This window comes from Nodosilinea sp. P-1105 (assembly GCF_012911975.1).
GTDB lineage: Bacteria > Cyanobacteriota > Cyanobacteriia > Phormidesmidales > Phormidesmidaceae > Nodosilinea.
On sequence record NZ_SMDQ01000007.1, the window covers coordinates 1 to 115343 of the forward strand.

Below are 115343 nucleotides of genomic sequence, written 5' to 3' on the forward strand. Positions count from 1 at the left end.
TCTCCCCCATCTCCCCACTTCCCCCATCTCCCCCATCTCCCCACTTCCCCCATCTCCCCACTTCCCCCATCTCCCCATCCACCCCTTCACCCATCCACTCCCCCACCTTCCCCACCTGGCCCTAAACCTAGGCGTCAAGCTAAGATGCCAAAGACCTGTTACAAAACTTGAGGTTTCTCAGTATGCTGAGATCACTATTGTCGCTGGTGTTAACCACCGCCCTGACCCTCGGTGTCCTGGTCGGCCTGGCCCAGCCTGTTCACGCTATCCCCACAAATCCTATGCATCTCGCTGCTTTACCGATTATTGGCAACTTATTTGCCGGTCAACGCCCCGACAATCTGGGAGTAACCGATGGCAAACTAGCCCCCTGCCCCAGCTCCCCCAACTGTGTGGTCAGCCAGGGTGACCCTGACGCGGAACATGCGATCGCGCCTTTGGAATACGAGGGTGATCCAGCGGCGGCTATGGAAAAGTTAGGGGCTGTGGTTAAAGCAATGCCGCGCACCACGATTATCGAGCAGACCAACGACTACCTCTATGCTGAGTTTGCCAGTCAGCTGATGGGCTATGTGGACGATGTGGAATTTTACTTAGACCCAGCGACATCGGCCATTCAGGTGCGATCGGCGTCTCGTTTAGGTCAGTCTGACCTGGGAGTAAACCGCAAGCGAATTGAAGCGATTCGCAGCGAGTTTAGCTAATCGGTCGGTAGTGCTCTACTTCAGGCGTGATGCTGGCCTGAAACTTCTTGACGGCCGGCATTTGAGTACTCAATATCGCGATCATGAACTACGGAGCACTACCCACTGGTCTATTACGCTGCCGGATAAGTCGGCTGATCATGCCTGACACCTATCCCCTGACCCCTGATCCTTGCCCTAGGGTGTTCACTTTGTTGGAATTCTGGGGCTAAAGCTCATGCGCATTCTGAGTCAATTGCAAAGACTGTAACCCTTACACAGTTAGGGTTACGAGAGATGACGCAAAACCTGATCATGAATTGTGCATGAACTGGGAAAAAGCCCCAAAATCAACAGCCTATCCTTGCCCCCCTCAGCCAAGGTGGTCATTTTTCTGCCAGCCAATGCGAGCCATGCTACCCGCCGAAGCCAGCGGCAATCAGGAAAATGGCCCCAGCTAAGGCTAGTAGCGATAGAACCAGTCCAGCATTCCAGCTACCTTTCCAAGAATAGTTTTTGTCTGCCATGGTCATCCTCTGTGTGGTAATCCTTTAGGGAAAACAGTTATTCAGTGGTTAGATTGTAACGAACCACGAATTTGGGTGCAGAGCTACTCTCGGCTCCCCCATGGAGCACAGGGACCGCAGACCGTCACCCGCCCTAGAGAATCTGAGAGAGGAACTGCTTGGTTCGCTCTTCTCGGGGCTGGTTGAAAAACGCTTGGGGAGTGTTTTGCTCGATCAAACAACCACCATCCATCAGCACCACTCGGTCGGCTACTTCCCGAGCAAAGCCCACCTCGTGGGTAACACACACCATGGTCATGCCGGACTTGGCCAGTCCTCGCATCACATCCAACACTTCCCGTACCATTTCAGGATCCAAAGCTGAGGTTGGTTCATCAAACAGCATCACTTTGGGCTGCATGGCTAGGGATCGGGCGATCGCCACCCGCTGCTGTTGTCCCCCCGATAATTGCCCTGGAAACTTGTGGGCCTGTTCTAAAATGCCAACCCGCTCAAGCAGTTGCATGGCGACTTCCTGGGCTTTGGACTTAGGCCAGCGACGCACCCAAATCGGTGCCAGGGTCACATTTTGCAAGACCGTCAGGTGGGGAAACAGGTTGAACTGTTGGAACACCATGCCCACCTCTTGGCGGATCGCTTCGATGTTTTTTAGGTCATGGGAAATGGTAATGCCATCCACTTCAATGCTGCCCTTTTGGTACGGCTCTAGGGCATTAAAAGTCCGGATAAAAGTGGATTTACCAGACCCAGACGGCCCCATGACCACCAGCACTTCCCCCTTGTAGACCGTCATGCTGACGCCCTTCAGCACATGGAAACCATTGTCGTACCACTTTTCCACATCCCTGGCGACAATTACAGGCTCGGTGCTCGGGGTTTGGGTGGATGATTGCTCTGTCTGAGGTTGTGTCATAACTTTGTTTTCCTGTATGGAGACTCCTGCGTTTACCCCATCAGGGGCAGGGGGACAGCGTATTGTGCGAGATTCAATTTGTTAACCCTACGGGGTTTCAGGCACCCAAGCTGTTAGCGGCTACACGGAGCAGAAATCTATCCTGGACCTAGCGCTCATCAGTATTCAGCTTGTCTTCAATTTTGCGGCTAGCTAAGGACATGGCATAGCAAAAGAACCAGTAAATCACTCCCAGGAATAAGTAAACTTCGGCATAGCGGCCCAAATAGCTGGGATTAGCCAGAATCGATCGTCCTATCCCCAGCAATTCCGCTAAGCCGACAATGGCCAGTAGGGTAGTGTCTTGAAATAGGCTGATAAACTGTCCCACAATGGCTGGAATCGCAATCTTTAAGGCTTGGGGCAAGATAATCAACCCTAGGGTGGTGGGGGTATTCAGCCCTAGGGACATGGCCGCTTCCCGTTGGCCGCGGGGCACAGCCTGCAAACCAGCCCGCACATTTTCGGCCAGATAAGCGGCACTAAATAGGGCCAGGGCAATAATTGCCCGCAAGATGCGATCGGGCCGGGTTCCTGCCGGCAAAAACAGGGGAATCAACACTTGCCCCATAAACAAAAAGGCTACCAACGGTACCCCCCGGACGACTTCGATATAGGCCGTAGACAGCCACCGCACAACGGGCAGTGCGCTGCGACGCCCCAAAGCCAGCATCAGCCCCAGGGGAAAACACAGGGCAATGCCACTCACAGCGGCTAATAGAGTTAGCATCAGGCCGCCCCAATCGTTGGTAGAAACTGGGGTGAGTCCCAAACCACCCCCAATCAGCCACAGGGCCACAAAATACGAGAGAAACCAAAGCAGCGATACCCACTTGCCGATACCTGGCCGCTGGCGCCCAGCCTGACGGCCGATCGCCGCCATCCCAGCTACCATAGCCACCATGGGGAGTAGCTTCAGGGAACTGGGGCGGGTGGGTGGAAACAGCACAATAAAGGCGCAGATAGCCCCGATGCCGATCAGCACATTGCGGCTAAATAGGGTTGACAGGTTACGGCTTAATACCCCCCACGACAGCCCGGCCAGCAAGCAAATCATCGCTAATAAGGCCCACACTCGGGCATACAGACTGGAGGGATAGGTCCCCGTCATGAACAACCCAACATTATTTGGAATCACCTGCCACTGGGCTGTGGTTAAGGCCCAGTTGGCCAGTCGGAAGATGAGCCAGCCTAAAATGGTCACCAACACGACCGTTAGCAGGCTGTTAAACCAGTCACTAAATAGGTTCTTTTTGGCCCAGGCCCAGGGACTTAGCCCCACCACCTCGGGACGGGTTGAGGATAAAGAGTCAGGGGTGACGGTGGTCATGGGTTAGCGCTCCTTAAATTGCACGGCCCGGTTGAGTTGGTTCATGACCAGGGTGATCAGTAGACAAATCAGCAGATACGTAGCGATTAGGACCAGAAAGACTTCCACCGGGCGACCGGTTTGGTTGTAGGTGGTGGTGGCCACGGAGTACATTTCAGGAAAGGCGATCGCAAAGGCCAAGCTCGTATTTTTCGTCAAGTTCATATACTCGCTGTTCATGGGGGGAATAATTACCCTCAGCGCTTGGGGAAACACGACCAGTTGCATGACGGCACTCGCCTTTAGCCCCAGGGCATGAGCCGCTTCCCACTGGCCCTTGGATACAGACTGAATGCCCGCCCGCACAATTTCTGCCACAAAAGCAGCCGTATAAAACACCAGGGCCGATAAGGCGGCCACATATTCCCGCGACAGCCGCAGGCCGCCACTGACTCCACCGCCGTCAATCCCCGTGGGAATGGTCCAGTCTATGCCTAGGGTCAGTAGCCCGATCAACATCACTCCCAGTAGCCCCAAGGCAACCAGCTGCTGCTGTCCACCCGTGCCGGTTTCTACCCGCACTTTGATCCGCCATTGCCATAGATAGATAGCCGCGATCGCCGCTAAAACCGTAGCCGCAATGCCCAAAAGGGCCAGGCCAGCACTGCTAGCCCAAGGAATATACACCCCTCGGTTATTTAAGAAGGCTATCCCCAGCAGCTCAAGTTGGTTGGCGGGGTTGGGTAGCATGCCGTAGATGGCAAAATACCAGAAAAAAAGCTGTAGCAGCAGCGGAATATTGCGCACCAGCCCCACGTAGCTGCGACTGAGCTTAAATAGCAGCCAGTTCTTAGAAAAGCTGGTGACCCCCGCTGCCACTCCCAATAGCGTCGTCAGCACAATGCCAGCAGCCACGAGACTAATGGTGTTACTCAAGCCAACGGTGAGGGCCTTCCAATAGGGATCATTGGGGCGGTATTGAATCAGGCTTTCGCCAATGCTAAAACCAGCCTGGTTAAGCAAAAAGCTAAACCCAAATACCCGCCCCTGCTGGGCCATGTTGCGCGTTAAGTTGCCGATAAAAAAGCTGGCCAGGGCCACCACCACTGCCAGGGTAATTACCTGAAAGGCAATTTTCCAAAAGCGTTCGTCCCGAAGCATTGCTTTCAGGTCAAATGACCTGTTGCCGCTATCTTGGGCCATGAAAATACCTATACCGAAAACGCGATCGAGCTTTAACGGAATTCCACCTCAAAACTATCCTTGGTAAAGGACTAGCCCCAGGGGGAGCCTCGCCAATTATCTGGATAAAGCATGAATGGAATACTCTAAGCAAAATAATCTAGGAGAGATGTCAAGAAAAGTTCAATTTGTTACAAGGTCTGATGAAAAAGGCACGGCAGTACCGTGCCTTGGGTGATTTATACCAAGTTCAGCTTGAGATCTGGAGTTTTCCCACAGGCAGAATTCCAGGTCTGGACTGGAATTTGATTTAGATCATCGCCCAGCTTATAGCTTGCAGACCAAGGTAGCCTTGCAAGCACTGAAGTCTGGAAACAATCCATTAGCGGAAGGGAGGCGAGTATAGCAATCCACCATCGGTCCAAAGCGCATTTTGGCCCCGCTCTAAATTGAATTGGGAACCACTGCCCAGGTTGCGATCATAAATTTCGGCGTAGTTACCGACCTGGCTAATCACCTGATACATGAAGTCGTTAGGTAGCCCCATGTCAGAACCTAAGGTACCTTCTTCTCCCAAAAAGCGGGCAATGTTTGGGTCTTCGCTACCCTCAAAGGAGTCGATGTTCTCAGACGTAATGCCAAACTCTTCCGCTTGCATGAGTCCAAAGGTGACCCACTTAACGACATCAAACCAAGTGGAGTCATTGTTTAGCGTTGCCGGTCCTAGTGGTTCTTTAGACATGGTGACCTCCAACAGCATATGGGCGTCAGGGTCTGGCAGGGTACTTTGACGGGCAATTAATTGTGACTTATCAGACGTCATCCCCTCACAACGGCCCTCATCGTAAGCCGCATAGGCCGCATCCGCATCCTGGAAGACCACGGGTTCAAAGTCCACATTGAGTTGGCGCATCTGGTCCGTCAGGTTGAGTTCGGTGGTGGTACCCGTTTCCACACATACCGCTAGACCTTCAAAGTCTTCTAACGTGGTGATACCGCTGTCGGTACGTACCATCATGCCTTGGCCGTCATAGAACGTCGTCGGGGCGAACTCTAGTCCTACGCTGGTGTCGCGGCTAATGGTCCAGGTAGTGTTGCGAGACAGCATATCCACCTCACCACCAGCCAGGGCTGTAAACCGTTCGGTCGAATCTAAGCGGCGATACTCTACGGCATCGGCGTCGCCAAAAACAGCCGCTGCTACAGCCCGACAGACATCTACATCTAGCCCTGAATAGCTTCCCGTGTCATCTAGAAAGCTAAAACCAGGAATACCCCCATCTACTCCGCAGATTAACTGGCCCCGTTGTTCCACCACATTCATGCGGCTACCCCCCGAGGCACCTGCCTCTCCTCCATTGGTCGCTGTATCGATATCCCCACCACAGGCGACTATGGTCAGCCCTAAGCTAGCAGCCAGCAAACCCGACTTGCGCATAAACCACACCTCACTCACAAAAGCATCATTGGGACAACTTAAACAGACAAAGTGTTTAGTCTGCTTAACATTCCAATAAGTTGAGGTTTAACTTTGTATCCGAGGCGACACTATCTCTCTAAAGAAGGATGATCGAGTCGAAGTCAATAATCCGAAGTAGCTGATGCCACCATCGTTGAATGGCTTACCGCTCTTGAGTCAAGTCACGAATCAGGGGAATTTTGGCGCGAATATAACGACTTAGCTGATCGGTTTCAGAGGGATTAATCGGTCGCTGCCCAGCAAACTGTTCTATAAGCCAGTGCACAAGGCTATTGTCATCCAAGGCCAAGAGCTGACTCCTTTGAGTCCGATCTACTAAAGACCATAGATGGTGCAAGAGCTGAGGATTCATAGCAGCACTTAATAATTTCTTTAGATTTATCCTAATGGAATTAGTCAGTCTGGGGAACCAAAATGTGGGATTATTAATTTTATTTTCTCAGGCAAAAAAGAGTGGTAGAATAGAAAACTTATTGACCTGAGGCGTCTGACCTGAGGCGCCTACAGTGCCTTCCTGTGGCTGTTAACCCAGTCTTGTCCGAGCTGAATCGTGATGTCGGAGTCAAGTACCCCAGTACTTTCTACTCGCACCTCGCCAATGCCCAAAAAGCGGTGCATCATTTCGGCATTGGCGACATCCCCCTGCTGGGCAACGATGCGGCTAACGGGTAGGGGGGTAGGGAGGCTTCTGTCGACATAAATGTTGGTATAACCGCTCTCCCTTAGGGCCTGAGTCAGGGACTGAATAGCCAGGGTGTCGTTGGTGCTATCTTGAATAGCTATCCGTATGTGGCTCGGGTTGCTGCGGGTATTTGCTTGTTGGGTGCCAAGGCCAAAGTACTGGTTGACCATTGTGTCGATATCGCCATAGTCCGGCAGCCAGTAACTGAGGGCAAAGTCCTGGGGACGACTGAAGTTGCCGGGCAGCATCAGCAATTGCACATTGGCGCGATCGGTTTGGGCTCCGTACCCAGCTAAAGCCAGCAGTTCTTCTACCGATAGATTGGTGTCTACGTTCGACTGAATCACCGAGAGAATCTTGGGTAACCGAGCAATGGTGGCCGGGTTAAGGACCTGTTCGCTCAGGGCCCGCAGGAACATCTGCTGGCGCTGAATGCGGCCAATATCGCCGTAGGCATCATAGCGGAATCGCAAAAATTGCAGCGCCTTGTTGCCATCCAGGGTTTGTTCCCCGGCTTTGAGGTTGATATATAGGTGCTGACTGTCGTCCTGGTAGCGCATGTCCTGGGGCACATTGACAGTTACCCCGCCCAGGGCGTCGATTAGTTTTTCGACCCCTTGCACGTTGATCCGCACATAGCGATCGATCGCCACCCCACCGAGTAAGTCGCTGACCGATTCGGCTGCCAGGGCCGGTCCACCATCGCGGTTGGCTTCGTTTAGTTTGGTTAACCGACCTCGCACATAGGTACGAGTATCTCTGGGCAACGAGAGCACCACAAGCTGCCCGGTCTGGGGATTAAACCGCAGCAGCAGCATCGAGTCTGATAAACCATCAAAGGAGTTAACCAGGGCATGGTAGCCCAGGTCTTGGAGCTCGGGAGGCACCTCGCTCAGGTCAGAGGTCAAGACTTTGACCCCTAACACCAGAATATTCACGGGACGGGTGAGGCGGGGTAGGCGCAGGGCACCGCCTGTCAGCATGGGGGCATCTTGGCTGAATACCCCAGCATCTTCGCTGCTGAGTTGCTGCTGCTGAAGGGGGGTGGCCGATAGAGAAACTGCCAGTAAGGCTCCCCCTACCGCCGCTAAACTGGCGATCGCTGTTAGCAGCACTCCCACCCCTAACCAGCGACCTATGGCCGGTCCCTTGGTCGCTGGCCGACGAGGCACAGGGGAACCAGACCATCCCTGGGGCGGGGGGGATGCTGGTCGGGAAGAGCGGGGCTGGGATTTACGGGGGGCCACTAGCGACCTCGCCTGGGATAACAGTGCAGGTCAGCGCATTATAGGCGAAATTGTGGGTTGTGGGAGGCAGTAAGCTAGTTGGTTCGCTGGGCTATAACGCTTCGCCAAAGGTATCGACCCAGTCTTGCCCCAGCTGAATCGTAATGTCGGAATTTAGTGCCCCAGTGCTTTCCACCCGTACTTCGCCAATGCCCAGGAACCGATGCACCATTTCAGCACTGGCCATATCACCCTGTTGAGCCACGATGCGGCTGATTGGCAGAGGATTATTTAAAGTCTGATCCACATAGATATTGGCATAGCCGCTATCTTGCAGGGCTCGGGTTACGGCTTGCACAGCGGATTGATTGCCCGTGCTGTCTTGAATGGCCACCCGGGTGCGGTGGGGCGATGGGGCGCTAGCCACCGACCGGTTGCTCCCCACACCAAAGTACTGGCTGACCAGGGTATCAATCTCCCGGTGATTAGGTAGCCAATAACTGAGAGCATAGTCTTGGGGGCGACTAAAGGTACCCGGCAGCATCAGCATTTGCACGTTAGAGCGATTGATTTGAGCCCCGTAGCCCACCAGTGCTAGCAGTTCCTCTACCGAAAGATTGGTGTCCACGTTGGACTGAATCACCGAAAGAATTTTAGGTAGCCGGGTAATGGTGGCCGGGTTCAGGGCTTGCTCGGTCAGGGCCCGCATAAACATCTGTTGCCGCTGCACCCGCCCAATATCCCCCTGGCGGTCGTAGCGAAACCGCAGAAATTGCATGGCTTTATCGCCATCCAGGGTTTGTTCCCCTGCCTTGAGGTTGATATAGAGGTGCTGACTATCGTCTTGATAGCGCATGTCCTGGGGGACGTTGACCGTCACCCCCCCCAAAGCATCGATCAGCTTTTCTACCCCCTGCACATTAATTCGCATATAGCGATCAATTGCCACACCCCCCAGCAAATCGCTCACTGATTCCGCCGCTAGGGCGGGGCCACCATAGTAGTTAGCTTCGTTTAGCTTGGTGAGCTGGCCGCGCACATAGGTGCGGGTATCTCGGGGTAACGACAGCACCACCAACTGCTCGGTCTGCGGGTTAAACCGCAGCAGCAGCATCGAATCGGAACGGCCGTCGAAGGAGTTAACCAGGGCGTGGTAGCCCAGGTTACGCAGCTCGGGGGGAACATCGTTGAGATCTGAGGTGAGCACCTTGGTACCCAACACCAGGATATTCACTGGGCGGGTCAGGCGCGGCAGCCGCAGAGTGCTGTCTGTGGCGATGGGTACATCCTGGCTAAAGACGCTGGCTTCTTCGGGGGTAAGGGACCCCTGCATCAGGGGAGTCGAGGTGAGGGACACGGCTAACAACGCCCCAGCCGTGGCTGAGACACTGGCTACCCCAGCCAGGGCTATACCTAACCCCAGCAAACGGTGAATCCGCCAGGGCGATCGCTTTGACTTGCCAGGGCGACTAGACATGGTTGGGGATTTAAGATCTTGAGACCTGCGATTGGACACCGACTACCTCACACGCCACTAACTGCACTTGCCCAAAGGGCTTGGCCTAGTTATATCTTGCAAGCAGACAAGGGGACTGTGCAGCAGCATAGTACCAGCCCCTAAAGCGTCTGCCCCGTCATTATGAAGCAGGTTAACCGAAATGACGCGATTTTTTTAAGATTTTCCCCCTGAGAGCATCGGTACAGAGACCCGGTTTCCCAGCCAGCGGACCAATCGTGCTGTTAGTGCAGCGACTCAGAAATTGAGTTTTTAGGCATACTGTACCGATCCTCGCTCAGGGAAGCCGCCGACTAAATTGGCTAAACCCCGGCAACTTCACACTTTTGCCCTGCAGCAGACGGACCATCAACACCAGGTTGGTGAGGGTATAGCCCGTAGTGACTAGGGTGTTGGTAATCAACAATCTGAGGGAAAGGCCTGGGGCCAAATGGCTGCCGGTACTCAGCAGTCCGTAAAGGATCACCCAGGTAAGGGCCAGGGTGACGACCAACCGACTGACAGACTGTTCTTGGGGACTGCCCTGCTTGGTGACCAAGCTGTACAGAGAAGGGACAACGCCAAAGATGGGCACCAGATAAATCATCAGCTTCAGGCGCTCTAGGGTGTCACCGGGTTGAGAGGAGGGGTGCTTCATCGGGCTAAATCTCCCTGAGAACATTGGTCAATTGGTGAAGGCCATGATAGGTTATGGCCAGTTTTGCCTAAATAGCCAGTTTTGCCTAATAAACGCAGTGGGGCAAACGTAGTGGGGATGGGTCGGTTCTGCCATCGTCAGGGATGTTTTTGGCTATGGCTACCCTGACCAGGACATAACCTGACAATTAAGCCCCTAAGGCAACTCTCTCTATAACCTTGGTCGTTACCGTCATGCCTGGATCCTGGTCGTCTCTGTCATACACAGATAAGGTCATACATAAGGAAGGAGGGACATTTTGGATAATCTGAGTGGATGGATAGCTACCCTGCAAGAAATGGTCACTGAATTTGGCCTAAGTTTGCTTGCGGCTCTGGTTATTTTTATCGTTGGTCGCTGGATCGCCCAGTTTATCGGCCGTACCACTAAAGGGATGATGGTCAAGCAGGGGGTCGATCCGACCCTGGTCAACTTTACCGCCAACTTGGTTTACTACGTCCTGTTGGCGTTTGTGCTGATTGCTGCCTTGAATCGGTTGGGCATTCAAACGGCCTCGTTTATTGCTGTATTAGGGGCCGCAGGTCTGGCCATTGGTCTAGCCCTGCAAGGGTCGCTCTCTAACTTTGCTGCTGGGGTGCTGATGATTATCTTTCGTCCCTTTAAGGTGGGGGACTTTATTGAGGGGGGCGATACTCTAGGCAGTGTGGAAGAAATTCACCTGTTTACCACCTCTATTATTACCCCAGACAATGCCAGGGTGGTTGTACCTAATTCCAAACTGGTTGAAGGCAACGTCACTAATTTTACAGCCAAGCCCACCCGCCGGGTGGAAACCATCATCGGCATTAGCTACAGTGACGACATCGAACAAGCCCGTCAGGTAATTTTGGCCGAAATTGCTAAGGATTCCCGTATTTTGACTGATCCTGCCCCCACGATCGGGGTGGTCGATCTGGCGGACAGCAGCGTCGACCTACGGGTGTGGGTCTGGACCAAAACCCCCGACTTTTTGGCCGTTACTATGGCCTTGCCTGAGCGTGTTAAAACCCGGTTTGATGCAGAGGGCATCAACATTCCCTTTCCCCAGCGGGATGTGCATATGTTTCAACAGAATTAGGGGGCTATCGGGTTGGCGGTTCACGGTTAGCGGCTTTTCCTTGCACCGTAGACCGTACACCTTGCACCGTTCACTTCGCCTAGAGCGCATCAAAAATCTGGTGAGCCATGGAGAGCTTAGAGCAAGGGGGAATAGTCGTTTGCTTGCCGGTGCGGGTGATGATGATGGCTTGATTGCGATCGCTGCCAAAGCCACTGTTGGCCACATCCACTGGGTTAGCCACAATCGCGTCTAGCCCTTTGCGCCGCAGTTTATCTAGGGCGGGGGGAACGATATCACCGGTTTGGGCGGCAAAGCCAATCAGTTTTTGATGAGGCTGACGCCGCTGGGCCAGGTCAGCCACGATATCGGGCACGGGGGCTAGGGGCAGTAAAGCTGGCAAGTCTGCCTTGGCCAGTTTATGATCTGCCTGGGTGGCTGGTTTCACATCAGCCACAGCGGCCGCCATAATTACCCAGTCTGCCTGGGGCAAATGGTTGATCATGGCCCGATGCATCTCGGCCGCTGAGGTAACCCCAATGGTTTGGACCGAGCCCAGACGCGATCGCAGCGAATCCGCCATAGGGCCATGTACCAGGGTAACGTTGGCCCCCCGGTGAAGAGCAGCCAGGGCCAGAGCCACCCCCATTTTGCCGGTGGAGGGGTTGCCAATAAACCGAACTGGATCTAAATGTTCCCGAGTACTGCCCCCACTGATTAAGACCTGCTGACCCGCCAGATCCCGTTGGCCCCCAGTGTGCAATAGAGACTCAATCGCCATCAGCATGTCGTCCGGTTCAGCCATTTTGCCGGTGCCGACGCGATCGCAGGCCAGCATTCCGTTACCGGGCTCAATGCCGTGATAGCGAGCATCTTGCATCACCAGCTGCCAATTGCGCTGCACCGCCCGCTGCTGCCACATGTCAGTATTCATGGCTGGGGCCAGCAGCACCGGACAGGTGGAGGCTAAGACGGTATTCGTTAATAAATTATCCGCCAGGCCATAGGCCAGCTTTCCTAACGTATTGGCACTGAGAGGAGCAATCACCAGCAGTTCTGCCCATTCTCCCAACGCAATATGTAAAGGACGGCCTTGGTCGGACTGCCAAAAACCGTCATCGGTGTAGGCCTGGTGGCGAGAGAGGGTAGCCACCGTTAAGGCTGGCATAAAGGCTTGACCCCGCTGAGTCAAAATGCAACGCACCTCTACCCCAGCCTTGGCCAGGGTAGAGATGACATAACCTACTTTGTAGGCGGCAATGCCACCGCATATACCCAGTAGCACCCGCCTTGGGGTGTGCAATGATGTCACCCTAGACCCTACTTAAGACTCATCATAGGGTTCTAAATCCAGCAGATGGATGTACGACTCGACCAGTTCCGGGCGCTGAAATGCCAACGCCCTGAGCAGATGCCAATCCTGTAGACCTTCAAAGGCGCTATCGTAGGCATCGGTCTCTAACCGACGGGCCAATTCGTCTACGGTATCGGGTGTCATTTCAGACACTGTCTGCTGGGACACATGTAGGCTTAGCATAGTCTTTTCCCCCATAGCGATATCTGCACCGGACTATAACAGCCATAGCCTATGCAGCTCACCTCTCTATCCTAAAGGGTTGGGTCCGGTCTGCTAGAGCGTTTGCCGCAAATCTTCGCAAAATCCCGCCATTATCTGGAGGGTCTGGGGTGTAACTTCATGGCCCATGGGAAGTTCCTGAAAAGTAACGGGCTGCCCTTGCTGATCTAGGGCGGCTCTAGCTCGGTGGGCTTGTTCAATGGGTACGACCGGATCAAACGAGCCGTGGACCATCAGCAATGGACGGGGACTCATGGGCGGGCGGGCTGTACCATGCAAATAACCACTCAAACAAATTTGCCCCGCCAAGGGTAGCTGACCACCCACATCCAGGGTCATGGCTCCCCCTTGGGAAAATCCGGCCAGAACTGTGCGTTCTAAGGGAATCTGACTGGTGTCTGCCAGGTCTGCCAGCCAGACAGTGAGTTGTTGCCGACTGGTTTGCAGGTCGGCCTGGGCCTCAAAATCTGGGGGAGTACGGAAGTCATACGCTGCCGGGAAGCCATACCACATACGTCCCCCAGGCACTTGGGGATGGGGCAGGGGGGCATCGGGAAACACCATGGCCGTATTCGTGAGCTGCAAGTAGGGGGCAAGCCCGGCTAAGTCAGCGGCACTAGCTCCCCAACCGTGGAGGATGACAAGCTGGAGATCGGTCGGGGTCTCTCCGGGGGCAGGGTAGGCGAGGGCCTGAAGTGTCGACAACATTGGCAGTGTGAGCGTAATGAATAATGCCCGGTGGGCGAGGATAACCTGATTCATTCCTACTGTAATGCCCTCCAGACAAATTAGTCTGGAGGGTAGACGGGCTAATCCCACAATTAGTTGAAGGATTTACCCGTTAAGGGATTCGTCTGAAGAAAACGTTTTCCTAGAGCATCGGTACAGTATGTCAAGATCCCAGGGTTCTGTCCCTGGATGCCCCAAAAAACGTGGCCAATCAGCCCAAGAACCCTGGGATCTGAACCGGCGTTCTAGACAATTGCCTAAGCCGTCACTGGCGACGCAAAAGCAGAAATCCCTTCGGTGGAACCGTTGATGGATTTCCAGGCCGACAGTCCCCCTTGAATCGAGGCTACATGGCGATATCCCACTTGCCGCAGCCGTTCCACAGCCTCGGCAGCCTCGTCATCACTATCGCCGTAGATGTAGATATCTCGCGAATACTCCAGGCTTGCTTCAGCGGCCTTGGGCAATTGCCCCATGGGAATGGGGATAGCCCCTTGAATTCGCTCGTCATTAAAGGCGGACCGGCTGCGCACATCAATGATGGTAAGGGCCGGTTCTCCCCAGTTCAGCCGCTGCAATAGCTCTTGGGGAGCAGCCTGGCTGCTGGAAATACCAGAAGGGGTGGGTACAGGAGCGGTCACCTTAGATTTCACTGCATCCACTGTGTCAGCGACTTGACTATCAGCATTACTCGCCACAGGCTGAGGCTGGTTTCCATCGTCCTGACCAGGCTGCTGACCCATGGCCGATTGGACACCGTTGTCGGGCTGCTGTTGCTGATTAGCTTCAGCGGACTCGGGCTGCTGCTGACCATGCTGCTCGGCAACATTGGGATTGGACTGTTGTTGATCGGAAGGGTTAGTCATTAAGACACCTCCGTAATTGCGTCATTACAACACAACTTAACAATTCCACCTGAGGTCTTTCATCCATCAGTGGGGGTAATTTAATTGCTGTTGGAGGTAAAACCCTCGTAGTCTATCAAGACAAACCTGTCGGGGTAGTGATAAGTCCACACAATCAGCAATTCTCAGTATGACTTGACTGATTGATGAAAGACCGATCAGGCTGAGCCTGTCGAAGCCCGTTCACCCTTCGACAGGCTCAGGGCGAACGGCCAATTTACCAAAATGAGAATTGCTGCCACACAATAATGGCGCTTGACAGACCGCTAGGTTAACCGCCGTAATTCCAACCGGTGCTTTCTAGCAAGAGGGGATCGCCATCGCGATGCAACTCGGCCCCGACCACTTCCCCCACAAACACCGTATGGTCGCCATATTCAACACTGCCCACAACCCGGCATTCTACGTAGCCTAGGGTGTCTTTAATCACTGGACAGCCGGTTTCTGGGGCGAGGTAAAATTCGATGTCTTCAAACTTGTTGCCCACCCGCCGTAGGGGCTTAAAAAAGTTTTGGGCCATATCCTTTTGACCCGCCTCTAAGAAGCTGAGGGCAAAGACACCACTGGCTTTGACCATGGCATGGGAGATGGAGTCGTTTTTGACACAGTTCACCACTAGGGGCGGCTGAAATGATGCTTGCATCACCCAACTGGCGGTGAACCCATTCAGGTCGTCGCCATCTTTAACACCACAGACGTAAAGACCATGGGGAATTTTGCGTAGGAGTGTTTTTTTGGCTTGTTCGTTTAGCACGGATACCTGTCCTTGAAAGTTGCTATGGTTCTTCAGTGTATAGCACCCTAAAACCGTCTTGCCCTTGCTGCCTCCATCGTTGCGGCTGACCCTGCCGGCCCCCACCCTTGTCTTAGGTTCCATGGCATCCACTCAGTTAGGATCAGTGGTGGCGAAGAGCTTGTTTGATCAAGTCGGCCCTGGGGGGCTGGTGTTTTTGCGGGTGGGGTTGGCGGCTGTGGTGCTGTTGATCTGGGCCAGGCCCCGCTGGCGGGGGCACTCCTATCCCAATTACCGACTGATGATCGGGTTTGGGTTGTCCCTGGCGGTGATGAATGGCTTATTCTATAGCGCGATCGCCCGTATTCCCATTGGCGTCGCCGTGGCTTTGGAATTTTCAGGCCCGCTCACGGTCTCGTTGCTCTATTCTCGACGCTGGTTGGATGGCTTGTGGGTCGCCCTGGCGGCGACGGGCATTGTGCTGTTGTCCCCCTTGCACACCGCTGACTTAGATGCCTGGGGAGTGGTTTTTGCTCTGGCGGCAGGGGCCACCTGGGGCCTCTATATGGTGCTATCAGCCCGCATGGGCCGGGTGTTCCAGGGAATTGACGGCCTAGCGCTGTCGATGGCGGTTGGGGCGCTGCTGCTGTTGCCAGTGGGGCTGATCGCCGAAGGGGGCGCCCTGTTTACCCCCCTGAGCGTGCTGCTGGGGTTGGGGGTGGCGTTGCTTTCCTCTGCCCTGCCCTACTCCCTAGAAATGTCGGCCCTGCGACAGCTACCGGTGCATGTGTTTGGCGTTCTGTTGAGTTTAGAACCGGCGATCGCGTCAGTGATTAGCTTTTGGGGGCTAGGGGAAGCTCTGACTTTACCGATGATTGGGGCCATTGCCCTGATTACGATCGCGGCGGCTGGTTCGGCCCTATCGCATCCGGCTTAGTTTGGGGGAGTGCGTAGTTTTGAGTTTTGAGTTTTGAATGGGGGAGGTGGGGGAGTGGATGGGTGGTAGACGCGGAGCGGCTTCCCGCAGGGTAGGGTGGATGGGGTGATGGGTGGTAGACGCGGAGCGGCTTCCCGCAGGGTAGGGTGGATGGGTGGTAGACGCGGAGCGGCTTCCCGCAGGGATGGGTGGATGGGTGGTAGACGCGGAGCGGCTTCCCGCAGGGTTGGGTGGATGGGTGGTAGACGCGGAGCGGCTTCCCGCAGGGTAGGGTGGATGGGTGGATGGGTGGTAGACGCGGAGCGGCTTCCCGCAGGGTTGGGTGGATGGGTGGATGGGTGGTAGACGCGGAGCGGCTTCCCGCAGGGTTGGGTGGATGCCTGTCCTGAGCGAAGTCGAAGGGGGGGATGGGCGCTGCCCTGAGCTTGTCGAAGGGTGGATGGGTGATAGACGCGTTTCGCAAGCGACATGGAACGCGAAGCGTGTGCAGCGCACGTAAGCGGCTTCCCGCAGGGTTGGGGTGTCCGGTTCCCCTCTTGGGAGGCCTGTGCTGTTCGCGTAGCGGCCCCGGAGGGGCAACTTGTCGAAGTAGGCAGGGGTGGGTTTGCGAGAATTTTGGACTTTAGATCTTGGATTGAGAGGGAATTGGTTGGGGAGTTTTGAATTCTGAATTTTGAATTCTGAATTTTGCTACGCACGGGCTACGCCCTACGTTTTTCTCTTTTCCTTTTTCGTTCTTCAGCTACGTAGGGGCGGACCCGGGTGTACGCCCTGGCGGGGAATGGGTAACGGGGGTGGAAGGGAAACGGAAAAAACCCAATAAAAAGGCGTAGCGTGAATGCTACGCCTGGGTTGGTAGATGAGATGGGATTACCAGGGTTAACTTTGGCAATCCCAGGCAGATGCATTACTGGCTGGGTAGATTACCAGGGCGAACCGTTAAGGTTTGCTCCCGTCCATTACGGCGTAGGGTAATCTCCAAAGGTTGACCAACAGAGGAACGTTCTACCACTTGCTGTACCTCAGAACTCTCTTTAACTGGGGTGTCGCCCACCGACAAAATGATATCCCCAGCTTGTAGCCCCCCCTGGGCGGCGGGGGAGTTAGATACCACCCGGGCAATGAGTACCCCTTCCTCTTCCTCCACTGTCAGCGGGCTGTTGGGGTTGCTGTTGATGTTTTCTTTCATTTCGGGGGATAGGGTGACCATTTGAATGCCCAGGTAGGCATGCTCGACCCGACCGTTTTGAATCAACTGGGTGCTGATCCGCTCGACGGTGTTAATCGGGATAGCAAAGCCTAACCCCTGAGCCCCCTGGATGATGGCGGTGTTGACCCCAATTACCTCGCCATTCAAGTTGAGCAATGGTCCCCCAGAATTACCGGGGTTGATGGCGGCATCGGTTTGAATGAAGTCGACCCGTTTATCGGGGACGCCCACTTCACGACTGGTGCGCCCAGTGGCACTGATGATGCCAGCGGTGACGGTGCTGTCGAGGCCGAGGGGGTTACCAATGGCGATCGCCCATTCCCCTGGCTGAATCTGGTTAGAGTCGCTGATGGCGACGGTGGGTAGATCCTGGGCATCAATTTTAATCACAGCAATGTCGGTGACCGAGTCGGCCCCAATCACTTCTCCGGTAAAGCTGCGCCCATCTTTAAGAGTGACTTGCACCTGATCCGCACCGGCTACCACATGGGCATTGGTAATAATTTGACCATCGGCGGTGGTAATAAAGCCAGACCCTACCCCCCGCTGGGTGCGTTCACTGGGGACAGAGGGGATATTGTCGCCAAAGAACTGACGGAAGAAGGGATCTTGAAACGCGGCTGGCAATCGACTCTGCACCGTGCGCGACGCATCAATCCGAACGACTGAAGGCCCCACCTGGCGCACAATATCGGCAATGATATTGGGATTAGACACAGAGGGGGCCACAGCCACAGGATTGCCTTGCTCCCAATTGCTGCCTTCGGAGCGATCGCTGAGGGAGGCTACAGCAGGGGACTGCACCAGAGCATTAAAGGCCGAAACGCCCTGAGTGCCAACGGTTGCAACCCCAGCTCCCAACAGTACTAGCGCCAGCGACTTAGCCATCGCCCCCATGGGCTGCTTGACTTGCTCTGAACCGTCTTTGACCATAGCCATTACCTCTAATATCCTGACGTGGTTGATATATGAATGCGATTGATTTAACTATAGGAACATGATATTGCGGGTCAGTGGCAAGGGGATGACGAAGCTGTGACACTTCTTGGCGATTGACACAGTTACAAGCCGTAACCCCACCCGATTCTCTAGTTAGCAGTGGCGTTGTGTTTATTCTCCTGGCATTATTAAAGATGAGGTCTAGAAAATTTAGACGTTTTGCGATCATCGCAACCTGCTGATCGAAAGCCCTTAGGGTTTTTGCAAATTTTAAATATGAGTGCCGGTTTTTTCGGCATCCAATTTGGCTGGGGCCTACAAATGGCTAATACCAGCGCCATTTTTGAGCGGCTGGGGGCCAACCCCCACCAGATCCCCATCCTGTGGCTGGCGGCCCCATTGACGGGGCTGATTGTGCAGCCGATTATTGGCAACCTGAGTGACAACACCTGGGGCTGGCTGGGACGGCGGCGGCCTTACTTTTTAGTGGGAGCTATTCTCAGTTCGTTGGCTTTGGTGCTAATGCCCAACTCCTCTAGCCTGTGGATGGCGGCGGGGTTACTCTGGCTGCTGGACACCTCCGTCAATATCACCATGGAACCCTTTCGGGCCTTTGTGGGGGATTTGCTTCCTGCCAATCAACGCACCAAAGGGTTCGCGATGCAAAGCCTGTTGATTGGCCTGGGGTCTGTGATTGCTGCGATTCTGCCCTGGCTGTTAACCCACTGGTTTAAGTTGGGGGACCTGACTGGTCGGGGGGAAATTCCCTTAGTGATTAAGTTGTCGTTCTACAGTGGGGCGGCGGTGTTTTTGGGTACTGTCTTATGGACGGTGTTGTCAACAGAGGAAAAGCCGCCTAAGGATATGGCTGCGTTTGAGCGGCAGCAAGAGCGGCGGCTAGGGGTGGGGGCCACCCTGCGAGAAATTAGCGATGCCATTCGCCACATGCCCCCCACCATGCGCCAGTTAGCTTGGGTGCAGGGCTTTAGCTGGCTGGGTATGTACTGTATGTTTTTGTACTTTCCTCCGGCGGTGGCCCACGATATTTTTGGGGCCTACAACGAAAGTGCTCCCCTCTATGCGGATGGGATTGAGTGGGCCGGGGTCTGCATTGCCATGTACAACGCCGTGTGCTTTGTGGTTTCCTTAGGCCTACCCCGTGTGGCCCGTCGCCTCTCCCGCCAAGTTACCCATGCCCTATGCCTGATTGCGGGTGGGGTGGGGCTAATGTCACTACAACTGGTCCACGATCGCTACACGTTATTGATCTCGATGGTGGGAGTTGGGTGCGCCTGGGCCAGCATGTTAGCGATGCCCTATGCCATGTTGGTGGGGTCGTTGCCGGCTAAGAAGGGGGGCATTTATATGGGTATCTTTAATGCTTTTATTGTGCTACCGGAGATTGTGGCCTCGTTGGGGCTGGGTTGGATGATGCAGCATTGGATGAACGATGACCGACTGCTGGCGGTGGTGCTAGGGGGAGGCTCGATGGTGCTAGGGGCGATCGCTACCCTGCGGGTCCAAGAAGGCGGTAGCCCGATTCCCACAGAAAATAGCGCTGCAATGGCTGATGAGAGCAACGATCCTGTGCCGGAGGCCTTATCTACCGGCCAAGAAACCTGACCTACGGCTGGTCCTGCACTCGAATGATCTGGGCCAGCACCCGGCGAATTTCAAAGGCATCGGCGGCGTCAGGCCGCTCGATCAAATAGCGATCTAAGTCGCGATAGGCGTCGTCTAGCAATCCTTGCTGGTAGTAGAGTAGCCCGCGATCGCGCAACTCGCCCATGGCACCGGGAGCAATCAGCATGATCCGATCGATGGCCTGTAGGGCTTTGAAGACATCCCGCCGCTGCACATAGATCATTTTTAGGTTGGCCAACATGCGCACCAAAAAATCCGTGGGGGAAATGGGCTCCAGAACCTGTGGATCTAGCCGGGCTGATTCCCCAAACATCTGCCGCACTCGGTCTCGGCAGTCTTGCTCAAATAGCACTTCCCCCTGGTTAAAGGGATCGACAAACAGCACCATGTCTGGGAGGGTGGGGCGAATTAAAAAATGTCCCGGCAGACCGACTCCAGCCATGGGAAACCCTACTCGCTTAGCCAGTTCTAGATAGACCAACGATAGGGTGATGGGAATTCCTAGTCGTCGTTCTAACACCTCATTCAGAAAACTATTGCGGGGGTCGTAATAGTCCAGCTCGCTGCCTCGAAAGGTCAGCTCTTCAAACAGGTAACGATTGATGGCATGAATGATTTTGAGGGGATAGTCCTCTGGGGGTAGCCGCCGCTGCAGGGCCTCGGCCATCTGGTCTAGGGTAGCTAGCGGCTGATCGACATCTAAATCTGGGTACTCTTCCTGGGCTAGATACAGGGCCGCCTTAGCCAAATCCACCTGGTCGCTGGGCTTTTGCAGTTCCTGGCACAGCAATTCTCGGGGTAATGCAGTGTTCATCATTTAGTCGGTATAGTCTTGGCCGCTGCCATAGATTAAAGCGTCTTGCCAACGATGACTATAGTATCGCTGAACCGGGGGTAGCGACTCAACCACTGGGGCTAATGCCTGGGCCAACGGAGCTAGGGCACTGTATTCGGCTAGCTTGCCATAGTGCCCTAGCCAACGGGCTAAGGCCCCTGGTCCCACCTGGGGAATAATCTGAGTCACCAGGGCCGGATGCCTAAGGGCGGTGACGACCAGGGTTTTTGCCAGGGCCGGAAACTGCACCACATCTTGCAAGAAGGGTCTAAGGGTGTCGTCCCCTAGGCTAGCCATGTCGGCAAAGATGGTCCCCAACAAGGTATTAATCTGATTCTCCGGCAGAGTTTGATCGATGCCAACGCTCATGGAGCGTTGAAACAGCCAGGTGACCGATAGGTTGGGCTGATAGGGTTGCAGCTGACTCAGGGCTTTGGCCCCTAAAACATCCTCCCTCAGAGCTTCGTCTAGACCCTGTACCAATCGTTTGAGGTGGCGAATCATCGCCCCAAAGCCACCAAAACTAAGGGGTGACTGGTTGCCACTGCTGTCTCCCACCGCCAGGGTACGGGGCCAGGGATACCGCAAGGGGCTCTGGCGATAGCAGGGGAAAAAACCAAATAGGGCCCGCTGCACCGCCAGGGCCTCTAGGTCGACCTGTTGGTACTTGGGCAATAGGGTCCAGTACTCCTCAAACAGTTCCGCCAGACTCAGTCGCCGTGGATCGGCATCCATGTAGGTAAATAGGTACGTGGTGCGGCCATCCCGGGCTGGAAACGCCTCCCAGAAATATTGGCACTGGTGGCGGATGGGGGTAAATGACACCATCAGATCCCCCGTCTCGTTGGCCGGAAAGCCCTGGGCACAGGTGCCCACCACCAGACAGATGCTGTCTGGCTTCTCTGAGTCTCGCGATTGCCGGGCGATGGGCGAAAAGTGGCCCATGGCATCCACCAGTAGCCGGGTTTTGAGGGGCTGCTGCGCTGTTACCAGAACCCCGTCGGAGTGAATCCACGCCCCTTCAAAGGAGGTGTTTTCTAGCAGCTTGCCCCCCGCTGCCAAAAATTTTGCCTTCAGGGTGTCTAGCAAGGCCACTGGATCGACGCCGATGTTCAGCACGTCGGTGATCCACACCGGATCATGACCCAAAAACTGAATGCGGGCCGGATTATAGGCAGATGCGATCGCCTGTTCCAACTCGTCATCGGTCAGTAGTCCCAGATCCGTCAACGCCTCTAGTTCTTGGCGGGAAATGTTCCATTCTTGATCCCGCCCCCGCAGAACACCGCGCTCTACCAGCGCAACCCGCCAACCCCGCTGGGCCAACCCAGCCCCCAGCAAAATGCCCAGGGTCCCCCCGCAGATCACCACATCCCAATCGGTCTCGCCCAGGGGCTCGGAGCTGGATTGAATCGGCGCCGACTCGGGTAGTTGGTCGGTGCGATAGCGTAGCCATAGCTCATCGGCCTTGGCCAAACCCTGCAATGGGTTGCCCGGCAGGTCAGCCAGCATTTGCTCGGTCAAAGTCATAGGCCAGGGGGCAGTACAGTATCGTCTGTTCTCATCGTACAGAATCAACTGCCCTGAGGGATGATCAGGACTGAAGTAGGGCGATCGCCCCGGCCACCCAGGCCATCCCCTACACTGAGAGTATTCCAGCTAGTGCGCCGATACAGATCCCAGGGTTCTTGGGCTGGTTGGCCAGGAATTTTGGGGTATCCGAGGGCAGAACCCTGGGATCTTGACATCCTGTACCGATGCTCTAGTCTTATCTATTCACTATCTGCATGACTGTCGATCTCTCCTTACTAAACCTACTGTTCAACGGTGCTAACCTGTTTGTGCTGCCCTTTTGGACGTTGATGGTGCTAGTGCCTAACGCCAAACTGACCCGCACTGTGATGGGCTCACTGTTGCCGTTTGCCGCCCTGGCTGGCCTCTATTTGTTTTTGTTTGTCACCAGCTTTAACAATGTGCAGGGGATTGAGGCCCTGTCCGATCCCAACTTGAGTCTGGTGGATTTGGCCGCCCTCTTCGCCAACCCCCATGTTACGGCTACCGGTTGGGTGCATTTTGTTGCCTTTGACCTGTTTGTCGGTCGTTGGATCTATTGGCAAGGCCAAGACAGTGGTGTCTTCACCCGCCATTCTCTGGCCTTGTGCTTATTTGCCGGCCCGCTGGGGCTCCTTTGCCACCTACTCACCGACGCCCTATGGCAGCGATTTAGGTCGCCTGCTGAATCGGTCGCAACTGCCGAATAACCGCTCAACCAGCGAAGTAGGCCTGAGCGGAGTCGAAGGGCGGATCATGGATCAGTCCCTAATTGTGTCCATGTACTTATGTTGAAGCTCTCCTGAGGCTCTAGTCTCCGACGCTAAACGTAGATAGCCGCGGGGCAGTTTTTATGTCTGCTTACCCCCAAAGGTGATACAACTAGGCCAGTGTTGGCCAGTTAGATAAACGCGATGAATGTTTTGGGATTACGGTTACGTCGGGTAAAACACGCCTGGGGACGACGACGGTGGCGGCGAACGGCCCAGCTAGTGGGGATGTTTGGGCTGTGCTTTGCGATCGCTTTAGGTTGCACCCCAGACGCTGAGCCAGATCCGGGCGCGCCCACTGGAAATGGCCGGATTAGCATGGGCACCACCCTCACCGCCCGCACCCTAGACCCGGCGGATGCCTACGAAACGTTTCCGGGAATTTTGCTCTACAACTTGGGCGATCGCCTCTATACCTACGAACCTGGCACCACCAATCTGGTGCCCCAACTGGCTACGGCCATGCCCACCATCAGCGACGATGGCCTCACCTACACCATTCCCCTGCGCGACGATGTCACCCTGCACGATGGCACCCCTTTCAATGCCGAGGTGATGGCCTTTTCCATTCAACGGTTTATGGAGAACGGCGGCCGTCCAGCCTACTTGCTCTCCGACAAAATTGTTTCCGCCGAGGCCACGGCAGAGTATGAACTCACCCTCACCCTCAGCGCCCCCTTTGCGGCGTTTCCGGCTCTGCTTAGCTTTTCTGGGGTGACCCCAGTGTCCCCCGAGCAGTATGAGATTGGGGCCGGCCAGTTTCGCCCCGATCAGTTTGTGGGCAGCGGCCCCTATAAGCTAGCGGCGTTTACCAGTGATTCCATCAGGCTTGACCCTAACCCCGACTACTGGGGGGAGGTTCCCGCTAACCAGGGGATTGACATCCAAATTTTCACCAGCCCAGCCAACCTCTACAACACCTTTCGCACTGGCGGGCTGGATGTGGCCTACCAGACCCTGGACCCAGAGCAAGTGGCCAGCCTGGAGCGCGAAGCGGCCTCTGGGGGGTGGCAGGTGATTGAAGCGGGCACCAATGTGATCAACTATATGTCTTTGAACCAAACCATTGAGCCCTTGGATGATGTGCGAGTCCGCCAGGCGATCGCGGCTATGATCGACCGTCCGTTGATTAACGAGCGGGTGTTCCAGGGCCAGGCGGAACCCCTTTACAGTCTGATTCCTGCCAGTTTTGATGTGGCTGAACCCGTCTTCCAGGAGGCCTATGGCGATGGCAACTTTGAGCTGGCGGAGGACCTGCTGACCGAGGCCGGATTCAGCGAAGATAACCCCCTCACCATCGAGGTGTGGTACCCTTCTGCTTCTACTCCTCGCAGTATTGTGGCCAATACCCTGAAAGAGTCCATCGAGACCGCCCTACCCGGCTTGGTCACCGTGGAGGTGCAGAACACGGAAGGGGCCACCCTGTGGGAGAACGTGGGCCGGGGTATTTACCCAATTATTTTGTCCAACTGGTATCCCGACTACTACGACCCCGACACCTTTATCCAGCCATTTTTGGGCTGTGAGAATGGCACCCCAGATGGTTGTGTGGAAGGGGCATCCCAAGCCAATGGATCGTTTTACTACAGTGCCGAGGCCAATGACCTGATTGCCCAACAGCGGGCCGAGCCGGATCCCGCCACCCGCCAGGCCATAATGGCTGAGTTGCAGCAGATGATGGCTGCTGATGTGCCCTATGTGCCCCTATGGCAAAACAAAGACTATGTGTTTGCCCAAGAGGATGTCGATCAGGTGTCCATTGAGCCCACTCAGCAATTTTTATTGGGGAAAATTGTCCGTCGCTAGGGAAAATCCGTATGATTTGGGGTAGTTACTGTACCCTATAGGCGATCGCTACCCCGTGGACCGGTCTTTTCAGCCCCAGGTCAATCCGTCCGAAGCATTTAGGCAACGAGCTGATCTGCAGCGACAGGCTAAAGCGGGGGATGTAAGGGCGATCGCCCAGCTCCTATCAGCCACGCTGGGGGACAGCAGCCTGGATTTGGAAGTCTCTAGACGCCATCACATCCTCTATGTCTTTTTGACCACCGCCGACCTGGATGCTCCAGAGATTTATGGCCGGATCATCTACGGAGAAATTGTCGCCCTCAACCTAGCTGGAATCCGTCAACTCCAGGTGGTGGATGGCCGCAATCAGCCCTTTCCCCAGCGCTGGCAGCAGGTTTTTGCCCTAACGCCAGGGGCCGATCGCCCCCTGAATCCGCCAGTCGATACCGCTGTGATCGATGTTGCGGCCCCTTCTCCCCCTCCGCCCCCCGCTTCAGTGCCCGTGGCCCCAAGTACTGCCCGCCGCCGCTGGCGACGGTGGATCATCCTACCGGCAACGATAGCCTTGGGGTTTGGCCTGGGGGCAGGGGTAACCCAGTGGCGCTATGCCCAGCAATCTGCCCAAGTCGAGACCAGTGTAGACGCGCCAGAAGCGATCGTCGCCGACACTGACCGCCCCCTGGGGGACGATCTGCCCCCAGAACAGCTGACCCAGGAGAATGCTTCCCCCCCGGATACTCCGCCATTTATGCCAATGCTGTCCACAGACCAGGCCGCCGCCCTGATCCCCAGTTCCCTGGAAGCGCCGCCCCGGATTACAGTGAAAGCCGTCGGCGATATTATCCCTGGTACCGATTACCAGACCTATCGCCTGCCCCAGGATTGGCGCTATCTGTTCCGCAGCATTCAATACCATCTGGGGGATGCTGATATCGTCTTTGGCAACTTTGAAAGCACCCTCACCGACGTCCCCCGCAGCGCCAAAGACACCAGTCGCCCCATGACCTTTGCCTTTCGCACCCCGCCCTGGTACGCCAGCGTACTCAAAGTCGCCGGGTTTAATGTGCTGAGTGTGGCCAATAACCACAGCTTCGACTTTTTTGAGCAGGGATTTGAAGACACTGTGGCCCACATCGAGGCGGAGGGGATGAAGGCCGTAGGTCGCAAAGGCGACATCACCCTGATGCAGGTGCAGGGAATCACGGTGGCCGTGATTGGCTTTAGCACCCTCAGCCACCACAACACCGTCCATGACCTGGATACCGCCATTCACCTGGTACAAACCGCTCAGCAACAGGCCGATTTGGTGATTGTCTCGTTCCATGCGGGCAAAGAAGGGACTGACGCCATCTACACCCGCAACGAAACCGAATTTTTCCATGGCGAAAATCGCGGCAATGTGGTGCAGTTCTCCCGCACGGTTGTTGACCATGGGGCTGACCTGGTGTTGGGCCACGGCCCCCATGTGCCCCGTGCCATCGAGCTCTATAACGACAAGTTAATTGCCTATTCCCTGGGCAACTTCTTGGGCTATCGCACCCTGTCTACCCAAGGCCCTTTGGGGGTGTCGCTAATTTTGGAGGTGCACTTGAACGCCCAGGGTGACTTCGTCAACGGCCGGATTATTCCCGTCGCCCTCGATCGCAATGGCGTTCCCTACCTGGATGATCATTTTCAAGGGGTGGTGCTGGTGCGCCACTTTACCCAGCGCGACTTTCCCGATACTCCCTTGAGGATTGATGATTTGGGCTACATTTGGCCCAGTGATTCTGGGGAATAGGCTGCCTGGCATGGATGGGTGGAATGGCCTCCCGCAGGGGGCTACTGTGTATACACATTTCTGAATGCCGTGATAGACCCCGCATTTGGCCCCTAGAATTGGGGTATTTAGGGGGCCAAGCAGGCCCGGTTGGATCGCAGATAACTTATGTATGCCCCCAGCAAAGCCTGGAAAATCATGGGTTTCTCCGCAGCCCAATAATGGATCCCGACTTCCTTAATCTCGCCATGTTACCTAAGTAACAATGTCTGACTTCTGAGCAGTTTCCAACCCGTCCATATCGTCTAGTTACTGTAGCTAGATCAGTAGTTTCCCTATATCTTTTCCCAGTTACCACCGATAAAATCATAACTACTTCGACTAGCTAAGGATAACTATCTAATCAAAATTACTTGGTTTGCTGTGAATCTTAATCTTGTTTGAGCTGATCCCCAACTTGTTTCGTTCCATGAAGCTGGGTGTGATTACTAAAACCCTCAAGTGTGACTGTACTTAAAGAAAATCTAAAGACAATCTTAAGGCAACTTCTTGGTCGCAAGCGTAAATAGACCTGGTGGGAACAGGGTTTGCCGCTCTTTGGATAGATGTTGTTGTGATTTGCCAGGCGCGAAAATATTGAAAGTTTCAAACCGCTTTTAGGAAATCACTATGAATTCGATGGGGTGTCAAATTACTTGCTGCAGTCGGTGCCGCCATTACACTCCCGAAGGTCGGCGAGGGGGACAGTGTGGCCAGTTAGGCGTACCCGTGCAAGGCCGTTGGCAGGCCTGTTCCTTGGGCGTTCCTGTATTTTTAACCCCACTACCAGAACTGGCTACCCTGGAGTTTTTACCAAAGCCGCTCGAAATCCGGGTATTAGAACCGGCAAATACTTCTACAACAACTACAGAATCGACTCCACCAGCGATCGCGACCTATGCCCAGCAACCATCATTGCTAGCCTCTTAACTAGCTGCTTGGGCCAAGCTGCTTTGACTAATAAGAGGGGCCAGGCGATCGCACGGCTGACTCGAGCCATCTACACTAGGTCCAGCTTTGGATCTGGAGTTTTTCCACAGGCAGAACTCCAGGGCTGGGCTTAGATATGGTTTAGTTTGGATTTGGTTGAGTCCTGACTGGCCGCCATATCGCCCCCTTGGCGGAGTTATCAAGTTCTAGGTGTCAGGGATCAAGGCTGATTGGGATAGGGGCAAGCCCCCTTGACAGCGATGGTCCATGCAGGGGCAAACCGTTAAGAATGCTGATCGTTCAAGCTCAAAGCCGAGGCAACCTTTCATACTCAAAGCACACCTATTCGCCTGTTGTGCTGTCAAACAAGCCCTGCTATGACTGATTCAGCCATTCAAAAAGCGGCCAGCGAGCTACCTGAGCCCCCCGAAACCCTGCTCACCCCAGCCGCTATTCAGCGGGTGCGAGAGGGGGTAGAAATCGCCCGAGCGCCCATTGTGCGCAAATTTATTGACCAAGACTTGAAGGAACTGAGCGCGATCGCTGACGGTACCGCCGATCACCGGGTCAGTGGTCGGTTTCGCCGCTGGGTGATGCGGCGGTTTATCAAAACGTTTTTTCGGGTGCGGATTGAAAATACCCAGTACATTCCCACCGAGCCCAATGTCCTGGCGGCCAATCACCTCGGGCACGTGGATCCGTTTTTGATTTTGGCGTTTGTGCCACCCCATCCCTATTACTACATCCTGGGGGATGCCCGTACCCTCTACAACAAATGCTGGAAACGCTGGTTAGTGGGCTGGGCCGGGGGGGTAATTCCCCTAGAGCGATGGTGGAAAGAAGAGATTGCGGTAATGGCGGCAGCTGAGACCGGTCGGGATGACTTAAAGGATCTAGCCACTGAAATCAAACACGATGTGCCCAACGGGAGCTCAATTCACCAAATGCGCCAAATCGATCAGGCGGTGCAGGCTCTGCTGGCTCGGGGGGATGGGATTATGCTGTTTCCTGAGGGCCGTCTGGGGCACCAAGAGGCCCAGATGCAATTTCCGCTAAAGCGTGGAACTGTGATCTATGCCATGCGATCGGGGGTGCCGATTACCCCCGTGTTTATCATTGGCACCCAGGATCTCTATTGGCGAAAGCGGTTGACCCTACGATTTGGTCCGCCGGTACACCTTCCCCAGCAGCAGCGGCCTAAGCGGCTGGATATTGACGCGGCCCTAGAGCAAGTTGAGCAGGCCTTTAAAGAATTGATGCCCAGCGACTATCAAGAACCGCAAGGGCCAAAGTTGTTTCGCTACTGGCTAAATCATCTGTTTTGGTAGTTCCTGTCCAGGCTGCTTGGGGTAGGCGGGTACTGACTGGCAGATATATGGCCACCTTTGCTTAGGGTGTCAGGTATCAGGAATGGTTAGCTGACTTATGTCGCAGAGTACTCAATAGCTTGATTAAGCTAAGGTACCCACCACGTTAGTCATCGCCCCGGTGATTTGCCTCAGTTGGTCGGGCTCAATGATGTAGGGGGGCATGGTGTATAGCAGGCGGCCAAAGGGGCGTAGCCATACCCCCTGCTGCACCAACTGGGGTTGGGCCACCGCCATATCCAGCGGCTGATGCAGTTCGACGACAGCGATCGCCCCCAGAACCCGCACATCCTTTACCGCTGGTAGGGTCCGGCAAGGGGTCAACTCCTGTTTGAGTTGCGCTTCAATGTCCTGAATGCGGGCTGCCCAGTCATAGCTGTCTAGCAGGGTCAAGTTCTCTAACGCCACGGCACAGGCCAGGGGATTAGCCATAAAGGTAGGGCCATGCATGAATACCCCTGCCTCTCCCTGGGCAAAGGTTTCGCTGATGTGGGAGGTGGTCAGGGTGGCGGCCAACGACATAAAACCACCGGTCAGGGCCTTCCCCACACACATGATATCTGGGGCGATACCCGCATACTCACAGGCAAACCGCTGGCCGGTGCGGCCAAAGCCCGTGGCAATTTCATCTAAAATCAGCAGCACACCGTACTGGTCGCACAGTTCCCTGGCCCGGCGCACATACTGGGGACTGTAGAACCGCATGCCCCCGGCCCCCTGCACCACCGGTTCAAAAATCGCTGCTGCAAGGTCTTGGTGGTGGCGTTCCAGAATGTGCTCAAAACTGACGATATCTGCGTCGTCCCACACCCCCTCAAAGGGAATCTGGGGGGCGTCAGCAAAGTACTGCTCCACCAAACTATTGCGGAACAGATGATGCATACCATTCACCGGGTCACACACCGCCATGGCCGCAAAGGTATCACCGTGGTAACCGTGGCGAATCGTCAAAAAGTGCTGCTTCTGAGACCGCCCCCGGTTATGCCAGTACTGAACGGCCAGTTTCATCGCCACTTCCACCGACACCGAACCAGAATCGCAAAAAAACACCTGTTGCAAGGGCTCTGGGGTCAGCTGCACCAGTCGCTGGGCCAACTGCACCGCCGGTTGGTGGGTTAACCCGCCAAACATCACATGGCTCATGCGCTCCATTTGGTCGCGGGCGGCCTGGTTAAGCCGGGGATGGTTGTACCCGTGGATGCAGGTCCACCAAGAGGCCATACCGTCCACCAGAGTTTCCCCAGTTTCTAGCTCCAGGTAAACTCCCCGAGCCGCCCGCACCGGAAACATCGGCCCTGTATTCGGCATCGGCGCATAGGGATGCCACACATGACGGCGATCGAGGTCTAGGAGTTGATCGGTCGGTAGCAAATCCATAATTTTCCTTATTTTTAATCCGGAATAGCAGTGGATGATTGAAAACAATTTTAGGATTGTGTACAGTATTCTGGGTCGTCGGTCGGGTGAACTTGAGATTGTCTATAGGAGCTGTTTGAAGGACTAGCTGTTTGAAGGCAGGTAAGCTAGATTCTTCGGTTTCTCGGGTTGAGGCTCAAGGTAAACAGTTTGTTTATTTTCTCCCAAAGTCTAGCCGCGATATGGTTGGCTCTAGCTATGTATAGCAGGCCTGACTTGAGTCACCATTAGCCACTTCGTAGCTTGAATTTCTGTATTTTCTTTAGTCTCTGTATTTTCTTTAGCTTTAGGAAGGATTTCATGTCGCAGCAATGCCATCAGTTCTCTCGTCAATGGCTCAGAGCCATCGCGGTAGGGTTCTTTGCCACCCTATTTGTCTTGACCGGTCTGTTTAGCTATAGTTCTTCTGCCCTGGCCTCTTCGAAGGGGGCATCCTTGACTGAAACGATGGACCTGGAAATTAGCGAAGCGGCCCAGGAATTTGTATCTTCGGTGCTGGATGAGTATTCAGATGCCCTGGAGGACTCGTTTAGCGAGGTCTTAAAGCCCCTCAAGTCGGTGACCAAAGATCTCAATAAGCAAATTGGTAAGGCGGCAGCGGCTCCCACCTCGATCAGTCAAACGACCTTGGCTCCCAAAGTGGCCGCCGCCCAAGAGGTGCTGACCCTGTCTGCGGAGTCCCTAGATGCGCTGGTGGCTGAAACCGCTGACTTTAAGGCTACCCTAGGGAGCATTCCTGAACAGCTCACAGCGGCGATTGATGCTGAGTTGGGCCCTAAGTTTGACGAACTACAGCAAACCTTTGCGGATATTTCTGATACGATCGCGGCCTTATCTGAAGACACCGCTGCCCTAGATGCCACTGACCCCTCTGGTTCAGCCACGGCTTTTAGCGAGCATGCTACCCAACTGGCGACTAAGATTGAAGCCGCCAAAGCCGCTATTGAAGCAGCCTTTGATAGTTAAGGCGTTGGTGTGAATCCCAGGTTGCGTTGCGAATATCGCTGTTGGTGATACTGGCGTAAACCTGTCAACCAGGTTGGCTTAGCGTAATACCTGTAAACGATCCTCTCTCTTAGGGTGGGGATCGTTTTTTAAGTCTAGGCGTCAACAGATGGGCTCAATCTCTGAAAGGGCCAGTCTGTAAGCAATCAAGCAGGATACTGTAATTCATCGAACCTGCTCATGCAGCCCATAGGTATTGGTTTTGGTGCCCAGGTATACCGTTTTGTTAGAGTAATTGTGCAGTCAAATCGGAGGCATTATGTATAACTTGACTTCTCAACGGTGGACCCCAGAACAGCTGGTGCAACACAGTAATCAATTAGCCCAAGGTTATGGGTTGGGTGCTGCAACAGCTCCCCGCAGCCAGGGCGATCGCTGGACAGCCCAGCGACATATCCAAGCATCTGCCCTGAAAGCGTTTGCTTATGGCGGTTTTTAAACGGGTCTTCGGCCACAACCACCAGGGAGTGAACTCCCTGGCTCGGCTTAAACTGGTTATGGCCCTATTTCAAGTGCATTCAACATCTCTGACTTAGTGCCTTCTGGGCTCCCCCCCTGAATATCAATCCGGTAGCGAAACGGGGAAAGGTGCCCCTGAATGCCCTTCTCCCGACAGTGGAGATGAAGTTTGCTGAGGGCAACCTGGGAGTTGCTGTCTAACGTATCCAGATAACCGCTGAACCCTAGAAAAGCTAAACGATAGAGCAACTGCTGACTAAACTGCCCCTCAAAATAGCCCCCATGGACATCGCGTTTGCCTAAACCATAGTCAAGGGTCAGTAAGAAATAATCCCAAGGTTTAAGCACAGGCTGTCCCTTAGCTCGGGTGAGTAAACCTGTGGGCTGGGTAGAGCAACTATTGTCTTGCAGGTCATATTTAATATCAACGTAGTCGGTGCAGTCAAAGTAGGTAAAAAAATCAGCTACGCTGGCACGACTGCTATCGCCATCAGCCTGCACCTTGAATAAGTGGGCGAGGGTAATGACTCGATTTCGGCGAGACCGTTCTGCGGTTAAAAATAATTCTTCCAAAACATTGTCTTGGGACTGGGCGATGGCTTCCCCAATGGGGATATCTTTCGGGAAAGACTTATCTAGGTCGGCCAAGTTCACCAAGCCATAGGGATTGCCGGTATCGTAGCGGTTGCGTAGGGCCACATTGCCGAGCCGATAACCCCTCACTTGGGTCCGACTAGGAAAGGCGATGTAGTTGGCAGCGGTTGAAGCAATACGTAGGGCAATATCGCCTTCGCTTGAGAATAAATAGGATTCAGAAAACCGTCTGAGGGAAGAGGCTAAAAAGTTGGCCCGACTGGAAATAATTGTCAGGATCGGAATATCGGGAGAGGCTAAAATTAAGCGTTCTAGACGATAGATATCGCCGATGTCACTACTAGGGTGGCGGCTAACCGAGCGGGGGTCAAACACGTCTGACAAAATACGAATCACATTGGTGACGACAAAAGCCCCCATGCTGTGACCAATAAAACTGAGCTTGACTTTGGGGTTGGTCTGATTTTGCCAATGTTGCTGGGCTTTGGTGGCGGCCTCTGCCCGTTCTTGATCGGTGCGGGCCTGGGGAAACATGTCGGCGGCGGTTCGTTGGACCAGGCTTTGGTCAATTTGGCGTAGCAGTTCTACCAGATCTAAGACCCCAAAGTTATCGGCCCGATAACTATCGCGAAAGTACACCACTAACCGCAGTACCACCAGGGCCAGCATCAGAACCCCCAAGGTGAAAAGCAGCACCAGAAAGAGGCTGATTAAAAAGCCCCAGACCGTCATCCTCAGGGCAAGCAATTCAAACACTAATAACGCCAGAGCTCCGATGCCTCCGGTGATCAGTAAATCTCGGGGGAGTGGCGGTAAAGCGGTCAGGGCTTGCCAAATTTTTTTGGGGTTGGAAAGGGCAATGTTTTCGGAAGGCCAGCGATAGCCAATAAACAGTCGATTCGAGGGAGGCTGAATGGTGTCATCTCGTCGATTGACAAACGTAAAGATGGTCTTGTACCAGGCCTCTACCCCTTGACGATCAGTGTTATAGCCATGAACGGCAATGATTAATTCTGCATGGCCATCAGGAGATGCAGCCATCATCTGATACAGATGATCGGCCATCTCTTGAATGCCGGCGGCGGCCTTTTGCTGTGTCTCAGGGCTATCTTCTTCGGCTTCTTCAATGTTAGGAGGGGCACTGCTCATGACAAAGTAACCGGGAACTTGCCCCTCTACGCCGGATGATTCCCCTACCTCGGTAATGGCGGCCCAATTGTCCTTGCCGAAGACAATCTTTTGGATAATAAATGGAAGCTGTTTCATGGATGCCCTTGGAAAGTCGCGATCGCCGCCTAAGTACCAACCCGTCTAGACGAGGTCTAGCGATGCCTCGATCAACTACGCTGTGGCATAAGGTGGCCAACCAATGCTGATACCTGCCACCTATAACCGGCCACTCTCAGCCAAGGTGGCCATGTTTCTGGCAGCCTGTACTCGCTACGGTTGCTAATTGTGGCAACTGTATTCCATAGGGTACTCGACAGTCCTTTCGCTAGGGCTGTCGGTTCATGAAAAGTAGGCTAAAGACCGGCTACTTGGCGACTGACCCAGCCTGCAACAGGGGCTCAACTTCCCCTCGGTCATCCAAGTCAAACAAGTCATCACAGCCACCCACATGGTGGTCATTGATAAAAATCTGGGGCAGCGATCGCCGTCCATTGGCCCGTTTGGCCATTTCACTACGGGCTACCTCGTCGCCGTCAATGCAGTATTCTGTATAGTCAATCCCTTTTTGATCTAGCAGGGCCTTGGCCCGAATGCAAAAGGGACAGCGACTCCAGGTGTAAATTTCGACCTTTGGTGTCATGGGGGTAGCTCCAGCAATGTTAATTCTTCTTTACATTGTAATCGCTAATTTGTGTTGACACACCGGTCTGCCTCTACGTCTTTGAAGAACGAAGAACGAAAAGGGAAGAACGAAACCCTTTCTACTCTACGACTTCAATGCAAAATCCAAAATTCAAAATCGCCAATCCAAAATTCTCGCAAACCCACCCCTAGCCCCTCCCAAGAGGGGACCTAGACACCCCACCTTCCCTACCAAATCACCCTACCCTGCGGGAAGCCGCTCCGCGTCTACCACCCATCCACCCCCTTCGACTTCGCTCAGGACAGGCATCCACCCATCCACCCATCCACCTCCCCACCTCCCCATCTCCCCACTCCCCATCACCCCTTCAACGCCTGGGCGATCGCATCCACCACCCGGGACACTTCGGTAATCGCTAACCCCTCCACCCTGATCATCTGCCCCTTGGGGATGATCGCCCGCTTAAAGCCCAGCTTGGCGGCCTCCTTCAGTCGCAGCTCCATCTGGGAAATCGGGCGCACCTGGCCCCCCAGGCCAACTTCGCCAATCAGCACTAGCTCTGGGTCTACTAAGCGATCGCGAAAACTGGCCGCCACCGCAATGGCAATGCCCAGGTCGGCGGCGGGTTCTCCCACGTTCAGTCCCCCGGACGAGGCCACGTAGGCGTCTAGCTTTGACAGGGGAATGCCCACCCGCTTTTCCAACACCGCCAGAATTTGCAGCAGCCGGTTGAACTCTATGCCCGTGGTGGAGCGGCGGGGCGAGCTATAGCTGGTGGGGCTAACCAGGGATTGTAGCTCCACCACCAGGGGCCGGGTGCCCTCGCAAGCGACGATGGTGGCAATGCCGGGGACTTGCTCCTCTCGGTTACCCAAAAACAACGCCGAGGGATTGCTAATTTCCGCTAGCCCCCGATCGACCATTTCAAACACCCCCAGCTCGTGGGTGGCGCCAAACCGGTTTTTGACTGACCGCAGCAGGCGGTGGCTGGCAAAGCGATCGCCCTCAAAGTAGAGCACTGTGTCTACCAGGTGTTCGAGCACCTTCGGCCCCGCGATCGCCCCCTCCTTGGTCACATGCCCTACAATAAACAGGGAAATGTTGGACCGCTTGGCCAACTGCATCAGCGCCGAGGTACATTCCCGCACCTGGGAAACGGATCCAGGCGCCGAGGTCAGTGCCCCGTAGTACAGGGCCTGAATACTGTCGATCACCGCCACCGTTGGCTGTAACGACTCCAGCTCCATCAAAATCGTTTCCAGATCGATTTCCGGCAGCAGGTACAGATCCCCCCCCACCGCCTCCACCCCAGCGGACTCTGGCCCTGTCACCACCCCAACCTCTTCCTTCTTCCTTCTTCCTTTTTCCTCCCCCCTGCCCAGCCGCTGCCAGCGCAGCTTCACCTGTTGCCCCGATTCTTCTGCGCACACATACAGCACCCGCTGTTGGGCAGCCAACTGGGCAGCCACCTGCAGCAGCAGGGTTGATTTGCCGATGCCCGGATCGCCCCCCAGCAGCACCAGGGACCCAGGTACAATGCCGCCCCCTAGCACCCGGTCCAGTTCCCCATACCCTGAGGGCAGCCGCGCCTGGGGATGCTCCTGAATTTGCTCAAGGGTCATGGCCAGGCGGGGTTGGCGAGGGGCAGCTGTTTTCGCGCCCCCGCTGCGACTACGAACCGCCCCAGGCAGCCGGGTGCCCGTCTCCTTAGCAGGTTGTACCTGCTCTACCAGGGAATTCCAGCTGCTACAGACTGGACAACGCCCATAGTATTGGGACGATTCGGCCCCACACTGGTTACAGACAAAAATTGACCGAGACTTTGCCATAGTCCTCTTTACCGATTGCCCTACGATCCCCCTGCCCAGGCCCCCACATAGGGGCCGAGATGGACGCAACTGTCGTAATAAACCTTAAAAAACCCTGAATTGCAGCCCCTATCGCCGTTAACCGTGAATCAATAACAAATACACTAGCGTCTGTTTGCCGCTTACCCTGAGTCAGCCCAACCTCCTGTGGTTTAGCTGTGCTTTACCCGATGCGATCGCGACGTGACTATTTAGCTTTCAAAAGTTAATTATTAAACGTTGAGATTTCTATAGAATATGACGTTATGTAGGGAGCCTTGAGAACCTTGGAAAATCATAAAGAAAAAATCTTAGTCGTTGACGATGAAGCCAGCATTCGGCGCATCCTCGAAACCCGCCTATCGATGATTGGCTATGACGTGGTCACGGCCGCCGATGGCGAAGAAGCCCTGGAGACCTTTCGCAATACCGACCCCGACCTGGTGGTGCTGGATGTGATGATGCCAAAGCTGGATGGCTACGGCGTCTGTCAGGAGCTGCGCAAAGAGTCCGACATTCCCATTATCATGCTCACGGCCCTGGGGGATGTGGCTGACCGGATTACCGGCTTGGAGCTGGGCGCTGACGACTATGTGGTCAAGCCCTTCTCGCCCAAAGAACTAGAGGCTCGGATTCGCTCCGTCCTGCGTCGGGTGGATAAGACCGGTATGACCGGCATCCCCAGCTCTGGGGTGATTTCCGTCAACACCATCCGCATCGATACCAATAAGCGTCAGGTCTACAAAGGAGACGAGCGCATCCGCCTCACCGGCATGGAATTTAGCCTGCTAGAGCTGCTGGTCAGCCGCTCTGGAGAGCCCTTTTCCCGCTCTGAGATCCTGCAAGAGGTGTGGGGTTATACCCCCGAGCGCCACGTGGATACCCGCGTGGTCGATGTGCATATTTCTCGCCTGCGAGCCAAGCTAGAAGAAGACCCCAGCAACCCCGAACTGATTCTCACCGCCCGCGGTACCGGTTACCTGTTTCAGCGAATCGTAGAGCCCGGTGAAGAGTAGTCGGCTGGGTAGTCTGCTAGAATTTCCTAAGGTTTTTACAGATTTAGCAGATGGGTTTTAACCAGGCACGCATTGCCATTGATGCCATGGGGGGCGACTATGCGCCCGCTGAAATTGTTGCTGGGGCTATTCGCGCTAGGGCCGAACTCGATGTGGATGTGGCGCTGGTGGGAGATATCGACAAAATCAAAGCATCAACGGCCAGCATCGATCAGCTGAAGGGCATTGACCTGGTGGCGGCTGAAGGCAGTATAGAAATGCATGAAGAACCCCTCAGCGCCCTCCGTAAAAAGCCCCAGGCCTCGATTAATGTGGCCATGGACCTGGTTAAACGTAATCAGGCTGATGCGGTTGTATCGGCAGGGCATTCCGGGGCGGCCATGGCTGCTGCTCTTTTGCGGCTAGGTCGACTGAAGGGAATTGATCGACCCGCCATTGGGGCCGTGTTCCCCACAGTGATTGCCGACAAATCAGTGTTGATTCTGGATGTGGGTGCCAATGTTGACTGTCGCCCTAAGTATCTAGAGCAGTTTGCCATGATGGGTGCCATCTATTCCCGCTATGTGCTGGGGGTAGATAGCCCTCGGGTGGGGTTGATTAACATTGGCGAGGAGCCCAGTAAGGGCAATGAGGCAGCCCTCAAGGCCCATCAACTGCTAGAAGAAAATCCTAATATTCCCTTTGCTGGCAATGCTGAGGGGCGGGATATTTTGTCGGGGCAATTTGATGTGGTGGTCTGTGATGGTTTCGTGGGCAACGTGCTGCTGAAGTTTGCCGAAGCCGTCGGTGAGTCTGTCCTACAAATTTTGCGGGAAGAACTTCCCCAAGGAATTCGCGGTAAAGTCGGTACTGCGATTTTGAAACCCAACCTACGCCGCATTAAGCAGCGGGTTGACCATGCCGAACATGGTGGCGGACTGCTGCTCGGGGTCGCTGGGGTGACTGTTATTAGTCACGGTAGTTCTCAGGCCCCGTCAGTGTTTAATGCCATTCGCCTGGCCAAAGAGGCGGTCGATAACCGTGTGCTCGATCGCATCCAGGCCCAGTACCAGCGGGTGGCCATGCCCGCAGCAGACGGAGAATAGCTTGTGGAACAGTATATGCCCGGTGTGGCGTTAGTGGGCAGTGGGTCGGCTGACCTGCCTGCCACCTTAACCAACGATGATTTAAGTCAACTGGTGGATACCTCTGATGACTGGATTGCCAGTCGCACTGGCATTCGTCAGCGTCATTTGGCCGGGGCCGATGATTCGTTGGCGTCCTTGGCAGCCGCAGCAGGGAAAAACGCCCTGGCCATGGCAGGACTCGCCCCCGAGGAGGTACAGCTGATTGTGCTGGCCACCTCTACCCCCGATGATTTATTTGGCAGTGCTTGTCAGGTGCAGACGTTGCTGGGGGCCAGCCGAGCGGTGGCGTTTGATTTAACAGCGGCCTGTTCGGGTTTTGTCTTTGCCCTGGTGACGGCTGCCCAGTACATCTACACTGGAGTGTTTCAAAATGTGTTGGTGATTGGCGCCGACGTGCTCTCCCGCTGGACTGACTGGGACGATCGCCGTACCTGTGTTCTCTTTGGGGACGGGGCCGGGGCGGTGGTCATGCAGCGACAGGATGATTCCCAGGGGACTGAGGAGCCTGGCAATGGCCTGTTGGGGTTTGAATTGTGTAGCGATGGCACGCTCAACAACTGCCTGAATTTAAGCTATCAGGTGGCGTCAAAACCCCTGGTTGGCGATCTCACGGTTCAACAGGGGCAATTTGTGCCGATCACCATGAATGGTCGAGAGGTCTACAAGTTTGCCGTGAGTCGGGTGCCTGAAGTGATTGAAAAAGCCCTATTTCGGGCCAATTTAACCACCGCTGATGTGGACTGGCTATTGCTGCACCAGGCCAACCAGCGCATTCTCGACGCGGTGGCTGATCGCTTGAAAATTCCCCGCGATCGCGTCCTCAGCAATATGATCCACCATGGCAACACGTCGGCGGCTTCCATCCCTTTAGCCCTGGATGAAGCGGTGCGATCGGGGCAGGTCCAGCCTGGAGATGTGATTGCTACGGCTGGCTTTGGGGCTGGGTTAACCTGGGGTGCCGCCATTGTCCGCTGGGGCTAAACAATGATGCTCTAGAGCTATCGATCTAGGATAGTGCCAATCAAGCAGGCCCCAGTCAGGCTAACACCGTCAAGCTGAGCACTGCTCAGTTCGGCACAGAGCAAATTAGCCCCGCTTAAAGAGGCCCCGGCCAGGTTAGCCGCGCGCAGGTCGGCCTCTTCCAGGTTGGCGTTATCGAGTCTTGCCCCGGTCAAGTCAGCTTGGGCTAGATTGGCCCCCTTGAGGTTGGTATCGCTAAGGTTTGCGCCACGTAAATCGGCTCCCCGCAGGTCAACTCCTTGCAAATTGATGCCCATCAAAGTAGCACCACTTAAAAAAGCTCCCCCCAAGCTGGCTCCTCCCAGGCGGGCCCCCATCAAGTTAGCGCCCCGCAGATTGGCCCCCCGCAGGTCGGCGCCGCTGAGGTCGCACTGCATCAAGTTGGCTCCCCAGAGGTTGGCTCGCAGGTCGGCGCTCACTAAACTAGCCCCCATGAGGTTGGCCCCTTCTAGATGAGCCTTGTAGAGAGATGAGCGGTTGAGGTTCGCGCCTACCAGATTGGCACCGGGCAGGTGAATGTCCCCTAAATCACAGCTGGACAGATCTTCATCTTCCAGATCAGCACCGGGCAGATGGCGCAGTTTTCCAGCCCGAATCGCGGTCATATCAAGGGCGTCTGTAGGCACGGGCATCATTGGCGAGACAATAATTCTGAGGAGGACTGAAATAGCGGAGCTTGATCGTCAAGATCAGGGTTTAACAACCCTGATCCCAGGGTAATTCTAGTGGGAATCATCGGTAAACTCATGCCCTGCTGTAATCCCATCACCATTAAACCTAAGATTTCTACTAGCTTTGGATCCCATCGTTCTCCGGCCTCGGCCTGACAGCTAGCCAAGACCTGGGTCAATAACGGAGCTTCTGGCGTGGGCTCGGTCGCCTGTTGACGGGCTTGGGCAAAACGCCGCTGAAATTCTGCCACTACCCCCAACATTCTGGATTCTAACGGAACCGCATCACCCGCTAACCCTGCCGGGTGCCCCTTGCCATCCCAGCGTTCGCTTTGATGGGTAATAATGGCAGCGATGGCACGCAGGCGGGGCATCAGTCGCAAAGCCTGCACTTCAGCGACGAGGGGACAACTGGGGGCCTCTGTCTCTAGGGGGGAGGCGTCGGCCATGGGGGTAATGCGATGCAGCATGCCAGCCAACCGCAGTCGCTGGAGTTGCCAGGCGGGTAACTCCAGCAATTGCCCCATCATTTCCAATAGGGCGACGACTTCGCTGGAGGCAAAGGGGTTGACCGGGTCGCACAGATCCACCAGTTGGGCCATCCGCAAAAAGGCTTGCAGTTCGTTAGAGATCAGATTTTGATCTAAGTCTTCTAGCAGCTGAAAGGTGCGATCGCCCTGGAGATCCTGCCGCCGGTTTTGCAGGTACTGCACCACCTGGGTGACGGCATAGCCCACGTCTGCCGCTTCAGGGTTATCCATGGCTGGGTTTTGCTGGCGCAGGCGAGCCAGGGCCTCCGTCAACTCCGCTGCTAGGGTCGGGTTGTATGGGTCCACATGGGCGATCGCCAGTTCCACGGTTTCCCGCACCAGGTCCGGTTCAAAGGTCCAAAAGCCGTAGAACTTCCGCTCCAGGTCATTGTCGGGCACCCCGGCTTTGCCGTAGTCAGCCTCTGATAGCTCTTGGCACAGCACCATGGCCGTGTAGTCTGGGGACAAGATCATCAGGTGCCATTCCTGGGCTACTGGGTCGTTATCGGCCAAATCCACCAGGGTGACATTGGAGCGCTGGCTAGTGGGGTGGTCATGAAAGCCAGCCTCAGGGGAGGCCATAATTACAATCTTTTGGGCTTTATCGGCGATCGCGCCGTAGCGATCCGCTTCTTGCAGGTACCACTTCCCTCGCTGAAACGCAGTAACGACGAGGGGGGCGGAACCTGAGGTTAAAATGTAATCTTCCAGAGCGTGGCAGAGGGCGACCAGAGTATTCTTATAATAAACGCCGTAATTGAGGGGGGTCGTGTCCGGCTCAGTGCGGCCATCAACCAACTGCTTTAGAATTGACCCCTCCAGCATTACAATCCTCTATATTTCACAATTACCCACTTACTCAGGATAATAACAAGCCATCCTAAAGTGCAAACTTAGTTGTCCCTGAGCGGCCCATGGATGGACTAGTATACCTGGTACGCCTGATTAATCTCGTAAGTCTCATTCCCTGCTAATCCCTTTATTCAGGTTATTCAGGAGCGACCTCAGGCTGATCCCCCGGGAAAGACGTGGCATCACTGACGGCACTAGCGGCCCGTTGACTGAGGGTGCGAAACTGCTCGCTAGCCTCAGATAGGCGGGCTTTCCATTCTGGGTTGGGGGCTACGCCATCGGTGGCTCGGTGGTAGGCCAATAGGGTAGCGGCCATGGCGTAAGCATCGGACACCGCTAGCTTAAACATCCACACCCCAACCAACACTAGAATCCCCAGAAACGTACGCACGGCAGGGACTGGAATGACCGCCCCCAGGGCGATCGCCGGTAGGCCTAGCACCACCAGGACCACCACCATCTCTAAATAGCTGATAATTGTCAGTGCCACGGCATTGGTCAGCACCGGCTTCCAGGACTGGGCGTAGAGAATCACCCCATCCTCTGCAACCGCCCAAACATTTTGTTCTCGCTTTTGGTAGGCGCGACTGAGGATAGCAGCATCAATGTAAGTAATCGAAAATTTGGACACCTGCTCCACAATTTTATTCAAATTTTTCATGCCGGGAATGGGAAGTATACGAGTCAAGCGGGCAAAGCTGCGGTTGATCCGTGTCACTACCCCGTATAAGAGCCGATCCACCGCAAACAAGATGCTGGTGTCCTTAAAGCGGCTCATCACCTGCTGTTTACCGTATTGCACCTGTCCCCTCTCGGGGCCACGGCCATAGACGATATATTCCGTCATGACGGCAATGTGGGCCGCCTGCAATAGGTAAAAGAAATAGCGCTTGGCCCATTGCACTAAGGCCCAGGCACCACCGATGGCCACAAAAAAGACTAGAACTCCCAAAAAGCCCAAAATCTGCCCTAGCAGCCAAGCTACCCCCGCTGCCACAGCCAAATAAAGCCCTAAGCCTATGCCAAGGAGGGCATAGGTGCCTAGGCGAATCCAAATAAAGGGCAGCGTTTTGAGCAGCAGCCCCATCGCTTCCCCTAAATAAAGCTTTGCAGTCATGATGCTAATCCTCGTCTTTCTATCCCAGCTGGCGGCATTGGCTCCCCAGTGCCGCCGCTACCTTGCCCCAGCAGGCAGCCCTGACCAGGCGACTCAGCGCGTAATGTAGGCCTGCCCCTTTAACACCCTGATTCAAAGCAAGCACGGTTAGAACCAGCCCTGTTATAAATGTCACCCAAGTCTTATGGCCGGTTCCCCGAAAGCGGCCTTAACTTGGAACCATCTCAGGGAACATCCCTGTAGATTCCCGTGGAAGCCACATGGTTTGATACACGTTCTACCTCAGTAAGGCACCGCCAGGCTAACATTTCGTCGCCCCCGTTGTCAGGGGGTTGGTTCTACCTAAAGGCCAGCATGGGCGATCGCCTGGTTGGAGGCTATTTAGGAGACTTCCGAGAAAGAAAATCTCGCTTTTGGTCAGCGATCGTAGCTTTCGTAGGGTGGGCAATGCCCACCACTCGGGAGAAAGCTTCCTAGAAATCACCTTACCTGAGCTGGCAAAAATCCCAGAGTCCTTGGACTTACTATTTTGTCAGGTCCATCTGTTGACCGTGACAGGAGCTTGACAGGTGATGTTTGGGATGGCTAACCTCGTCGCCGGAGTAGACGGTAGGTGAGCCAGGCGAACAGTACGCCCATGCTAGCGCTGACCCCAAAGGCGAGGACGGTACTGGCTAAATAGCTGGCTACCGGGGGCTGGGTTTGCCCTTGGGGCGGTGGCATCCACACGGCTACCAGTTGTTTGGCCTGGTCATTGAAGGTGGCAGCCATCAACGAAGCGGCCCCCAAGCCAGCGCTGGCTGAGGCGATCGTCAGGTTCAGTTTTCGCTCATTTTTGCTGTGTTCAATGTCAATGATACCCGCTACCGTTTTGGTGTAATTTTCCAGAGGCTTAAACCCAGCCGTTAAAATCTTTTCATCGGTTTGCAGTTGGGCCAGGTATTTTTCTTTAGCCAATTCTTCAAACTGCCATAGAAAAGCTAGGTCACAGTCTGAATCCTGCTTTTCTATCACCTGTAACCGACGGCCATAGTTTTGGATATTGACCTCAATGGTTGATTCCTGCTCTCTGAAATAGCCCAAATTCGTTTCATAGGCTTGCGAGAGCTGCAGGGCTATTGCTAAATTACGCTGAAGCTGATCCAGATCTACCTTGGGCTGAGTAATCACCATTGGCAGTGCATCCGTGAGTCGCTGCATAGTGCTGGTTGCAGCTTTGAGGGTAGTTTTTAGCTGGATACTTTGCTTGTAAACCCATAGGACTTTGTTGCGATAGTGAAACAAGCGCATCAGCTCGCAGTAAAACTGACTCATGATATCCTGTAAGTCGCCTTTGGAAAGGCAGGCCGGAAACAGGCAAATTAAGGCATAGTGATGCTGATTTTGATTGTCCGGGGTTGAGTCAGGTCGTTGGAATTCAAATAGGGTTGCTTCCTGGTAGTGCCCTTGCCCACGAAAGTCTTGATCCCAGTTAGGGGAGGAAAACAAAGCCAAATTGTCGTAAAGAAAGTGGGCCGTAGCTTCCGTAGACTGGCTGCTATTAGGCAACTGTCCCCAAATCAACCAACTCTGACCTATCTGCCTCGGAATGGAGCGTGCATGGTCTAGCACCCCAGCTTTCATCTGCTGAAGCTGCTCAGCAAAAGATAAGGCCGGCAAAGTGTCATCCTGTGGTTTGCCAGAACAGTGGACCATGACAGACAAGGTGTCGTCTAGCTTCACCGGATAATAGTAGCCATCGTAGGGGGACGTAAAGCGCAACCGTTTTTCGGGTAGCAGCTCGATGTATCTCGATATTTTTTTTTCTCGCTCTTTAATCTCTGTCAGGGTAGCTTCCAGAGCAGTTTCGGTGAGCTGGCCATTCAAAATGCTCTGCCAGATCTGTTGCCGCCTTTGATCAACCGTCGCCGCACTCTCACCTAACCCGTCCAGCAGATCGTAGAGAAATAAGTCGAGGGCCGGATAGTGCAGGGTCAAGTCGGTCAATGGTTCGTGGTCGATCATCAAGATTCGCTAGCCTCATTGAGTTGGCGAATAGTCTGAGGCAGGTTATCTGCGGACAGGATTTGATTAGTCTTGTCTAGATTGGCGTCGATCGCTGCCAGCAATGCTTGAAGTTGACGATTAGCCACCCCAGTATCGCGGACCATATTTTCCAGTTCTGGTGGTATTTTGTTGTACTTATCATTCGGGTAAATCTCCCCACTTAGACCCTGTTCGGCGGCCAGGCCACTCAACCAGGTACGAATGCTCTGGTAGGTTTCGGCTAGAGAAGTTGCAACCATCGCCTGATGCAATTCCATTACTGAGGCATTAGGGTTTGTGGCAAAGGCTCGACAGGCGTTGATCAGGTCATCAGGTAATACAGCGTCGTTTTCCTGCAAACCCAGGGTCAGCAAGACCGATCGCAAAGTTCGTTTATCGGTATCTTTCATAGCCCAGAGATCGTATAGGCGGCCCAGTAATAGGGATGGCGATAGGGACGGTCCGGCGACCGATGCGACTCTATTGTAGAAGCGGATTGGGAGTTTGAACCGATGCGCCTGAGTTCATCCTGCAGGGTGAGCCGTAAGGAGCCTTTATCGAGGCCACTGCGATCGATTAGCTCAATGTAGCCCTGGAGAGTCGTTGCAATTTGATCATAGGTGGCGGTTTTGAGAAAGGCCTGGGCAGCTCGTAATGCCTGGGCCGGGGGATCTCCGGTCAGCAACGCCTGGTAAAACTGGCTGACAAAGATCAGACTAGAGCCAGACTCGATGCGCCATAGGGTACTGACCACACAGCCCGCATTAGCTTTGAGGAAGGCGCTGACCAGGCCCACATAGTCATCGGTAATGGTTTGGTTGCCCGCCACCCCAGTTTCACAGGCGGCCAGGAATACCAGTTGGTAGGGACTCAGGTCGTGGTAGCCCAGGTCGGGGGCAGGGTGGACAATATCGGCCAGGGTAAGGCGATCGCCCCCGGTCAAAAACAGACAAGACTGGGCTGGATTACGACTGTTGTAGAGCCCATGACCAGTAAAGTGAAACACATCATGGGTCTGCCCCAGCGCACCTAAGAGGCGATCGTAGGGCACCTGCTGATTTTCCAGCGTGGTGATTCGCCCTGGCTGGTCACCCCCGGACTCTCGGAATTGTTGACGAATCAGTTCGGCTTCCACCTCAGCAAAGGGCAGTTCATCCAGCTTCTGGGTCAGGGTTTTGACCGTGGCAGTGCTCTTGGGATTTTCTGCGATTAGCAGGTTTTTATAGACAGGAGGCTCAGTTTGGGATAGACGGTCTAGGCCAACTTTGGCACTCGGCAGGTAGGTGCAGTCGTACCGGTCAAAAAAGATGTGCAGGGGAAACCGATGCAAATCCCGATGGGGAATCAGCCGCAGCCGCTGGATGGGATAGTCTTGCAAGGCAGCGTGGATCGCCTCAACATTGAGCAATTGGCCCAGGAATTCTAACCGGCTGTCCATCTGGGTGCGCCAGGGATGTCCCCTCCGCCAGGCTGTAAGGTCTACGGTTTTAGGAGGTTGCTCAAAATAATTGGCCTCTCCCAAGTTGTGCCCTTCGACTTCGCTCAGGGCACCCGCTGGCTGAGCGAAGTCGAAGCCAGCGGGCTGCTTATCGGTTTTATTTTGGGCCGAACTGTAGTTGTCATAATCCTGGTTCCACTGGCTCAGCCAGTCCTCCCAACCGAGGAGTTGCTTCAGCCCCGGGGGGCGTTCGTCGTTGGCTAGGACTTGGGTAGGATCAACAGCGAGGTCTGGCGGCGGAATCACCACCGGCTCTGTGGCCCCCGGCAGCAGCAAAAAGGTGGTCAGGGCCGCCGGGCTCAGGTGCCAGTAAACCATCGCCGTGTGCTCATCCACCAGCGCCTGCATCTGCTCGCAGGTAATATCGGGCACCTCATCCAGGTCCAGCAGCCAGCGCAGGCAAACATTTTTAGCCGTCTCGGCGGTGCTCAGGGCCTTGCGAAAATCTCCTGCCTGGATGGCCGCATCCACGGTCAGTTGCTCGAACTTTGCGAGCCAGAGGCCCAACTGGTGCTGACGTTCATGGTTATGGCCAGCCTCCGCCAATACTCGCTGAATGTAGGCCGTCGCCTCTTGTTGCAGGGTCTCAGCTTCCTGGGTTTCCCCGATGCCCAGTAAAGCTCGGATCAGGTCTTGCAGGGTTTCAAAATACAGTGTTTCAAACTGGGGTGGTTGTAATGTCTCTAAAGCCCGCCTAAAGCTATTAGCGGCTTTGCGCCAGTAGGGCCGAGGGCTGACTTGCTTCCGTCCTTCAAAATAATGGGCTCGACCAATGGCGCGATGCAATGTTCCCCAGCCTTCGGGGTGAGTGTCTTTGCATATAGCTTTCTTTGGTTCGTCTTGGGAGTTTTCCCCCAGTTCGGCTTGATAGCTGTTGAGTTGTCCCTGATAGCCGCCAACTCGTAACTCGGGCCGGGATCGACTGGGGTGCCGGGCGGCATCATCCGTAATTTTTTGCAGCACATCAGGTAAAACAGGTTGATTAACCAGAAACTGCAATTCCGCCGAAGTAGGCGCAGCAATGATGACCTCCAGTTCTGGCGAGGGAGGCTGCTGAATCAGGGCTAAGAGCTGAGGGTTGTCAGCATCGACAAAGGTTTGGGATAATTGAGTTTTGGATTGTTCCAGAGACTTCAAGACATGTGCTCGGATGGCATCAACATCACGGTTGAAAAAGCTAATTAGAGTGAGGCGGGAGCGGCTATCCAGTTCTTGTTGAATTTTTAGTCTAAAGAGTGACTCATTGTCAGGGCGATAGCCAGCCAGCCAGGCCACAGTAACGCCTCGGTTGACCCAAACTTCAACAAGGTCTGGCTGTAAGGAGATGGCCTGGTCATAGCTGGCCAGAGCCTCCTCGTAACGCCCCAGGTTCTTTAAGGTATTGCCTCGGTTGACCCAAACTCTAATGAGGTCTGGCTGTAAGGAGATGGCCTGGTCATAGCTGGCCAGAGCCTCCTCGTAACGCCCCAGGTCAGCTAAGGTATTGCCTCGATTGAACCAACCTATAGCATCGTCCGGTTGTAGGGGGATGACTTGGTCATAGCTGACTAAGGCTGCCTCGTGACGCCCAAGCTTATCCAAGGTGATGCCTCGGTTGACCCAAGCTGCAACATAGTCCGGTTGAAGGGAGACGGCTTGGTCATAGCTGGCCAGGGCTTCCTCATAACGTCCCAGGTCATCTAAGGTGCTGCCTCGGTTGCCCCAAGCCTTAACATCGTCCGGTTGAAGGGAGATGACTTTGTCAAAACTGGCCAGGGCTGCCTCATAACGCCCCAGATCCTTTAAGGTGATGCCTCGGTTACCCCAACTCGCAACATCGTTTGGTTGCAGAGAGATAGCCTGCTCATAGCTGGCCAGAGCCTCCTCGTAACGTTCCAAGTTCTTTAAGGTGCTGCCTCGCATGCCCCAGGCCGTAAAATTTTCTGGTTGCAGGGAGATGGCCTGCTCAAAGCTAGCAAGAGCCTCTTCGTAACGCTCTAGGTTATCCAAGGTGAGGCCTCGGTTGCCCCAGGCCGTAAAATTTTCTGGTTGCAGGGAGATGGCCTGCTCAAAACTGGCCAGGGCCTTCTCATAACGCCCCAGGTTATGTGACAAAATGATGCCTCGATTACCCCACGCCATAGCAAGGTCTGGCTGAAGAGAGATGGCCTCCTCAAAGCTGGCCAGGGCCTCCTCATAACGCCCCGGATTATGTGACAAAACGACGCCTCGATTGTACCAAGCCATAGCATCATCCGGTCGTAAGACAATGACTTGGTCAAAGCTGGCCAGTGCCTCCTCATAACGCTCCAGATTATATAAGGTGTCGCCTCGGATGTTCCAAGCCTGAGCCTCATCTGGTTGAAGGGAGATGACCTGGTCAATGCTGGCCAGGGCCTCCTCATAACGCCCTAGATATTTTAGGGTGAGGCCTCGATTGCCCCACGCCATAGCAAGGTCTGGCTGAAGGGAAATGGCCTGGTTACAGCTGGCCAGAGCTTTTTCGTAACGTCCCAGTCTATATAAGGTGAGACCCCGGATACTCCAACATGTAGCAATGTCGGGTTGGAGAGAGATAACCTGGTCATAGCTGGCCAGAGCCTCTTCATAACGCCCCAAATTAAAGAGTTTGTCGCCTTGATCTAACCAGTCACTCGCTATCAGAGATTTCGGTTGAGGCGTTAGCGATAAGTCAACGCTTTCTGATTGGTCAACTGTCAGGTCAGGCTCCAGCACAGAGGCTTGTTTGGGGTTTTGCAAGTTAGCTGCATTCTCAGCAGACTCTGACGTTGCTGAAAACTCCACCGCTGGTGGTGGCTCTGGGCCTTGGATGATAGCTTGCCCCAGAGTCTTTGCAATCTCTGCCAGGCTACCCTCGGCCACCTCACTCAACCGCAGCAACCCCTGGCCAAACTCGGTCTCGGGCTGCTGTACCCATTGGCCTCCGTACTGCGTCATCCACTGGGCCACTTGTTCTGGAGTCAGCCCCTGGTTTTGCAGGGTGGCTAAAAGCTTTGGCCAACTGGCCCCCTGGCTAGCCTGGGTCGCCAAATCCTTCACCAGGCTCTCATACTCTGCCTGGCTTAGTGATTCAGTAGGCGGCGGCTGGGGTTTTCTCCAGCGCTTGAACGGGTTCAGCATGGTTGCAGCTAAAGTCAGGTGTCATGCGGAATCAGCGTGAGTTAGTAGAACCTGCGCTCTCAGGGGGCAAGAGTCAGGGGAAAGCAGAAACGACAGCCTGGCTTCTGTGTCCTAACTTCTGCAGTCGGCACAGATTTTTAGTTTGAGCTAGTATCCCCTCCAGATTAAGCCGCATTCCTGACACTGGCCATGGACCTTCACGGTTTATTTATCAAATTCTGGCACCCAGGCTCTGCCTAGGCGCATTCCTCGAGGCTCCGCCTTGATCACAAGACTTCACCGGTAACAACCCGAACAGCAGGGTAACAGCGGCAGGGGACACCCCAGGAAGGAAAGACACACAATCCGTCTGACTCCATTCTTTATCGGGGCGTTCTTAGGTTTACCCTTGCTGTCGCTGTTGCTGGTAGTAGTCAAATCTTTTGGATAGATCCGTGGGAAGTTTCTCCCATTTTTCCTCAGGGACTTGGGCAGAGAATTGGGCTGCAAGCTCCCAAATGGGAGTGGCATTGGCATCGAAGGTGAAGGAATTTGAAGAAGCATGCGATTGACCTTCACCGTTCTGAGGTTGAGATCGCTGCTTGGTGTTAAGCAAGTTCTCCGTATTTAGCGCAGGCTTATGTTCTTTGTGCTGAACCTCATCTGCCAGAGCATTGTCAGGGAGGGGAGCAGGTGTAGTGCCCTGGGAAGATTGCACCAACAGCTCAACTTCTGTGCCTTCGGGCAGCTCGAAAGCCGTTTGGGGGATGAAGGCGCCGTTACGGTAGATCGCTCGTAAGGATTGAGTCATGGGGTTACCCGTTGGTGGACGGTCTCTTTAAGGATAGCCGATGGGCCATGGACCCAAGCTGTCATAAGCGTTAGGGCTCCCATCTCCTGGCGTTGAGGCACGTCCTCAGGATGGCATTCAGCTTATCCCTAGGTGGATCTTCCATTGACCAAGCTTGGCCTGTGGCACAGCAAGCGGAGGTCTTTAAATTCCTATTGCTTTAGCAATGGGGCGAGTGAGACGCGATCGCGGGTTATGGAGCTGACAAAGTCAGGCTGGTTGCCCAGGAACGGGGTTTTAATTGGGACGCCATGACCAGGGAAGAGCAAGAGACCTTGATCGATCGCGTAGTGCATAAAGACTATTTTCGATGTCTGGTATTGGCCAAGCTAGAACGCCGGTACCGATCCCAGGGTCTACCCTGGGATACCCCAAAATTCCTGGCTAATAAGCCCAAGAACCCTGGGATCTTGCCATTCTGTACCGATGCTCATACAGCAGGTCTAAGGACAAAACCCTCCCACGACCTGGAAAGTTAGGGCAAACCCTCAGCGTCGGCTACGACTCAGCCGAGATCAAAATAATCCCCAGTAACCCTAGGCCAATGCCTAACCATTGCAGGCGATGCATCTTCTCAAGCAATAACCAGCGTGCCAACAAGACCGTGGGCACAGGTGAAAGACCCACTAAAACTGCCGAGAGCGAGAGCAGCCCAGAACGCAGGGCGAAGAGAAATGCTAGCGTGCCGCCTGATTGCAATAAACCAGCCAACATAACCATCAACCAGTTGGTTTGCGCGAGAGTCGCTAATTTGAAGGTATTCCCCTCAGACAGCATCACAATTAATAGAGTGGTGATCAGGGCAGCGAAGGTGGAGCTCAATAATGGCCACAGGGTGCTGCTGGCCCCGGGGAAACTTAAGCAAATGAAGAAAATACCGAAACAAAGCCCGGCCAAGGTTCCTTCTAGGAATCCTGGGGTCTTGAATAGTTCCTGCGGTTTGGGTTGAGGCTGGCTACTGTTGTGGCCATTGGCCGTCAAGCCGATGGCAACTAAGGCGATCACCACACCTAAAATTGCGGTGGGCGATGGGCGATCGCCTAGCAGCAGACCAAAAGCGACAGGAACAACCGCCGCCCAAACCGCAGTAAAAATGGCGACGATGCCCATAGAACTGACGACAAACCCCCGGTAGTAGCAGGCAAAACCCAGCCCATAGGCAATTCCAGCGGCAATCCCCCACAGGAGGGCATGGCCGTCTAGGGGTTCTAAAACCAAGAGCAGGGCACCCCCAAAAAGAAGGATGCCGACCAGCTGAAAACAGAGCACGACTAATAGAGAAGAGCTTTTTCGCGACGCTAAACCGCCCAAAAAATCAGAGGTGCCAAAGCAGATTGCGGCTAGTAGTGCGAAGGTAACCATGGTTAAGTTCTTTCTCGGTTAAGGCTAACTTGCTTGAATCGAAAATCGCACTTCACTGACTGATGCTGTACTATGCCTCAACTCTGTCAGGATGATGAAGCCTTCAGGGCTCGTATAGAGAAGTTACTGGCTCAACTGGCAGCACTGAAGGACTTTTTCGCCAAAATGCCCTGGTATGTAGACGGTTTCTGACTTCAAGGCGTTTAATAGCCGCAGCTTTCCAGAGAGCAAATTCAAAAGGCTCTGTTAAATAGAATGCCAGCTGTTCTGATATTCGCTTCAATGAGGGAAATATGAATTACGATGCACGGCATTCCAGAGAGAATGGAGACGGTCATCACCGAAGAGGGTGATGACGTTTTGCTGAAACGTCGAAAGTTCACGGCCCTGAGAATTCGGTCGGCTCATAGGCACAGGATGTCACAGTCTCAACTGTCCTGTCGCTGACTCAGCCTAAGTTTGAAGTAACATCATGGTTCTTGATCAACGTCACGCCTATTTCAGCCCAGAAGACTATCTGGAAATCGAGCGCATCAGCCCCATCAAACACGAGTATTGGCAGGGGCAACTGGTGGCCATGGCGGGGGCTAGCAAGGCTCATGTAATCATTGTGGGCAACCTCTCAGCTCTATTGGTGAATCACCTGCGGGGAACGGACTATCTGGCCTATGCCACTGATATGAAAGTGCGGCTGCCAGCATTGAACCTGTTCTACTATGCCGACCTGGCGGTGACCTGCGACGAGCGAGATAGAAACTCTAATGAGGATTTTATCTTGCACCCAAAGCTGATTGTAGAGGTGCTCTCTGACTCTACGGAAGCATTTGATCGAGGCGATAAGTTTGCCGACTACCAGACCATTGCTGAGTTGGAAGAGTGCGTGCTAATTCACCAAAAGCAGGTGTTGGTGGAGCGGTTCTAGCGGTGGTCAGAAAATCTGTGGGTGCCCACTATCTATCAATCCGGGGATGCGGTGGAGCTGGAGAGTATTGGGTTTACTGGGGCGATCGCAGACCTCTATACAAACCTCGACCAACTCACTCGCTGAGATCCCTTTGGACCTAGCGAATCTCGCTGGACCTAGAGCCAGGGTCATACCGTCTGGTTGGGTTCAGTCTGGGGCTGACTGGCCGGGAGTGGATTGAGGCTACGAAAATAGCGACTGCCGACGATCGCCAGAAAGCCCAAGTAGGCCAAAATTTGTACCAAATACAGGTGGTCGCGGTAGCCCAGTAGAGCCTTGAGGGCGATACCGGGGAATTGTTTGTCGGGCAATAGGCGACTGCCATCCCACACCAGTGGCCCCAGAACACAGGATGTTTGAGAAAAGCAGAGGTCGGCATTGCGGGGATCGATCTGGCTAATGGCGGCTAGGGCAGCATCTAGGTTCTTAAAGACCGAAATCACCAGCCCTCCGACAATCAGCAGCAATAGCACCCCCATCACCTGAAAGAACCGTTTCAGGTTAATGCGCACTCCCCAGCGGAACAGGGCCAGCCCAATCAGGGCGGCCCCGACCAGACCAGCTAGGGCTCCAGCGATCGCGGCCACACTAGCATCCACATTGGTAAAAATGAACAGTACGGTTTCAAACCCTTCTCGCAAAACCGCAATACAGATCAAGCTGAAGATGCTCCAGCCAGCGGTTTGGTCGTCTTGGAGGGCCGACTGTACGGTGCCTTCGATATTTCCCTTGAGGCTGCGGGCCTGGCGGGTCATCCATAGCAGCATCCAGCTCAACATGATAATGGCGATCGCGCCAAATAGACTATTGAGCAATGGCTTCACCACCGTCTGCACAGTCGGTAGCACCAGTTGCAGCTGCTGCAACCCAGACCCAAGCACAACCCCAATCATAACGCTGCCCACAAGGCCAGCGGCCACCCCCAAGTACACCCAGGAATTTAGGGACTGGCGATTGGCCTTGGTCAGGCAGGCGAGCACAATGCCCACCACCAGGGCGGCTTCTACCCCTTCGCGTAGGGTAATCAAAAAGGTGGGCAGGGCAGCAGTAAGATCCATGCTTGGGGTTAGATAACGGTAAACAGGCGCTTTTTAGTATTGTGTCAGACAAACTCCGCGATCGCCGCTCCGAAATGTCTGCCCAGTCAGAACAGTTCGCTGTAACGGTTGCAGATAGGCGATCGCTGCTAGCCTTAGCCTGATAAACGCTGAACTATGCCCGCCCGTCCTATACTCTAGAACAATCCCTAAAAAGCACTTTGACGATTGATAGTCTCAACCGCCTCACTCCAGCTGCGGGATTTAATGTCAAAAGCTGCTTTAACCGCTTTAAATGTGCCATATTTGGCTTTCAGAGCTGACTCAGTCCACCGTTCAGGGGATTTTGGTTGAGACAATTCCGCCAGCTGCTGCTGGGCACTGAAAAGCCGAACTTGTCGTTCGAGTCGGGTCACCGCCAACTCATCCAGGTGTTGTAATTTGGCTTCAGTGTCCACATAGGCAGTGTAATCTTGCTGCTCTAGGGCTGATTGTCGAGCGGCAAGCAGGCGGTTGATGATCGGCGTTAAATCCGTCGCAGCCGCAGTCGCAGTCTCATGGTCAGTTTCGCTAGGAGACAGCTGATTGATCGCTGTCACTTCGTAAGCCTCTGCAAGCGCTTCCAGGGTCGTGGTAAACATTTCCTCATGGGCCTTGGCTGCTTTTACTGTAGACACGCCAGCGTCATAGAGATTCCTTTGAATCGACTCAAAGTCTTTTTGACGTTCAGAACGTCGTCTCATACCCCTGCTCTCCTGTGTAATCTTGCTCAAGCTGGTCTAACAGTACTTTCAGTGACTCGGGTAAGCGAGACCGTAGCTCAAAGTCAACTTGCTGATAAGCCTGAGCGAGTTCCGTCATATCCTGGTCGTACTCTTGCTGTACAGCGTTAATCTGCTGGTAGGCCTCTCCGAGTTTATCGGTGGTCACTTTGAGTTCCCCCATGACCTGGCGATTTTGGACTGTTAGCGCTTCAACCTGACGAATGGCCCGATTACGCTGCATGGTCATATTACCTAGCCGCCCTCGCATGGAGTTACGGGACTTGATGGCGTTCATCAGGCGCTGCAAGAGGTTTTCGTTTTCCCTTTTGCGCTTGCGAGCTATGGCACTGGCTTTTTCAGCATCTTGCTGCTGCTGCGCTAATTCTTGGTCAGCGGCTTCCAGTCGATTCCACAAGTCATCAACTTGCTTACGGCGACTCTCGAGCTCCTCCATATTTTTGGCCAGATTATAGTGATGAACCTGGGTCGCCGACGCCTGGCCTCTGCCTCGCTCAAGCTTTCTCATAGTGCTGCCAAATACTGCGTTCTACAAAACCAAGCGATAAGCAGGGTGCGCTTTTTACTCAGCATGGCTTCTAGCATGCCCATGAATCTGGTGGAGGACTGCTGGTCTAGGGATCTTCTTTAACCCAAGTTCATCGGCAGCCCTGGATGATGCTGGTGCCCTTCACCCTAATTTTAAAGACAACCTCCGGATAGCCAGAAGCTAATCGTGCTAGGGCATGTCTGCGGGACTTGTGCAAACCTGTAGGACAGATATTTTCCCTATACGGGCAAAAAGTCCGCTCTATTAAGATTGCCCCTCCATCACTAAGTCGCCAGCCGGAACCGGCGGATCGGTGCTCCTTTCAGCGGTAATTAACATCTGCACATCGACATCACCACAGGCTAAATCAGGCAACGCCCACTGGTTGAAATCTTGGGGCTGTTGAGGATTAAACTCCCCGCAGTAGATCGGGTCGCCGTCTGCGATCGCCCATAGACGATAGACTTCGCGGCTAGATAGGGTAGGCAGGTCAGTCGTAGTCACCAGTGCGGTTCGATCATTGGGATCAATCACCAGACGGCCACTGGCCTGCGGTTCCACATCAGTGCCTGTGAGGGTATACAGGCGACTAGCAGGTTGGCTAAAGCTGGCCACGACCGCTTCGGTTTGGCGCAGGGCTAATCGCAACCGTTGGTTTTCTTGCCATACGACAATTAGGGCTAGGGCGGTGGCGGCCCAACCTAGGCCAAACCCTACCAACCCCCAAGACCAGCGGCGCGCCGGGGTTGTTGCCGCTGGGGCAGCAGGGGTAACCGCTGCTAAAATGCGATCGCGCACTAGCGGTGGTGGCGGTTCAATCGGCAAGCTTTCGGGGATCCGGTTCCAGGTAGCTTGCAAGGCATCCAGTTCGGCCGTGACCTCGGGATATTGGCTCAGCCACTGATCCACTAGGGCCACCTCTTCGGCGTCCAGATCGTTGAGCACATACCCAGCCAGCAGTGTGCGCCAGTTTTCGGGGAGGGAAGGTGAGGTCATAGCAAGACGGTTACAGGATGGGGAATGAGGTGTAATGACAATGGTCTAAACTGGGTGGCGCCCTACGCTTGATGACGCCTGAGTAAGTCTCGCAGGCGCAGTAGCCCTTGGCGCGAGCGAGATTTGACGGTTCCCAGGGGAATGCCTAGTTTTTCGGAAATTTGCGACTGACTTAGTCCCTGGAAGTAGGCAATTTCCAACACCTGTCGCTCGGTGTCTGGAATTTGGGCTAAGGCGGCCCTAAGCTGCTGCTGATCCTCCTGCTGAGACGCATGATCAAAGGGAGTGGCAGAACGGGAGGAGGCTGCGGTGATGCGCTGAAACCGCTGCAAAATATTGGCTCGCCCACTGCTGACCCGCAGTCGATCCAAAGCCCGAGAGCGGGTATAGGTGGTTAGGTAACTGCCCACACTGCCTCGGTCTGGGTCGTACTGTCGTCGCTGCCAAAAGTTAACGAATACTTCTTGGGTTAAGTCCTCGGCTTCAGCAGGGTTAGACAGCATTCTCAAAGCTAGGGTGTAGACCAGAGACGCATAGCGGTCATACAAAATAGCCAGGGCCTCAGTGTGCCCAGCCCATAGGCGGTTGATTAGGTCGCGATCGCTGATTTTAGACTCCGGCATCGAATCTGGGGTTGAGAATGGAGCCATGAAGGACCTGTCAGAAATACGACTCAAGCCTTGATCTGGATGATCTCAAAGACAAGGCCCCTAAAGAACTTAACCCATCCCTAGCCCTGGATGAGCGATGTCCCCTGCCATTAGAGAGGCTCGAATAATCTCAAATGATAAAAAATACCTGTACCATTGACCAGATTAGTTTACGCAAGCCCCTGAGGTGTCTTCTAGGGCTAAATTCTCAAGTTCAACATCCATCCCTAAAAGCTAGTCGTATTAGTCATAGGTTCTGAAGCAACACCTAGAGCCTGTGAATAACGTTAGCCCTGCAAGGATGTAACTATGAATCATGATGTAATCCTGACCCCTAAGGCCAAGCTATCTCGGCGGCGGATTATGGTAAGCGGAGCGATCGCCGGACTGGCTGGCACCGTTGGCTTTTCCGCCCTGACCAAAGGATCAGCCCAGGCCTACATGGATGGCAGTGCCGCCGCCAACGATATTGAGGTTTTGAATGGGGCCCTGTACTACGAAAACCAGGCCATCTGGGCCTATGAGACCGCTGCCGGGGAACTCAGCGACAGTGATGTGGGTAAGGCGGTACTAGCCATTGCCCTGGCTAACCAGGCCGATCACATGGTTCACCGCGACACCTTGACGGAGATCATTCGTGACCTGGGGGGTCGCCCGGTGATGGCAGAGTCCAGCTATGACCTCTCCAGCTACCTGGAGCGGGGCGACGGCGGCCTGGATTCTGATGTGAACATTGCCAAACTAGCCCTGGCCCTGGAAACCGATGCAGCCATTGGCTATGCCAGCGAAATTGCCAAGTTCAAAACTCCGGAATTGGTCACGGCTGGGGCTACCATTGCCTCCGCTGAAGCGGCTCACGCTACCACCATTCGGGCGGCCTTTGTGTCCTTGGGGATTGATATCCCTGTGGTGGCGGCCCCCTTTGTCAGTGCCGATACCCGAGACCAGTGGGTGATCGAGGTATAGAGGGTAGCTGGGCTTAGATCTGTGGTTTAGCTCCTGATTCCCAGCCCTAGGCTACTGGCCTAGGGCATTTTTTGTAGAACAAACAAGTTACCTTGATTCCCCCGACCAATGCGCAGATCATTGTCCAGGTAGGTGACTTCTAGCCAACCTGACTGGCGATCGCTATTCACCTTGAAATCAATCCCTTGCAGCCAAGACAGTTTGGGGGTCACTTGCAGCTTTTGGATAAACTGAGCTGGTGTTTCGTACCCCAAAGGTTTCTGTAGCCCGATCACCCCCCGGTCAAACCGCACATTCACCCGTCGAGTCGACACTGGCTCCAACCGGGCCGCCACCGTCACCAGACCCGACAACAGCGGTGGACCCTGAATTTCAGCAATGTTATAAATGCGGTTTTCGGCCAACCGAATACATTGATAAATTGACCCTAAACTCGCCAGGGGAAAGCGATCGATATTTAGCAGCTCCTGGCTAGTGGTATACAGCAAACGCCAGTCACCGTCGAGGAGGGCTTGGGCCTGTAGAGGGTTTGGGGTAGGGTTGTACTCTTCTAAGCGGGCGGCCGCAGCTTGAATGGCCAGCTGATCATCAGCCCTGGCGCTGAGGCCCCGGTTGACTGGAGCAATGGCATCCATCAGTTCAGTTTTGCCCACCATGATCTTGTCCTATCTCGCAACACCCTAGCTCTCCGCTACAATAGAATGTCTTGTTTACAGCGGTATATTAGTCGTTATGGCCTCAGAACCTTACAATCCTTCCCTGCGCCAGGTGCCCCGCAGCGCTAAGGCTCCTATTCTACCTTCCTCTGGGGAGTCGTCGATTTTGGCCTGGCTTGAGGATATTGGCCGCCTCCGCAGCCGCGAACCCCAAGAAAGTCTGTTTGACGAAGCTGAAAACGAAGAAATCTCCGATTTGATGGGGAATGATGACAATTTTGAGGAGGAGGAAGACAACGATATGGCTATCGAAGACGACTAGTCGAGGAAGGCAGTAGGGCGCAGCCCGTGCGTAGCAGGCAGTAGAGCCTTGCTCGTGCGTAGCAGACAGTGGGGTTTTGCCTGACGATCGTTGCCAGTCAGCGATCGTAGGGTGGGCATTGCCCACCAATGGGAAAACGTTTACCTGACGATCGTTGCCAGAAGCCACCTCGGCTTATTAAGTCTTGTTAAATTTTCCTGCCTAGTTTGTGTATATTCGTCTAGGCTTCTTGACTATTTCCTGGCCTAGGTCATGGTCAATATGGAGATCCTCTAGTAGACTCCATGGGTGTGTGTGGTGTGACGCAATTGAGGAATCATTTGTGGATGCGAAGTTTTTTGTCTCAAGGCGGTTAAACCTAAACGGGATGACACTGCTTTGGATGTTAGGGGCTGGGCTAAGTATCGCTGCGATCGCAGTGGATGCCAGCTTAGGCCATGCCTTTACCCTGGGTGAATCGATCACAATTCCGTTGTTAACAGCCGCCTTAGCCAGTGGGCTGCTGGGGTTCTGGGTAGTGCCCATGTTGCAGGCCCTGAAGACAGGGCAGTTCATTCGGGAAGAAGGTCCCCAAGGGCACCTGAAGAAAGCCGGTACTCCCACCATGGGAGGGGCGTTCTTTATTCCTGTTGCGGTGGCGATCGCGCTGATAGCGACCGGATTTTCCGCTGATGTGTTAGCGGTGTCGCTGCTAACCCTGGCCTATGGGGCCATTGGTTGGATTGATGATTGGCAAGTGATTCAGCGGCAATCGAATAAAGGGATTTCGCCAAAAGCCAAGCTGTTTTTGCAGATTGCCCTAGCGGTCGTCTTTTGCCTCTGGGTACTGGCTAACCAACCAGCTGAAATCACTACCGTTACGTTACCTTTGGGCCTGGCTTTGCCCTTGGGGCTGCTGTTCTGGCCCCTGGCTGGTTTTGTGCTCGTAGCCGAGAGTAATGCCACCAACTTAACCGATGGCCTGGACGGGCTTATGGGGGGGACAGGGGCGATCGCCTTTTTGGGGCTAGCCACCGTCACCGCCTCGGGGCACCCCAATCTGATGGTCTTCTGTGCGGCCATGGCCGGAGCTTGCTTAGGCTTTGTGCTGCACAACCACAACCCGGCCCGAGTCTTCATGGGGGATACCGGTTCTTTGGCCCTCGGTGCTGCCCTTGGCGCGGCCGGTATTTTAAGCGGCAACCTGTTTGCCCTGCTGATCATTACCCTGCTGTTCTTTGCTGAGACCCTATCTGTGATTATCCAGGTGGGCTACTACAAAGCCACCAAAGGGCCTGACGGCATCGGTAAACGCTTCTTTAAGATGGCGCCGCTACATCATCACTTTGAACTGTCGGGTTGGTCAGAAACCCAGGTGGTGGGGATAGCTTACGCCGTCACCGCTCTGTTAGCGGCGATCGCGTTTACTTGGGGCTAACCGATCATTAAAGACCTATGACTGCCCCTCACCTTAATCCCCTAGGGACGCCCCCTAATGCCTGGTGGGTCAATGCCCAGGTGGCTGATATCAGCCGTCAGGAGCCAGCACCACGCCCAGTAAGTTTCCCCACCGACACCAAGCAAATCACCTGCGATCTCAACAAGCTGATCTGCCTGGTAGTGGACATGCAAAACGATTTTTGTCACCCCGATGGTTGGTTAGCCAGCATTGGGGTCGATGTTACCCCGGCCAGGCAGCCCATCCGCCCCCTACAGGGATTATTGCCCAGGCTGCGAGCGGCAGCTGTGCCTGTGGTGTGGGTCAATTGGGGCAACCGTCCTGACCTCTTAAACATCAGCCCTGGGCTACGCCACGTCTATAACCCCACCGGGGCTGGAGTGGGGCTTGCAGATCCCCTACCAGCCAATGGTGCGCTTGTGCTGACGAAGGATAGCTGGGCCGCCGCTGTGGTGGATGAGTTAACCCCCGCTTCCCAAGATATTTGGGTTGACAAGTATCGCATGAGTGGCTTCTGGGATACCCCCTTAGATAGCATTTTGCGTAACTTGGGCAAAACCACCCTGCTTTTTGCCGGGGTAAACCTGGATCAATGTGTCATGGCGACCTTGCAGGATGCCAACTTTCTGGGCTACGACTGCATTCTATTGCGGGACTGTAGCGGCACCACATCCCCTGAATATTGTGTCCAAGCCACCATCTACAACGTCAACCAATGCTTTGGCTTTGTGGCAGACTCCCCTGCCCTATACCAGGCATTAGACAATGGAGGCGGCTAATTTAGCCGGGCTATCGAAACTTTCTTGACTAAAGTTGGTTCGATTGCTCTAATTTGAACTACCCTTGGGCAAACCATTTTTGCATCGTTGCTAATTGTTGTTGAGCGTCGCTGATTGTCTCTATGAATTCGCCCTATTCCTCTGATCCATCGTTCTCGGCTGCCGTCGCCGCCAATACTGCTCAAGCTAGCCGCCAAGCCCCCTCGGTACCCATTTCTGTCTACCGTGAGCTAGCCACTGAGCTTCAGGCCACCCAGGGCTTGGTTGATTCGTTAACCCAGCAAAACCAACAGCTCAGTCAGCAAAACCAGCATCTGCGTCAAGAAATGCTGCGCTTTGCCGATGCAGCTCAGCAGTTACGCCAGGCGATCGACAGTAGTCAACCAGCCCCCGCTGAGCTAAGAACGTCAGTGTCCCAGTTGGTGGCAATGGAGGGCCCTAGCGAGATGGGTACCCTTAACCACGGGCAAGACGCTGCCAACTCGTTGCCTGAACGTCTCTCAGGATCTTTAGGGGAGGGGGTGTCTGGGTTAGCCAACCAGTTTGGCAAAATGGTGAAGCCTAAACCCACGGCTAAATCCCCAAGAGCAGGGGCCAACGGTCAGGGCCGTCCTCCGGCTAAGCGTCCTCAGCCAGCACCGCCGCCCCAAAGGCTCTACACCGAAGAACGCCTAGAGCCCTCACGCTCAACCCAACCCAGCGATAAAACCACCGACTTGAGCGGCTTGTGGCTGGCTACGAGCATCTTGTTGATTGTGGTGACGGCGTTTGGGGCTGGTTTTTTGATTATGAAACCGCTGTTAAACAGCAATACCCGCTAAACCATTGAGCCAGATGGGCCATAAGTCAGCTTTCCCTGGCGGTAGTTGGCGCTAAGGTAGCTGACGATACAGTATCCTATGACTGAGGCCCGATACACATAGGTCGGCTGCATTAGTGCATAGCAAACGATAGATATCACTGGGTTGACGTATGAAAAAGATTGAAGCCATTATTCGCCCGTTTAAGCTCGATGAGGTCAAGATTGCCCTGGTCAATGCTGGCATCGTCGGTATGACGGTCTCCGAGGTACGGGGATTTGGTCGGCAAAAGGGGCAGACCGAACGCTATCGAGGGTCTGAATACACCGTTGAGTTTTTGCAAAAGCTGAAAATTGAAATCGTTGTGGAAGAGGCTCAGGTGGATACGGTGGTCGATAAGATTATTTCGGCGGCGCGCACCGGAGAAATTGGCGATGGCAAGATCTTTGTCAGCCCAGTAGATGAAATTATTCGGATTCGCACCGGCGAGAAAAACACTGAGGCTGTCTAGTGTTCTGTCAGGCCAGGGGTAACGGGTCAACAGGGTCTACGGTATACGGTGCAAGGTCTACGGCTGTCCTTAAACCGCCTACCGTAAACCCTAAGTCGCATCTCTCGTCATTATTTTTTTGACTGACTACTAGAGGATTGGTAAAGCCTCGCTAGATTCCCGGTTTTTGAGCAGACTATCTGTCATGTCGTCAGTTAGTCGTCTCGGGAGCTGGGTTTTTTGTATGCAGGTCTATTTCCAGCGTTCTAGGGCATCCTGCAGAACTCCATGGCTAGGTTGGCTTGAACATCACTCACTGCCTAGAGATTCTCGGTAGCGGGTGAGTAGGGGTAACAGGTAGTCGTACCCATCGACGCCAATCACGGCTAGAAACTGTTGCCGGTGGTTGGCCATCAAAAGCTGAACATTTTCTGGCCCCAATTGTCCATACAAAATGCTCAGCACCGCCGCAGGCTGACGCCAATCGGGGGAGTCAATTTGATACAGCAGGTACATGCCCAGACAACCGGTCAGAACGGCCTGCTCCAGGTTTCCCTGGCCCTGGTAAGCAGCAGCTAACTGGGCAAAGTTGGAGGCCATTAAGAAGCGATCGCCGATCGCCTGGGCCACCCCGAGTCCTTTGGTCAAGGCCTCCACGGCCTGGTCGTAACGGGAGAGTTTTAACTGGGCAATGCCTAGGCTGTTGGTGCAGAGCGCCTGGCTGGGCAGATCGCCAACCCGCTCGGACAGGGCGACCCCCTGGGTGAGGTACCCCAACAGAGTTTCGTATTGCTCTATCGGTAATAGCTGCGATCGCCCCTGGGCCACCTGGCTGTACCCCAGGTTAGCTAAGGCATTGGCTTGGCCGGTGGTATCCCCCTGCTGGCGGGCTAAAATCAAGGCCCGCTGGCTATAGTCGATCGCCTGATCATAGCGGTCCTGCATGACGTTGGTGCGGCTGAGGTGGTTCAGGTTAGCCACTTCGCAGGGGTGGTCCTGGGCCTCCCGGGCAATGGTCAACGCCTGCTGATGGAAACGCTCGGCTTGGCTGTAGTCGCCCAGGGCCCGTTGAGAATAGCCCAGCAGGGTTAAAATTCGGGCTTTGACAGCGGTATTGGGCACCTGCTGCAAGGGTTGATCGAGGTAGTCCAGCAGGGTGCGCAAGGGCTCCCCAGACAGGGCGGTAAACAGCCCACCGTACAGGGGGAAGTAGCTCTGGGTGGCAAACTGCCGCAGTACTTGAATGGTCATTTGAAAGGCTCCCTGGGCCAGTTGCCCTTGTCCCAGGGTCTGTAGACGGCTAGAAATCTGGCTCCAGACCACCGCAAAGGTAAGAAAGGTGGCAATGGATAGCCGCTTACCAGCCTTAGGATCATAGGGCTGACGGTCGAACCAGCTGACCAGGGCCAGCTGTAACCGCTGCAGCACCACCGCCCAGCTGACCCACTCTGCCACTGGCAGAGTGTCGGGAATGGCCGCCTGAGAGACCTGCTGCTGCTGGGCTAACCCCTCAAACAGGGTGGCGAGGGGAGAGCCGGGCACCAGTTTGCCCCAGTGGTACCAGGGACCCGCTTGCTCTTGGGGGGCACCAAAGCCTAGGGAGCGTTGCCCTTGGGCATAAATCCAGCTAACCACTTCCCCCTCTAGGCGCTGCCAGGTGACTAGCCCCTGGTCTAGGCCCGCGGCCAGGGTGGCCAGGGGAGGGGAGTCGTCTGTGGCGGTGCGGTGCGGTGGCGCTTGTTTGAGCGCCTGGGTCAGTTGGCCAATTTGCTGCCGCGATAGGGGTTGGTCGCGGTTGGGATCTAGGGCCTGTAACAGCTGGGTTAGGCGCTCCTCTGGGGGAGCCTGAATCAAGTTGGTTTCTAGGCTGGTGAAGACGGTTGTGGCCTGGTTATCGGCCTGCCACCGCTGCCATTCTGATTGAATCATGGCTAAGGCGCGCTGCTGGCGGATGGCTTTAGCCTGTTTGAGGTCGTCCTCGGAGTCTAGGGCCTGGGCCACCTGGGCCAGCGTCTGATCAAGGCAGCGCTCAAACAGCTCTCCGCTGCCAAGTTCTACCCCCTCTTTGAGCTGCCGGTAAATTTGCTGTTTGGACTGGATTTTGCCCTTTAGCACAGCGGCGACCAGGGTGTCGATCAGGTCTTGGGAGGAATTGGCCATAGACGTATCCGCTAGACTTTTCCAGAAAGTGTTTGATCTATTTTGGCCTTTGTGGCCAGTAATTGCTCGATGGCGGTAACCAGGTCGGCTTGACCCCAATTTTGATACAGGCTGGCGGCGATCGCACAGGCCCCTGCCCCTACCCCCTCTTTGACAAAGCCCGCTTCGTAAGCTTGCAGGGCCGGGTAGTCAGAGGCTTGAAAAGATAGCTGAGTAGCCAATAAACTGGCCCCCACCAGTCGGGCTAGCCCCACCGTGTCCCCCGTAGGGTCTTCGGCAACCCAGCGGGTGGTACCCACCACCACATTGGCCGGGTTCCAGGGGTAGGGTTCCATTCTGGCCATGGCGGTGATCAGGGCGTAAACCGCCAACATTTGGGTGCCCCCGGCCAGCATCACCGGCTTAAACCGACTGGCGGCCATGGCCATGGCCGCCACCAGCGGTTGCATCGGGTCACCCACGGCGGCCACCACCTCTAGGGGATGGGATCCGGGCTGGCTCAGCGATCGCAGTCCCTGGGCCACCAACTGTTGTTTTTGGTCATGGTTACAGGTTGGATGGCTACTGTTAACTCGGCCGGTGGCCGCCACCCCTAGCCCCGTCAATAGGCCCAGGGCCGTGGTCGTGCCCCCGACCACACATTCTGCCAGCAGCAGGTAACCGCAGGGGTCGCTTGCCAACCGCTCCCCCCAGGCCAATCCCTGTTGCCACAGGTGCTGTACCGTCTCCCAGGGCAGCGCCGCCCCGGTGCTGAGACACTGGGCCGGTTGGCCGCCTAAATCCACACAGGGCACCGTGGGGGATTGGGGCAGCCCAGCGTTAAAAATTTTCAGGGGTATCTGCTGTGCGGCGATGACCGCCCGGGAAATCAAGGCTGGAGACGCCCCCGCCTGCAAGGGGGGTAGGGGAAAGCGAGGATGGAGCTGCAAGCCATTGACCAGGCACTCGGCGTCTGCGAGGGCGGTCACCTGGCGATCGCTGGGGGTGGCTCCCGCCGCCGAAATTCCGGCGATCAATCCGGTTGCTGTAAATCCCAAGGTCAAGACCAGGATCGGACACTGCCCTTCGACTTGGTGCAGCCATGACTGCCCCAGGTGGGGTTGGGTGTAGACCTGAATCAAGGGATGCACCATAGGTGATTAGTCGTCTAGCAACCCCTGCACCCACTCTGGGGGGGGCGGAATGCTAGCCCCTAACCGCTCCAGTAACAGCCAGGCCGCCATGTGAACCGCAAACAAGTACACCACATTGCTTAGCACCACCATAATCAGTGCCAGAATTTGAATCGCCTCGACATTGGCCTGGCCCAGCACCCCCATGTCCAGCAGCCCCAGGTTAACCAGTCGCTCTAGTCCCCAGTTCAGCATTTGGGTGACCTGGGCGGTTAGGTACACCCAAAGGTCTTCCCCCACCAAGACAGACATCAACCACAGACGAAAGAAAAATCCCAAGGCCCCCAGCAAGGCTCCTGCGGCAATCGACACATACCAACTGGCTCCCCGCACCCAGGTAAATCCCAACTGCACCCCCAACACCGCATAGGGCATCAAAAACAAGAGGCTGCGGGGTGGCCCCATCAAAACTGACAGCAACAAACCAGATACCAGGGCAGACATCCAGGCGGCCCTGGCCCCCCAGCGTAGGTAAATTAACGCCATCGGCAGGGGGAATAAAATCCGGAGCACCGGACCGGGCGGAAAATAGGTATTGACCAACCAGATCAAAGCCGCTGTACTGGCCAAAAATGCCGTTTCAACCATGACCAAGGGCCCCGCCTTACGGCGATGATCCCCCTTGCCCAGATCAGGCTTAGCCCCCTCTGCGGTGGCGGAGCGATAGTCCAGGTAGGTGTCTAAATCATCGAAGCCGGACTCACCGGCATTACCAGGGGATGATGCCATGGAATCAGACTGAGAAGCACGATCAGGGTCGGGAACAAATGAGCTCATGACTACTTACACTAGCAGCCGCTCAAGGGCATTGATGTCAGGAATGCTCAGAAGATCCCGATCCCGCACAATCAGCCCTTTCTTTTCCAGCTTATTCAGTACCCGGGTGACCGTCTCCCGAGCTAGACCACTGAGACTACTCAGCTCCCGATGGGGTAAGTTGGGAATTTCTAAGCCCGTGGCCCCTGGTTTACCCTGGCCATCGGCCAAAAACAACAGGATATCGGTGACCCGGGCAGTGCTATCTGATTCCCGTAACCGTAGCCGCCGGTTGACTTGGCGCAGCCGCCGAGCCATCAGCTGTGACAACCGAATACCTGCCAGAGGCTGAGTCTGTAACAAATTCACAAAATCACTGGCGGGGATGCTGCCAATCACCGTCGGCACCAGGGTAATCACATCGGTAGACCGGGGCACTTCATCGAGGGGGGCCATTTCGCCAAACAGTTCCCCCCGCCCCAGAATATTCAGGGTGACTTCCTTGCCGTCTAGGTTGTAGGTGCGAATCTTAACCCAGCCATCCAGAATGAAATAAACTGAGCTACCCCAGTCGTTTTCCAGCAAAATCACTTGATTGGCCGGGTGGCTGCGAGAGACCACCTGGCCCGTAGCACTGGCAACGGCCTCAGTTGGCAGTCCCTGAAACAGCGGGGCCTCTCTCACCAACTGAATATCAGCTTGAAGATCCCGATGGCCATAGCGCGCATCCATTGACTACCCCGATAGTAAAAAACAATTGGCAGGAAAATTGTTTAAGCTAAGTCTTGTAGGTTAAATCAATCATAGATTAGATACACCTGCGGCAAGGCAATTCCGGGCACTGGCTGATAGGGAATTCAATTAGACCGCTTTCGATGCTTCTGTGCCGCTTTGGTTAGGCCGCCTGCCTCGCTTCTAGTGGTTTCTGCGTCGCTGGTGGGTTGTGAGTAAGGGTTGCCAAAAGTGGGGTTGTCAAGGGTTCCAGTCAAGTTGATGACTGAGGCTCCGACCAGGTCTTAACAGACCGGATCTTAATATAACTGTCTTGCTGTGGGCCAAGGGTCTCTGTAGGGGCCGTCTAAAAAATGACAAATCTTTGCTAAGTCATGGGAATTAGGTCGGCTAGTCGGGCAGGTTAGACCATGGGGTTAAGGATGATTTTTGGCGACACCTGACATACACTTTGGCCATTGTTGGGGAGAGGGATAGGAAAAGACGTGACTCTGCAACGGGATGAACTAGAGGCCTTGGTGGCCGAGATTGACGGGCTCCTAGGGGATGCCGCGCCGAGGTTGCCGTGGGTCATGGCTAGTAATGCCACCCAGCAGCGACAATTGTTAGCTAAGGCGCGAGCCTATTTAGCAGACCTAGACAACCGTATCCAAGCTGATACAACGGTGAATGATGCGGCTGTGGCATCGGACACTCTGCCTGTTGACCCCACCATGGCGACGGCCAGTCAGATCCTGCAAGCGCTACTGCAAGAAATGCAGTATCTGCGGGGGCAAACCATGCAGATTTTAGATCCCCTGCGGCAAGAGGTCGCCACCTTAAACCAACAGCGAGAGCTGTTGCTACAAGAGGTGCAGCAGTTGCAGCGACAGCGTCTACAGTTGGAAGCGAGTGCCCTGCCCAATGGGGCAGATCGAAGCTGGGATGAAACCCTACAACAGTTGACTCGCCACCTGGAAGCCCACTTGACCAACCAGGTGGAGCAATCGGTGCAACGGCTAGAGGCTTCGGTGGCCAATACTTACTTGTTGGGGGATTCGTCCCAGCCACCAGCGGGTTCCGACCAGGCCGATGGTGAACCGGACGATCGCCTGTCCCCGACCCAGCGGCTGGCCTACTTGAATCAACTTCAGACCCAGACGGACCACCTGGTGCTGAACCTGGACCAGTCGATCCGAACGGTGTTTGAAGCCCTAGAACAAAGCCTTTATACCTACAAAGATTCCCTCAACCAGGGGCTGAATAAAATGCATACCCTGGGTCAGCAGGGGGAAATGATGTTCAGTGCCCTGATTAATCATCTGGCCCGACAAATGAACCAAGAGGCTCGGGCCTATCTGGATGCCAGTGAACCGCCCAGCGGCCAGCGGCCCGGGCTACCCACAGGTGATGGGACAGCCAGTGAGGTAGAACCAGGTTCGGCGATCGCGGAGACCCAGACAGACACCGATTTGACCTTCGATGACCTCGATCTCGACGAGGGCTTTAACGACTTAGACTTTGACTTTGAGGATGACGAACTCACTCTGGCCCAGCTAGACGATGACGTTTTATCGGCGGCGGTGGCCCCAGATGCAGGACCAGGGAACGAGGCAGACAGCTTACCAACGCTGGATCAACTGGATGTAGCCAATCCTGATCCAAGTCCAACGGTGTCCTTGCCCCAAATGCCCTCAGCTGATGCCGAGGTGATTCAGCTTAACGCCGATAACGACTCGGCGTTGGATGACCTATACCAGAGTTTATTTGGCACCGGAACCTCGACTGCACCAGATGAGGGCGATGAGGGCAGATCCTCCGACTCGGCAGCATCGGCAGCATTGACTGGGGACGATGCCTGGCCCGAGGCGTTGGCCATGGATGTAGGGGCCGAAGAGCCCGATGATGAACCCGAATTGGCGTCCACCGCCCCAGCAGTCGAGGCGGACGCCCTGGCTCAGCTGATAGAACCGTCGGAGGAGGAGCAAGGAAATGCTGCGATCGCCCCTGAAGAGGCCACCCTAGCCGATGTTCTGGGGACCGAAACAGCGGCCCAACTGTCGGTGGACCCAGATGCGGCGGCGATCGCGCCCCCAGACGACGATGTGATTACCTCCCTAGCAGAGTTGCTGCCGGACCAGCAGGGAGCGGCCCTCAACCCAGAGGCCAGATCATCCTTTGACCCGGAGGGCTCCTTCCTAGATGACGCTAGGGATAGCCAGTTTATGGCCGCTCCGGCCGAAGAGGACTTGCTGACCCAGGGCAGCACGGCTGACGCCAGTCAGTATGGACTGTCAGTGGATGGAGATATTGTCGATCAGCTGCAAGCAGATCTCGACGACCTGGAAGCCCGGGAAGTGGCCGCACCGTCAGTAGAGGTTGAGACATCGACTGACCAGGACCCGGTACCGCCAGCAGAACCAGCGGCAGATGAGGCCTTAGAACCTGGCAACGATCACTGGGTTAACGATCTGGAGGCAGCCCCGTCTGAATCCGGGGTGCCTGAATCCGGGGCGGCCGATCGCCCCCCATGGGACGTGACAGCCCCTGAAACCATGGATATCTCTGATCAGCTAGGGCCAGACGAACTAGAGCCCAGGGATCTAGAGCCTGGTGATTTAGCAGGTTTAGGCCTAGATGATCAGGACAACCTATCCCTCAGCACAGACCTGTTTAGCGATGAGTTTGCCCTGGCAGACGATGGCCGCGATGATGATATCTTTGCCGCCGATCTTGATGCTTCAGAAGGCTCGGTAGCAGAAGACTCGGTATCGGAAGACTCGGTAGCAGACGAGGCCAGTCAGACGGCTGACTGGTGGGTCGATCAGTCCGACTTGGAGTCTACCCCTGAACCACTAGAGCAAGCGGGGCTAGAAGACGCGATCGCTACCCCAACCCCAGATCTATGGACCCAGGCCTCCGCAGCCGTGACGGAGCGTCAAGCTGACGTTGGCCAGACTAGGGTCGAGCCACAGCCCCCCGACTTGGATCAAGCCCTGGACGACATGGGGCCAGAGGCCGAAACCCTGCAACCTGAGGCTTGGACAGCTGATTGGACGGCTGCCGAGGGTAGCACCGACCCAGCCGCTGACTTAACGGCCACCCCTGGGGAGTTTTCGGCTGAAGGAATCGATCTGTTTGCCGAAGCCACCTCTGCCCCCCCCCCCCCCCTAGGGCAAGACAAGGCTACGGAGGGGATCAACCTATTTACCGACGAAGCCTACGTCGAACCCCAGCCGACCGATTTAGAGGATGGCCCCAGTGGTATCGACCTATTCGCCAATCAGAACTTTGTGGAACCCCAACCCCCTGACCTGGACACCGCCCAGGAGGGGATTGACCTGTTCCCTGAGACCAGTACGCCTCAGGAACCTGGCCCTGATCAGTTATCGAGCCACCTGGAGGAATTTGGATCCGACAGCCCAACTTTTGGCCGCCCAGTTGCAGATGTCCCGGCCCCAGAGGATGCCCCGGAAGGGATTGATCTATTTCCAAGGGAGTCTGCCCAGAGCCCTGCCGATCAGCAACCCAGCCCCGATGGCTTAGCGAACCTGCTGGCCGAACTAAACCTGAGCCTAGAGGACGATACCCCAGCGGTTGGCGAGTCAGGACTGACCCTGAGTGACCTAGGGGACATGGCCTCAGATGTACAGCCCGAACCCCAGCGTCCTCGCCCAGGCCCCATTCCGCCTTGGACCCCCGAGGGAGACATTTCTCGTCCAGGGCCAGCGGCACCCCCTACCGAGGCCAATACCGAGACCGACCCCAGTGCAGAGCTAACGGTGTCTGATCCGTCCCTGACCCTAGAGAATCTGTTGGGCGATCTCGCCCTAGATCCTCTGCCACTGGAGCCGGACCAACCTCCAGAGGTAACGGCCGATAACCTGTTTGGTGCAGAGGCCATGCCCACCGACCCCACCGAGGCTACCGATACCTCGGTGACGGCCGAGAATGTGTTTGATCCAGCGGCTATCCCGGCTGACGGTGAGCCCGAGCCTGAACTCGAGGTGATCCAGTCAGCCCCGCCGGATTCAGCCCTGCAGCCGGATGTGCCCGATTCCTCCGATACCCTGGACGACCTAATCTCAGCCGGTTGGGGGGTGGAGAATCCCCCCCCTGCCTGGTCAGAGCCTGATCTGACCCTAGAGACGGTTGATTTAGAGGCAAGCCCCGAACTAAGGTCGCCAGTCCCTGCCCCTGGGGAGGCGTTGGAGCTTTCCCTAACGATGGATGATCTGGATCTGAGCTTGGAGGGGACAACATTTCCTGGGGCTGACGAGGCTAGTGGCGGTGACCAACCTCAGATAGAAGCTCCATCCCCAGACATTTCAGACCTAGACATTCCAGACCCAGAAACCCCGGACCCAGAAACCCCGGACCCAAAAACCCAAGAGTGGCTGCGGGAAATTAGCTTAGATAATATTCTGGATACCGCTGGCGAGAATTTGCCCCGTCGGGCAGAGGCTGAGTTTCCCACTGGCCCAGCAACACCAGCAGCGTTTTCCCTAGATCAGTTTGATTTTTCCCTGGGGGATGAAGCTGAAGACCTCGCAGGGGCGATCGCCCCTGCTGACGGCCCCTCTGATGTCCCGGCTGAAGACCTTGCTGATGCCCCTGCTGAGCTAGACCTCGATTCATTGGCCCTGGCCGATCAGGTTGGGGCTGACCTGGGTTGGGATCAGGGGGAAGAAATCGCTGAGGCTGCAACAGCGCCTGAAGCAGCCCCTGAAATACCTGAAGCCACCGAGGACTTATCTGAGGTTGAATCCTCCCCCGATATTGAACTACCTACCGAGCTGGAACTGCCCGCCGAGATTGAAGTGTCCGACTCAGCGCCACCCCTAGGGGAATTTACCGCTGGAGCTGAGGGCTTACCGATGCCGACCCTGGAGTCTGACTTTTTGACCAGCCCCATGGCGGATTTGGACTTAGCCGCGATGGGGCCTGAACAGGTACCTGCTGCTGGCTTGCTGGGGACCGAACCACCAGCCGTTCCTGAGTCACCGGATGCCCTATGGTTTTTAGGGCTGGATGTGGGCACTAGCGGTCTGTCAGCCGTGCTACTAGATAAGTGCAGCGGTCAGGCCTATCCCATCTACTGGATGGATAATGCGATTTCTGGGGCCACGGCTGATAAGTTTTTCCGGTTGCCCACCCTAGTTTCTGTGGCGCCCTCTGCCGCAGAGGGGAGTTACCAGGTACAGTCGGTCGGGGCCTCGGCTCTGACCGTGGACTGGGATGACGCCACTGCATCTGACGACGCGGAAGACAGCTCGGTTCTGCTCAAAACCTTGAAGCCATTTTTAAAGTTTGGCATTCCTGTAACCGATGCAGAAACAGGGGATTCGCAGCCCCAAGTGCAATGGTCTGACCAGACTCAGCTCCCTTTGCAGGTATTTTTAGAGGGTCTGCAAGCGTTATTGGCGACCCTATCGCCGTCAGATTCTTCCCCATTCACCGTTGGGGCTGTGGACCTAGGGACAGATAGGCTGCCCCAAGCTCTACAGCAACTGCAAGGGGTAGTTGTGAGCTATCCAGCCAACTGGCCTGATACCTACACCTTTAACCTGCGGGAAGTGGTGATTGGGGCCGGGCTGATCGAGAACCCCGAAGATATTTACTTCCTTGAAGATGCGATCGCGACAGTATTGTCTGGCTTTCCCGATCCCAATGAACCCATGCCTGAGGCCAATAGCCAGCCCCTGCAGCAGCAAACCGTTTATGCCTGTCAGTGGACTGGGGGTACCGTCGTGCTATCCGCCGGAGCCACGATGACCGAAGTGGGCCTGGTTAACTTGCCTCGCGATCGCACCCAACTGTCCTACGATGACTTTATGCTTCATTCCATGGCCTATGCCGGGGATGCGATTGATTTGGACATGGTCTGCCATCTGCTGCACCCCATGGAACGGCGGCAACGACGGACCCCCAATGACTACGATCGAGCCCAAAATGGCTGGGGCTGGCAGGCGGCAATCCCTGAGTTAGACACAGCTCGGTGGGACGATTTGGGACTAGATCAGCTTGACTTGCCTCGGCCTGCCGAGCCAGACTTAGCTCGACGCCAACAGCTACAACAGCGGTTGGAAGCTTCGCTACTGGGGCAAAGCACGTTAGAAGCGGTGCGCCACCTGAAGATTATCTTGCAGCACCAGTCCCAGTTCGAGCTAGAACTGGCCGATCAACACTGGGTAGTGCGCAGCAAGGAGCTCGTGGATCGGATTATCCTGCCCTATATCCAGCGGATAAATGGCCACTTCAATCAATTGCTGAGCAAAGCAGGGCTGTCTACCCATAGCATTAAGCAGGTGATTTGTACCGGCGGCAGTGCTTCGCTGCCTAAGATTACCCACTGGCTGCGGCAGAAGTTTCCTGAGGCGATTATCATCCAGGATACTTACCACAGCGATCGCCCCCCGAGCTGTAGTCGGGTCGCCTATGGCCTGGCCAACCTGGTGCGCTATCCCCAGGTACTCGATCTAAATCGCCATCAGTACAGCGACATGTTTCTGCTGCTAGAACTGTTGCGCACCTCCCCCGAGCAGCCTATGCCCCTCAGCGGTTTACTGCACCTGCTAAATGAGCGGGGGATCAACACTGAAGCCTGTGAACTCCACATTGCGGCCCTGCTAGAAGGTCGTCTCCCCCCAGGCCTGCTATCAGCGACAACCCAGCCAGTGTTATTGCCTTCGGCGGCCAGTGACCTCTCCCAATCCCTGGCGGAAACCCCCTTGTTTAAGCGACCCAATAACCAGATTTATGTGCCCAATCTGGGTCAACAGCAGCGCCTACAGACCTACATGGAGCAATTGCTGAGTGATAAGCACCAAAACCTGGTAGATCCCTTACTCGCCAAGCTGATCGCCATCAGCATTCAAGCATGACATCCAGCCTTTGCGGCTCAACGAGTCTTGCGCCACAAAAGCCAAAAGCCCTCTTATCAAATAGAGTTTTGGATCATCGTGGCGATTCACTATGTCGCTTGGTTACTGTGGCTATGGTTTGCTATGAGCCGTTGGGGATAAGGTTAGGTAAACCTATGCCTGGCAGAAAAATAACCACCGTGGCTAAGACTGTCAGGTGTCAGAACGGGTGGGCCGACTTGCGCCTCAGAGAACTAAAGCACCAGTACAGCAGCATGTCAAGATCCCAGGGCTCTCGGACTGATTGACCATAAGTTTTTAGGCATTCCAAGCAAGAACCCTGGGATCCATACCGGCGTTCTAGGCTATGGTCAGACAATCAACCTGATTTATCATAGAAAAGACATGACAGATGAATAATTTTTGATAGAATGAAATCTATGAATAGGTTCTTCGCCAACCGAGGAGGTTGATCGTTGATTCACGCTACGTTACACCAACTCAAGGTTTTTGAAGCCACGGCCCGTCACGGCAGCTTCACCCGAGCCGCAGAGGAGTTGTATCTGACTCAGCCCACCGTATCGATCCAGGTGAAGCAGCTCACCAAAGCGGTTGGTCTTCCCCTGTTTGAGCAAATTGGTAAGCGACTGTACCTGACCCAGGCCGGGCAAAAGCTGTTAGAAACCTGCCAAGAGATTTTTAGCGGTCTTGATCAGTTTGAGATGGCGATCTCTGACCTGAAGGGGTTAAAGCAAGGGCAACTGCGCCTGGCCGTTATCACCACGGCCAAGTATTTTGTACCGCGGCTCCTCGGGCCATTTTGCCAGCGCTTTCCAGGCATTGATATTTCCCTTAAGGTGACCAACCACCAACATATTCAAGAACGTATGACCAATAATGATGATGATCTGTACATCATCAGTTCTCCGCCAGAACAGCCGGATCTGAAAATCTATCCTTTCCTAGAAAATCCCCTGGTGGTGATCGGCCCTAAGGATCATCCCCTGGCAGGTAAAACCAACGTGCCGATCCAAGCGCTAAATGGTGAGCAGTTTGTGATGCGGGAACCGGGTTCGGGGACCCGATATGCGGTGCAAAAACTATTTGAAGCCCACAATGTCGACGTCAAGGTCCGCCTAGAACTGGGCAGCAACGAGGCCATTAAACAGGCGATCGCAGGTGGCCTGGGCATTTCTGTCTTATCTCTGCATACCATTATTTCTGAAGGCACCAGTGGCGAATTTACCATCCTCGATATTGAGCACTTCCCGATCGAGCGCCACTGGTATGTGGCCAGCCTAGCTGGCAAGCAATTGTCGGTGGTGTCTGAGGCCTTTTTGGCCTATCTATTGGAGGAAAGTCACACCCTAGTGGAGAAATTTTTACCTGGCATTAACCGGGTTCCCAACTCAGACAAGGTAGCCCTCGATCCTAAAGCAGAAGGGGGTAAATCCTCTGGTAAGGTGCTGACTAAGACCCCATAGCGCCAAAACAGCTTATGTTTACTGGAGATGCTGCTCTAGGGCGGCGCTGTACTCCTCGTACTTTTTCGCCCCCACTAGGGTGTCAACGACTTCGCCCTGGGCAAAGATGATCACAGCGGGAATACTACGGATACCATATCGCTTAGCAACTGACTGATTGGCGTCGAGGTCGAGCTTCAAGACTTTGACCCGATCGCTGTAGTCGTCAGCCAGCTGATCGATCAGCGGGGCAACCAGCTTACAGGGGCCACACCAAGTGGCTGTGCAATCGACTACAAATAGTGACTCTGAGCTTAGCAGAGCATCAAACTCGGTTTCGTTTTGAATGTAGGCAGCAGGCATAAATTAAGGCTCATAAAATCTCATTCTCCCATGCTGGCTGCGTTTATCCCAGGGTTAATCATCGATTAGCACGGAGGGATTGCCGGGCATCGTAGCGGGCTGTTTAGGCTTGATTTCAGAGGATCGACTGCGGCGGCCGTCAACCTTCCCTTGAGCAATGGGCACCGTAAAGTGAAACTGACTGCCTTTATTTTTGCCCGCTGACTCGGCCCAGATGGTGCCCCCTAGCCCTTCAACAATTTGCCGACACATGGCCAACCCCAGACCGGTCCCCCCCGTCGTGCGCCGCAGGGCCCCTTCTTCTTGGTAGAAGCGATCGAAGACCGCATTCAGGCGACTGGGCTCGATGCCCCGCCCCGTGTCAGAAATGGTCACTTGCAGGTGAGTCGGGCTAGAACGGGTCACCTGGATGGTGATTTTGCCCGTGGCTGGGGTGAATTTCTGGGCATTGTCGAGTAACTTGGCCAGCACTTCCACCAGCCATTCCCCATCGGCCCGCACCAGGGGCACTTGCTTCGGCAGTTTAACTTTGACGGTGGGGGTCTTGGTGGCGTCTTGGCTGGCGTGCATGCTACTCAGGGCCAGATCGATACACTCCTGAATCGAGAGGGACTCTAGGTTCCACTCGACCCGACCACTTTCTAACCGCGATAGGGTGAGGAAGTCTTGTACCAACTTCCGCATCCGCTCGGCATCGTCTAGGGCCGATTGCAGCATAATCTGGCGTAGTTCGGCGGGCATGTCTGGTTCGGTGGACAGGCTCTCTAGGCACACCTGAATGGTGGACAACGGGGTGCGTAGTTCGTGGCCAGTGATGGCAATTAAATTACCTCGGGTGCGGTCTAGGGCTTCCAGTTGCTGATTCAGGTCCTGTAGATTGGCGTAGGCTTCGGCTTGGATAATGGCGACACTCAGGTGGGTGGCGATCGCGTCTACCAGAGCTTTATCGTCTTCGGTCCAGTCGTAGGGTTGGGGTTGACAGTGGTGCAACTCGATCATGCCAACCAGGCGGCCCTGGTAGGTTAGTGGCACCAATAGCCAAGACTGAATCTGCCACCGCTCTAGCAGGGGCGCAATGCCGTCTAGCTCATAGCGAAAGGGAGATTCAGGGTCGTGGGTATCGGCGATCGCCACCGTCTCTTTGGCATCTTGTACATAGTCGAACAGGGGGTTGGTCGCCAGGGGCCAGGTTTCCCCCAGCAGCGAGTCCACAGACTCTTTGAGGTGCTGATGTTCGATCGTGACCGTAGCCTCGTTGGCGCTACAAGGATAAATCAGACACCGACAAACATCTAGGGCATGGCCCAACTCAGTCACCGCCTGCTCAAAGATTTCGGTAGCGTCTAGGGATTGACGAATCACAGCGGTCATCGAGTTGACTAACCGCTCTCGCCGTTCTTGGGCTGCAATCGCCTTGTAGGCTTTCAGCAGTTTGTACTGCCCGGCCTGTAAGTAGGTGACCAGCCGTTGGGTGAACGGGTCGGGGCCACTGCTATTATCCAGGCGGCTAGAGGGCTGAAGGTGGGGATCAAGGTAGCGCTGCTTGGCGATCGCAGTTTTGTCAGCAATATCTGGGCGATACTGGGCGATGCGATCCAGTAGAATGGCGGCAGCCCGCTGGCTAACGTAACGATCCTGGGTCCAAATACCCTCGAATCGCCGGGTTTGATCTAGCGATGGCCCATCGCTGGTGGTGGGCACAGGGGTGCGCTCTCGACAGATTAAGCAGGCATTGTAATTTTCACCCATGACCACCAGGTGCCATTCATGGGTCAAGGCATCGTCAGCTGCAAAGGCAATGGTTTCGTAATTATCTGACCGACTGGTAAAGCTGGTGCCTTGGGCAGACAGAACATATACCTGGTCAGTAATCTCAGCAATACGCAGGTACCGGTTAGCCTCTTGCAGATAAAATCGTTCCTGCTGGAAGCTGGCAATCACTAAAGAGCCCTCTGCCCCAGCTAGCACATGGTCTTCCATTGCATGGGACAATGCTGTCAACGATGTCTTGAAATAGAGGCTGGGTCTAAGCTGGGGAATTGCCGTCAACAATTCTTCCACCACCGATGTGGAGTTGCTCATAGTTCAATTCAGGGCACTACCAACAGACCAGCATTCTGCCAGGGCTAAAACCGCACCCTAAAAAACACCAGATGCATCGGCAGCAGTTACTTTCACTTAGCCTACCAGGTGCCTAGCCCAACCATTGCACTTTGTAACCATTTGCCAAGAAAAAAGGGGAAGGGGGGGGGATGGGGAGATGGGGACGGTGGAGAAGGTGGGGTTGGCGTAGGGGCGGACCCGTTGTGTCCGCCCTGGCGGGGGAATGGGAAGGTGGGGGGATTTTGGATTTTGAATTTTGGATTGAAGCCGTAGATTCGTAGGGTGCATTAGCGGCTGGGGTTAGGGCGATCGCCAGGCCCCTTAAGTCCCGCCGTAACCCACGGGTGAGGGATGGGTGGTGGAAAAAATTCCCGCAAGCAAGCGCCTGTCTGCATTAGAACAGGCAGGCGCTTCCAGCTAAGTCATGCTGTTAAGAGGTCGTCAAACCCTATTCACAGGGACTGACTCACATCACACCAGTCATATCGGAGGTGTCTTTCAAGAAACCACTGTAGGCTTCCATCCCATGTTCGCCAATATCCAGACCTTTCATCTCCTCTTCTGGGCTGACGCGGATACCTAGGGTAGCCTTGAGAATCAACCAGAAGATGCTTGTGGCCACTACGGTAAACAAGCCCAGGGACAAAATCCCCAGAATTTGCACGCCCAATTGACCAACGCCACCGCCATAGAACAAGCCGGCCACAGCATCGGCATCACCAGCTTGGGTGAAGTTATTGGGGTTGGCAAACAAGCCCACCGCCAGAGTACCCCAGGCCCCACACACTAAGTGAACCGAGGTGGCACCCACAGGGTCATCAATTTTGATGCTGTCGAAGAAGCCAACCGAGAACACTACGATGATGCCAGCCAGCAACCCAATCCAGAAGGCACCGGCATAGCCCACCACAAAACAGCCAGCCGTGATGCCCACCAGGCCCGCCAGAATGCCGTTAATGGTCATTGACAGGTCAGGCTTACCACTCAGAGCCCAGGAGGTAAAGGTGGCTGCAACACCGCCAGCCGCCGCCGCGATGTTGGTGGTCACAGCAATGTAAGGCACAGCTAGGTTAGCGGCTAACTCAGAACCCGGGTTGAAGCCAAACCAGCCGATCCACAGAATCAGGCAACCCAGGGTAGCAATGCTGAGGTTGTGACCCGGCAGGGCACTGACTTGGCCCTCGGCAGTGTACTTGCCCATACGGGGTCCGAGAAAGGCTGCACCCATCAGTGCTGACCAACCGCCGACTGAGTGCACAACCGTGGAACCAGCAAAGTCTTCAAAGCCCATGGCCCCCAGCCAACCATCCTCACTCCAGACCCAGTGGCCCGTAATCGGGTAGGCAATACCAGTCAGCAATACGCTGAAAATTACAAAGTCAAGGAATTTAATCCGCTCAGCCACAGCCCCAGACACAATGGTGGCTGCCGTGCCCGCAAAGGCGGCCTGGAACAGGAAGAATGTGTCTTTGGTCAGACCAGCGTCAGCTTCTAAACCATAAAGCTCTGGAGACCCCCCTAGGAAGAAGTTGCCCCAGCCAATCCAACCGCCACCGCCACCAAACATGAGGGAAAAGCCGATGAACCAGTAGGAAAGCGTGGCTAACGCAAACACAATCAAGTTTTTGGTGAGAATATTTACCGCATTCTTCTGACGGCAGAAGCCGGTTTCCAGCATGCCGAAACCCGCGTTCATGAAGATCACCAAAAATGCCGCAATCAGAACCCAGATGTTATCTAGGGTTCTTTGGACGTCATCAATGGAGAGTTCATCCTGAGCGTGGGCTGCCAGGCTCCAGGTGGCTAGGATAGCGATCGCCAGGGGGATGCAGGCTAACCAAGACCAACCGCCAACCCGACCAAACAAGCGTTTTACCGCCTGATCAAAGGGCGGCACACTGGCGTTCCAGAAAGACGATTTTGACCGTCTCCGGAACTTAGAACGATTTCGCAACACTAAATTAGACATCTCGACAGACGTTCCTTCAACACAATCAGACAAGCAAACACGGCCTACCGAGTGAGACTAGCTCTGCCCTTGCAGAGCAGTGAACCAGACCTGTGTGGGAGCTAAAACCTACAACAACAAGTCACTCTGTAGACTAACTAGGTCAGACCAAAATGGCCTTTCAAGAGTTAAGCCAGCAGATGCGTACTTACTTTCGAGGAACAAACGACCAGCCACATAAGACACCTATGGAACCCTCATGGCTAGGAATTTGATATGAACTATAGAACAAAATGATTCCATCAATTCTCAGAGAGTCAATCTGTATCAGAGAATACATAATTTTCCAAAGGAAAGCTAAAAGCTCCAGCCAACAAGGGTTTCTGGCAGTTCTATTAACCGCTAATTAATCTTGCGGATGGGAGCGATCGCAGTTATTTTCCTCCTTAGGCCATGGTTTGTAGGTAACCCTGGGGGCCGAGGTCGTCCAGTCGGGCTTGCTTAGCCAGTACGGATGCTTCCAGTTCTTGTCGGTACTGGGCAACTTGATCGAGCAACTCAGGGCGATCAGTGGCCAGAATTTGCACCGCCAGCAAGCCTGCATTTTTGGCGTTGCCAATGGCAACGGTGGCCACTGGAATGCCCGCTGGCATTTGCACAATTGAGTAGAGGGAATCAAGCCCTTGCATGGCCCGACTGGGCACAGGCACGCCAATCACTGGCAAAGGGGTGAGGGCGGCTACCATACCCGGCAGGTGCGCCGCCCCTCCGGCCCCCGCAATAATCACCTTTAAACCTCGCGGGCGAGCGGTTTGGGCGTAACTCACCATCCGTTCTGGGGTGCGATGGGCCGAAACAATGGCCACATCATGGGCAATGCCAAAGGCACGACAAATGGCGATCGCCCCTTCCATCGTAGGCAGGTCAGAATCGCTGCCCATAATGATGCCAACCTCAGAATGGGTCATGGTTTTTTGCCCTCAGCACAACAGCGTCTCCCATCATGCCATTGACGCTGACTAGAGCATCGGTTCAGTCTGGCTAAAACCCGGTTTCTTCGTTGCTGCTCTAGCGGCATAATCTGCTGTCTGGCCAAGGAATCGGGCTTCTGTACCAGCGTTCTAGGGGTGGGCTCAACCCGAAATATTGCGTTTCATGTCAGGACTGAGGATGAATACCCCAATCATCTAAAATTTTGATTAGCAAAACGTTATAGAATTTTACAGAAATTATTTCAGTCCATCTCAGGCTACCGCTATGACCGTAACTGACGATAAAACCGTAGTCCGCGACTATTTTAACGCCACCGGGTTTGATCGCTGGCGACGCATCTACGGTGATGGTGATGTCAACAAGGTGCAGCTTGATATTCGCAAAGGGCATCAGCAAACCGTTGATACCCTACTGGAGTGGTTGACCGCAGACGGTAACTTGGCCGGGTTAACCTGCTGTGACGCTGGTTGCGGGGTGGGCAGCTTGGCTATTCCTCTGGCGCAGGCGGGGGCCAAGGTCTACGCCAGTGATATTTCCGCCAAAATGGTGGAAGAGGCCCAGCGCCGAGCCACTGACGTCTTGGGGGATGACAACCGGCCCACCTTTGACGTCAAGGATTTAGAGCAGTTAAGCGGTCGCTACCATACCGTTATTTGTCTGGATGTGCTGATCCACTACCCCCAGGACCAGATGCAGACCATGATTGCCCACCTGAGTTCCTTGGCTGAGTCGCGCCTGGTGCTGAGTTTTGCCCCCAAGACCCCGTGCTATACCTTACTGAAAAAAGTGGGCGAATTTTTCCCAGGGCCCAGCAAAACCACGCGGGCTTATCTGCACCGGGAAGCGGACATTGTCAAGATTCTGGAGACCAGTGGCTGGACCATCGAGCGCCGGGCAATGACTAAAACTCAGTTCTACTTCTCTCGTTTATTGGAGGCAGTACGGTAGAGACCTGCCGTGGGGAAAGGGCTGAGATTTGTCGAGCATTTGGTTAAGTCGGTTTATGGCTCTAGAACGCTGGTTTGTGGGGATCGCTGCTGGATTGGGGGGCACTGCTGTGGCTGCCGGGGCCTTTGCCACCCACGCCCTGCGGGGGCAGCTCAGCGATCGCCTGCTAACAATTTTTGAAACCGCTGCCCGCTACCAGATGATTCATGCTCTGGCCCTGTTGGGGGTCGCCCTGGCCCTGGGGCAAGGGGGGCTCTCCCCCAGCTGGTTAGGGGCAGCCGGATGGGCCTTATTGGTCGGGACACTGATTTTTTCTGGCAGCCTATATGCCCTGAGCCTAACGGGCCTAACGGTGCTGGGAGCTGTAGCCCCAATCGGTGGGGTGGCGCTGATCATTGGTTGGGGGTGCTTGGCAGTGGCGGCTTTAGTTGGGGCCACCTAAAGGACAGGGTTATGATAGCCATAGCCCCTTGCCTGTTTGACCACATGTTGGACTCTTTTTCGGCTCGATTTCTAGCTACTCCTCAAGATGTTTTGGAGTCCCTGGAATTACACCAGATGGCCCAGACGTTTCGGCTGGAGGTGGAGCATAGGGATCACTTTGATGCTTACTGTGCCTGGTACTATCGCGTCGCAGCAGAAAACCAGCAAGATCTGGAAATCATGCGCTCTGAGCTGAATGTTAGGGCCTGGTTTGATCGCCCTAGGGCGTAGGGGTATGATGCCAGCGGGTCACCACGGTAAGGGCGATCGCGGCTTCAAACCACCACCTAATCTGGCGAACGGCATCACTGGGCAATAACAGTTGGCCAGTAAGATTGCCGAGAACGTGAAACAGAATCACTGCCAGCAGACTCCGTCGAGTGTTGAGATAAATCCAGGTGTACAGAATAGCTGTGGGTATCAACGACAGTAATTGCCGCCAAGGGCCTCGGGGGGTGCCGTCAAAGGCCTCAAAATATCCGGGTAGATAGCCTAAGGGCAAGTGCCAACTCCACCAGGCGATTGCCACCAGTAAACTGGCCCCTAAGGGCGATCGCCACCGGAGCAATCGTTCAAGCAAGTAGCCTCGCCAGCCAATTTCCTCAGGCAGAGGGCCGATTAATAGGATGAACCCCAAAAACCGCAGAAAGGCCAGTGGGTGAGCCATGCGATCTAGGGCATGACCAAGTGCAAGACTATGATCAAACCCCGCTGCGATCGCTATGGCTGCCGAAAGCAGGGTTAAGCCTGGGTAAAACAGCATGACCAGTCCCCACCAGCAAACTGTCAGTCGACGGGGATCAAGGCAGCGCCACAATAAATCCTGTAAGGCTCGCCAGTGGCCTTGTTGGTAAGCCATAACCAGCCCACCTAGAAAAACCCCAGTTCCGCCAAGATAAAAGCAAGCAACCGCAGGCCAGTGCCAAACGCTCCCCTGAGATAGAGCGGCGATCCAGGCAGCAAGCCCCCACCAGACCCAGGTCCAACCATGGGAAAACAGCAGAAAACCCAGGATTCCTGACTTAGGTTGGCCGTGGGAAAGCAGGAAAGCCATAGTAACCTAATGGTTAAGACACCTTTAGGTTAATCGCAAAAATCGGCACACCATTTCTTCTAGAGCCTCTATCAAAAAAGGTTTGCTAATGTAGCCGTCAAATCCAGCATTTAAAATTTTGACTTGGTCATCCTTGCTAGCCAATGCTGTGACAGCAACGATGGGAATAGCGCTGGTTTCGCTATCGGAGCGCAATTGCCGAATAATATTGAAGCCATCCACCTGGGGCAAATAGATATCTGTCAAAATTAAACTAGGCTGATAGCGTTTTGCCGCTACCAAGGCACCATAGCCATCGGCGACAAAACAAGCCGCACAGGCAAGTTGCTCAAGTACGTAAGAGATCAATGTCAGACTATCATCGTCGTCATCGACGACTAAAATTAGGGGAAATTGCCCTTGGGCGGCTTGAGTACATTTACTTATACTTTCACCTATAAGTGCCATATAAACCATACTCCTTGGGGGCGAGTTTCGGTTAAAACGATTTACCGCAGCAGGAACCCTGCATTTAGGCAACCCCTCTCGTGGTCAGTCGAGCACGTTAACGGACTGGCTAGGTAAGATTAAGGTCTGCTGGACCAAGCAATGAAGCCTAAAAAACGACCAAAACAGAGCTTAAAACAGTAAGTTCTATCAGCTTAGCACAGGGATTAGCGACCATCAGGACAAACCATATGAAAGTAATGCTTCTTTAACGACAGCCGGGTAAAATGATCATCTTCTCAGGGCAATTGTTGCAGAGTCTGCTAAGCGGAAAGTCAGTTCTGATAAGGTGCGGGTGCCTTTGGGGTGAAGGAAGAAGTGATTAAGAGACCTGTCATAAGAAACTACGCTTCCCAAGAATGTCGCCTTGGAAAACGTAGTCGAGTTATAGCGAAAGAGATGAGTATATGTACTCTTAACCGCAAACTCCTAACCGTGAACAGAAGGGGCCGTCAAAGCCACAGGCTGCATGTCACCATCAATAGCCAAATCTAGCGGGAAGTTATGGGCATTGCGCTCGTGCATAACTTCTAGCCCTAAATTAGCTCGATTCAACACATCAGCCCAAGAGCCAATCACATGGCCCCGACTGTCTAGAATGGAGTGGTTAAAGTTAAATCCATTCAAGTTAAAAGCCATAGTACTAATCCCTAGGGCTGTAAACCAGATGCCAATGACCGGCCAAGCTCCTAAGAAAAAGTGTAAGGCACGGCTATTATTAAAGCTGGCATATTGCCAAATTAGTCGGCCAAAGTACCCGTGGGCAGCGACAATGCTGTACGTTTCTTCTTCTTGGCCAAACTTGTAGCCGTAGTTTTGGGACTCATTTTCTGTGGTTTCTCGCACCAATGAGCTGGTGACTAGAGAACCGTGCATAGCCGAGAATAAAGCACCGCCGAACACCCCGGCAACCCCCAACATATGGAAGGGGTGCATCACAATGTTATGCTCTGCCTGGAACACAAACATAAAGTTAAATGTGCCGCTAATACCTAAGGGCATCCCGTCAGAGAATGATCCTTGACCTAGGGGATAGATCAAAAATACTGAGGTAGCCGCAGCCACAGGGGCCGAGTAGGCAACACAAATCCAGGGACGCATACCGAGACGGTAGCTGAGCTCCCACTGGCGACCGAGCCAGCAAAAGATACCAATCAAAAAGTGAAAGACAATCAGCTGGTAAGGTCCACCGTTATACAGCCATTCATCTAAGGAAGCCGCATCCCAAATGGGATAAAAGTGCAGTCCGATCGCATTAGATGAGGGAACCACAGCCCCAGAAATAATATTATTGCCGTACAGCAGAGCCCCTGATATTGGCTCTCGAATGCCGTCCATATCAACAGGGGGAGCTGCAATAAATGCAATTACAAAGCAGGTGGTAGCTGTGATTAAGGTAGGAATCATCAGCACTCCAAACCACCCAATATATAGGCGATTTTCGGTACTGGTAATCCACGCACAGAATCGTTCCCAAAGGGACGATTGTCTTCGTTGTTCAAAGGTGGTTGTCATAGGTCAAACACCAGTTACATCAGAGGGGGTCTAAAAGGTGCTAAGCGGGCTACGCTACCTGGCAACTAGATAAAGAACGAAAAATCAGTATTTTTTTATCACTGCCGAGTAGCATTAGCAACCTGCCAAGCGACTTCTCAAACATGCTCTCAAGGCGCTGACACAGCAACATATGGGTGGTTAAGCTTTATTCGTGTTCATCTGCATCATCGCCCAGATTGATTTGTTTCAAGCCATGGGAGTATTTTGCCGTCAGACTATTAATTAAATCTTGCTGATTAAGGCAGCAGCCTAACAGCAACCCCTATGGTTAACAGTCTAACGAAAACACTTTATCTGTGTGTAAAGCTTTGTTTAGTTGAGGGTAAATCCAGATTTTTGGGGTAATACAGGGGTCAATGTCGCTTAATTTTCTTCCAGGATTAAGCGCCAGCGAATTGTTTGGGCTGTGACACTGTTGGCTTCCCCTAAGCGTACTTGCACAGTTTCGTTGATCACGGGGCCTAAGGCTGTTAGCAGCGCCCGCAGGTTAGGGGTGCTTTCACCACTGTCTACAAATACCCGTTCAGACAGTTGGTTCAGCCGCTTCCAGGCGGTGTAGAGCTTGACGGCGGTTTGTTCAATTTGGGCCGCCTGGGCCACCATGTCGGCAGCGGAGTTGAGGCAGCCCACTCGCAGAGCCTCTTCCAGGGCCAGTTCCAGATCAAAGTCGTCCGTTTCCAGTAGCTGTACCTGGTTAGCCGAAGCCAGATATTTAGACAGGTAACGGGCCTCGGCAGTGACCTGCTTCAGGGTATCCAGGTCAGGGTTCAGCTCCACCTCGGTTTTGAGGGTGCTCTGGTGGGCCGGGGGCAGCTTTTCCATCTCCTTCACCAGGGGGGCGATGTAACGGCTGGGGATGGTGTTGTTGGCCGCTTTTTCCCGCAGGGTTTCAGGAATCAGATCCGAGGTCATGGCTGACCACTCGTTGGCCACCTGACGCACCTCCCGACGGGTGATATGGTCTCCCTTACGGGCCGAGTCGCTGACCAACTGCTGCACCTCCGGGGCGGCCTTGGCGGTTTCCACAAAGGCCCGCTTACTGAACTGATTCACCTCCTGGGGGGTCAGCATGCCAGCATCCAGTAACTGATCGGCACTGTCCGCTAGCTCAATCAGGTTATAGGCATGGCTTTTGGTAATTTCGCGATCCTTCAGCCAGTTCAGAAAGCCAGTGCCCCGACCGTCACCGCCCCGCTTTTCGCGATCGCGCACTGTCCGCAAAATTCTGCCCCGCCAAATGTCGGTTTGCAGGTCAAAGCGATCGCACACCTGCCAGGCCGCTTCTACCTGCTGGTTAAACTCATAGTCAGAGATTTTCTCGTCGTTGGGGTCAGGCAGGTTAAACGAAAGCTCTCCTCCCCCCTGTATGGCCGACTCGATCGCGTCTGAAGAATAGGGCATTGCCGCCGTCATGCTGGTGTTCTCTTGGTGCACAGGTTGTCCATTCTCCCACGTCTGGATGAACAACCGCTAAGTCATTCAGTCGGCTTCGCGATCGCGCAGAATTGCCATGCCGCCCCGCAAGACAACCGCGGCCACCAATAGGCCCACCAATAAATCGGGCCAGGCTGAACCCGTCAGGCTGACCAAAAACCCTGCCCCGATCACGCCCAGGTTGGCAATCACATCATTTTTAGAAAAAATCCAACTGGCCCGCATGTGAATTTCTTCCTTGCGGTGTTTGGCAATCAGCAGCAGGCAAGTGACGTTAGATCCTAGGGCCAGCAGGCCGATGGCAACCATCCAGGCGGGCTCCGGTGATTGCCCCGCCAAGAACCGTCGCACCCCGTCTATGAGCACCAGTACCGCCAGCGCCACCTGCAACCACCCACTGAGCCGGGCCGCCCGGACTTTAACCCCAGCAGCTCGCCCCACGGCATAGAGCGACAGACTATAAACCGTGGCATCAGCCAACATGTCTAAAGAATCGGCCAACAGGGCTGTGGACTGAGCCCACCAACCCGTCACCGCTTCTATGACAAACATCGCCCCATTGATCCCTAGCAAAACCCACAGCGTCCGCCGTTGGGCCAATTCTTTGGCACTCAGAGCATTGCATTCACAGTCAGACATTAGCCAGTGGGTAATTACATAGCCTCTGCATAGCGTAAGCCATCTGCACCTATAGCTAGCCTGGTTAAATAATTTCTTCAGCCTACTTAAACCAAATCCAAGTCCAGACCTGGCGTTCTGTCTGTGGGAAAGCCTAAGATCCCGATCTGGACTTGGCATGAACCAAATCCAAGGCCAGACCTGGCGCTCTGTCTGTGGGAAAGCTCCAGCTCGGGAGCTGGACTGGGTATAGCCCAAGTAGAATAAGGATACCGGCTAATGCTCGTTGTTCTCTTGAGACCCCAGCCATGACTACCGCCACCCTGAAAGCAAAAATCCTGGCAGAGCTAGAACAACTGCCCGAGGAGGCTTTGGCTCAAACACTTGCCTATGTGCAGAGGTTGAATGCTGCACCGCAGATAGCATCTTCCGAGGAGGCCATGCAGGCTTACTTGGCATCAGAGCAAGAATACAACGAGGTCTATACTCGCCTTATGATGGGCTAGGTTCTCCCGAAGCTCGCCCATGAACGACGAACTCTTTCAGCGATTTACCACCGCCTCGCGAAATCTCAACCTGTTTCCCCTGCTGTCGTCGGAGGAGATTGAAGAGTTTCGGGTGACCTACGGTAGCCGCACCCTGGCCGTGCTGGAAGACGCCATTTTGGACCTGGAGGCCGACGGTAAGCTGATTTTCACTGGGCATCGGGGCTGTGGCAAATCGACCCTGCTCAACCAGTTGGCCCTGAATATGCGCAAGCAGGGATTGTTTGTCTCCTTCTTTTCCATTGCCGACATGGTGGAGATGTCGGCCGTGAACCACATCAATATTCTCTACTCCATTGCCCTGAAACTGTTGCATCGAGCCACAACGCTACAGGTACCCATCCCCGATACGGTGCAAGACTCGCTCAAAACCTGGTTTACCCAGACCAAGTCCCGCACCTACACCGACCAGCTGAAGCAGGAGGTGGGGCTAGGGGGCAACTTTTTTGAGCTGTTCACCGCCAAGCTGCAAAAGGAAGACTCTTTCCGTGAAGAGATTAAGGAAACCTACGAGCGTCGCGTATCTGACCTGACCCAGCACATCGACCAAATTGCCGCCGCCATCCAGGCCGCCACGGGCAAAGAGGTATTAGTGATTATCGACGACCTGGATAAGCTGGACCTGGCGGTGGTGGAAGCCATCTTCAACGACAACATCAACGCCCTGTTTTCCCCCCACATTCGGATTTTGTTTACCATCCCCATTGCGGTGGTGCGGGATACCCGCCTCAAGGCCACCCTTGATTCCGTCTGCCAGATTGTGCTGCTGCCAGTGACCAAGTTTTACCCCCAGGAGGTGGTCCACCAGCCCGACGCCACCCCGATCGAGGCCAGCGTGGCCACCCTGCAAGCGGTGCTGGAAAAACGGATCGAGCCTGACCTAATTGAACCCGAAACCCTGCGGCAGATGGTACTGCTCAGCGGCGGCGTGCTGCGGGAACTGGTGCGCCTGGGCAAAGAGTGCTGCCGCGAATGTCGGCTAGAGCTGAAGCTCGACCCCAGCAATACCCGCCAGAAAATCGATGGGGCCATCCTCACGGCGGCCCAAAAGTCACTGCGCAATCAGTACGCCCGCCCCCTGGGCAACAACCAGTATGCCCTGCTGACGGAGACCTACCGCTCTTTCGCCCCCCCGGATGCCGGGGATGAAAAGTTTTTGGATCTCCTGCATGGGCTGTATGTGTTGGAATATGAGAATGACGATCTCTGGTATGACCTGCACCCCCTGGTGACGGACCTGTTGAAACGCAAAAAGTTGATCTAACCCTCGTCCCCTCCTGGGAGGGATGCCCGTAGGGCGGGGTGGGTTCCGGGGACTGGCCTAACCCACCCCTGCCCCTCCCAGGAGGGGAAACTCTAACCTTGGTTTTGGCGATGCCCCCAGCCGCTCTCTCTTCCCTGAACGATCGCGAGTACCGCAAGCTACTGCTGGCCCTTACCCTCGACACCCAGCGGCTGGAACTGCTGATCGCCATTACGGACGATCGCAACCTGCAAGACCAGCTGATCGCCGCCTACGAAGCGGACCTGAAGGCCGAGGACATTACCCCCCTGCGCGCCCGCCTGGACCCCAACCGCCCCAGCCTGCGGGCCACCCTGGAGGAGCTGGCGGCCCAGACCCCGGCGCTGCAAGCAGGGGAACCCGCCGTGGTGACGGTGCTGAATGCCGGGGAATTGCTGGGGGTGCGCCTGGATGATGAGAAATCGGAGCAGGAGAAGTTTTTCTTTTCCCTGCAATGGACCCGGGAGGCCCTGCGGAAGTTTACCTTCCCGATTGTGCTGTGGCTGCCGGATGCAGTGGCGACCCGCCTGGCCCAGCAGGCCCCAGATTTTTGGAGCTGGCGCGGCGGCGTGTTTGAATTTGTGGCGGAGGCCAGGGAGCCAGCGGTGGGGCGAGAATTGCTGGCAATGCCTATGCGTGGTCTGCAAGATGAGCCACAGAAAAGCCCCATCGCCATCGCTGACTTGCAGCAGCAGGTGGCCCAGCTAGAGCAGACTGCGCCGGAATCGCCGCTGCTGATTACGCTCTACAACAACTTGGGAGAAGCTTACTCGGGTCAGTACGATTACAAGCAGGCGCTGGAGCTCTACGAAAAAGCGCTGACTCTGGCCAAGACAAAGAACGACCGTGCTGGGGAAGCCAGGGCGTTACGAAATTTGGGAGATGGATTGGCAGATTGTGGGCGACCGTTTCAGGCGATGGGTTACTATCAGCAGGCTTTGGAGAAGTATCGGGAACTGGGCGATCGCAGTGGCGAAGCAAAAACGCTAAATCGGCTTGGCCTTGCTAGTGATGATTTAGGGCAATACCCCCAGGCGATTGAGTACCACCAGCAGAATTTAGCGATCGCGCGGGAGATTGGCGATCGCAGTGGCGAGGCCAATTCCCTAGGCAGTTTAGGCATTGCCTACGATTTGCTGGGGCAGTACCAACAGGGGATTGAGTACCATCAGCAGTGGTTAGCGATCGCGCGGGAGATTGGCGATCGCTTTGGTGAGGCGGCTTCTTTGTTTAACCTTGGCAATGCTCTGGTAAAACTGGGCCAAGCACAACAGGCCATTTCTAACTACGAAACTGCCAAGGCAATTTTCGAGGAAATCGGGCAACCGTTCAACGCTGATAAATGTGACACCGCTCTCCGCAGCCTAAACAATTAATTCCTCCTGCGGTAGGGTGCATTCGCGGCCCTCAAATCCTCCGGACAGGCGATCGCCCCCATACCGCAATGCACCGCCCACCCATCGCGAGCATCCCCAAAACCGGATTTCTCGCCGTGGTGCATTGCGGCGGGCTGGGGTGGAGGGGTTGGTAACAGGGGTAAACGCGCCGCGAATGCACCCTACGACTCTCTAGCGCCAAATTTCCGTGGTTTTTGGTGGGTCTCGGTGTCGCCGCCCTCGCCTGGTGGTTCCTGCGGTAGGGCGCGATCGCGGCTTCCAAATCCTCATGTCTGTGCGATCGCACCTACGAGGATATTGATTTGGCCTATGATCGCCCTAGAGGCCACGGTGAAGCTTATGCTGACTCGCTATATCCAAACCGCGATGCACCAAGCGGTGTACGAGCTGCTAGACAACAACACCTTCTACGGTGAAATCCCTTCCTGCCCAGGCGTTTTGAGTAGTGCCAACACCCTAGAAGCCTGTCGTGAGGAGCTGCAAAGCGTGCTTGAAGAATGGCTCATTCTGGGATTACGCCTTGGGCATACCTTACCTGTCCTTAACGGCGAGAATTTGCCGTAAATCAGTTTCTCGCCGTGGTGCATTGCGGCGGGACGATGGCCAACAATCGGCCCAAAATACAATCGCGCCGCGAAGACTCTTTGCCTGCCCCACATGCACTAGACTGGGGCTATGACCTCTGAAAACGCCGACAAGCTCGACATTGAGCAACTGCCTAACCTGGCCATCCAACCCCAGACCAAAAACAGTGATGCGGGTTTGGCCCCTCTGCTGTTGACGGTGGTTGAACTGATTCGCCAGCTGATGGAAGCCCAGATCATTCGTCGGATGGAGGGGGGAGAGCTCAGCGACGAGGAGTTGGACCGAGCGGCCGAAAGCCTGCGCAAACTGGAAGAGCAGGTGGTACACCTGTGCGAAATTTTTGACGTTGACCCCGCTGACCTCAATATTGACCTGGGGGAAATCGGCACCCTGCTCCCCCGGGAAGGTCACTACTACCCCGGCGAAAAATCCCCCAGCCCCACCATCTTGGAGCTGCTAGATCGGCTATTAGCCACAGGAGTCGTCGTAGAAGGGGATCTGGATTTAGGGATGGCCCAACTCAGTTTGATTCAGGCCAAGCTGCGGTTAGTGCTCACCTCTAAACCGCTTGGGACCTAACGTTCTGGGCGGAGAGGGTTAGGTTCTATGCCCGGATATCAACTTTGTATCGCTCTATGTGGACCTGTTGAGTCCCTCGGGGTTTTAGGGAACGTTGGGAACATCCCCCTATAATTCAGTCATTGCCCTATGGCCGATCGCTATTATCTGTACGGAATTTTTCCTGCCCCTGGCCCCATCGACCTGGCCATAGATGGGTTAGACAAGCAGCCGGTGCAGGCTCACCGGCTAGACGGCTTTACCTTTCTCTATTCCGAGGCCTGCCAAAACCGTTACCTGGCCAGTCGCAAAAATCTACTGGGCCACGAGCGAGTGCTAGAAGCAGCTATGGAACAGGGGTTTCGCACCCTATTGCCGCTGCAGTTTGGGCTGATTGTTGAAGGCTGGAGTCAGGTGCAGCAGGACTTGGTTACTCCCCACGCTGAGGATCTCCGCCAGTTATTTGAGCGGCTGAAAGACAGCCGTGAAGTCAGTATCAAGGTGTTGTGGGAACCGACCACCGAACTAGAGCTGATGATGGCCGAAAATGACGCCCTAAGAGCCCAGCGGGACCAGTTAGAAGGCACCCAGTTGAGCATGGACCAGGTGATCAAAATTGGGCAGGTGATTGAAGCGGCCCTGGAAGACCGTAAGCAAACTATTGTGGCTCAGTTTCGCGAGGCGTTAGGGCCTCTGGCGAAAGAGGCGATCGAAAACGAGCCGATGACCGACTCGATGATTTTTAACGCCGCTTACCTCATCCCCTGGCATCACGAACCCGAGTTTAGCCAGGCGATCGAAGCGGTAGATAGCCAGTTCGGCGATCGCCTGCGCATTCGTTACAACAACTTCACAGCCCCCTACAACTTCGCTCAGCTTAATCAGCTCAACTAACTATGTTGCTAAAACTACTGTTTGCCCCCGTACTTGGTCCTGTAGAAGGGGTTAGCTGGATTGCCGATAAAATCCTAGAGCAGGCTGATGTGGCTACCAACGATATGGAAAGCTTGCAAAAACAGCTGCTGACCCTGCAAATGTCCTTCGATATGGGAGATGTATCAGAAGAAGACTTTGAGGCACAAGAAGAAGAGATTCTACTGGCTATGCAAGCGATTGAAGACGAAGAAAACGGGCCAGATAGTCCAGAGTAATGTTGCAGAACCACAGCATCTAAACCGCAGAATTTAGGCGTTACTTAAATTAGGCATGAAACTTCAGCAGGGCCATCTACCCGGTCCCTTTACTGGTATGCCCCGAAAGGCGATAAGTCGCGTCTCAGGTAAGCTTTCGTAGAAAAAGCTAATCAAACCAAGCTCAATTAAACTGGGGTGCTAGGATTCGAACCTAGGAATGCCGGGACCAAAACCCGGTGCCTTACCGCTTGGCGACACCCCATTAACGGCGCTTTTGTAATATAGCAGGTCAGGCCGCAGCTGTGTCAAGATTTTTGCTTCTACGAATTATGGCTGAACTGTAGCCCTGAATCAGCAGAGCTGCCTCACGGAGTTCGTATAATAGATAACTGACATACCCGTAGGCTTTGACCATCAGCATTAGTCAAGCCCAAACTGATACCACTGATATCCCAAAAAATACGGTTACCGTACCCATGCATCTACCCTCGGTTGACCGTAGCATCCAAACTGTAGCATCGAAATTGATGTTTGTAGGCTGGGCAGGCCAAGCTGTCTAGCCAGCGAGATACCTGTCCTACGGGTTGCCACGATTTATGGCGGCTTGCTGTGGGGCTGAACAGATCGTCCTTCCAAATCGTTTCTCAAGCTTAACTCCAGATGGCACCCTGGATTTCCTATGGCTAACGCTAACTTTTATGCTTCGCTTCCAGCCTTTGACCACTTCTCAGACCTGGCAAATCCAACTAATTTTACAGATGCTCCTGAAGACTGGTACATCTTAATTACTGATGTGGTGAATTCCACCCAGGCGATCGCGGCCGGTCGTTACAAAGAGGTCAACGTGTTAGGAGCCAGTTCGATTATGGCGGTTCTAAATGCTGTTGCTCCCCTAGAGATACCGTTTGTCTTCGGTGGAGACGGAGCAACCATGCTCGTACCCCCCACTGAACTACAGCGGGCGCGACAGGCGCTATTGGGAATTCGTCGCCTAGCACAAGAATCGTTTGGGCTAGACCTGCGCATAGGGGTTGTGCCTCTAGCCGCAGTTCCTGTCCAGCACGCTGTCAAGGTAGCCAAGTTACGACTGACCAAAACCTACGGTCAGGCTAGTTTCATCGGCGGTGGGCTAACCTATGCCACGGAACTGGTTAAGCAGTACAAAACCAATACCCGGGCGGCGACCGATCACCGCAAGATTGATGATGCCCTGCACATGGTGATTTCTGGCAGTCCTGCTCAGACCCAGCAACTGAGCGACTACCTAGAACAGCGGTTTCGCCAGGGCCATTTAGTCTACGGTCTGCATGTCTCTGATCGAGCACTCATGACCTGCCTAATCATGAACCGTCGCGATCGCCACTTTCACCTGATTGACGGTGCCGACGGGGGGTATACCCTAGCGGCTCAACAGATGAAAGCCAGGCTCAAGGCCAAAGCCCAGAACTGGCGCACCTATGCCCAGCTAGCGAGGAGGGCGTAAGCGAACTAAGCTGGCCTATCCTAACCTCGGAGACGGGATGCAACAAAGCACCCATACCAAAGCATCCATACTCTGGGGGTGCAAGACGCCCAAAGCCTTTCTCCCCTGCTTTGCTCACCCCGCCCTACGTTCTGCTGCGGCTACGCGCGGGCATCGCCCTAGTGTTCTGTGAAGCCAGAAGTGGCGGGTCAGCAGGGCCTAGGATACACGGTGCAAGGTCGGCTCACCTTAAACCGCATACCGTAAACCGTGAACCCTAAGTCACATCTCTCGTCATTATTTTTTTGACTGACTACTAAGTTCGTCCCTATGTCGTATATTCCGCATTGATCTTGACGTAGTCATAGCTCAAATCACAGCCCCAGGCCTGGCCAGTGCCAGGGCCATCGCCAATCCGCACATGGATAGCCACAGTATCGCTCTTCAGATACTCGCCCTGGGTGGCCTGGGTCAGGTAGGCGCTGGCTGCCGGGCGGTCAAAGGCTAGGGGTTGACCGTGCTCCATTAGGAGCATATCCCCTAATTGTATGCGTAGGTCATTCTGGTCGAAGGCCACTCCAGCCCGGCCAGCGGCGGCGGCAATGCGGCCCCAGTTGGGGTCGTGCCCAAAGATGGCCGATTTTACCAAGGAAGACCCGGCAATGGTACGGGCCACTTGATTGGCGACGGCTTGGTTGGCAGCGCCGGAAACGTTAACTTCGATCAGGCAGGTGGCCCCTTCCCCGTCACGGGCAATGGCTTTAGCCAGGTGCTGGCATACAGCCGTTAGCATCGCTTCCAATTGATTGGCCTCAGCCCCTTCATCCATGATCGCCGGAGTCCGGGATTCACCATTGGCCAGGGCCAGTAGGCAATCGTTGGTGCTGGTGTCGCCGTCTACGGTGATTTGATTAAAACTGCGATCGGCGGCCCGGCGTAGCATGTCTTGCCATAGGGTGGGGGAAACAGTGGCGTCGCAGGTGACAAAAGCTAGCATGGTGGCCATGTTGGGATGAATCATGCCCGAGCCTTTGGCGATGCCACCAATGCGTACGGGGCGATCGTGAATCGTGGTTTCTAACGCCACGGACTTGGTCACCAGGTCGGTGGTGATGATGGCGCTAGCCGCCGCATCAGACCCAATGGCAGACAGGCTCTGGACCAATGGGGGGATGCCGGCTTTTAGCTGTTCCATTTTGATCGGTTGGCCAATCACCCCGGTAGAGGCAATCAGTACGGCTTCTGGTGCTATGCCCAGGGCAGCGGCTAGGGTTTCGGCGCTGTCTACGGCATCCACCCAGCCCTGATTACCGGTACAGGCGTTGGCTTGGCCCGCATTAACTAAAATGGCTCTGGCACTAGACTTGGCCTCTAGCCGTTGATAGCAGTAGTCGACACAGGCCGCTCGCACATGGCTGGTGGTAAAGACTCCTGCTGCGATCGCATCACAGTCTGAATAAATCAGAGCTAGATCTGCCGCGCCTGATGGCTTTAGACCAGCGACAACACCCGCCGCTTGAAACCCCTTGGGCGCAGTTACCCCTCCGTCGACTATCCGCCAGTCTGCCATGGCCTCTCCGTACAATGCTGATCAGCTTCCACGGGATTATAGCAACCACCTCTTACCAGAACGACGTCCCTAGCGACAAAAAAAAAGGAGAGCCCAAAAGCTCTCCCTACCATCAGGGTGCATCTGGTATCATGTTAACCCAGAAAAAGCACGGGGGGTAAGACCCCTTATTTAAAGTTTCAACAAAACTTAGCCATCCACATTACAGGGGATTACCCATTGACGTTGTACGAGAATAGGGCCGTTGGTGGCTAGCCGTTCAGTTTCTTACTCAGCAGCTGATTACTGAGCTTAGGATCGACCCGTCCACCGCTGCGCTTCATGAGTTGACCGACGAAGAACCCTTGAAGTTTCTTCTTGCCGCCGCGATAGGCCTCCAGTTCGGCCGGATGATCAGTCAGCACCTGGTCAATCATGGCGTTGATTGTCGTTGGGTCAGAAATCTGGCTTAGGCCCCGTTCTTCAACGATGGCTTTTGGGGATCCCCCCTGGGCCAAAAGCTCGGGCAGTAGGTCTTTGCCAATCTTATTGCTGATCGTACCCGCCTCAATCAGCTGCACCAGTTCTGCTAGGAGATCTGGGGTTAGCGGCAGCTCGTCAATCGTCAGCTTTTCGGCATTCAGGTAAGCCGCTATGTCCTGGGTAATCCAGTTGGCGGCTAGTTTGGGGTCGCCCCCTGCTGTGACCGTAGCCTCGAAGTACTCGGTGATGGCCCGCTCATCGCTGATGACCCGGGCATCATAGGCTGAAAGGCCGAATTCTGCCTCGTAGCGGCTGCGCTTTTGGGCTGGCAGTTCCGGTAGTTCCTTCTGCCAGGCGTTTTTTTGCTCAACTGACACGACAATCGGGGGCAGGTCGGGTTCAGGAAAATAGCGATAGTCACTAGACCCTTCTTTCGAACGCATGCTTTTGGTGCGTTGCCCCGCCTCATCCCACAGGCGAGTTTCTTGAACAATCGCTTCCCCAGACTCATTGGCTTTGATCTGGCGGTCGATTTCGTAATCAATCGCCTTCTGGATGGCACTAAAGGAGTTCATATTCTTGATCTCCACCTTGGTGCCAAAGGCCTCTTGCCCCACAGGGCGCACCGAAATATTGACGTCACAACGCAGGGACCCTTCCTGCATGTTGCCGTCGCTAATGCCCAGGTAACGCACAATTCGCTGTAGCTCTTGGGCGTACTCTGCGGCCTCCAGGCCACTGCGAATGTCGGGTTCTGACACGATCTCGATCAGCGGCACCCCAGCCCGGTTGTAGTCCACCAGGGAGTAGGTGGACCCGGCCAGCCGGTCACTGCCTGCATGTACCAGCTTGCCTGCATCTTCTTCCATGTGCAGACGAGTGATACCGATGCGCTTGCGAGTCGCGTCCTTAGTTTTCTTGTCAATCAACTCAATTTCCAGCCAGCCGTGCTCGGCAATGGGTAAGTCGTACTGGGAAATTTGGTAGTTTTTGGGCAGGTCGGGGTAGAAGTACTGCTTGCGATCGAACTTGGAATAAGGGGCGATCTGGCAATTTAAGGCCAGCCCAGCCTTAACAGCATACTCCAGCACTTTTTGGTTGAGCACCGGCAGTACCCCTGGCATGCCCAACACAATCGGGTCGATGTAGGTGTTGGGGTCTGCCCCAAAGGCCGTGGAGGCAGGGGAGAAAATCTTGGTGTCGGTACACAGCTGACAGTGGGTTTCGAGACCAATGATGGCTTCGTACTGGGTTTTGGCCGGGGCCGCAGTGGTCATAGACTGCTCCAACAAATCACGATGACGTAACCATTGTAGCGGGATGGGGGAAGGTGAAGTGTGGTAGATACCCCACCGTCCCCTTGCCCCATTCCCGGCCCGGGCAGACTACCCAGGTCTGCCCCTACGGAACCCATTCACTCGCCCCTAACGGCCAGCCTGGAGGCCAGCTTGGCGGGCGGCTTCGACCCATTGATCAAACTGCTCCTGGTTTTCGGCCACCCAGTCTTCCGCATGGCGGCGAATGTCGGTGGGGCTGTCTTCGCCATCGCGCATCAACTGGTTTTGGGCGCTGACATCTTCAATCGGGATTTCTACCAACCTAAAGAATTCAGCGGCAGCCGCATTGCTGTCGTAGAAGTCCTGATTGGCCAAAATTTCCTGGGTATCTACGGCAAACCCCAAGTTGAGCCCATCGACAATCGTATCGGCTTCGTCAACATCCCCCTGTTCAGCGGGTAGGGACGTGTAAGGCACTTCTAACCAGACCACATCCTCATCTTCCCGCAGCACACCGCTGACCCAGAGAGGGGTCCAGGTGTAGTAGAAAATGGGTTCTCCCTGGTTAAAGCGAGTGATGGTGTCGGCCATCAGGGCAAAATACTGCCCCTGGTCGTGCTGCACCGTGTCTCGCAAGCCATACTCATCCAGGTGATGTTCAATCACCAACTCGCAGCCCCAGCCGGGGTTACAGCCGGTCAGGTTGGCCCGACCATTGCCATCGGTGTCAAATAGAGCAGCAATCTCAGGGTCAGCGAGTTGGTCCAGGCTGGTGATGTCATGCTCTTCGGCGGTGGCTTTGTCGATTTTGTACCCTTGCAGCACGTTGTCGATAAACACCCCGGTGCGCTCTAGGCGCTCGTCACCGCCACTGTTTTCAAAAAAGTCGGTGTGCAGCCGGGTCCAGTGGGCCGCCGTAAAGTCAATGCCACCCCCGGCAATATCCACATGCAGGGTGGCGTACTCTAGCTCCAGACCCCGCTGGACTTCATAGCCCAGCTGTTCTAAGCCAATGTTGACCACTTCGGTTTGAAACAGTTCTTCCAGCACCGAGTAGCCAGGGGTCACCATCACCCCCGCGCCGGGCTGGTCATTGTCTCCTGGGGTTTCGGTGACCTGGGTTCCTGGGTCACAGGCGGCTAGGCCAGTCAGGGTGGCGGTCGCCAGGGCGATCGCACTGACCGGTCGAGCCCAATTAGACATCATAGACATTGGCATTAAGGTCTTCATAACAAACGTTGTTTTTGAAACGACAAGCCGCAAAGCGGCAGATTTAGGCTTTAGCTGAGACCTGGCGACGGTTGAGCAGACTGCGAATCGCCCCGATGGGTCCCCGTTCGTTCCAGGTGAGGCCATCTTTGGGGGGGTTGCCCATGGCCTGGGTCAACCGATCTAGCACCACCGCCAGCACCACAATCCCCAGTCCCCCCACGGCGGCCAACCCCACATCCAGGCGGCCAATCCCACGATTCACCATTTGCCCCAGACCTTCCACGGCAATCAGGGAGGCAATCACCACCATAGATAGAGCCAACATGATGGACTGGTTGACCCCGGCCAAGATGGTCGGCATCGCCAGCGGAATTTGCACATCCCACAGCATTTGGTTGGGGGTGGACCCAAAGGCCAGGGATGCCTCAACCGCTTCGGTGGACACTTGGCGAATGCCAATGTTAGTCAGACGAATCAGCGGCGGCACCGCAAAAATAAAGGTGACAATTACCCCAGGCACTTTGCCCGTACCAAACAGCATCACCACTGGTACTAAATACACAAAGGCTGGAAGGGTCTGCATAGCATCTAAGATGGGGCGAATCAGACCTTCAACCCGGTGGCTGCGGGCAGCGGCAATGCCGAGGGGTAACCCCACCACAATGCACAACACCACGGCGGTAATCACTAGGGATAGGGTGGTCATCGATTCCCGCCAGGCCCCCATCAGGCCAACGAAGATCAGGGCGGCCATGCTACCCCAGGCTAGCCGTCGACCGCCAAACTGCCAGGCGATCAGGCCTAATATCCCCAAAAAGAGGATGGGCGGTAGCCAGAGAAAAAAGTCTTCGATGCCGTTGAGTACGGCACCAATGGGCCAACGGATCAGCTGAAACAGCCAGCGAAAGTTGGTGACAACCCAATTGACTAAAGCGGCAATCCAGTCGGCCACGGGAATGAGTTCGGTGGATTGACCGCGAAATAGCCAGTTGAGAAAGTCGGAGATCCAGGGAGTCATGGGGGAGGGTAAGAGGTGACGTTAATTAGGCCAGTACAGGCTGATCGCCACTAGGGGCTAAGGGAGGGGTCGGGTCTGGGGGGCTGGCTTGGGTGCTAATCCCGGCCAAAATATCAAAGGGCCTAATCACCCCCCTGAAGCGGCCATCTGCATCTACGACGGCCAGGGGAATGTCGGCTTGGGCAATGTGGAAAATCTCTTCGAGACTGCTAGCGGCGGGCACGGTGGGAAAGTCAGTCAGCATCACCTGGCTGACGTCAACCTCGCCACGACTGGCGGCGGCGGCTAATTCATCGCGAATTAGCAGTCCAATCGGTTTGCCGTCACCGTCAATCACATACATGTGTTCGCGGTGGAAGTCTTGCATTTGTCGCAGCGCTGCGACGGTCGGCCCAGTGCCGATCACAAAGGGGCGGGTGCGGCGGGCAATAGACCCGGTCTTGAGTACCTGGGCCCGGTTGACATCCTGGGTAAAGGCGCGGATGTAGTCGTCGGCGGGTTGGGTGATGATCTCTTCTGGGGTACCCACCTGCACCAGGTAGCCGTCTTTCATGATCGCGACGCGATCGCCAAGTTTGAGCGATTCCTGAATGTCGTGGCTGATAAAAATAATCGTTTTCTTCAGGGTGGCTTGTAGCCGCATTAGCTCATCCTGCATGCCCCGGCGAATCAACGGGTCTAAGGCGCTAAAGGCCTCATCCATCAGCATAATCGGCGCATCGGTGGCTAGGGCCCGGGCTAACCCCACCCGCTGTTGCATGCCACCACTGAGGTTGTCCGGTAAATAGTCGCCCCAGGCCTCTAATCCGACAGCGGCAAGGGTCTCAGCCGCTTTTTGGCGACGCTCGGCAGCGGCAATGCCACGCATTTTGAGACCGTACTCTACATTTTCCAGCACCGTTTTGTGGGGAAACAGCCCAAACCGCTGGAAGACCATGGAGATCTTGGTGCGGCGCAACTCCCGCAGTCGTTCTGCAGAAAACCGCACAACATCCTCCCCATCGATTAATATCTGCCCACTGGTGGGTTGAATCAGCCGGTTAATGCAGCGTACCAGGGTTGATTTCCCAGACCCAGAGAGCCCCATAATCACGAAGAGTTCCCCTTCGTGAATGGTGAGCGAGACATCTGCCACCCCTAAGACATGGCCAGTGGCCTCAAGAATGTCATCTCGATTACCACCCTGCCGAAACAGCTTTAGGGCCCGTTGGGGGTGGTCGCCATAAATTTTAACCAGGTGTTCTAGGACAATCTTAGGTTTTGAACTTGGCATTACTTAATTTTGGACAGAATTGGGTAAGCCCTTGGGAGTGACTGACCCATGCTCGATGACACTACCCTTCAGTCTCAGCCGTCAGAGAGAATTTGTGTGTCTCAGGACACAAAAATTTGTCTAATGCCCATGCTGAACCAACTTACCGAAACCTAAAGTCTCGACTACATCCCTGGCCTGGCCTAACTTTGCCACCATGATGGCCAACCGTAGGCTTTACATCACTTAAAGTACCGTTAGCCAAGTGCCCAGCAGCATACCGGCCAATAGCACAAACCCCAGTTGGACATTCTGCTTGAAAATCTGACCATAGAGCTTTTGGGCTGGTTTGTAGCGACTCAGCAAATAGGTCTGTCGGGACCAGACCACTAGCGCGATCGCCAGGGTGAACCAGTAAGGCAAGGCCAGCAATTGCAGTAAGCCCAACCAAATCAGCATTAGCCAGGTGCCTAAAAAGCACAACCCGACAAACTGAGGCGTATAGTCGCCAAAACATAACGCGGCAGAATTGACCCCGAGGCGGCGATCATCGTCGCGATCGGGAATGGCGTAGACCGTGTCAAACCCCAGGGTCCACAGCACCACCGCCAGCCACAAAATCCAGGCGGGCAGGTCCAATCGGCCAGTGACCGCTGCCCAGGGAATTAGCACCGCAAACCCCCAGGCCAGGGACAGCACCAGCTGGGGCACTGGGAACACCCGCTTGGCTGCGGGATAGAGCAAAATAAATGGCACCGCCAACACGCACAGCCAGAACCCCAGGGCATTGAGGTACAGGGACAACCCGTAAGCACAGAAGAGCGCCACTACCAGTACCCCCATCCCCACCTGTACCGACAGGTCGCGGGCGGCCAGGGGCCGGGTGCGGGTACGGGCCACATGGAGGTCAATGTTGCGATCCCATAGATCATTGACCACACAACCAGCGGCACTGGTGGCCAGGGTACCCAGAATGATTACCCCCACCAGCGGCAGGGGGGGCTGCCCATCGGCGGCCAACACCACCGACCAGAGGGCGGGAATCATTAAAATTAACCGGCCAGTGGGCTTATCCCAACGCAGTAGGCGGATGATCGCCTGTAGCTTTGAGGGACTGGGCCGGGTAGAAGGACTCGCCATAGTCGCACAGGTTTAGGATAGCGGTACGTTGATCAGCATAGCGATGTCGCCAATGCGGGGGACTTTGACAGCTCTTGCTCCCCCAAAATTATGCCCTTCGGGCACGCTGCGCGAAGGGGGTGGGGAGCCTTTGGGGGTAACTTTCTCACGAGCTTGTTACAGAATGAGGATTTCGCTATTGGTATCAGAATTGGGGGCTGGGGGGCAAATCATACCTGTATTAGCAACGCCAGTCACAGCTGCGGTGATGAGGCAAGGTCGTAGTGATCACTACGACCCATAACCGAGGGTCAGGAGTACAGTATCTTCAAGTTGAAGAATGGTTTCAGCTTTGAGCTGCCCTAGTCGTTTGATAAGACGACTCTTATCTAAAACGCGCATTTGAAAACAAAGTGCAACTGAGGCCTGAGATAATCCACCGTCCCCTTGCTCAATTGACACACAGATGGGTAATGAAGCGCGACGCTGATTAGTGGTTAGGGGAATGGTGATAACGGTTGTCGAAAATTGAGAAACAATATCGCTTTGAAAAACAATAACTGGGCGCACTCCTGCTTGTTCAGAGCCTTGGGTTGGGTTGAGATTCGCTAGCCAAACTTCGCCACGTTTGAGCTGATTTGCCATAGCTAGTCTTCTTGGTGCAGCATGTCTACGTAATCGCCTATGCCCAATTCGGCAAAGGTTCGATCTTCGTCGACAAATTCGTCGGCGAGGGGCGCTAGCTGATCCGGATCGAGCACGATGCGACGACGCTGGTCCCGAAATTTGAGAAAGGAAATAAAGTCAGCAACTTGCTGAAGCTGCTCACGGGTGAGCTGATCAAGATCTTGTTTGACGGCTTCGCTGCTAACTAACATCGTGTTGAGTCCAGAATAATCGATAAGATTTTTAGAGCCTCTTTACAGGACAACCCCCTCCGCACCAGTCGATCATAGCATTGCCAGTTCGCAGTAGATTGAGTCGATGCTGTTGACGCAGACTAGACCACCAGCCTGGGGATAGCTAGACCGTGACTGGGGGCTGAATCAGCACCAGGGCCGACTGTAGGGCTTGGAAACGATTTTCCACCTGGTGAATGGCGGGGGGCACTTTACTGTCACTGCGTTTACGCTGGGTGACAAACCGTTGCAGGTCTAGGGTTTCGAGGCGGCTTTGCACTTGACCCGGTTTAACCACAATCCAGACATTGCGATCGCGCTTAACCGCATCCTGCACAATCGACTCAATCGCCAGGGCCGCTGTCACCCCAATGGTGGGGACTTCGCTCAGATCCAGCACCAGGGCCCGATAGTTTTTGACAAACGATAGGCGGCGAGAAATACTCTTCGCCGCCCCAAAGCTCATGGGTCCCCCTAGCTGCAACATCAGAATATCGCCCTTGGACTGGATCAAAATATCTTGCTCAGCCAGGGTGAGGTTTTGGCTATCGGTAGGGCCAGTAATGGTTTTAATCCGGTTGCTCTGCAAATCCGATAGCCGCTTAATCGTCAGCATGTTGGCCACAAAGGCCCCCACCAGCACCGCCGTAATCAAATCGACAAACACGGTCAGAAACAGCACCATGTACATGATGCCGGTGCCCTTGAGGGAAATTTTGGGAGCCCGTTTGATAAAGCCCCAGTCCAAAATGTCGATGCCTACTTTTAGCAAAATGCCCGCCAGCACCGCATCGGGAATTTGGGCGGTGAGGGGTCCGGCCCAAAAAATGACCAGCAACAGTACCAGGGCATGGATTAGCCCTGATAGGGGAGTACGGCCGCCCGCCTGCACATTCACCACGGTACGCATGGTTGCCCCGGCCCCCGCCAATCCGCCAAACAGTCCGGAAATCAGGTTGCCGATGCCCTGGCCAATCAGCTCTTTGTCAGAGTCGTGCTGGGTGCGAGAAATACTATCGGCCACCAGGGAGGTTAGTAAGGAGTCGATCGCCCCCAGCACTGCCAGCATAATGCCGTAGCGCAGCATGTCATCCAATTCCCGCAGGTTGAAGCTGGGCAGCTTCAAGTTAGGCAGTCCCTGGGGAATAGTGCCGATGCGGGGTAGATCCACATCCCCTAAAAACAGGACGGAAACCAGGGTGCCGACGACCAACGCAATCAAGGGAGATGGCAAGACGCGATTAAGGCTAGTCGGTACGGCATAAACAATGGCCAGGGTAAGTAACCCTAGCCCTAATGCAAACCAGTTGGGTTGACTGAGAAACGCCGGTAGCTGCTGCAAGGTGCCAATCACCCCACCAGCCGCCTGGTGCCCTAGCAAAGGCGGCAATTGCAATAACACAATAATCACCCCAATCCCGGACATAAAGCCGGAAATGACGGTGTAGGGCAGTAGCGTAATATATTGGCCCAAGCGCATCAGGCCAAAGATAATCTGCAACACCCCCCCCAGCATCACCACCGTAAACGCCATCGCTAGGCCGGTGCCATCGGGGTAGCGGGCCACAAAGGCCGAAATCACCGTGGCAATTACGACGGTCATGGGACCGGTGGGACCGGAGATCTGGGTGGGGGTACCGCCAAACAGGGCCGCAAAAAAGCCGGTGAAGACAGCGCCATAGAGGCCAGCGATCGCCCCGGCCCCTGAAGCAACGCCAAAGGCCAGGGCCAGGGGTAAGGCGACAATGGCCGCTGTGACGCCGCCAAATAGGTCCCCGCGCCAGTGGCGGAAACTAAGGGAGTTCACTAGAGGAATCGACACGGGTTCTTGCCTCAATCACAAACATTGGGGGGTGATGGCTGCTACTATGATCCACCTTTAGGGGCACAACGGACACTAAATTCCTGGTCCCAAGTGCCTTGGCATCCCATGTATGGGGATTGCTCCTGTTGGTCGAGGCGGTCATGACTGAAGGGGGTAAAGCTCGTGACCAAGCTGCCATCCAGGGGGCTTCAGCGGAATACCAGAACCGGTATGTGACTGCTGCGCAGGACTTGAGCGGTCGTACTACCAATCACCAGGTGACGGATGCGGCTGTGGCCGTAGGCCCCCATCAATAGCAGGGAAATGGTGTGGGTGTCGCAGTATTGAGCGATTTCCGTTTCCGGGTTGCCCTCTTTTAGTACACAAGTGGGCTCAAACCCGCCCTGCTGGGCCTGGTATCGGGCCTGGTCTAAGCGGGTAGAGGCCGTGGTGTCGTCGGCATTTTTAGCCACGGTCATAAGATGTAGGTCTAGGCCTTGAAACAGGGGTGACTGGGTGGCAAAGGCCAGCATCTTTTGGCCGCTGTCGCTCCCATCATAGGCCACCAGCACCCGCTCAATGGGCTGATACTGGCGCGACGTCACCAGGCAGGGTTTGTGGCTAGCCCGGACAATGCGCTCCAGGTTGGCCCCCAGGTGGCCCGAGGCAAACTCGGCCGTTTCCCCCCGTTTGCCCAGCACCATCAAATCGGCATGGGTTTCCAGGGTTTCCAAGGCGTCTACCAGGAATCCTGTTTTGTGAAGCAACCTAACCGAGGCCGCACCATGCTCCATGAGCACCTGCTCAGCTTCCTGCAAAATCAGCTTGGCCCGTTCGTGATTGAGTCGGGCTCGCTCATGCTCCACCTCCACCAGTTTTTTCAGTAGGGATTCCGAGGCTCCCAGGCCAATGCTGCCACTCAGGTTACTGGCCTCGGCGGTGGCTTTGCCCCGGGCATCGGTGACGTACAGGACCTCCACGCTGGCCCCCAGTCGCTGGGCAAACCAGGCCCCATAGCGGTAGCTGCTCTGGGCAAAAATCGAGCCGTCTGTGCACAGAAGAATGGTTTTCATCAGTAATTTAGTTTTCTCCGGCAATGGATGGTTGGGTGGGTTGACTATGGACGGCCAGTTTCTCAACTAGGGTGGCGCTGGCTTCGTTAAGGCCCACCACCTCTACCTCGGCCCCAGACCGGCGGAATTTATTGACGATTTTGTCCAGGGCAGCCACGGCCCCCTGGTCCCAGAGGTGGGCATGGGTCAGGTCGATGGTGACGCGATCGATAAACTCGTCAACGTCAAAGGCAGCTAGAAATTCGTCGATGGACACAAAGAAAATCTGCCCCGACACGCTGTAAATTCGGTGGTTACCATCGTCCTTTAGGACTTTATCGACAAACACCAGTTGAGCAATCTTGCGGGAGAAAAATACCGTGCTCATGACGATGCCCGTGGCCACCCCCAGGGCGAAGTTGCGGGTAAAGATGGTGACGAACATGGTGGTCAACATCACCGCTGACTCGGTGCGAGGAATTTTGGCCATGTCCCGAAAGGAGGCCCAGCGGAAGGTGCCAATGGAGACCATGATCATCACGGCGACCAGGGCGGCCATGGGCATCTGCTGCACCCAGCGACTAAGCACCAGAATGGCAAATAACAAAAACACCCCGGCACAGAGGGTGGATAGGCGTCCCCGCCCCCCAGACTGCACATTAATCACCGATTGGCCAATCATGCCGCAGCCCCCCATACCGCCAAAGAAGCTGGTGATCATGTTGGCGACTCCTTGCCCCTTGGCCTCCTGATTTTTGTCGCTGGGGGTGTCGGTAAGCTCATCCACCAGAGAGGCGGTGAGGAACGAGGCCAACAGCCCGACGATCGCCATAGTTAGTGACGTGGGTAGCACAATCAGCAGGGTTTCCACGGTAAATGGCACATCGGGCAGGGAAAATATCGGTAGGGCGGTGGGCAGTTCCCCCATGTCACCCACGGTGGGCACGTCAAGGCCCAGGGCAATCGCCGCTACGGTCATCACAAACAGGGCCACCAGGGGGGACGGTATCGCCGTGGTAAACCGAGGCAGGATGTAAATGATCCCTAGGGATAGGGCGGTCATCACGTACACCGCCGAGGGCACGTTGGTTAGCTGGGGCAGTTGGGCTAGAAAAATCAGCACCGCCAGGGCGTTAATGTAGCCTACCATCACCGCCCGGGGCACATAGCGCATTTGCCGCCCCAGCTTTAGCACCCCAAAAATCACCTGAAACACACCGCACAGCAGGGTAGCCACCAGCAAATACTCCAGGCCCCAGTCCCGCACCAGGTCAATCATCAACAGGGCCATGGCCCCGGTGGCGGCGGAAATCGAGCCGGGTCGCCCCCCTAAAAAGGCTGTGACCACCGCAATGATAAAGGAGGCATAGAGCCCTACTTTCGGATCAACACCGGCAATGATCGAAAAGGCGATCGCCTCTGGAATCAGGGCCAGCCCCACCACGGCCCCAGCTAAAATATCGGCTTTGGGGTTAGATAGCCACTCTCGCCTGAAATGGCGCAGGTTGAATTTACTGATAGTCAAGATTCCTCGTTCCTCCTCTGACCTGGTTAACACTGCAAGAAACGGACGGCAGGCCACCGTACCCTTTTGCCTGGGAGATCTCAGCCCCTATCCAAACGAGCTAGATACAAGCGCTGAAAGGATGCCAGCCTTAGCGGCATACCCTAAGCCAACGTCATTACGGCTGCTAGATTTATGGTTAACTACACAGCTTACGAATGCGCCATGGAGGCTGGGGAATGGTTTAATGCGATCGCCAAAGGCCTCAAGCACCCAAACGGTGAACCACCCGAAGAACAGCCACTTTCTGAGAGTAGTCCCAGATTGGCACCTGTCCACCTGACGCCTGAGCCTCAAGCGGCTACACAATGTCGAGGACGATCCAAGCGGTCTGTCGGAGCGCGACCACGCGAACCATAGCCATCACGAGGGACGGGCTATCTGCCAAAGGCTGAGGGTGGAGATGTCAGGCAAACACATGATTGATAAGTAAACTTACTTAACGCTTTGTTACCTTTGCTTATATAAAAACAGTTTGGCTCCGGTGTCTAGGGGTAACGTCAAAAGATCATAGTTTTGAGGCCTGTCATCAGCCCGAAACATCATTTCCTTGGCTGGCCGCACCAACCCCCAGGAGTCCAATCACGGTGATAGTGCCCATCTTCCAAGTGTCGAGAGCGCTGTCGAGCAGGCGGCTCTGCTGATCGGTGAGGGTGGGCTGGTTGGCTAGGTGCAGGGCTGTACCGCCAGAGCCCAAGGTGAGGGATAGAACGGCGATAAAAATTAGGTTGAAGGCGACTGGAGTTTTAGTGGGTTTCATGGTGAACTCTCTTGTGTTTTGGATGAGTCCATCATCGTTGGGATGCCGTGAAAGTTCAGTCCCCACAAGGGTTTCAGACGGTATGACTTGGGTGTGAGTTGGGGATGACTTGCGCTACCCTTGGAGCAATCCATGGTCAAGCGAGATGAAACGGCATGGCAGGGCGATCGCTCTGCTGCCCCTCAGCGAAATCGAAAAATATCCAGTCCCCGATGCGATCGCGAATCTATAGCGGCAAACAAAGAGTTTTTGAAAAACTCCGAGGTCTGGACCCCGCTAGCCAATCACCAGATGGGGGCCGGAAGTCGGCAGATTCAGTGACCTGGGGTTGGGCTTGATGCTCAGTGTTAACAAGAAAATTGAGGAAGTCGGCGACAAGGCGGAGGCGATCGCCCGATATAGCGGTTCTTGGATAGGCGAGGTACATCTCAGTTTGGGAAGCCACTAAATTAATAGGCTTGAGTAAATGATCTGTACTTCATGTAAGTGAGAACAGCTATAGTTGATCCAGGTAATGATTGATCGTGTGTCGTAGCTGAGTATTGTTCATAGTTTTTTTACCTCATCTGACAAACCCGCAGTATCTAGTCAGCGCTGGATAGCATCTTCAAAAGAACTAAATTTTAGGGAATATATCGCAATTCATTTCGATTTTGAAAATCTAGGATAAATTGAGCATTCTTTTCTTCTATTGGAGAAATCAACTCGCCTGGAAAATCGTCGGGCATATAGATGGGTTGATACCAAGGCTGTTGGTTAAAGTAACTCTGCAGCTCACTGCTTTTAAAGAGACGTCCATGACGGGCAAAAATCGAATTTCTCATCACGTCTAGCTGCCAAGGGGTTTTTCCCACTAAATCAACTTCCAAAACGTATCGGTGTGACAGCCATGAGAAGTCATCCGAGTTTGCAACTTGGGGAACTGAAGGAGTTGGAGATGATACTGGTAAAGGCTCACCATCTGCGGGCGTCGGTGAGTGATTTTCATTTAGCCTGCCAGATGTTTGTGACGAAAGCCCATCAGCAGTTGTTAACGAGGTGGGTGCAGACTCCGCTGTAGTTTCAGGTGCTACTGGTTCTAACACGCTAATTTCTGGATTGACTGGGCGGTCGATAAATCTTGACCCTAGCACTAACAATGCCAATCCTACTCCTGCAAACCCTCCTAACTGTAAGAGATTGGGCCAAGATTGCCTATGCTGAGAGGCAGTAACAGGCTTTGATGGAGGGGGTGGTTTAGGGCTGGCAACAACTGTTTTAGAATGAAAAGGTAAGGGTTGAAGAGGAACTTCAAGATCCTTGAGAACAGTTTCACAGTTGGCGTAACGACGGCTATAGTGCTGGCGCACCATTTTCGTTAGGACATTAGCAAGTACAGTACTTACTTGTACGCCTGGCTGCCAGACTACCTCTCCTGTAGAAGGGTCAATATTAAAGTCTCTGGGTAATTGCCCTGTTAGCGCCTCGATGGCAACCATGCCTAGAGCATAAATATCACTGGCAGGAAGAGGCTTGCCTCGCCCCTGCTCTGACGGCACATATCCATATGTACCAATACTAACAGTAGTAGACATCTGTTTAGATTCGGGCGTTACAGTAGTCCGTCCAAGGTGCTGCACGGAAAACTCTTTGACGATGCCAAAATCAATCAGGCAGATAACTCCATCTTGGCGTCGGATCAAGTTCTCAGGTTTGATGTCTCGGTGAATTACTCCTTGCTGGTGAACATAGGCGAGTACTGTTAGCCCTTGGCGCAGCAGTGTAATCACATCGTTTTCAGGCAAACGCTTTACAGCTTTTAATTCATCCCGCAGGGTTCGCCCCTGAATAAAATCCTGCACAATGAAAAGATTGCCGTTCTCTTCAAAGTGAGCCAGCAATAAGGGAATTTGGTCATGGCGGCCCAGACGCTCAAGTATTTCAGCTTCTTGATCAAACAAACGCCGAGCCACCTGCCACTGATCAGAAGAAAAATCTCGCTGAGGACGCAATTGCTTTACCACACACTGAGGTTGGCCAGGACGGCGCAGATCCTTTGCCAGGTAGGTAATTCCAAACCCTCCAGCACTCAATTCTTTAAAGACTTCATAACGTCCGTCTAGAACAGTCATCTTAGTTTGGGCCTTAGCTATCAAGGTTGATGGGATGAGTCGTCTGCTGTGCGTGTAGCTGAGAATTTCTCGCTACCCTGGAACAGATGGCAGCTATGCACTTTTTTGCTCTGATTGATCTTTCTGCAATAGAAAATCAAGATATTCTTCGAGTTGTAGTAGTCTGGGTTGAGAGAGTTGACGTAGTTTTACTAAAAGTTCTTCTTTTTGCTGCCATTGGCTCACTGACACAATTTGTGAAGCCGAGACTTCAACAGTTACATTTGGCACACCGAACCCTTCTAAGCTATAGCCATCATCTTCGTTGTCAGGCATAGGGTAATGCTCTACCACGGTGGCAATATCACCCCGTTTTAGGTAGTGCTCAGGCAAATCTTCAGCTAAGGCGACTTGGGAAAAGAGCGGATACTGAGTTTTCATAGGTTTGCCCCTTTGTTTGGCACCAAAGTCGAAACTTGTGTTGTTCCGTTTCCATCGCTGTAGACAACGTGTGACTTCACATTGCTGGGGCCTCCGTCGACCATCAGATCAGGTAAATTAAGCTTAAACATACCCAAGCACTTCCCATGGTGGGAGTCTATGATGCAGAAACAGACCATAGGGTACACATCACCTCTAGACACTTTAGTTGCCGTGGCCAAACGGCTGAGCCTCTACGAAAAGGGTCAACAGCTCTCCTCAGAAGACTTTTTTGACCAGTATAGCTGGGGACATCTGGGTGACGAAGCTCTGTATGTGGAGTGGGCTAACGACTACCGCCACTACCTCGCCCTACGGCAAGACCTCGAAGAACTGCTAGTGCAGCGTCAAGACTAAAAATTAGGGTCCAGTAGGTGGGGTGAAACGCAGGGGCACCCAACTGCAGTCAGCCTTGTTGGGTTCTGCTGGCGCGCCACCCAGCCTACAAATTTAGAATTGACTGGCTTGTTAGAGTAGGATGCTTTCTGGAAGACTTGCTACTCAAGGATCACAGGCAGCGGAAAGTCAAGGATCCAACTTTAGGAGACCAGTGGCGGCAAGAAACCCTGGCAGTATCCGATGCAGAGTCAGACATTCTCACCACCATGACCATGGCTCTGGCTGCCATAGCCGAAGACAACGCTAGCGAAGCCGAAGATCAATGAATCTGTGGCAGCAAAGATCCCAGGGTTTTTCAAAAACCTTGGGATCTGAGACACCTTAAACATTTGCCTGATAGAATCAGGGCTTGCGAAAAGTTTCACTTAGCTTATGGCTGCGGCATCGCTTCGATAAATGCCCTAAGGGCTTTATTGACCGCTTCAGGGGTAGTAAATACCTGAGCCACATCGTCGTCTAAAACAACAACTTTAAGCTTTTCGACATCATGCCCGACGGCAAATCGATTAGGCTTCGCTTTTTGATAGTCAAAGCGGTATTCCGGCTGCAAGTCATCTTCAGAGGGTGGCATGGGGTTAGAGGGCATTAGAGCCAGGATTCTAGAGGGAAGTTGCGGACTTGCTGCATACGAGGAAAATCTTGATCGCGGGAAACAACCGTTAGTGAATAATGTAAAGCGGTGCAGGCGATCCATAAATCGTTATCGCTGATGCCAATTTCCTCAATTCTGGTTTTGCGGCGTTTTTGACGCTCTTTGGGGCCATAGTGGCGAATGAGTGCAGATTTGAATTGGCCATACAGTTCAGAGATTGACTCGTTAAGGGAATAAATGCCGATGTCAGCCAAGTATGCTCTAGCGCGGCGGAGATTTTCTTGCTGGCGCTCGGAGTGGTATGCCATGTAGTAAATTTCACCTGCTGTAATGATGCTCACGGCAACATTTTGCTCACCGACCTCAGCAATTTTGCGGCGCATGGTCAGGTCCCCCTGAATCAACCGACTGAAGTGATTGGTATCGAGTAGATACATCGCTTAGGCCTGGATCTGGGAGCGGGTTTCGTAAACGGTTTCTAGGCAGTCTTCAAAGTCTGTGCCTTCCCAGGTTTCGGTATGACTGAGTAGGGAACCGCCAGATGGGGGCCGGAAATCGGCAGATTCAGTGACCTGGGGTTGGGCTTTATGCTCGGTGTGAACTAGAAAATTGAGGAAGTCGGCTACGAGGCGGAGGCGATCGCCCGATAGCTGATCCAGATAATGATTGATCGTGTGCCGCAGTTGAGCGTTGTTCATAGTGCTCTTTCCACCTCATGTGACAAACCAGTAATATCTAACCAACCCTGAATAGCATCTTCTAGCATTTCGAGCAGGCGATCATAGCTTTCTCCCCAGGTGTGACAACCAAGGCAAAGCAGGCACAGATACACACCACACATCGTCTTCTTGCCAGATAATAGCTTTGTTGTTCATAAGATCAATCTTTCCCTTAATATATATCGTTAATATCTTCTGCATCCACCTTCCAGACTTACCTGTAACTTTAGTTTCTGCTGTCTATCTGCATCTTTATAGTTGATGGCAGATTCTTGGCTTTAGCAAGGATAGGTTTCTCATTTGGATGAATGAAAAAGTCTAATTTCGCATTACTTAAATCAGCATTAGTCAAATTTACATAACTAAGATTTACTCCTTGAAGATCTACATGACTAAGATTTGCGTTCTCAAAGTTAACATTAATAAGCGACGAATTACGTAGATTTGCATGACTTAAATCAGCATGCCTGAAATCAGTATTTTTGATTTCCGTATAATCTAAATTGGCTTGACTCAAGTCAGCATTAGAAAAATCTGAGTCTTCCAGACGAGCATAACTAAGATCTGTATTCACCAGATTGGCACTACAATAAGTCTTGTAAAAAGTTGCTCCGACTAAGCTTGCTCCATTAAAGTTACACTTTCCAAAGTCTGCATAGCTAAAGTCGGCCTCATCTAAAACAGATCTCTCAGAACCCTCGCTAAAATCAGCGTAGTTAAAACGAGAGTGATTTAATTTTGCGTTTGCAAGCTTGACTCCTTTCAAGATTGCCTTGTAGGATTGAGCACCCTTGAGAATTGCTGATGTCAGATCTGCATCAGTTAAGTCAATCCAGCTCAGAACTGCTGACGTTAGATCTGCATCCATAAGTTGTGACTTCTCTAAATTTGCCCTGACAAGGTATGCTTCCTTTAGATTAATACCAGGCAAGTAAGCACTGGGAGAACTTAATCCTTCAAGTTTTATGTTGTCTGAGTTCAAGTCCTGTAGGGCTTGATAACGAGCATAGCTGGCTGGATTTCCCACCGCGTTATCTATCACCTGCCATGCTGAATAGTGTGCTTGTCTTTTTCTGCTTCTAGCCTCTTTGAAGAATAGTGTAACTGCTGAAATCAAGGCTATTGCTTCACTTCTTTCTAAAAGCACAGTCAAAACATCTCTGGCTGTGTTTATATTTTCTTTCTCAACCCAAATCACGAAAGGGATAAGGATCGCTACAAAATATGATATTACTTTAGTCGAAGAAGATTCATAGAACCAATCTAGGTATTGATTTGCTACCCAATCGAAAAATTTTTTAGAATTGTCAATCTCACGTTTTTTGAAAAAGCCAATAAGTGTTCTGTTGAGACTCGGATCAGATGTCCATTTGAATAGAGAAACAATAGAATGTCTTAATCTGACTGCTGTCTTGCCATTGCCCATTCTAATACATATTTCTATGATGAAGTTTAAACAAGGAACAGACTGAAGATCTACTGATCAAATCATCAACACTACGAGAGGGAATTTTCGTGTTTTGATAGACCTTAGAACTTTTGCAAAATCCTCGAATCCAGGTAGATTTAGCCTTGTCTAGCCAACGGTTCTGTGATCGCACCCTGCAAATGCCCCAGCTACTCGGTCAGGCTCTCCAGCTGCTTTTCGGGCTTCAGCACGCCCAGGCCGCGCACCACCACCTTGCCGCTGCTGTAGACAAAGCGCGACTTCACATTGCTGTGACCTCCGTTGACCATCAGATCAGGTAGATTAGGCTTAAGCCTACCCAGGCACTTCCCATGGTAGGAGTTCATGATGCAGAAACAGACGATAGAGTACACCTCGCCCTTAGACGCCTTGGTTGCCGTGGCCAAACGGCTGAGCATCTACGAAAGTGGTCAACAGCTCTCCTCCGAGGACTTTTTCAACCAGTATAGCCAAGGGCAACTGAGTGACGAGGCTCTGTATGTAGAGTGGGCCAATGACTACCGCAACTACCTGGCCCTACGGCAAGACCTCGAAGAACGCTTGGCCGATGCGGCATAGACTACTGGCAGCTTATCTGTCTAGGGTCGAACAAAGCATTTTGGGATGTCCTGGAGAAGACCCCAGGGTTTTTCAAAAACCCTGGGGTCTGGGGAAAGCAAGACCTAACTCGCCAGCGGCTCTGCGATCGCCCCTTGCAAATACCCCAGCCACTCCGTCAGGCTTTCTAGCTGCTTTTCGGGCTTCAGCACCCCCAGGCCGCGCACCACGACTTTGCCACCGCTGTAGACAAAGCGGGACTTCAGGTGGCTGGGCAGTTTCTCGCTGATCAACTTCCAGGCGGGTTCTTCCATCGGGGTTTCCATCACCACATGTTGCTTGCCCTCGGGTTTGATCCGAGAGAAGCCTGCCGCCTTGGCCACCAGCTTCAGTTCCAGCATGCGCACCAGTTGCTCGGTGGCGTGGGGAATGGGGCCATAGCGATCGCTGAGATCCGCCGCAATCTGCATCAGCTCTACCTTGCTGCTGGCGCTGGCCAGGGAGCGGTAGGCGCTCATCTTTTGTTCCAGGTCGGGAATGTAGTCATTCGGTACAAAGGCGGTGACATTGAGATCCACCTGGGTGTCCTCCACCTTGGGAATATCTTGGCCGCGAATTTCGGCAATTTCCTCTTCTAGCATGTCCATATAAAGGTCAAAACCGATGGCATCCATCTGGCCGGACTGCTCGACCCCCAGCAGGTTACCCACACCGCGAATCTCCATATCCCGCATGGCCAGTTGGTAGCCCGAGCCCAATTGGGTAAATTCTTGGATGGCTCGCAGGCGCTTGCGGGCTTTGTCGGTGAGGGATTTTTTGGGATAGAACAGCCAGGCATGGGCCTGAATACCGGCCCGGCCGACCCGGCCCCGCAGTTGGTAAAGCTGGGAGAGGCCAAAGCGGTGGGCGTCTTCCACCAGGATGGTATTGACCCGGGGAATATCGAGACCCGACTCGATGATGGTGGTACAGACCAGAATGTCGGCCTCCCCGTTGCTGAAGGTGAGCATGGTGGATTCCAGTTCCCCTTCGTCCATCTGCCCGTGGGCGATCGCGATGGTAGCGGTGGGCACCATCTCGCGAATTTTGGCCGATACATCCTCAATGCCTTCGACCCGGGGCACCACATAAAACACCTGCCCGCCGCGATCGAGCTCCTGGCGGATGGCGGTACGCACCGCTTCCGGGTCCAGGGGCGACAGGTGGGTTTTGATCGGACGGCGGGAGGGGGGCGGCGTGGTAATCAGGCTCATTTCCCGCACACCGGATAGGGCCATGTACAG

At 54.5% G+C, this 115343-nt stretch carries 102 protein-coding genes, 1 tRNA gene and 3 pseudogenes (1 of these 106 running past the window's edge); 37 read left to right on the top strand and 69 right to left on the bottom strand.

Annotation, left to right across the window (positions count from 1 at the left end; translation table 11 throughout):
• The first annotated feature begins 182 nt into the window (after positions 1–182).
• Positions 183–704: a DUF1499 domain-containing protein gene (locus tag E1H13_RS04705; protein WP_169612254.1), complete on the top strand. Its 522-nt coding sequence runs from the start codon at positions 183–185 to the stop codon at positions 702–704.
• A gap of 639 nt (positions 705–1343) precedes the next feature.
• On the opposite strand, the gene E1H13_RS04710 is transcribed toward E1H13_RS04705, so the two are convergent.
• The 8 genes from E1H13_RS04710 to E1H13_RS04745 form a co-directional block, all read right to left on the bottom strand.
• The gene (locus E1H13_RS04710; protein WP_169612255.1) at positions 1344–2123 is read right to left on the bottom strand and encodes an amino acid ABC transporter ATP-binding protein; all 780 of its coding nucleotides are present in this window, start codon (positions 2121–2123) and stop codon (positions 1344–1346) included.
• 148 nt (positions 2124–2271) lie between these two features.
• Positions 2272–3492 (bottom strand): amino acid ABC transporter permease, encoded by a 1221-nt coding sequence (locus E1H13_RS04715; protein ID WP_169612256.1) that lies wholly within the window; start codon positions 3490–3492, stop codon positions 2272–2274.
• A gap of 3 nt (positions 3493–3495) precedes the next feature.
• Positions 3496–4632: an ABC transporter permease subunit gene (locus E1H13_RS04720; protein WP_169612257.1), complete on the bottom strand. Its 1137-nt coding sequence runs from the start codon at positions 4630–4632 to the stop codon at positions 3496–3498.
• A gap of 403 nt (positions 4633–5035) precedes the next feature.
• Positions 5036–6091 carry an amino acid ABC transporter substrate-binding protein gene (locus tag E1H13_RS04725; protein WP_169612258.1) on the bottom strand — a complete coding sequence of 352 codons (1056 nt, stop codon included), beginning with the start codon at positions 6089–6091 and terminating at the stop codon, positions 5036–5038.
• Positions 6092–6275: 184 nt separating this feature from the next.
• Positions 6276–6485 carry a hypothetical protein gene (locus tag E1H13_RS04730; RefSeq protein WP_169612259.1) on the bottom strand — a complete coding sequence of 70 codons (210 nt, stop codon included), beginning with the start codon at positions 6483–6485 and terminating at the stop codon, positions 6276–6278.
• Between the two features lie 149 nt (positions 6486–6634).
• Entirely contained in the window at positions 6635–7987 is a 1353-nt protein-coding gene (locus E1H13_RS04735; RefSeq protein WP_347404120.1) for an LCP family protein, read from the bottom strand.
• Positions 7988–8153: 166 nt separating this feature from the next.
• Positions 8154–9518 (bottom strand): LCP family protein, encoded by a 1365-nt coding sequence (locus tag E1H13_RS04740; RefSeq protein ID WP_169612261.1) that lies wholly within the window; start codon positions 9516–9518, stop codon positions 8154–8156.
• A gap of 316 nt (positions 9519–9834) precedes the next feature.
• Positions 9835–10194, bottom strand: a complete 360-nt coding sequence (locus E1H13_RS04745; protein WP_169612262.1) for a hypothetical protein — start codon at positions 10192–10194, stop codon at positions 9835–9837.
• Between the two features lie 298 nt (positions 10195–10492).
• Here E1H13_RS04745 and E1H13_RS04750 point away from each other — a divergent pair, with 298 nt between their 5' ends.
• On the top strand, positions 10493–11311 hold the full coding sequence (locus E1H13_RS04750; RefSeq protein WP_169612263.1) for a mechanosensitive ion channel domain-containing protein: 819 nt from the start codon (positions 10493–10495) through the stop codon (positions 11309–11311).
• Between the two features lie 79 nt (positions 11312–11390).
• Here the strand turns inward: E1H13_RS04750 and coaBC are convergent, their stop codons facing one another.
• The 5 genes from coaBC to E1H13_RS04775 form a co-directional block, all read right to left on the bottom strand.
• Positions 11391–12593 carry a bifunctional phosphopantothenoylcysteine decarboxylase/phosphopantothenate--cysteine ligase CoaBC gene (coaBC, locus tag E1H13_RS04755; protein ID WP_169612362.1) on the bottom strand — a complete coding sequence of 401 codons (1203 nt, stop codon included), beginning with the start codon at positions 12591–12593 and terminating at the stop codon, positions 11391–11393.
• Between the two features lie 21 nt (positions 12594–12614).
• Positions 12615–12827: a DUF2555 domain-containing protein gene (locus tag E1H13_RS04760; RefSeq protein WP_169612264.1), complete on the bottom strand. Its 213-nt coding sequence runs from the start codon at positions 12825–12827 to the stop codon at positions 12615–12617.
• Between the two features lie 93 nt (positions 12828–12920).
• Positions 12921–13574 (bottom strand): esterase, encoded by a 654-nt coding sequence (locus E1H13_RS04765; RefSeq protein WP_169612265.1) that lies wholly within the window; start codon positions 13572–13574, stop codon positions 12921–12923.
• A 278-nt stretch (positions 13575–13852) separates the two neighbouring features.
• Positions 13853–14461: a rhodanese-like domain-containing protein gene (locus tag E1H13_RS04770; protein ID WP_169612266.1), complete on the bottom strand. Its 609-nt coding sequence runs from the start codon at positions 14459–14461 to the stop codon at positions 13853–13855.
• Between the two features lie 310 nt (positions 14462–14771).
• On the bottom strand, positions 14772–15254 hold the full coding sequence (locus E1H13_RS04775) for a flavin reductase family protein (RefSeq protein ID WP_169612267.1): 483 nt from the start codon (positions 15252–15254) through the stop codon (positions 14772–14774).
• A 79-nt stretch (positions 15255–15333) separates the two neighbouring features.
• On the opposite strand from E1H13_RS04775, the gene E1H13_RS04780 reads away from it, so the two are divergent.
• Positions 15334–16170 carry an EamA family transporter gene (locus E1H13_RS04780; RefSeq protein ID WP_256378490.1) on the top strand — a complete coding sequence of 279 codons (837 nt, stop codon included), beginning with the start codon at positions 15334–15336 and terminating at the stop codon, positions 16168–16170.
• A gap of 907 nt (positions 16171–17077) precedes the next feature.
• Here E1H13_RS04780 and E1H13_RS04785 read toward each other — a convergent pair.
• Positions 17078–18313, bottom strand: a complete 1236-nt coding sequence (locus tag E1H13_RS04785) for an HhoA/HhoB/HtrA family serine endopeptidase (protein WP_169612269.1) — start codon at positions 18311–18313, stop codon at positions 17078–17080.
• A 282-nt stretch (positions 18314–18595) separates the two neighbouring features.
• Here E1H13_RS04785 and E1H13_RS04790 point away from each other — a divergent pair, with 282 nt between their 5' ends.
• Positions 18596–19942 (top strand): MFS transporter, encoded by a 1347-nt coding sequence (locus tag E1H13_RS04790; protein WP_169612270.1) that lies wholly within the window; start codon positions 18596–18598, stop codon positions 19940–19942.
• A gap of 1 nt (position 19943) precedes the next feature.
• On the opposite strand, the gene E1H13_RS04795 is transcribed toward E1H13_RS04790, so the two are convergent.
• Genes E1H13_RS04795 through E1H13_RS04805 form a run of 3 tightly spaced genes read right to left on the bottom strand, consistent with a single transcriptional unit; the run spans position 19944 to position 22546 of the window.
• Complete coding sequence (locus tag E1H13_RS04795; protein WP_169612271.1) at positions 19944–20777, bottom strand: transglutaminase-like domain-containing protein; 834 nt, start codon at positions 20775–20777, stop codon at positions 19944–19946.
• 3 nt (positions 20778–20780) lie between these two features.
• The gene (locus E1H13_RS04800) at positions 20781–22328 is read right to left on the bottom strand and encodes an FAD-binding oxidoreductase (protein WP_169612272.1); all 1548 of its coding nucleotides are present in this window, start codon (positions 22326–22328) and stop codon (positions 20781–20783) included.
• A gap of 44 nt (positions 22329–22372) precedes the next feature.
• Positions 22373–22546, bottom strand: coding sequence for a hypothetical protein (locus E1H13_RS04805; RefSeq protein ID WP_169612273.1), 174 nt, complete (start codon positions 22544–22546; stop codon positions 22373–22375).
• Positions 22547–22585: 39 nt separating this feature from the next.
• Between E1H13_RS04805 and E1H13_RS04810 the strand changes: the two genes are divergently transcribed.
• The 4 genes from E1H13_RS04810 (at position 22586) to E1H13_RS04825 (ending at position 28963) form a co-directional block, all read left to right on the top strand.
• Entirely contained in the window at positions 22586–23059 is a 474-nt protein-coding gene (locus tag E1H13_RS04810) for an ABA4-like family protein (protein ID WP_169612274.1), read from the top strand.
• Positions 23060–23263: 204 nt separating this feature from the next.
• Positions 23264–24925: an ABC transporter substrate-binding protein gene (locus E1H13_RS04815; RefSeq protein WP_169612275.1), complete on the top strand. Its 1662-nt coding sequence runs from the start codon at positions 23264–23266 to the stop codon at positions 24923–24925.
• Positions 24926–24980: 55 nt separating this feature from the next.
• Positions 24981–26687, top strand: coding sequence for a CapA family protein (locus E1H13_RS27890; RefSeq protein ID WP_206070051.1), 1707 nt, complete (start codon positions 24981–24983; stop codon positions 26685–26687).
• Positions 26688–28012: 1325 nt separating this feature from the next.
• Positions 28013–28963 carry a lysophospholipid acyltransferase family protein gene (locus E1H13_RS04825; protein ID WP_169612276.1) on the top strand — a complete coding sequence of 317 codons (951 nt, stop codon included), beginning with the start codon at positions 28013–28015 and terminating at the stop codon, positions 28961–28963.
• A gap of 123 nt (positions 28964–29086) precedes the next feature.
• Here E1H13_RS04825 and bioA read toward each other — a convergent pair whose 3' ends face one another.
• Positions 29087–30379, bottom strand: coding sequence for an adenosylmethionine--8-amino-7-oxononanoate transaminase (bioA, locus tag E1H13_RS04830; protein ID WP_169612277.1), 1293 nt, complete (start codon positions 30377–30379; stop codon positions 29087–29089).
• A 339-nt stretch (positions 30380–30718) separates the two neighbouring features.
• Here bioA and E1H13_RS04835 point away from each other — a divergent pair, with 339 nt between their 5' ends.
• Together E1H13_RS04835 and E1H13_RS04840 are read left to right on the top strand one after the other, a co-directional pair.
• On the top strand, positions 30719–31384 hold the full coding sequence (locus E1H13_RS04835; protein WP_169612278.1) for a hypothetical protein: 666 nt from the start codon (positions 30719–30721) through the stop codon (positions 31382–31384).
• A gap of 298 nt (positions 31385–31682) precedes the next feature.
• Positions 31683–31862: a hypothetical protein gene (locus tag E1H13_RS04840; protein WP_169612279.1), complete on the top strand. Its 180-nt coding sequence runs from the start codon at positions 31683–31685 to the stop codon at positions 31860–31862.
• Between the two features lie 56 nt (positions 31863–31918).
• Here the strand turns inward: E1H13_RS04840 and E1H13_RS04845 are convergent, their stop codons facing one another.
• The 3 genes from E1H13_RS04845 to radA all read right to left on the bottom strand — a co-directional run bounded on the left by E1H13_RS04845 (position 31919) and on the right by radA (position 36118).
• Positions 31919–33742, bottom strand: a complete 1824-nt coding sequence (locus tag E1H13_RS04845) for an alpha/beta hydrolase (RefSeq protein WP_169612280.1) — start codon at positions 33740–33742, stop codon at positions 31919–31921.
• 268 nt (positions 33743–34010) lie between these two features.
• Positions 34011–34286 (bottom strand): glutaredoxin 3, encoded by a 276-nt coding sequence (gene grxC / locus E1H13_RS04850; protein ID WP_169612281.1) that lies wholly within the window; start codon positions 34284–34286, stop codon positions 34011–34013.
• Positions 34287–34648: 362 nt separating this feature from the next.
• On the bottom strand, positions 34649–36118 hold the full coding sequence (gene radA, locus E1H13_RS04855; protein WP_169612282.1) for a DNA repair protein RadA: 1470 nt from the start codon (positions 36116–36118) through the stop codon (positions 34649–34651).
• Positions 36119–36423: 305 nt separating this feature from the next.
• Here radA and rpaB point away from each other — a divergent pair, with 305 nt between their 5' ends.
• From rpaB to E1H13_RS04870, 3 genes are read left to right on the top strand one after another with little or no spacing between them, the layout of a single operon-like run.
• Entirely contained in the window at positions 36424–37152 is a 729-nt protein-coding gene (rpaB, locus tag E1H13_RS04860) for a response regulator transcription factor RpaB (RefSeq protein WP_169612283.1), read from the top strand.
• A 50-nt stretch (positions 37153–37202) separates the two neighbouring features.
• The gene (gene plsX / locus E1H13_RS04865) at positions 37203–38237 is read left to right on the top strand and encodes a phosphate acyltransferase PlsX (RefSeq protein WP_169612284.1); all 1035 of its coding nucleotides are present in this window, start codon (positions 37203–37205) and stop codon (positions 38235–38237) included.
• Between the two features lie 15 nt (positions 38238–38252).
• Positions 38253–39260, top strand: coding sequence for a beta-ketoacyl-ACP synthase III (locus tag E1H13_RS04870; protein WP_169612364.1), 1008 nt, complete (start codon positions 38253–38255; stop codon positions 39258–39260).
• A 17-nt stretch (positions 39261–39277) separates the two neighbouring features.
• Here E1H13_RS04870 and E1H13_RS04875 read toward each other — a convergent pair whose 3' ends face one another.
• From E1H13_RS04875 to E1H13_RS04910, 8 genes and pseudogenes are all read right to left on the bottom strand, one after another.
• A complete protein-coding gene (locus E1H13_RS04875; protein ID WP_169612285.1) occupies positions 39278–39934 on the bottom strand; it encodes a pentapeptide repeat-containing protein in 657 nt (218 codons plus the stop codon).
• Positions 39931–41325: a DICT sensory domain-containing protein gene (locus E1H13_RS04880; RefSeq protein WP_169612286.1), complete on the bottom strand. Its 1395-nt coding sequence runs from the start codon at positions 41323–41325 to the stop codon at positions 39931–39933. The genes E1H13_RS04875 and E1H13_RS04880 overlap by 4 nt, the downstream gene beginning before the upstream one ends.
• Positions 41326–41488: 163 nt before the next feature.
• Positions 41489–42469 (bottom strand): hypothetical protein, encoded by a 981-nt coding sequence (locus E1H13_RS04885; RefSeq protein ID WP_169612287.1) that lies wholly within the window; start codon positions 42467–42469, stop codon positions 41489–41491.
• Between the two features lie 585 nt (positions 42470–43054).
• A complete protein-coding gene (locus E1H13_RS04890) occupies positions 43055–44473 on the bottom strand; it encodes a hypothetical protein (protein WP_169612288.1) in 1419 nt (472 codons plus the stop codon).
• On the bottom strand, positions 44473–44904 hold the full coding sequence (locus E1H13_RS04895; protein ID WP_169612289.1) for a hypothetical protein: 432 nt from the start codon (positions 44902–44904) through the stop codon (positions 44473–44475). Before E1H13_RS04895 ends, E1H13_RS04890 begins: the two co-directional genes overlap by 1 nt.
• Entirely contained in the window at positions 44901–49112 is a 4212-nt protein-coding gene (locus E1H13_RS04900) for a CHAT domain-containing protein (RefSeq protein WP_169612290.1), read from the bottom strand. Before E1H13_RS04900 ends, E1H13_RS04895 begins: the two co-directional genes overlap by 4 nt.
• Before the next feature lie 682 nt (positions 49113–49794).
• Positions 49795–49902 (bottom strand): annotated as a pseudogene (locus tag E1H13_RS27895) (antitoxin family protein); the annotation flags it as partial.
• Between the two features lie 537 nt (positions 49903–50439).
• On the bottom strand, positions 50440–51303 hold the full coding sequence (locus tag E1H13_RS04910) for a DMT family transporter (RefSeq protein ID WP_347404121.1): 864 nt from the start codon (positions 51301–51303) through the stop codon (positions 50440–50442).
• Positions 51304–51775: 472 nt separating this feature from the next.
• On the opposite strand from E1H13_RS04910, the pseudogene E1H13_RS04915 reads away from it, so the two are divergent.
• A pseudogene (locus E1H13_RS04915) lies at positions 51776–52351 on the top strand (Uma2 family endonuclease).
• Positions 52352–52395: 44 nt separating this feature from the next.
• Here the strand turns inward: E1H13_RS04915 and E1H13_RS04920 are convergent.
• From E1H13_RS04920 to E1H13_RS04940, 5 genes are all read right to left on the bottom strand, one after another.
• Positions 52396–53325 (bottom strand): FTR1 family protein, encoded by a 930-nt coding sequence (locus E1H13_RS04920; protein ID WP_169612292.1) that lies wholly within the window; start codon positions 53323–53325, stop codon positions 52396–52398.
• A 188-nt stretch (positions 53326–53513) separates the two neighbouring features.
• Entirely contained in the window at positions 53514–54047 is a 534-nt protein-coding gene (locus E1H13_RS04925) for a hypothetical protein (RefSeq protein ID WP_169612293.1), read from the bottom strand.
• Positions 54031–54594: a hypothetical protein gene (locus E1H13_RS04930; protein WP_169612294.1), complete on the bottom strand. Its 564-nt coding sequence runs from the start codon at positions 54592–54594 to the stop codon at positions 54031–54033. Before E1H13_RS04930 ends, E1H13_RS04925 begins: the two co-directional genes overlap by 17 nt.
• A gap of 285 nt (positions 54595–54879) precedes the next feature.
• A complete protein-coding gene (locus tag E1H13_RS04935; protein ID WP_169612295.1) occupies positions 54880–55611 on the bottom strand; it encodes an anti-sigma factor in 732 nt (243 codons plus the stop codon).
• A 62-nt stretch (positions 55612–55673) separates the two neighbouring features.
• Positions 55674–56234: a sigma-70 family RNA polymerase sigma factor gene (locus E1H13_RS04940; RefSeq protein ID WP_240966455.1), complete on the bottom strand. Its 561-nt coding sequence runs from the start codon at positions 56232–56234 to the stop codon at positions 55674–55676.
• Between the two features lie 336 nt (positions 56235–56570).
• Between E1H13_RS04940 and E1H13_RS04945 the strand changes: the two genes are divergently transcribed.
• Positions 56571–57227 carry a DUF4439 domain-containing protein gene (locus E1H13_RS04945; protein WP_169612297.1) on the top strand — a complete coding sequence of 219 codons (657 nt, stop codon included), beginning with the start codon at positions 56571–56573 and terminating at the stop codon, positions 57225–57227.
• A 59-nt stretch (positions 57228–57286) separates the two neighbouring features.
• On the opposite strand, the gene E1H13_RS04950 is transcribed toward E1H13_RS04945, so the two are convergent.
• Positions 57287–57883, bottom strand: coding sequence for a PAP/fibrillin family protein (locus E1H13_RS04950; RefSeq protein WP_169612298.1), 597 nt, complete (start codon positions 57881–57883; stop codon positions 57287–57289).
• Between the two features lie 76 nt (positions 57884–57959).
• Here E1H13_RS04950 and E1H13_RS04955 point away from each other — a divergent pair, with 76 nt between their 5' ends.
• From E1H13_RS04955 to E1H13_RS04975, 5 genes are all read left to right on the top strand, one after another.
• Positions 57960–58205 carry a DUF3134 family protein gene (locus E1H13_RS04955; RefSeq protein WP_169612299.1) on the top strand — a complete coding sequence of 82 codons (246 nt, stop codon included), beginning with the start codon at positions 57960–57962 and terminating at the stop codon, positions 58203–58205.
• Between the two features lie 322 nt (positions 58206–58527).
• Positions 58528–59622 (top strand): phospho-N-acetylmuramoyl-pentapeptide-transferase, encoded by a 1095-nt coding sequence (gene mraY / locus E1H13_RS04960; protein WP_169612300.1) that lies wholly within the window; start codon positions 58528–58530, stop codon positions 59620–59622.
• Between the two features lie 17 nt (positions 59623–59639).
• Positions 59640–60422 (top strand): isochorismatase family cysteine hydrolase, encoded by a 783-nt coding sequence (locus E1H13_RS04965; RefSeq protein ID WP_169612301.1) that lies wholly within the window; start codon positions 59640–59642, stop codon positions 60420–60422.
• A gap of 122 nt (positions 60423–60544) precedes the next feature.
• Positions 60545–61243 (top strand): hypothetical protein, encoded by a 699-nt coding sequence (locus tag E1H13_RS04970; protein ID WP_169612302.1) that lies wholly within the window; start codon positions 60545–60547, stop codon positions 61241–61243.
• Positions 61244–61394: 151 nt separating this feature from the next.
• Complete coding sequence (locus E1H13_RS04975) at positions 61395–61733, top strand: P-II family nitrogen regulator (protein WP_073609484.1); 339 nt, start codon at positions 61395–61397, stop codon at positions 61731–61733.
• A 288-nt stretch (positions 61734–62021) separates the two neighbouring features.
• Here E1H13_RS04975 and E1H13_RS04980 read toward each other — a convergent pair whose 3' ends face one another.
• Genes E1H13_RS04980 through E1H13_RS04995 form a run of 4 tightly spaced genes read right to left on the bottom strand, consistent with a single transcriptional unit; the run spans position 62022 to position 66532 of the window.
• Positions 62022–63872: a tetratricopeptide repeat protein gene (locus E1H13_RS04980; protein WP_169612303.1), complete on the bottom strand. Its 1851-nt coding sequence runs from the start codon at positions 63870–63872 to the stop codon at positions 62022–62024.
• Between the two features lie 11 nt (positions 63873–63883).
• Positions 63884–64993 (bottom strand): nicotinate mononucleotide-dependent phosphoribosyltransferase CobT, encoded by a 1110-nt coding sequence (gene cobT, locus E1H13_RS04985; protein WP_169612365.1) that lies wholly within the window; start codon positions 64991–64993, stop codon positions 63884–63886.
• Between the two features lie 18 nt (positions 64994–65011).
• Positions 65012–65773, bottom strand: coding sequence for a DUF2232 domain-containing protein (locus E1H13_RS04990; RefSeq protein WP_169612304.1), 762 nt, complete (start codon positions 65771–65773; stop codon positions 65012–65014).
• A 54-nt stretch (positions 65774–65827) separates the two neighbouring features.
• A complete protein-coding gene (locus tag E1H13_RS04995) occupies positions 65828–66532 on the bottom strand; it encodes a Crp/Fnr family transcriptional regulator (protein WP_169612305.1) in 705 nt (234 codons plus the stop codon).
• Positions 66533–67017: 485 nt separating this feature from the next.
• Between E1H13_RS04995 and E1H13_RS05000 the strand changes: the two genes are divergently transcribed.
• Together E1H13_RS05000 and E1H13_RS05005 are read left to right on the top strand one after the other, a co-directional pair.
• The gene (locus E1H13_RS05000; RefSeq protein ID WP_169612306.1) at positions 67018–73395 is read left to right on the top strand and encodes a hypothetical protein; all 6378 of its coding nucleotides are present in this window, start codon (positions 67018–67020) and stop codon (positions 73393–73395) included.
• 455 nt (positions 73396–73850) lie between these two features.
• Complete coding sequence (locus E1H13_RS05005; RefSeq protein ID WP_169612307.1) at positions 73851–74858, top strand: LysR family transcriptional regulator; 1008 nt, start codon at positions 73851–73853, stop codon at positions 74856–74858.
• 18 nt (positions 74859–74876) lie between these two features.
• Here the strand turns inward: E1H13_RS05005 and trxA are convergent, their stop codons facing one another.
• From trxA to purE, 4 genes are all read right to left on the bottom strand, one after another.
• Positions 74877–75200 carry a thioredoxin gene (trxA, locus tag E1H13_RS05010; protein WP_169612308.1) on the bottom strand — a complete coding sequence of 108 codons (324 nt, stop codon included), beginning with the start codon at positions 75198–75200 and terminating at the stop codon, positions 74877–74879.
• Between the two features lie 54 nt (positions 75201–75254).
• Entirely contained in the window at positions 75255–77282 is a 2028-nt protein-coding gene (locus E1H13_RS05015) for a DICT sensory domain-containing protein (RefSeq protein ID WP_169612309.1), read from the bottom strand.
• 487 nt (positions 77283–77769) lie between these two features.
• A complete protein-coding gene (locus tag E1H13_RS05020; protein WP_347404122.1) occupies positions 77770–79200 on the bottom strand; it encodes an ammonium transporter in 1431 nt (476 codons plus the stop codon).
• 497 nt (positions 79201–79697) lie between these two features.
• Positions 79698–80219 carry a 5-(carboxyamino)imidazole ribonucleotide mutase gene (gene purE, locus E1H13_RS05025; protein WP_169612311.1) on the bottom strand — a complete coding sequence of 174 codons (522 nt, stop codon included), beginning with the start codon at positions 80217–80219 and terminating at the stop codon, positions 79698–79700.
• Positions 80220–80508: 289 nt separating this feature from the next.
• Here purE and bchM point away from each other — a divergent pair, with 289 nt between their 5' ends.
• The 3 genes from bchM to E1H13_RS05040 are packed head-to-tail and all read left to right on the top strand — an operon-like array spanning position 80509 to position 81906.
• A complete protein-coding gene (bchM, locus tag E1H13_RS05030) occupies positions 80509–81192 on the top strand; it encodes a magnesium protoporphyrin IX methyltransferase (protein ID WP_169612312.1) in 684 nt (227 codons plus the stop codon).
• A 55-nt stretch (positions 81193–81247) separates the two neighbouring features.
• A complete protein-coding gene (locus tag E1H13_RS05035) occupies positions 81248–81634 on the top strand; it encodes a DUF423 domain-containing protein (protein ID WP_169612313.1) in 387 nt (128 codons plus the stop codon).
• Positions 81635–81645: 11 nt separating this feature from the next.
• A complete protein-coding gene (locus E1H13_RS05040; protein ID WP_169612314.1) occupies positions 81646–81906 on the top strand; it encodes a hypothetical protein in 261 nt (86 codons plus the stop codon).
• Here E1H13_RS05040 and E1H13_RS05045 read toward each other — a convergent pair.
• The 5 genes from E1H13_RS05045 to E1H13_RS05065 all read right to left on the bottom strand — a co-directional run bounded on the left by E1H13_RS05045 (position 81896) and on the right by E1H13_RS05065 (position 86845).
• Positions 81896–82534 carry a CPBP family intramembrane glutamic endopeptidase gene (locus E1H13_RS05045; RefSeq protein WP_169612315.1) on the bottom strand — a complete coding sequence of 213 codons (639 nt, stop codon included), beginning with the start codon at positions 82532–82534 and terminating at the stop codon, positions 81896–81898. The genes E1H13_RS05040 and E1H13_RS05045 overlap by 11 nt on opposite strands.
• A 219-nt stretch (positions 82535–82753) precedes the next feature.
• Positions 82754–83176: a response regulator gene (locus tag E1H13_RS05050; RefSeq protein WP_169612316.1), complete on the bottom strand. Its 423-nt coding sequence runs from the start codon at positions 83174–83176 to the stop codon at positions 82754–82756.
• A 468-nt stretch (positions 83177–83644) separates the two neighbouring features.
• Complete coding sequence (psbA, locus tag E1H13_RS05055; RefSeq protein ID WP_169612317.1) at positions 83645–84730, bottom strand: photosystem II q(b) protein; 1086 nt, start codon at positions 84728–84730, stop codon at positions 83645–83647.
• Between the two features lie 405 nt (positions 84731–85135).
• Positions 85136–86185 carry a hypothetical protein gene (locus E1H13_RS05060; protein WP_169612318.1) on the bottom strand — a complete coding sequence of 350 codons (1050 nt, stop codon included), beginning with the start codon at positions 86183–86185 and terminating at the stop codon, positions 85136–85138.
• Between the two features lie 66 nt (positions 86186–86251).
• On the bottom strand, positions 86252–86845 hold the full coding sequence (locus E1H13_RS05065) for a cation diffusion facilitator family transporter (protein ID WP_169612319.1): 594 nt from the start codon (positions 86843–86845) through the stop codon (positions 86252–86254).
• A gap of 287 nt (positions 86846–87132) precedes the next feature.
• Between E1H13_RS05065 and E1H13_RS05070 the strand changes: the two genes are divergently transcribed.
• The 7 genes from E1H13_RS05070 to E1H13_RS05100 all read left to right on the top strand — a co-directional run bounded on the left by E1H13_RS05070 (position 87133) and on the right by E1H13_RS05100 (position 92342).
• A complete protein-coding gene (locus E1H13_RS05070; protein WP_169612320.1) occupies positions 87133–87330 on the top strand; it encodes a DUF2281 domain-containing protein in 198 nt (65 codons plus the stop codon).
• Between the two features lie 19 nt (positions 87331–87349).
• On the top strand, positions 87350–88633 hold the full coding sequence (locus E1H13_RS05075) for an ABC transporter ATP-binding protein (RefSeq protein ID WP_169612321.1): 1284 nt from the start codon (positions 87350–87352) through the stop codon (positions 88631–88633).
• 110 nt (positions 88634–88743) lie between these two features.
• Positions 88744–90027 (top strand): tetratricopeptide repeat protein, encoded by a 1284-nt coding sequence (locus E1H13_RS05080; protein WP_169612322.1) that lies wholly within the window; start codon positions 88744–88746, stop codon positions 90025–90027.
• Positions 90028–90387: 360 nt separating this feature from the next.
• Entirely contained in the window at positions 90388–90612 is a 225-nt protein-coding gene (locus E1H13_RS05085; protein WP_169612366.1) for a type II toxin-antitoxin system HicB family antitoxin, read from the top strand.
• Positions 90613–90723: 111 nt separating this feature from the next.
• Complete coding sequence (locus E1H13_RS05090) at positions 90724–91212, top strand: gas vesicle protein K (RefSeq protein WP_169612323.1); 489 nt, start codon at positions 90724–90726, stop codon at positions 91210–91212.
• Between the two features lie 129 nt (positions 91213–91341).
• On the top strand, positions 91342–92085 hold the full coding sequence (locus E1H13_RS05095) for a GvpL/GvpF family gas vesicle protein (RefSeq protein ID WP_169612324.1): 744 nt from the start codon (positions 91342–91344) through the stop codon (positions 92083–92085).
• A gap of 2 nt (positions 92086–92087) precedes the next feature.
• Positions 92088–92342, top strand: coding sequence for a gas vesicle protein GvpG (locus E1H13_RS05100; RefSeq protein ID WP_169612325.1), 255 nt, complete (start codon positions 92088–92090; stop codon positions 92340–92342).
• A gap of 172 nt (positions 92343–92514) precedes the next feature.
• Here E1H13_RS05100 and E1H13_RS05105 read toward each other — a convergent pair.
• Positions 92515–92586: transfer RNA gene (locus E1H13_RS05105), tRNA-Gln, on the bottom strand.
• 417 nt (positions 92587–93003) lie between these two features.
• On the opposite strand from E1H13_RS05105, the gene E1H13_RS05110 reads away from it, so the two are divergent.
• Positions 93004–93807, top strand: coding sequence for a DUF3095 family protein (locus E1H13_RS05110; RefSeq protein ID WP_169612326.1), 804 nt, complete (start codon positions 93004–93006; stop codon positions 93805–93807).
• A 307-nt stretch (positions 93808–94114) separates the two neighbouring features.
• On the opposite strand, the gene argJ is transcribed toward E1H13_RS05110, so the two are convergent.
• The 12 genes from argJ to E1H13_RS05170 form a co-directional block, all read right to left on the bottom strand.
• Positions 94115–95356 (bottom strand): bifunctional ornithine acetyltransferase/N-acetylglutamate synthase, encoded by a 1242-nt coding sequence (gene argJ / locus E1H13_RS05115; protein WP_169612327.1) that lies wholly within the window; start codon positions 95354–95356, stop codon positions 94115–94117.
• A 251-nt stretch (positions 95357–95607) separates the two neighbouring features.
• Positions 95608–97095 carry an Asp-tRNA(Asn)/Glu-tRNA(Gln) amidotransferase subunit GatB gene (gene gatB / locus E1H13_RS05120; RefSeq protein WP_169612328.1) on the bottom strand — a complete coding sequence of 496 codons (1488 nt, stop codon included), beginning with the start codon at positions 97093–97095 and terminating at the stop codon, positions 95608–95610.
• A 147-nt stretch (positions 97096–97242) separates the two neighbouring features.
• Positions 97243–98301: a glycine betaine/L-proline ABC transporter substrate-binding protein ProX gene (proX, locus tag E1H13_RS05125; protein WP_240966457.1), complete on the bottom strand. Its 1059-nt coding sequence runs from the start codon at positions 98299–98301 to the stop codon at positions 97243–97245.
• Between the two features lie 67 nt (positions 98302–98368).
• Positions 98369–99325: a proline/glycine betaine ABC transporter permease gene (locus tag E1H13_RS05130; protein ID WP_169612330.1), complete on the bottom strand. Its 957-nt coding sequence runs from the start codon at positions 99323–99325 to the stop codon at positions 98369–98371.
• Positions 99326–99350: 25 nt separating this feature from the next.
• Positions 99351–100598 (bottom strand): glycine betaine/L-proline ABC transporter ATP-binding protein, encoded by a 1248-nt coding sequence (locus tag E1H13_RS05135; protein ID WP_169612331.1) that lies wholly within the window; start codon positions 100596–100598, stop codon positions 99351–99353.
• A 225-nt stretch (positions 100599–100823) separates the two neighbouring features.
• Positions 100824–101717 (bottom strand): 4-hydroxybenzoate solanesyltransferase, encoded by an 894-nt coding sequence (locus tag E1H13_RS05140; RefSeq protein WP_169612332.1) that lies wholly within the window; start codon positions 101715–101717, stop codon positions 100824–100826.
• Between the two features lie 270 nt (positions 101718–101987).
• The gene (locus E1H13_RS05145) at positions 101988–102341 is read right to left on the bottom strand and encodes a type II toxin-antitoxin system PemK/MazF family toxin (protein ID WP_169612333.1); all 354 of its coding nucleotides are present in this window, start codon (positions 102339–102341) and stop codon (positions 101988–101990) included.
• Between the two features lie 2 nt (positions 102342–102343).
• Positions 102344–102574: a hypothetical protein gene (locus tag E1H13_RS05150; protein ID WP_169612334.1), complete on the bottom strand. Its 231-nt coding sequence runs from the start codon at positions 102572–102574 to the stop codon at positions 102344–102346.
• 145 nt (positions 102575–102719) lie between these two features.
• Positions 102720–104417 carry a SulP family inorganic anion transporter gene (locus E1H13_RS05155; protein WP_169612335.1) on the bottom strand — a complete coding sequence of 566 codons (1698 nt, stop codon included), beginning with the start codon at positions 104415–104417 and terminating at the stop codon, positions 102720–102722.
• 191 nt (positions 104418–104608) lie between these two features.
• Positions 104609–105472 carry a universal stress protein gene (locus E1H13_RS05160; RefSeq protein ID WP_169612336.1) on the bottom strand — a complete coding sequence of 288 codons (864 nt, stop codon included), beginning with the start codon at positions 105470–105472 and terminating at the stop codon, positions 104609–104611.
• Between the two features lie 7 nt (positions 105473–105479).
• The gene (locus tag E1H13_RS05165; protein WP_240966459.1) at positions 105480–106976 is read right to left on the bottom strand and encodes a SulP family inorganic anion transporter; all 1497 of its coding nucleotides are present in this window, start codon (positions 106974–106976) and stop codon (positions 105480–105482) included.
• 568 nt (positions 106977–107544) lie between these two features.
• Positions 107545–107775 (bottom strand): hypothetical protein, encoded by a 231-nt coding sequence (locus tag E1H13_RS05170; RefSeq protein WP_169612337.1) that lies wholly within the window; start codon positions 107773–107775, stop codon positions 107545–107547.
• A gap of 132 nt (positions 107776–107907) precedes the next feature.
• Here E1H13_RS05170 and E1H13_RS05175 point away from each other — a divergent pair, with 132 nt between their 5' ends.
• Entirely contained in the window at positions 107908–108096 is a 189-nt protein-coding gene (locus tag E1H13_RS05175; RefSeq protein WP_169612338.1) for a hypothetical protein, read from the top strand.
• Between the two features lie 302 nt (positions 108097–108398).
• Here E1H13_RS05175 and E1H13_RS05180 read toward each other — a convergent pair whose 3' ends face one another.
• On the bottom strand, positions 108399–109886 hold the full coding sequence (locus E1H13_RS05180) for a YARHG domain-containing protein (RefSeq protein ID WP_169612339.1): 1488 nt from the start codon (positions 109884–109886) through the stop codon (positions 108399–108401).
• Between the two features lie 93 nt (positions 109887–109979).
• A complete protein-coding gene (locus E1H13_RS05185) occupies positions 109980–110306 on the bottom strand; it encodes a DUF4926 domain-containing protein (protein ID WP_169612340.1) in 327 nt (108 codons plus the stop codon).
• Between the two features lie 162 nt (positions 110307–110468).
• Here E1H13_RS05185 and tumA (E1H13_RS05190) point away from each other — a divergent pair, with 162 nt between their 5' ends.
• A complete protein-coding gene (tumA, locus tag E1H13_RS05190; RefSeq protein WP_169612368.1) occupies positions 110469–110702 on the top strand; it encodes an antitoxin TumA in 234 nt (77 codons plus the stop codon).
• Between the two features lie 137 nt (positions 110703–110839).
• Positions 110840–111010, top strand: a complete 171-nt coding sequence (locus E1H13_RS05195; RefSeq protein WP_169612341.1) for a hypothetical protein — start codon at positions 110840–110842, stop codon at positions 111008–111010.
• 104 nt (positions 111011–111114) lie between these two features.
• On the opposite strand, the gene E1H13_RS05200 is transcribed toward E1H13_RS05195, so the two are convergent.
• From E1H13_RS05200 to E1H13_RS05220, 5 genes and pseudogenes are all read right to left on the bottom strand, one after another.
• A complete protein-coding gene (locus E1H13_RS05200; protein ID WP_240966462.1) occupies positions 111115–111315 on the bottom strand; it encodes a hypothetical protein in 201 nt (66 codons plus the stop codon).
• 14 nt (positions 111316–111329) lie between these two features.
• Entirely contained in the window at positions 111330–111773 is a 444-nt protein-coding gene (locus E1H13_RS05205) for a type II toxin-antitoxin system VapC family toxin (RefSeq protein WP_169612343.1), read from the bottom strand.
• A gap of 3 nt (positions 111774–111776) precedes the next feature.
• Entirely contained in the window at positions 111777–112034 is a 258-nt protein-coding gene (locus E1H13_RS05210) for a hypothetical protein (protein ID WP_169612344.1), read from the bottom strand.
• A pseudogene (locus E1H13_RS27905) lies at positions 112031–112211 on the bottom strand (type II toxin-antitoxin system HicB family antitoxin). The gene E1H13_RS05210 and the pseudogene E1H13_RS27905 overlap by 4 nt, the downstream one beginning before the upstream one ends.
• Positions 112212–112281: 70 nt before the next feature.
• On the bottom strand, positions 112282–113481 hold the full coding sequence (locus E1H13_RS05220) for a pentapeptide repeat-containing protein (protein WP_169612345.1): 1200 nt from the start codon (positions 113479–113481) through the stop codon (positions 112282–112284).
• A gap of 369 nt (positions 113482–113850) precedes the next feature.
• Here E1H13_RS05220 and tumA (E1H13_RS05230) point away from each other — a divergent pair, with 369 nt between their 5' ends.
• On the top strand, positions 113851–114081 hold the full coding sequence (tumA, locus tag E1H13_RS05230; RefSeq protein WP_169612347.1) for an antitoxin TumA: 231 nt from the start codon (positions 113851–113853) through the stop codon (positions 114079–114081).
• 104 nt (positions 114082–114185) lie between these two features.
• Here the strand turns inward: tumA (E1H13_RS05230) and mfd are convergent, their stop codons facing one another.
• Positions 114186–115343 carry the 3' portion of a transcription-repair coupling factor gene (gene mfd / locus E1H13_RS05235; RefSeq protein ID WP_169612348.1) on the bottom strand. Its footprint extends 2427 nt past the window's final position, so 1158 of the gene's 3585 nt are visible here — the last part of the coding sequence; its start codon lies beyond the right edge, outside the window; the stop codon is at positions 114186–114188.

Excerpts from the sequence above, each read along its gene's own strand:
- E1H13_RS04705 (WP_169612254.1), top strand. The coding sequence starts at position 183 with ATGCTGAGATCACTATTGTCGCTGGTGTTAACCACCGCCCTGACCCTC.
- E1H13_RS04710 (WP_169612255.1), bottom strand. The coding sequence starts at position 2,123 with ATGACACAACCTCAGACAGAGCAATCATCCACCCAAACCCCGAGCACC.
- E1H13_RS04715 (WP_169612256.1), bottom strand. The coding sequence starts at position 3,492 with ATGACCACCGTCACCCCTGACTCTTTATCCTCAACCCGTCCCGAGGTG.
- E1H13_RS04720 (WP_169612257.1), bottom strand. The coding sequence starts at position 4,632 with ATGCTTCGGGACGAACGCTTTTGGAAAATTGCCTTTCAGGTAATTACC.
- E1H13_RS04725 (WP_169612258.1), bottom strand. The coding sequence starts at position 6,091 with ATGCGCAAGTCGGGTTTGCTGGCTGCTAGCTTAGGGCTGACCATAGTC.
- E1H13_RS04730 (WP_169612259.1), bottom strand. The coding sequence starts at position 6,485 with ATGAATCCTCAGCTCTTGCACCATCTATGGTCTTTAGTAGATCGGACT.
- E1H13_RS04740 (WP_169612261.1), bottom strand. The coding sequence starts at position 9,518 with ATGTCTAGTCGCCCTGGCAAGTCAAAGCGATCGCCCTGGCGGATTCAC.
- E1H13_RS04745 (WP_169612262.1), bottom strand. The coding sequence starts at position 10,194 with ATGAAGCACCCCTCCTCTCAACCCGGTGACACCCTAGAGCGCCTGAAG.
- E1H13_RS04760 (WP_169612264.1), bottom strand. The coding sequence starts at position 12,827 with ATGCTAAGCCTACATGTGTCCCAGCAGACAGTGTCTGAAATGACACCC.
- E1H13_RS04765 (WP_169612265.1), bottom strand. The coding sequence starts at position 13,574 with ATGTTGTCGACACTTCAGGCCCTCGCCTACCCTGCCCCCGGAGAGACC.
- E1H13_RS04770 (WP_169612266.1), bottom strand. The coding sequence starts at position 14,461 with ATGACTAACCCTTCCGATCAACAACAGTCCAATCCCAATGTTGCCGAG.
- E1H13_RS04785 (WP_169612269.1), bottom strand. The coding sequence starts at position 18,313 with ATGGTCAAAGACGGTTCAGAGCAAGTCAAGCAGCCCATGGGGGCGATG.
- E1H13_RS04790 (WP_169612270.1), top strand. The coding sequence starts at position 18,596 with ATGAGTGCCGGTTTTTTCGGCATCCAATTTGGCTGGGGCCTACAAATG.
- E1H13_RS04795 (WP_169612271.1), bottom strand. The coding sequence starts at position 20,777 with ATGAACACTGCATTACCCCGAGAATTGCTGTGCCAGGAACTGCAAAAG.
- E1H13_RS04800 (WP_169612272.1), bottom strand. The coding sequence starts at position 22,328 with ATGACTTTGACCGAGCAAATGCTGGCTGACCTGCCGGGCAACCCATTG.
- E1H13_RS04805 (WP_169612273.1), bottom strand. The coding sequence starts at position 22,546 with ATGTCAAGATCCCAGGGTTCTGCCCTCGGATACCCCAAAATTCCTGGC.
- E1H13_RS04810 (WP_169612274.1), top strand. The coding sequence starts at position 22,586 with ATGACTGTCGATCTCTCCTTACTAAACCTACTGTTCAACGGTGCTAAC.
- E1H13_RS04815 (WP_169612275.1), top strand. The coding sequence starts at position 23,264 with ATGAATGTTTTGGGATTACGGTTACGTCGGGTAAAACACGCCTGGGGA.
- E1H13_RS04825 (WP_169612276.1), top strand. The coding sequence starts at position 28,013 with ATGACTGATTCAGCCATTCAAAAAGCGGCCAGCGAGCTACCTGAGCCC.
- bioA (WP_169612277.1), bottom strand. The coding sequence starts at position 30,379 with ATGGATTTGCTACCGACCGATCAACTCCTAGACCTCGATCGCCGTCAT.
- E1H13_RS04835 (WP_169612278.1), top strand. The coding sequence starts at position 30,719 with ATGTCGCAGCAATGCCATCAGTTCTCTCGTCAATGGCTCAGAGCCATC.
- E1H13_RS04840 (WP_169612279.1), top strand. The coding sequence starts at position 31,683 with ATGTATAACTTGACTTCTCAACGGTGGACCCCAGAACAGCTGGTGCAA.
- E1H13_RS04845 (WP_169612280.1), bottom strand. The coding sequence starts at position 33,742 with ATGAAACAGCTTCCATTTATTATCCAAAAGATTGTCTTCGGCAAGGAC.
- grxC (WP_169612281.1), bottom strand. The coding sequence starts at position 34,286 with ATGACACCAAAGGTCGAAATTTACACCTGGAGTCGCTGTCCCTTTTGC.
- radA (WP_169612282.1), bottom strand. The coding sequence starts at position 36,118 with ATGGCAAAGTCTCGGTCAATTTTTGTCTGTAACCAGTGTGGGGCCGAA.
- plsX (WP_169612284.1), top strand. The coding sequence starts at position 37,203 with ATGGGTTTTAACCAGGCACGCATTGCCATTGATGCCATGGGGGGCGAC.
- E1H13_RS04870 (WP_169612364.1), top strand. The coding sequence starts at position 38,253 with ATGCCCGGTGTGGCGTTAGTGGGCAGTGGGTCGGCTGACCTGCCTGCC.
- E1H13_RS04875 (WP_169612285.1), bottom strand. The coding sequence starts at position 39,934 with ATGATGCCCGTGCCTACAGACGCCCTTGATATGACCGCGATTCGGGCT.
- E1H13_RS04880 (WP_169612286.1), bottom strand. The coding sequence starts at position 41,325 with ATGCTGGAGGGGTCAATTCTAAAGCAGTTGGTTGATGGCCGCACTGAG.
- E1H13_RS04885 (WP_169612287.1), bottom strand. The coding sequence starts at position 42,469 with ATGACTGCAAAGCTTTATTTAGGGGAAGCGATGGGGCTGCTGCTCAAA.
- E1H13_RS04890 (WP_169612288.1), bottom strand. The coding sequence starts at position 44,473 with ATGATCGACCACGAACCATTGACCGACTTGACCCTGCACTATCCGGCC.
- E1H13_RS04895 (WP_169612289.1), bottom strand. The coding sequence starts at position 44,904 with ATGAAAGATACCGATAAACGAACTTTGCGATCGGTCTTGCTGACCCTG.
- E1H13_RS04900 (WP_169612290.1), bottom strand. The coding sequence starts at position 49,112 with ATGCTGAACCCGTTCAAGCGCTGGAGAAAACCCCAGCCGCCGCCTACT.
- E1H13_RS04910 (WP_347404121.1), bottom strand. The coding sequence starts at position 51,303 with ATGGTTACCTTCGCACTACTAGCCGCAATCTGCTTTGGCACCTCTGAT.
- E1H13_RS04920 (WP_169612292.1), bottom strand. The coding sequence starts at position 53,325 with ATGGATCTTACTGCTGCCCTGCCCACCTTTTTGATTACCCTACGCGAA.
- E1H13_RS04925 (WP_169612293.1), bottom strand. The coding sequence starts at position 54,047 with ATGAGACGACGTTCTGAACGTCAAAAAGACTTTGAGTCGATTCAAAGG.
- E1H13_RS04930 (WP_169612294.1), bottom strand. The coding sequence starts at position 54,594 with ATGAGAAAGCTTGAGCGAGGCAGAGGCCAGGCGTCGGCGACCCAGGTT.
- E1H13_RS04935 (WP_169612295.1), bottom strand. The coding sequence starts at position 55,611 with ATGACCTCACCTTCCCTCCCCGAAAACTGGCGCACACTGCTGGCTGGG.
- E1H13_RS04940 (WP_240966455.1), bottom strand. The coding sequence starts at position 56,234 with ATGCCGGAGTCTAAAATCAGCGATCGCGACCTAATCAACCGCCTATGG.
- E1H13_RS04945 (WP_169612297.1), top strand. The coding sequence starts at position 56,571 with ATGAATCATGATGTAATCCTGACCCCTAAGGCCAAGCTATCTCGGCGG.
- E1H13_RS04950 (WP_169612298.1), bottom strand. The coding sequence starts at position 57,883 with ATGGTGGGCAAAACTGAACTGATGGATGCCATTGCTCCAGTCAACCGG.
- E1H13_RS04955 (WP_169612299.1), top strand. The coding sequence starts at position 57,960 with ATGGCCTCAGAACCTTACAATCCTTCCCTGCGCCAGGTGCCCCGCAGC.
- E1H13_RS04965 (WP_169612301.1), top strand. The coding sequence starts at position 59,640 with ATGACTGCCCCTCACCTTAATCCCCTAGGGACGCCCCCTAATGCCTGG.
- E1H13_RS04970 (WP_169612302.1), top strand. The coding sequence starts at position 60,545 with ATGAATTCGCCCTATTCCTCTGATCCATCGTTCTCGGCTGCCGTCGCC.
- E1H13_RS04975 (WP_073609484.1), top strand. The coding sequence starts at position 61,395 with ATGAAAAAGATTGAAGCCATTATTCGCCCGTTTAAGCTCGATGAGGTC.
- E1H13_RS04980 (WP_169612303.1), bottom strand. The coding sequence starts at position 63,872 with ATGGCCAATTCCTCCCAAGACCTGATCGACACCCTGGTCGCCGCTGTG.
- E1H13_RS04990 (WP_169612304.1), bottom strand. The coding sequence starts at position 65,773 with ATGGCATCATCCCCTGGTAATGCCGGTGAGTCCGGCTTCGATGATTTA.
- E1H13_RS04995 (WP_169612305.1), bottom strand. The coding sequence starts at position 66,532 with ATGGATGCGCGCTATGGCCATCGGGATCTTCAAGCTGATATTCAGTTG.
- trxA (WP_169612308.1), bottom strand. The coding sequence starts at position 75,200 with ATGCCTGCTGCCTACATTCAAAACGAAACCGAGTTTGATGCTCTGCTA.
- E1H13_RS05015 (WP_169612309.1), bottom strand. The coding sequence starts at position 77,282 with ATGAGCAACTCCACATCGGTGGTGGAAGAATTGTTGACGGCAATTCCC.
- purE (WP_169612311.1), bottom strand. The coding sequence starts at position 80,219 with ATGACCCATTCTGAGGTTGGCATCATTATGGGCAGCGATTCTGACCTG.
- bchM (WP_169612312.1), top strand. The coding sequence starts at position 80,509 with ATGACCGTAACTGACGATAAAACCGTAGTCCGCGACTATTTTAACGCC.
- E1H13_RS05035 (WP_169612313.1), top strand. The coding sequence starts at position 81,248 with ATGGCTCTAGAACGCTGGTTTGTGGGGATCGCTGCTGGATTGGGGGGC.
- E1H13_RS05040 (WP_169612314.1), top strand. The coding sequence starts at position 81,646 with ATGATAGCCATAGCCCCTTGCCTGTTTGACCACATGTTGGACTCTTTT.
- E1H13_RS05045 (WP_169612315.1), bottom strand. The coding sequence starts at position 82,534 with ATGGCTTACCAACAAGGCCACTGGCGAGCCTTACAGGATTTATTGTGG.
- E1H13_RS05050 (WP_169612316.1), bottom strand. The coding sequence starts at position 83,176 with ATGGCACTTATAGGTGAAAGTATAAGTAAATGTACTCAAGCCGCCCAA.
- psbA (WP_169612317.1), bottom strand. The coding sequence starts at position 84,730 with ATGACAACCACCTTTGAACAACGAAGACAATCGTCCCTTTGGGAACGA.
- E1H13_RS05060 (WP_169612318.1), bottom strand. The coding sequence starts at position 86,185 with ATGACGGCGGCAATGCCCTATTCTTCAGACGCGATCGAGTCGGCCATA.
- E1H13_RS05065 (WP_169612319.1), bottom strand. The coding sequence starts at position 86,845 with ATGTCTGACTGTGAATGCAATGCTCTGAGTGCCAAAGAATTGGCCCAA.
- E1H13_RS05070 (WP_169612320.1), top strand. The coding sequence starts at position 87,133 with ATGACTACCGCCACCCTGAAAGCAAAAATCCTGGCAGAGCTAGAACAA.
- E1H13_RS05075 (WP_169612321.1), top strand. The coding sequence starts at position 87,350 with ATGAACGACGAACTCTTTCAGCGATTTACCACCGCCTCGCGAAATCTC.
- E1H13_RS05080 (WP_169612322.1), top strand. The coding sequence starts at position 88,744 with ATGCCCCCAGCCGCTCTCTCTTCCCTGAACGATCGCGAGTACCGCAAG.
- E1H13_RS05085 (WP_169612366.1), top strand. The coding sequence starts at position 90,388 with ATGCTGACTCGCTATATCCAAACCGCGATGCACCAAGCGGTGTACGAG.
- E1H13_RS05090 (WP_169612323.1), top strand. The coding sequence starts at position 90,724 with ATGACCTCTGAAAACGCCGACAAGCTCGACATTGAGCAACTGCCTAAC.
- E1H13_RS05095 (WP_169612324.1), top strand. The coding sequence starts at position 91,342 with ATGGCCGATCGCTATTATCTGTACGGAATTTTTCCTGCCCCTGGCCCC.
- E1H13_RS05100 (WP_169612325.1), top strand. The coding sequence starts at position 92,088 with ATGTTGCTAAAACTACTGTTTGCCCCCGTACTTGGTCCTGTAGAAGGG.
- E1H13_RS05110 (WP_169612326.1), top strand. The coding sequence starts at position 93,004 with ATGGCTAACGCTAACTTTTATGCTTCGCTTCCAGCCTTTGACCACTTC.
- argJ (WP_169612327.1), bottom strand. The coding sequence starts at position 95,356 with ATGGCAGACTGGCGGATAGTCGACGGAGGGGTAACTGCGCCCAAGGGG.
- gatB (WP_169612328.1), bottom strand. The coding sequence starts at position 97,095 with ATGACCACTGCGGCCCCGGCCAAAACCCAGTACGAAGCCATCATTGGT.
- proX (WP_240966457.1), bottom strand. The coding sequence starts at position 98,301 with ATGATGTCTAATTGGGCTCGACCGGTCAGTGCGATCGCCCTGGCGACC.
- E1H13_RS05130 (WP_169612330.1), bottom strand. The coding sequence starts at position 99,325 with ATGACTCCCTGGATCTCCGACTTTCTCAACTGGCTATTTCGCGGTCAA.
- E1H13_RS05135 (WP_169612331.1), bottom strand. The coding sequence starts at position 100,598 with ATGCCAAGTTCAAAACCTAAGATTGTCCTAGAACACCTGGTTAAAATT.
- E1H13_RS05140 (WP_169612332.1), bottom strand. The coding sequence starts at position 101,717 with ATGGCGAGTCCTTCTACCCGGCCCAGTCCCTCAAAGCTACAGGCGATC.
- E1H13_RS05145 (WP_169612333.1), bottom strand. The coding sequence starts at position 102,341 with ATGGCAAATCAGCTCAAACGTGGCGAAGTTTGGCTAGCGAATCTCAAC.
- E1H13_RS05150 (WP_169612334.1), bottom strand. The coding sequence starts at position 102,574 with ATGTTAGTTAGCAGCGAAGCCGTCAAACAAGATCTTGATCAGCTCACC.
- E1H13_RS05160 (WP_169612336.1), bottom strand. The coding sequence starts at position 105,472 with ATGAAAACCATTCTTCTGTGCACAGACGGCTCGATTTTTGCCCAGAGC.
- E1H13_RS05170 (WP_169612337.1), bottom strand. The coding sequence starts at position 107,775 with ATGAAACCCACTAAAACTCCAGTCGCCTTCAACCTAATTTTTATCGCC.
- E1H13_RS05175 (WP_169612338.1), top strand. The coding sequence starts at position 107,908 with ATGGTCAAGCGAGATGAAACGGCATGGCAGGGCGATCGCTCTGCTGCC.
- E1H13_RS05180 (WP_169612339.1), bottom strand. The coding sequence starts at position 109,886 with ATGACTGTTCTAGACGGACGTTATGAAGTCTTTAAAGAATTGAGTGCT.
- E1H13_RS05185 (WP_169612340.1), bottom strand. The coding sequence starts at position 110,306 with ATGAAAACTCAGTATCCGCTCTTTTCCCAAGTCGCCTTAGCTGAAGAT.
- tumA (WP_169612368.1), top strand. The coding sequence starts at position 110,469 with ATGCAGAAACAGACCATAGGGTACACATCACCTCTAGACACTTTAGTT.
- E1H13_RS05200 (WP_240966462.1), bottom strand. The coding sequence starts at position 111,315 with ATGCCACCCTCTGAAGATGACTTGCAGCCGGAATACCGCTTTGACTAT.
- E1H13_RS05205 (WP_169612343.1), bottom strand. The coding sequence starts at position 111,773 with ATGTATCTACTCGATACCAATCACTTCAGTCGGTTGATTCAGGGGGAC.
- E1H13_RS05210 (WP_169612344.1), bottom strand. The coding sequence starts at position 112,034 with ATGAACAACGCTCAACTGCGGCACACGATCAATCATTATCTGGATCAG.
- E1H13_RS05220 (WP_169612345.1), bottom strand. The coding sequence starts at position 113,481 with ATGGGCAATGGCAAGACAGCAGTCAGATTAAGACATTCTATTGTTTCT.
- tumA (WP_169612347.1), top strand. The coding sequence starts at position 113,851 with ATGCAGAAACAGACGATAGAGTACACCTCGCCCTTAGACGCCTTGGTT.